This is a genomic window from Leptolyngbya sp. NK1-12 (assembly GCF_032598965.1).
Lineage (GTDB): Bacteria > Cyanobacteriota > Cyanobacteriia > Elainellales > Elainellaceae > Elainella.
Window position 1 is genome coordinate 5,972,040 of the sequence record NZ_CP053586.1, and the last position, 114,902, is coordinate 6,086,941.

105 protein-coding genes, 1 tRNA gene and 1 pseudogene (1 of these 107 only partly in view) are annotated in these 114,902 nt (G+C 50.6%); 63 read left to right on the forward strand and 44 right to left on the reverse strand.

The genetic code is table 11. The features are described from left to right. Window positions 1–592: 592 nt before the first annotated feature. The 6 genes from HJG54_RS25585 to HJG54_RS25610 all read left to right on the forward strand — a co-directional run bounded on the left by HJG54_RS25585 (window position 593) and on the right by HJG54_RS25610 (window position 6,420). The gene (locus tag HJG54_RS25585) at window positions 593–2,323 is read left to right on the forward strand and encodes an ABC-F family ATP-binding cassette domain-containing protein (protein ID WP_316432057.1); all 1,731 of its coding nucleotides are present in this window, start codon (window positions 593–595) and stop codon (window positions 2,321–2,323) included. Between the two features lie 120 nt (window positions 2,324–2,443). After that, window positions 2,444–4,042: a 2,3-bisphosphoglycerate-independent phosphoglycerate mutase gene (gene gpmI / locus HJG54_RS25590; protein WP_316432058.1), complete on the forward strand. Its 1,599-nt coding sequence runs from the start codon at window positions 2,444–2,446 to the stop codon at window positions 4,040–4,042. Window positions 4,043–4,190: 148 nt separating this feature from the next. Continuing rightward, complete coding sequence (gene secG / locus HJG54_RS25595) at window positions 4,191–4,445, forward strand: preprotein translocase subunit SecG (RefSeq protein WP_035999146.1); 255 nt, start codon at window positions 4,191–4,193, stop codon at window positions 4,443–4,445. Between the two features lie 3 nt (window positions 4,446–4,448). Beyond that, window positions 4,449–5,324: a hypothetical protein gene (locus HJG54_RS25600; protein ID WP_316432059.1), complete on the forward strand. Its 876-nt coding sequence runs from the start codon at window positions 4,449–4,451 to the stop codon at window positions 5,322–5,324. A gap of 139 nt (window positions 5,325–5,463) precedes the next feature. Next, a complete protein-coding gene (locus tag HJG54_RS25605; RefSeq protein WP_316432060.1) occupies window positions 5,464–5,820 on the forward strand; it encodes a hypothetical protein in 357 nt (118 codons plus the stop codon). Window positions 5,821–6,036: 216 nt separating this feature from the next. Further along, complete coding sequence (locus HJG54_RS25610; RefSeq protein ID WP_316432061.1) at window positions 6,037–6,420, forward strand: hypothetical protein; 384 nt, start codon at window positions 6,037–6,039, stop codon at window positions 6,418–6,420. A gap of 365 nt (window positions 6,421–6,785) precedes the next feature. Here HJG54_RS25610 and HJG54_RS25615 read toward each other — a convergent pair whose 3' ends face one another. Continuing rightward, entirely contained in the window at window positions 6,786–7,007 is a 222-nt protein-coding gene (locus HJG54_RS25615; protein ID WP_035999156.1) for a DUF4327 family protein, read from the reverse strand. Between the two features lie 666 nt (window positions 7,008–7,673). Then, window positions 7,674–8,849: a 4-hydroxythreonine-4-phosphate dehydrogenase PdxA gene (gene pdxA / locus HJG54_RS25620; RefSeq protein ID WP_316432062.1), complete on the reverse strand. Its 1,176-nt coding sequence runs from the start codon at window positions 8,847–8,849 to the stop codon at window positions 7,674–7,676. 70 nt (window positions 8,850–8,919) lie between these two features. On the opposite strand from pdxA, the gene HJG54_RS25625 reads away from it, so the two are divergent. Continuing rightward, window positions 8,920–9,024, forward strand: a complete 105-nt coding sequence (locus tag HJG54_RS25625; RefSeq protein ID WP_316432063.1) for a PetM family cytochrome b6-f complex subunit 7 — start codon at window positions 8,920–8,922, stop codon at window positions 9,022–9,024. 3 nt (window positions 9,025–9,027) lie between these two features. On the opposite strand, the gene HJG54_RS25630 is transcribed toward HJG54_RS25625, so the two are convergent. Beyond that, the gene (locus HJG54_RS25630) at window positions 9,028–9,408 is read right to left on the reverse strand and encodes an ArsR/SmtB family transcription factor (protein WP_035999160.1); all 381 of its coding nucleotides are present in this window, start codon (window positions 9,406–9,408) and stop codon (window positions 9,028–9,030) included. Window positions 9,409–9,699: 291 nt separating this feature from the next. On the opposite strand from HJG54_RS25630, the gene HJG54_RS25635 reads away from it, so the two are divergent. Further along, window positions 9,700–10,692 (forward strand): SDR family oxidoreductase, encoded by a 993-nt coding sequence (locus HJG54_RS25635; protein WP_316432064.1) that lies wholly within the window; start codon window positions 9,700–9,702, stop codon window positions 10,690–10,692. A 21-nt stretch (window positions 10,693–10,713) separates the two neighbouring features. Here HJG54_RS25635 and HJG54_RS25640 read toward each other — a convergent pair whose 3' ends face one another. From HJG54_RS25640 to HJG54_RS25670, 7 genes are all read right to left on the reverse strand, one after another. Then, a complete protein-coding gene (locus HJG54_RS25640) occupies window positions 10,714–11,232 on the reverse strand; it encodes a YceD family protein (RefSeq protein ID WP_316432065.1) in 519 nt (172 codons plus the stop codon). A gap of 34 nt (window positions 11,233–11,266) precedes the next feature. Continuing rightward, window positions 11,267–11,770, reverse strand: a complete 504-nt coding sequence (locus tag HJG54_RS25645; protein WP_035999168.1) for a protein jag — start codon at window positions 11,768–11,770, stop codon at window positions 11,267–11,269. A gap of 5 nt (window positions 11,771–11,775) precedes the next feature. Then, window positions 11,776–13,071, reverse strand: a complete 1,296-nt coding sequence (yidC, locus tag HJG54_RS25650) for a membrane protein insertase YidC (protein ID WP_316432066.1) — start codon at window positions 13,069–13,071, stop codon at window positions 11,776–11,778. 173 nt (window positions 13,072–13,244) lie between these two features. Continuing rightward, the gene (locus HJG54_RS25655) at window positions 13,245–13,640 is read right to left on the reverse strand and encodes a PH domain-containing protein (protein ID WP_035999171.1); all 396 of its coding nucleotides are present in this window, start codon (window positions 13,638–13,640) and stop codon (window positions 13,245–13,247) included. Then, complete coding sequence (rnpA, locus tag HJG54_RS25660) at window positions 13,630–14,091, reverse strand: ribonuclease P protein component (RefSeq protein WP_316432067.1); 462 nt, start codon at window positions 14,089–14,091, stop codon at window positions 13,630–13,632. The genes HJG54_RS25655 and rnpA overlap by 11 nt, the downstream gene beginning before the upstream one ends. 14 nt (window positions 14,092–14,105) lie before the next feature. Beyond that, window positions 14,106–14,249: a 50S ribosomal protein L34 gene (gene rpmH / locus HJG54_RS25665; RefSeq protein WP_072009718.1), complete on the reverse strand. Its 144-nt coding sequence runs from the start codon at window positions 14,247–14,249 to the stop codon at window positions 14,106–14,108. 134 nt (window positions 14,250–14,383) lie between these two features. Then, on the reverse strand, window positions 14,384–14,917 hold the full coding sequence (locus HJG54_RS25670; RefSeq protein WP_316432069.1) for a DUF2808 domain-containing protein: 534 nt from the start codon (window positions 14,915–14,917) through the stop codon (window positions 14,384–14,386). A gap of 256 nt (window positions 14,918–15,173) precedes the next feature. On the opposite strand from HJG54_RS25670, the gene HJG54_RS25675 reads away from it, so the two are divergent. Beyond that, window positions 15,174–16,484 carry a hypothetical protein gene (locus HJG54_RS25675; protein ID WP_316432070.1) on the forward strand — a complete coding sequence of 437 codons (1,311 nt, stop codon included), beginning with the start codon at window positions 15,174–15,176 and terminating at the stop codon, window positions 16,482–16,484. Window positions 16,485–16,634: 150 nt separating this feature from the next. Continuing rightward, a complete protein-coding gene (locus HJG54_RS25680) occupies window positions 16,635–17,015 on the forward strand; it encodes a metal-sensing transcriptional repressor (protein ID WP_035999181.1) in 381 nt (126 codons plus the stop codon). A gap of 103 nt (window positions 17,016–17,118) precedes the next feature. On the opposite strand, the gene msrP is transcribed toward HJG54_RS25680, so the two are convergent. Next, the gene (msrP, locus tag HJG54_RS25685; protein ID WP_316432071.1) at window positions 17,119–18,096 is read right to left on the reverse strand and encodes a protein-methionine-sulfoxide reductase catalytic subunit MsrP; all 978 of its coding nucleotides are present in this window, start codon (window positions 18,094–18,096) and stop codon (window positions 17,119–17,121) included. 306 nt (window positions 18,097–18,402) lie between these two features. Beyond that, window positions 18,403–18,714, reverse strand: a complete 312-nt coding sequence (locus tag HJG54_RS25690; protein ID WP_316432072.1) for a DUF3155 domain-containing protein — start codon at window positions 18,712–18,714, stop codon at window positions 18,403–18,405. Window positions 18,715–19,241: 527 nt separating this feature from the next. Between HJG54_RS25690 and HJG54_RS25695 the strand changes: the two genes are divergently transcribed. Continuing rightward, a complete protein-coding gene (locus tag HJG54_RS25695; protein WP_316432073.1) occupies window positions 19,242–20,744 on the forward strand; it encodes a sensor histidine kinase in 1,503 nt (500 codons plus the stop codon). 51 nt (window positions 20,745–20,795) lie between these two features. Here HJG54_RS25695 and HJG54_RS25700 read toward each other — a convergent pair whose 3' ends face one another. Together HJG54_RS25700 and HJG54_RS25705 are read right to left on the reverse strand one after the other, a co-directional pair. Then, entirely contained in the window at window positions 20,796–21,677 is an 882-nt protein-coding gene (locus tag HJG54_RS25700) for a phytanoyl-CoA dioxygenase family protein (protein WP_316432074.1), read from the reverse strand. 22 nt (window positions 21,678–21,699) lie between these two features. Further along, window positions 21,700–22,716, reverse strand: a complete 1,017-nt coding sequence (locus HJG54_RS25705) for a glycosyltransferase family 2 protein (protein WP_316432075.1) — start codon at window positions 22,714–22,716, stop codon at window positions 21,700–21,702. A 543-nt stretch (window positions 22,717–23,259) separates the two neighbouring features. Here HJG54_RS25705 and HJG54_RS25710 point away from each other — a divergent pair. Both HJG54_RS25710 and HJG54_RS25715 read left to right on the forward strand, forming a co-directional pair. Continuing rightward, on the forward strand, window positions 23,260–24,264 hold the full coding sequence (locus tag HJG54_RS25710) for a glycosyltransferase family 8 protein (RefSeq protein WP_316432076.1): 1,005 nt from the start codon (window positions 23,260–23,262) through the stop codon (window positions 24,262–24,264). A 76-nt stretch (window positions 24,265–24,340) separates the two neighbouring features. Next, window positions 24,341–24,414: transfer RNA gene (locus HJG54_RS25715), tRNA-Arg, on the forward strand. A 109-nt stretch (window positions 24,415–24,523) separates the two neighbouring features. Here the strand turns inward: HJG54_RS25715 and HJG54_RS25720 are convergent. Both HJG54_RS25720 and HJG54_RS25725 read right to left on the reverse strand, forming a co-directional pair. Beyond that, entirely contained in the window at window positions 24,524–25,777 is a 1,254-nt protein-coding gene (locus HJG54_RS25720; protein ID WP_316432077.1) for an MFS transporter, read from the reverse strand. Window positions 25,778–26,150: 373 nt separating this feature from the next. Then, the gene (locus tag HJG54_RS25725; protein WP_316435595.1) at window positions 26,151–27,431 is read right to left on the reverse strand and encodes a transposase; all 1,281 of its coding nucleotides are present in this window, start codon (window positions 27,429–27,431) and stop codon (window positions 26,151–26,153) included. A 237-nt stretch (window positions 27,432–27,668) separates the two neighbouring features. Here HJG54_RS25725 and HJG54_RS25730 point away from each other — a divergent pair, with 237 nt between their 5' ends. Beyond that, entirely contained in the window at window positions 27,669–28,898 is a 1,230-nt protein-coding gene (locus HJG54_RS25730) for a DUF445 domain-containing protein (RefSeq protein WP_316432078.1), read from the forward strand. Window positions 28,899–29,327: 429 nt separating this feature from the next. Here HJG54_RS25730 and HJG54_RS25735 read toward each other — a convergent pair whose 3' ends face one another. Continuing rightward, complete coding sequence (locus HJG54_RS25735; RefSeq protein WP_316432079.1) at window positions 29,328–29,441, reverse strand: photosystem II protein Y; 114 nt, start codon at window positions 29,439–29,441, stop codon at window positions 29,328–29,330. 223 nt (window positions 29,442–29,664) lie between these two features. After that, a complete protein-coding gene (locus HJG54_RS25740; protein ID WP_316432080.1) occupies window positions 29,665–30,294 on the reverse strand; it encodes a gamma carbonic anhydrase family protein in 630 nt (209 codons plus the stop codon). A gap of 76 nt (window positions 30,295–30,370) precedes the next feature. Between HJG54_RS25740 and HJG54_RS25745 the strand changes: the two genes are divergently transcribed. From HJG54_RS25745 to HJG54_RS25760, 4 genes are all read left to right on the forward strand, one after another. Then, window positions 30,371–30,880: a TIGR02652 family protein gene (locus HJG54_RS25745; protein WP_035999437.1), complete on the forward strand. Its 510-nt coding sequence runs from the start codon at window positions 30,371–30,373 to the stop codon at window positions 30,878–30,880. 26 nt (window positions 30,881–30,906) lie between these two features. Continuing rightward, the gene (locus HJG54_RS25750; RefSeq protein WP_035999434.1) at window positions 30,907–31,353 is read left to right on the forward strand and encodes a VOC family protein; all 447 of its coding nucleotides are present in this window, start codon (window positions 30,907–30,909) and stop codon (window positions 31,351–31,353) included. A 535-nt stretch (window positions 31,354–31,888) separates the two neighbouring features. After that, window positions 31,889–32,401, forward strand: coding sequence for an inorganic diphosphatase (locus HJG54_RS25755; protein WP_035999431.1), 513 nt, complete (start codon window positions 31,889–31,891; stop codon window positions 32,399–32,401). A gap of 612 nt (window positions 32,402–33,013) precedes the next feature. Continuing rightward, window positions 33,014–33,895: an MBL fold metallo-hydrolase gene (locus HJG54_RS25760; protein WP_316432082.1), complete on the forward strand. Its 882-nt coding sequence runs from the start codon at window positions 33,014–33,016 to the stop codon at window positions 33,893–33,895. Here the strand turns inward: HJG54_RS25760 and HJG54_RS25765 are convergent. Next, on the reverse strand, window positions 33,892–34,245 hold the full coding sequence (locus HJG54_RS25765; RefSeq protein ID WP_316432083.1) for a hypothetical protein: 354 nt from the start codon (window positions 34,243–34,245) through the stop codon (window positions 33,892–33,894). The two genes, HJG54_RS25760 and HJG54_RS25765, sit on opposite strands and share 4 nt — an antisense overlap. Before the next feature lie 403 nt (window positions 34,246–34,648). Between HJG54_RS25765 and HJG54_RS25770 the strand changes: the two genes are divergently transcribed. From HJG54_RS25770 to HJG54_RS25780, 3 genes are all read left to right on the forward strand, one after another. Then, window positions 34,649–34,966: a hypothetical protein gene (locus HJG54_RS25770; protein ID WP_316432084.1), complete on the forward strand. Its 318-nt coding sequence runs from the start codon at window positions 34,649–34,651 to the stop codon at window positions 34,964–34,966. A 285-nt stretch (window positions 34,967–35,251) separates the two neighbouring features. Beyond that, on the forward strand, window positions 35,252–35,605 hold the full coding sequence (locus tag HJG54_RS25775; RefSeq protein ID WP_316432085.1) for a DUF952 domain-containing protein: 354 nt from the start codon (window positions 35,252–35,254) through the stop codon (window positions 35,603–35,605). A gap of 12 nt (window positions 35,606–35,617) precedes the next feature. After that, window positions 35,618–37,021, forward strand: a complete 1,404-nt coding sequence (locus HJG54_RS25780) for an ABC transporter substrate-binding protein (RefSeq protein WP_316432086.1) — start codon at window positions 35,618–35,620, stop codon at window positions 37,019–37,021. Window positions 37,022–37,252: 231 nt separating this feature from the next. Here HJG54_RS25780 and asnS read toward each other — a convergent pair whose 3' ends face one another. From asnS to HJG54_RS25795, 3 genes are all read right to left on the reverse strand, one after another. Continuing rightward, window positions 37,253–38,641 carry an asparagine--tRNA ligase gene (gene asnS / locus HJG54_RS25785; protein WP_316432087.1) on the reverse strand — a complete coding sequence of 463 codons (1,389 nt, stop codon included), beginning with the start codon at window positions 38,639–38,641 and terminating at the stop codon, window positions 37,253–37,255. Between the two features lie 167 nt (window positions 38,642–38,808). After that, window positions 38,809–39,495, reverse strand: a complete 687-nt coding sequence (locus tag HJG54_RS25790; protein ID WP_316432088.1) for a Uma2 family endonuclease — start codon at window positions 39,493–39,495, stop codon at window positions 38,809–38,811. Window positions 39,496–39,549: 54 nt separating this feature from the next. Beyond that, on the reverse strand, window positions 39,550–42,369 hold the full coding sequence (locus HJG54_RS25795) for a M16 family metallopeptidase (protein WP_316432089.1): 2,820 nt from the start codon (window positions 42,367–42,369) through the stop codon (window positions 39,550–39,552). A 303-nt stretch (window positions 42,370–42,672) separates the two neighbouring features. On the opposite strand from HJG54_RS25795, the gene HJG54_RS25800 reads away from it, so the two are divergent. The 13 genes and pseudogenes from HJG54_RS25800 (at window position 42,673) to HJG54_RS25860 (ending at window position 55,238) form a co-directional block, all read left to right on the forward strand. Continuing rightward, a complete protein-coding gene (locus HJG54_RS25800; RefSeq protein ID WP_316432090.1) occupies window positions 42,673–42,921 on the forward strand; it encodes a hypothetical protein in 249 nt (82 codons plus the stop codon). Window positions 42,922–43,159: 238 nt separating this feature from the next. After that, window positions 43,160–43,657: a hypothetical protein gene (locus HJG54_RS25805; protein WP_316432091.1), complete on the forward strand. Its 498-nt coding sequence runs from the start codon at window positions 43,160–43,162 to the stop codon at window positions 43,655–43,657. A 36-nt stretch (window positions 43,658–43,693) separates the two neighbouring features. Then, window positions 43,694–43,918 carry a hypothetical protein gene (locus tag HJG54_RS25810; protein ID WP_316432092.1) on the forward strand — a complete coding sequence of 75 codons (225 nt, stop codon included), beginning with the start codon at window positions 43,694–43,696 and terminating at the stop codon, window positions 43,916–43,918. After that, the gene (locus HJG54_RS25815; protein WP_316432093.1) at window positions 43,915–44,178 is read left to right on the forward strand and encodes a Txe/YoeB family addiction module toxin; all 264 of its coding nucleotides are present in this window, start codon (window positions 43,915–43,917) and stop codon (window positions 44,176–44,178) included. Before HJG54_RS25810 ends, HJG54_RS25815 begins: the two co-directional genes overlap by 4 nt. Window positions 44,179–44,867: 689 nt before the next feature. Next, window positions 44,868–45,494: pseudogene (locus HJG54_RS25820) on the forward strand (flavin monoamine oxidase family protein); the annotation flags it as partial. A 261-nt stretch (window positions 45,495–45,755) separates the two neighbouring features. Continuing rightward, window positions 45,756–46,187, forward strand: a complete 432-nt coding sequence (locus tag HJG54_RS25825) for a pre-peptidase C-terminal domain-containing protein (RefSeq protein WP_316432094.1) — start codon at window positions 45,756–45,758, stop codon at window positions 46,185–46,187. 96 nt (window positions 46,188–46,283) lie between these two features. Continuing rightward, window positions 46,284–47,003 (forward strand): peptidylprolyl isomerase, encoded by a 720-nt coding sequence (locus HJG54_RS25830; protein ID WP_316432095.1) that lies wholly within the window; start codon window positions 46,284–46,286, stop codon window positions 47,001–47,003. Between the two features lie 44 nt (window positions 47,004–47,047). Then, the gene (locus HJG54_RS25835; protein ID WP_316432096.1) at window positions 47,048–47,224 is read left to right on the forward strand and encodes a hypothetical protein; all 177 of its coding nucleotides are present in this window, start codon (window positions 47,048–47,050) and stop codon (window positions 47,222–47,224) included. A 37-nt stretch (window positions 47,225–47,261) separates the two neighbouring features. Further along, entirely contained in the window at window positions 47,262–47,582 is a 321-nt protein-coding gene (locus HJG54_RS25840) for a hypothetical protein (protein ID WP_316432097.1), read from the forward strand. A gap of 69 nt (window positions 47,583–47,651) precedes the next feature. Then, on the forward strand, window positions 47,652–47,795 hold the full coding sequence (locus HJG54_RS25845) for a hypothetical protein (RefSeq protein WP_316432098.1): 144 nt from the start codon (window positions 47,652–47,654) through the stop codon (window positions 47,793–47,795). 497 nt (window positions 47,796–48,292) lie between these two features. Further along, a complete protein-coding gene (locus HJG54_RS25850; protein WP_316432099.1) occupies window positions 48,293–49,459 on the forward strand; it encodes a hypothetical protein in 1,167 nt (388 codons plus the stop codon). Between the two features lie 91 nt (window positions 49,460–49,550). Beyond that, the gene (locus tag HJG54_RS25855) at window positions 49,551–51,347 is read left to right on the forward strand and encodes an ABC-ATPase domain-containing protein (RefSeq protein WP_316432100.1); all 1,797 of its coding nucleotides are present in this window, start codon (window positions 49,551–49,553) and stop codon (window positions 51,345–51,347) included. Between the two features lie 570 nt (window positions 51,348–51,917). Then, window positions 51,918–55,238, forward strand: a complete 3,321-nt coding sequence (locus tag HJG54_RS25860) for an Ig-like domain-containing protein (RefSeq protein ID WP_316432101.1) — start codon at window positions 51,918–51,920, stop codon at window positions 55,236–55,238. Between the two features lie 103 nt (window positions 55,239–55,341). On the opposite strand, the gene HJG54_RS25865 is transcribed toward HJG54_RS25860, so the two are convergent. Both HJG54_RS25865 and HJG54_RS25870 read right to left on the reverse strand, forming a co-directional pair. Next, a complete protein-coding gene (locus HJG54_RS25865; RefSeq protein WP_316432102.1) occupies window positions 55,342–56,367 on the reverse strand; it encodes a sensor histidine kinase in 1,026 nt (341 codons plus the stop codon). Window positions 56,368–56,547: 180 nt separating this feature from the next. Next, window positions 56,548–57,171 carry a Uma2 family endonuclease gene (locus HJG54_RS25870; protein WP_316432103.1) on the reverse strand — a complete coding sequence of 208 codons (624 nt, stop codon included), beginning with the start codon at window positions 57,169–57,171 and terminating at the stop codon, window positions 56,548–56,550. A 110-nt stretch (window positions 57,172–57,281) separates the two neighbouring features. Between HJG54_RS25870 and HJG54_RS25875 the strand changes: the two genes are divergently transcribed. Next, on the forward strand, window positions 57,282–58,868 hold the full coding sequence (locus HJG54_RS25875) for an FAD-dependent oxidoreductase (RefSeq protein WP_316432104.1): 1,587 nt from the start codon (window positions 57,282–57,284) through the stop codon (window positions 58,866–58,868). Between the two features lie 358 nt (window positions 58,869–59,226). Here HJG54_RS25875 and HJG54_RS25880 read toward each other — a convergent pair whose 3' ends face one another. Beyond that, a complete protein-coding gene (locus tag HJG54_RS25880) occupies window positions 59,227–59,439 on the reverse strand; it encodes a chlorophyll a/b-binding protein (RefSeq protein WP_316432105.1) in 213 nt (70 codons plus the stop codon). Window positions 59,440–59,646: 207 nt separating this feature from the next. Here HJG54_RS25880 and HJG54_RS25885 point away from each other — a divergent pair, with 207 nt between their 5' ends. From HJG54_RS25885 to HJG54_RS25900, 4 genes are all read left to right on the forward strand, one after another. Next, complete coding sequence (locus HJG54_RS25885) at window positions 59,647–61,308, forward strand: FAD-dependent oxidoreductase (RefSeq protein WP_316432106.1); 1,662 nt, start codon at window positions 59,647–59,649, stop codon at window positions 61,306–61,308. 90 nt (window positions 61,309–61,398) lie between these two features. Further along, window positions 61,399–62,871, forward strand: a complete 1,473-nt coding sequence (locus HJG54_RS25890; RefSeq protein WP_316432107.1) for a sensor histidine kinase — start codon at window positions 61,399–61,401, stop codon at window positions 62,869–62,871. Between the two features lie 32 nt (window positions 62,872–62,903). After that, complete coding sequence (locus tag HJG54_RS25895) at window positions 62,904–63,542, forward strand: NUDIX hydrolase (protein WP_316432108.1); 639 nt, start codon at window positions 62,904–62,906, stop codon at window positions 63,540–63,542. A gap of 131 nt (window positions 63,543–63,673) precedes the next feature. Next, a complete protein-coding gene (locus HJG54_RS25900) occupies window positions 63,674–65,212 on the forward strand; it encodes an ATP-binding protein (RefSeq protein ID WP_316432109.1) in 1,539 nt (512 codons plus the stop codon). 166 nt (window positions 65,213–65,378) lie between these two features. Here HJG54_RS25900 and HJG54_RS25905 read toward each other — a convergent pair whose 3' ends face one another. After that, on the reverse strand, window positions 65,379–67,136 hold the full coding sequence (locus HJG54_RS25905; protein WP_316432110.1) for an N-acetylmuramoyl-L-alanine amidase: 1,758 nt from the start codon (window positions 67,134–67,136) through the stop codon (window positions 65,379–65,381). A 284-nt stretch (window positions 67,137–67,420) separates the two neighbouring features. Between HJG54_RS25905 and HJG54_RS25910 the strand changes: the two genes are divergently transcribed. The 6 genes from HJG54_RS25910 (at window position 67,421) to HJG54_RS25935 (ending at window position 72,411) form a co-directional block, all read left to right on the forward strand. Beyond that, window positions 67,421–67,732: a helix-turn-helix domain-containing protein gene (locus tag HJG54_RS25910; RefSeq protein ID WP_316432111.1), complete on the forward strand. Its 312-nt coding sequence runs from the start codon at window positions 67,421–67,423 to the stop codon at window positions 67,730–67,732. A 266-nt stretch (window positions 67,733–67,998) separates the two neighbouring features. Continuing rightward, window positions 67,999–68,286 (forward strand): hypothetical protein, encoded by a 288-nt coding sequence (locus tag HJG54_RS25915; protein WP_316432112.1) that lies wholly within the window; start codon window positions 67,999–68,001, stop codon window positions 68,284–68,286. A 116-nt stretch (window positions 68,287–68,402) separates the two neighbouring features. Continuing rightward, on the forward strand, window positions 68,403–69,695 hold the full coding sequence (gene hisS / locus HJG54_RS25920) for a histidine--tRNA ligase (RefSeq protein WP_316432113.1): 1,293 nt from the start codon (window positions 68,403–68,405) through the stop codon (window positions 69,693–69,695). A gap of 130 nt (window positions 69,696–69,825) precedes the next feature. Then, complete coding sequence (locus HJG54_RS25925) at window positions 69,826–70,098, forward strand: hypothetical protein (RefSeq protein ID WP_316432114.1); 273 nt, start codon at window positions 69,826–69,828, stop codon at window positions 70,096–70,098. Window positions 70,099–70,740: 642 nt separating this feature from the next. Beyond that, window positions 70,741–70,938, forward strand: a complete 198-nt coding sequence (locus tag HJG54_RS25930) for an NblA/ycf18 family protein (RefSeq protein ID WP_035999342.1) — start codon at window positions 70,741–70,743, stop codon at window positions 70,936–70,938. Between the two features lie 594 nt (window positions 70,939–71,532). Next, window positions 71,533–72,411 (forward strand): universal stress protein, encoded by an 879-nt coding sequence (locus HJG54_RS25935; RefSeq protein ID WP_316432115.1) that lies wholly within the window; start codon window positions 71,533–71,535, stop codon window positions 72,409–72,411. Window positions 72,412–72,447: 36 nt separating this feature from the next. On the opposite strand, the gene HJG54_RS25940 is transcribed toward HJG54_RS25935, so the two are convergent. Further along, on the reverse strand, window positions 72,448–73,980 hold the full coding sequence (locus HJG54_RS25940; RefSeq protein WP_316432116.1) for a serine/threonine-protein kinase: 1,533 nt from the start codon (window positions 73,978–73,980) through the stop codon (window positions 72,448–72,450). Window positions 73,981–75,009: 1,029 nt separating this feature from the next. Between HJG54_RS25940 and HJG54_RS25945 the strand changes: the two genes are divergently transcribed. The 5 genes from HJG54_RS25945 to guaD all read left to right on the forward strand — a co-directional run bounded on the left by HJG54_RS25945 (window position 75,010) and on the right by guaD (window position 80,924). After that, window positions 75,010–75,591 (forward strand): thioredoxin family protein, encoded by a 582-nt coding sequence (locus HJG54_RS25945; RefSeq protein ID WP_316432117.1) that lies wholly within the window; start codon window positions 75,010–75,012, stop codon window positions 75,589–75,591. A gap of 18 nt (window positions 75,592–75,609) precedes the next feature. Continuing rightward, a complete protein-coding gene (locus HJG54_RS25950) occupies window positions 75,610–76,707 on the forward strand; it encodes a TIGR03032 family protein (protein ID WP_316432119.1) in 1,098 nt (365 codons plus the stop codon). A 159-nt stretch (window positions 76,708–76,866) separates the two neighbouring features. Then, window positions 76,867–78,669, forward strand: a complete 1,803-nt coding sequence (locus HJG54_RS25955; protein ID WP_316432120.1) for an FG-GAP-like repeat-containing protein — start codon at window positions 76,867–76,869, stop codon at window positions 78,667–78,669. Between the two features lie 95 nt (window positions 78,670–78,764). After that, window positions 78,765–79,544 (forward strand): hypothetical protein, encoded by a 780-nt coding sequence (locus tag HJG54_RS25960; protein ID WP_316432122.1) that lies wholly within the window; start codon window positions 78,765–78,767, stop codon window positions 79,542–79,544. A 15-nt stretch (window positions 79,545–79,559) separates the two neighbouring features. After that, a complete protein-coding gene (guaD, locus tag HJG54_RS25965) occupies window positions 79,560–80,924 on the forward strand; it encodes a guanine deaminase (protein ID WP_316432123.1) in 1,365 nt (454 codons plus the stop codon). A 36-nt stretch (window positions 80,925–80,960) separates the two neighbouring features. On the opposite strand, the gene HJG54_RS25970 is transcribed toward guaD, so the two are convergent. After that, window positions 80,961–81,212: a hypothetical protein gene (locus tag HJG54_RS25970; protein ID WP_316432124.1), complete on the reverse strand. Its 252-nt coding sequence runs from the start codon at window positions 81,210–81,212 to the stop codon at window positions 80,961–80,963. 197 nt (window positions 81,213–81,409) lie between these two features. Between HJG54_RS25970 and uraD the strand changes: the two genes are divergently transcribed. Beyond that, on the forward strand, window positions 81,410–81,907 hold the full coding sequence (uraD, locus tag HJG54_RS25975) for a 2-oxo-4-hydroxy-4-carboxy-5-ureidoimidazoline decarboxylase (protein ID WP_316432125.1): 498 nt from the start codon (window positions 81,410–81,412) through the stop codon (window positions 81,905–81,907). 151 nt (window positions 81,908–82,058) lie between these two features. Here the strand turns inward: uraD and HJG54_RS25980 are convergent, their stop codons facing one another. The 5 genes from HJG54_RS25980 to HJG54_RS26000 form a co-directional block, all read right to left on the reverse strand. Beyond that, window positions 82,059–82,718 carry a TraX family protein gene (locus HJG54_RS25980; RefSeq protein ID WP_316432126.1) on the reverse strand — a complete coding sequence of 220 codons (660 nt, stop codon included), beginning with the start codon at window positions 82,716–82,718 and terminating at the stop codon, window positions 82,059–82,061. A 222-nt stretch (window positions 82,719–82,940) separates the two neighbouring features. After that, complete coding sequence (locus tag HJG54_RS25985; protein WP_316432127.1) at window positions 82,941–83,855, reverse strand: SGNH/GDSL hydrolase family protein; 915 nt, start codon at window positions 83,853–83,855, stop codon at window positions 82,941–82,943. Window positions 83,856–84,115: 260 nt separating this feature from the next. Then, window positions 84,116–85,723 carry an ammonium transporter gene (locus tag HJG54_RS25990; RefSeq protein ID WP_316432128.1) on the reverse strand — a complete coding sequence of 536 codons (1,608 nt, stop codon included), beginning with the start codon at window positions 85,721–85,723 and terminating at the stop codon, window positions 84,116–84,118. 497 nt (window positions 85,724–86,220) lie between these two features. After that, window positions 86,221–86,580 carry a cupin domain-containing protein gene (locus tag HJG54_RS25995; protein ID WP_316432129.1) on the reverse strand — a complete coding sequence of 120 codons (360 nt, stop codon included), beginning with the start codon at window positions 86,578–86,580 and terminating at the stop codon, window positions 86,221–86,223. A gap of 152 nt (window positions 86,581–86,732) precedes the next feature. Continuing rightward, entirely contained in the window at window positions 86,733–87,050 is a 318-nt protein-coding gene (locus HJG54_RS26000; protein ID WP_316432130.1) for a hypothetical protein, read from the reverse strand. 320 nt (window positions 87,051–87,370) lie between these two features. On the opposite strand from HJG54_RS26000, the gene HJG54_RS26005 reads away from it, so the two are divergent. Together HJG54_RS26005 and HJG54_RS26010 are read left to right on the forward strand one after the other, a co-directional pair. Beyond that, window positions 87,371–88,009 (forward strand): peroxiredoxin, encoded by a 639-nt coding sequence (locus tag HJG54_RS26005; protein WP_035999321.1) that lies wholly within the window; start codon window positions 87,371–87,373, stop codon window positions 88,007–88,009. Window positions 88,010–88,197: 188 nt separating this feature from the next. Further along, complete coding sequence (locus tag HJG54_RS26010) at window positions 88,198–88,695, forward strand: type III secretion system chaperone (RefSeq protein ID WP_316432131.1); 498 nt, start codon at window positions 88,198–88,200, stop codon at window positions 88,693–88,695. Between the two features lie 69 nt (window positions 88,696–88,764). Here HJG54_RS26010 and HJG54_RS26015 read toward each other — a convergent pair whose 3' ends face one another. From HJG54_RS26015 to dxr, 3 genes are all read right to left on the reverse strand, one after another. After that, on the reverse strand, window positions 88,765–90,096 hold the full coding sequence (locus HJG54_RS26015; RefSeq protein ID WP_316432133.1) for a cytochrome P450: 1,332 nt from the start codon (window positions 90,094–90,096) through the stop codon (window positions 88,765–88,767). A gap of 8 nt (window positions 90,097–90,104) precedes the next feature. Beyond that, window positions 90,105–90,557: a DUF29 domain-containing protein gene (locus HJG54_RS26020; protein WP_316432134.1), complete on the reverse strand. Its 453-nt coding sequence runs from the start codon at window positions 90,555–90,557 to the stop codon at window positions 90,105–90,107. 66 nt (window positions 90,558–90,623) lie between these two features. After that, a complete protein-coding gene (gene dxr / locus HJG54_RS26025; RefSeq protein WP_316432136.1) occupies window positions 90,624–91,808 on the reverse strand; it encodes a 1-deoxy-D-xylulose-5-phosphate reductoisomerase in 1,185 nt (394 codons plus the stop codon). A 170-nt stretch (window positions 91,809–91,978) separates the two neighbouring features. Here dxr and corA point away from each other — a divergent pair, with 170 nt between their 5' ends. The 3 genes from corA (at window position 91,979) to HJG54_RS26040 (ending at window position 94,989) form a co-directional block, all read left to right on the forward strand. Further along, window positions 91,979–93,181, forward strand: coding sequence for a magnesium/cobalt transporter CorA (gene corA / locus HJG54_RS26030; protein WP_316432138.1), 1,203 nt, complete (start codon window positions 91,979–91,981; stop codon window positions 93,179–93,181). 163 nt (window positions 93,182–93,344) lie between these two features. Continuing rightward, window positions 93,345–93,857, forward strand: coding sequence for an adenine phosphoribosyltransferase (locus HJG54_RS26035; protein WP_316432140.1), 513 nt, complete (start codon window positions 93,345–93,347; stop codon window positions 93,855–93,857). 67 nt (window positions 93,858–93,924) lie between these two features. Further along, window positions 93,925–94,989, forward strand: coding sequence for an ABC transporter permease (locus HJG54_RS26040; RefSeq protein WP_035999306.1), 1,065 nt, complete (start codon window positions 93,925–93,927; stop codon window positions 94,987–94,989). Here the strand turns inward: HJG54_RS26040 and HJG54_RS26045 are convergent. Next, window positions 94,986–95,555: a Uma2 family endonuclease gene (locus tag HJG54_RS26045; RefSeq protein ID WP_316432142.1), complete on the reverse strand. Its 570-nt coding sequence runs from the start codon at window positions 95,553–95,555 to the stop codon at window positions 94,986–94,988. The two genes, HJG54_RS26040 and HJG54_RS26045, sit on opposite strands and share 4 nt — an antisense overlap. A gap of 312 nt (window positions 95,556–95,867) precedes the next feature. Here HJG54_RS26045 and acpP point away from each other — a divergent pair, with 312 nt between their 5' ends. From acpP to HJG54_RS26065, 4 genes are all read left to right on the forward strand, one after another. Then, window positions 95,868–96,113, forward strand: coding sequence for an acyl carrier protein (acpP, locus tag HJG54_RS26050; protein ID WP_035999303.1), 246 nt, complete (start codon window positions 95,868–95,870; stop codon window positions 96,111–96,113). Window positions 96,114–96,274: 161 nt separating this feature from the next. Beyond that, window positions 96,275–97,525: a beta-ketoacyl-ACP synthase II gene (gene fabF / locus HJG54_RS26055; protein ID WP_035999301.1), complete on the forward strand. Its 1,251-nt coding sequence runs from the start codon at window positions 96,275–96,277 to the stop codon at window positions 97,523–97,525. Between the two features lie 13 nt (window positions 97,526–97,538). After that, the gene (locus HJG54_RS26060) at window positions 97,539–98,678 is read left to right on the forward strand and encodes a hypothetical protein (protein ID WP_316432143.1); all 1,140 of its coding nucleotides are present in this window, start codon (window positions 97,539–97,541) and stop codon (window positions 98,676–98,678) included. Window positions 98,679–99,127: 449 nt separating this feature from the next. Next, window positions 99,128–100,099: an NAD-dependent epimerase/dehydratase family protein gene (locus tag HJG54_RS26065; RefSeq protein WP_316432144.1), complete on the forward strand. Its 972-nt coding sequence runs from the start codon at window positions 99,128–99,130 to the stop codon at window positions 100,097–100,099. On the opposite strand, the gene HJG54_RS26070 is transcribed toward HJG54_RS26065, so the two are convergent. From HJG54_RS26070 to HJG54_RS26085, 4 genes are all read right to left on the reverse strand, one after another. Further along, a complete protein-coding gene (locus HJG54_RS26070) occupies window positions 100,096–100,896 on the reverse strand; it encodes an ABC transporter ATP-binding protein (protein ID WP_316432145.1) in 801 nt (266 codons plus the stop codon). The two genes, HJG54_RS26065 and HJG54_RS26070, sit on opposite strands and share 4 nt — an antisense overlap. A 426-nt stretch (window positions 100,897–101,322) precedes the next feature. Beyond that, window positions 101,323–102,564: an FtsX-like permease family protein gene (locus HJG54_RS26075; protein WP_316432146.1), complete on the reverse strand. Its 1,242-nt coding sequence runs from the start codon at window positions 102,562–102,564 to the stop codon at window positions 101,323–101,325. A 348-nt stretch (window positions 102,565–102,912) separates the two neighbouring features. Next, window positions 102,913–104,457, reverse strand: a complete 1,545-nt coding sequence (locus HJG54_RS26080) for a mercuric reductase (protein WP_316432147.1) — start codon at window positions 104,455–104,457, stop codon at window positions 102,913–102,915. A 74-nt stretch (window positions 104,458–104,531) separates the two neighbouring features. Continuing rightward, on the reverse strand, window positions 104,532–105,320 hold the full coding sequence (locus tag HJG54_RS26085; protein ID WP_316432148.1) for a TVP38/TMEM64 family protein: 789 nt from the start codon (window positions 105,318–105,320) through the stop codon (window positions 104,532–104,534). 296 nt (window positions 105,321–105,616) lie between these two features. Here HJG54_RS26085 and HJG54_RS26090 point away from each other — a divergent pair, with 296 nt between their 5' ends. Continuing rightward, window positions 105,617–106,093, forward strand: coding sequence for a CRR6 family NdhI maturation factor (locus HJG54_RS26090; RefSeq protein ID WP_316432149.1), 477 nt, complete (start codon window positions 105,617–105,619; stop codon window positions 106,091–106,093). Between the two features lie 202 nt (window positions 106,094–106,295). On the opposite strand, the gene msrA is transcribed toward HJG54_RS26090, so the two are convergent. The 3 genes from msrA to HJG54_RS26105 all read right to left on the reverse strand — a co-directional run bounded on the left by msrA (window position 106,296) and on the right by HJG54_RS26105 (window position 111,521). Continuing rightward, window positions 106,296–107,003: a peptide-methionine (S)-S-oxide reductase MsrA gene (gene msrA, locus HJG54_RS26095; RefSeq protein ID WP_316432150.1), complete on the reverse strand. Its 708-nt coding sequence runs from the start codon at window positions 107,001–107,003 to the stop codon at window positions 106,296–106,298. 119 nt (window positions 107,004–107,122) lie between these two features. Further along, window positions 107,123–107,617: a peptide-methionine (R)-S-oxide reductase MsrB gene (gene msrB, locus HJG54_RS26100; RefSeq protein ID WP_316432151.1), complete on the reverse strand. Its 495-nt coding sequence runs from the start codon at window positions 107,615–107,617 to the stop codon at window positions 107,123–107,125. Between the two features lie 196 nt (window positions 107,618–107,813). Beyond that, on the reverse strand, window positions 107,814–111,521 hold the full coding sequence (locus HJG54_RS26105) for an NB-ARC domain-containing protein (RefSeq protein WP_316432152.1): 3,708 nt from the start codon (window positions 111,519–111,521) through the stop codon (window positions 107,814–107,816). Between the two features lie 1,015 nt (window positions 111,522–112,536). On the opposite strand from HJG54_RS26105, the gene HJG54_RS26110 reads away from it, so the two are divergent. Both HJG54_RS26110 and HJG54_RS26115 read left to right on the forward strand, forming a co-directional pair. Further along, window positions 112,537–112,887, forward strand: a complete 351-nt coding sequence (locus HJG54_RS26110; RefSeq protein WP_036007190.1) for a hypothetical protein — start codon at window positions 112,537–112,539, stop codon at window positions 112,885–112,887. A gap of 151 nt (window positions 112,888–113,038) precedes the next feature. Then, window positions 113,039–114,902, forward strand: partial view of an FdhF/YdeP family oxidoreductase gene (locus tag HJG54_RS26115; protein ID WP_316432153.1) — the 5' portion only. It continues 416 nt past the right edge of the window; the window shows 1,864 of its 2,280 coding nt (coding positions 1–1,864); it begins with the start codon at window positions 113,039–113,041; its stop codon lies beyond the right edge, outside the window.

Genomic DNA, 114,902 nt, shown 5'->3' on the forward strand with positions numbered 1-114,902 from the left:
TCGGGGTACCGATCCATTCTCTGGAGACAAATCTCTGGGGGAAAGAGTTAGGAGCAGAAAGCAAGAGAAAAATCAGGATTGCAGCCGGTCAAAACAGTGAGTCAGTCTTGGGGCCGCTGGACTTGAGGACTGCTAAGGCCGTCTAGAGCACTATCTAAGTAGCGGTTTGACTAGACTGGAATCTAACCGAATCTGGCTTAACCGAACCTAGTTAGACCGGGCTTACATTTGATTCGCATCTGACCAGATCATACGCAGCGAACTGGGCTTAATCCGGAAGATTTTGTATCTCGGCTTTGCATTCTCTTAACCTTGTGCCTCGATCATGGAATCGTTCAAGCTCTGCTGTTATGAGAAGCCGTTATTTTTCTTTACATTGTTTCAGCCGCTCTGGGTTTGGAGAAGATGATTAAATTTTTGTTACGGTTGAACTGGTAGACTCAGATTGCTCCTACTCCAATTCTGGCTGGCAGAGTTTCGGCTTTCATCTGGTTTTTCAAGTGATTCTGGTTCTTCAACTGATTGTTCTTCAACTGATTACTGACCGTTTCACTAATTCAGGTTCACACTTACTGGCGTTCAAGGTGACTTCATGCTGCGGCTAGAACATATTAGTAAAATTTACCCGACAGGTGAGGTGCTCAAGGATGTCAACTGGGAGGTAAAACCCGGCGACCGAATTGGCCTGGTGGGCGTGAATGGGGCTGGGAAGTCCACCCAACTCAAAATCATTACTGGCGAAGAAGAGCCTTCGTCGGGTGAGGTGATTCGGCCCAGTAGCTTAAATATTGCCTATCTGTCCCAGGAGTTTGATGTTGATCCCCAGCGCACCGTGCGGGATGAACTATGGCGGGCCTTTAAAGCGGCAAATGAAGTCCATGAAGGCTTAGCACAGGTGCAGCACCAAATGCAGTCGGCGGCTCCAGAGGAATTAGATGACCTGATCCATAAACTGGACCGGTTGCAACGTCAGTTTGAAGCACTGGATGGCTATGGTCTAGAAGCGCGGATCGAAAAGATTTTGCCTGAATTGGGCTTTAGTTTAGACGACGGGGATCGCTTGGTAGAGTCATTTAGCGGTGGCTGGCAGATGCGGATGGGCTTGGGCAAAATTCTGCTGCAATCGCCCGATCTACTGCTCCTGGACGAACCCACCAACCATCTGGATCTAGAAACCATCGAATGGCTGGAAACCTACCTGAAGGGACTCAGCACGCCGATGGTGATTGTTTCCCATGACCGAGAGTTTCTGGACCGGCTCTGCACCCAAATTGTGGAAACCGAGCGGGGCATTTCCACTACCTATCTGGGAAACTACAGCGCTTATCTGGAGCAAAAGGCCGAAAACCAAGCTGCTCAACTCAGCGCCTACGAGCGTCAACAAAAGGAGCTGGAAAAGCAGCAAGCCTTTGTCGATCGGTTTCGAGCCAGCGCGACTCGCAGCACCCAGGCGAAAAGCCGTGAAAAGCAGCTGGAAAAAATCGAACGCATTGATGCGCCAATTGGAAGCGTTAAAGCCCTCCGATTTCAGTTTCCGCCTGCTCCCCGCAGTGGTCGAGAGGTGGTTCAAATCAAGGAGCTGACCCATATCTACGACGATAATATTTTGTTTCTGGGTGCGAACCTGTTGATCGAGCGCGGGGATCGGATTGCCATTGTGGGGCCGAACGGAGCCGGTAAGTCTACCCTCCTGCGGCTGATCATGGGGATCGAAACACCGACTGAAGGCGTGGTTAAGTTAGGGGATCATAACGTAATCCCTGGCTATTTTGAACAGAATCAAGCCGAAGCTTTGGACTTAACAAAAACCGTTATGGCAACTATCCATGACGAAGTTCCTGATTGGAAGAACGAAGAAGTTCGCACGTTACTAGGACGATTTTTGTTCAGCGAAGATACCGTTTTCAAAACAGTTAGTACCCTCAGCGGTGGCGAAAAGGCTCGTTTAGCACTGGCCAAAATGCTGCTGCGCCCAGCCAATTTTCTGATTCTCGATGAGCCAACCAACCATTTAGATATTCCGGCGAAAGAGATGCTGGAAGAGGCTTTACAGAATTATGACGGCACCGCTATTGTGGTATCCCATGACCGCTATTTTATTTCCCAGGTTGCCAACAAGATTGTTGAAATTCGAGATGGAGAACTGCGGCTCTATCGCGGCGACTATCACTATTTCCTCGAAAAAGTTGAAGAGGAAAAAGAGCGGGTTAGGCTAGAAGCAATTGAGGCAGAAAAACGTGCCAAGGCTGCTGAGAAGAAATCCAAGCAACGAGAGAAGCAAAAGCAAAAACAGGACACTAGAAAGATAAAAGTTTCATCTTAGTAAAGCGATAGAAAAGATTAATCAGTTTTGGTATTAATACTTCGGTTTTGAAGTACTCAAATCGAAAGTTTGAATGATATTATTGCTGAGAAATTGCTGAATCGAAGGGCTACTCAACATATGGCACAGGTGCCAATTTCTCCGGTCGTACTGATCATCTTGGATGGATGGGGTTATCGAGAGGAAACCAACGGTAATGCCATTGCGGTTGCCAATACCCCCGTCATGGATAGCCTCTGGGCTGCTTATCCTAGAACTCTGATCCGAGCCTCCGCTAAAAGTGTGGGCTTACCAGAAGGGCAAATGGGCAACTCGGAGGTGGGCCACCTCAACCTCGGCGCAGGGCGAGTTGTGCCGCAAGAACTGGTGCGCATTACCGACGCCGTAGAAGATGGCACCCTACTGAGTAACTCGGCCCTGTTACAGATCTGCCAGGAAGTGCGACAACGGAATGGCAAGCTGCATCTCATCGGGCTGTGTTCAGAAGGCGGCGTTCACTCCCACCTGAGCCACTTAGCTGGCCTGCTAGAACTTGCCAAGGAACAGGACATTGGAGAGGTTTGCATCCATGCAATTACAGACGGACGGGATACTAAGCCAACCGACGGTCTGGCTGCTCTGGAGCAAATTCAGCGATATATCGATCAGTTTGGCGTAGGTCGGATTTCGACCCTCAGCGGACGCTACTATGCGATGGACCGCGACCGCCGCTGGGATCGAGTACAAAAGGCTTACGATGTACTTACCCAGGACGGCCCCGGGGATGGCCGCTCGGTATTAGAAGTGCTACAAGCTTCCTACGATGCGGGCGTAACCGATGAATTTGTGTTGCCAATCCGGATTGCTCCTGGTGCCGTTACTCCCGGCGATGGCGTGATTTTCTTCAATTTTCGACCGGATCGGGCACGTCAGTTAACTCAGGCATTTATTGATCCCAAATTTGACGGCTTTGAGCGAGAGTTCATTACTCCCCTCACCTTTCTTACCTTTACCCAGTACGATCCTAGTTTTCCGGTCCTGGTAGCCTTTGAGCCGCAAAACCTCAACAATATTTTGGGACAGGTGATCGCTCAGCATGGCCTCAAGCAATTTCGCACTGCAGAAACTGAAAAATATGCCCATGTCACCTACTTTTTCAACGGTGGCATCGAAGAGCCGTTTGAAGGCGAAGATCGGCAGCTAGTCCCCAGCCCAATGGTGGCCACTTACGATCGTGCTCCTGCTATGTCTGCCGTACAGGTGACGGATGGAGCGATTGTGGCAGTGGAAAAGGGCGTCTATTCGCTGGTTGTGATCAACTACGCCAATCCAGATATGGTGGGGCACACCGGCAATCTAGACGCCACAGTGCAGGCTGTTGAAACCGTCGATACCTGTGTCGGTCGGTTGCTCGAAAGCATCGGTAAAGCGGGCGGCACGGCGATCATTATTGCTGACCACGGTAATGCTGAGCTGATGTGGGATGAGCAGGGCAATCCTTGGACCGCCCACACCACGAATCCGGTGCCGTTTATTTTGGTAGAAGGCGAAAAGCGGAAAATTCCTGGTTACGGTACAGATGTGGAATTGCGGTCCGATGGCTGCTTAGCCGATGTGGCACCGACGATTCTGCAAATTTTGGGCCTACCCCAACCCACCGAAATGACAGGCCGCTCAATGATTTTGCCCAGCGAATATGAGGTCCGTGCTAACCGTACACCGGTCCGGGTTTCACTCTAGAGCAGAACTAGCGTACAAAGAGAAGGGATAGGATAAGATCGGTAGGACTCAGTTTGTTGTAACTGTTTGTTGTAACTGTTGCGAGCGCTTGCGGCTTGCAGCAGGCAACCTGAGCCGAACTGCATGCTTTGGATTGGGATTTCTGATTATGACAGTGACTGGCATTGTGACGATTCTCTGGGCGATTGCCGGAGTTGGGCTGATTGTGCTTGTATTGCTTCACAGCCCAAAGGGAGACGGTTTGGGTGGCTTGGGCGGTCAGGCGCAGCTTTTCACTAGCACCAAGAGCGCTGAAACAACGCTTAATCGCGTCACTTGGACTCTAACAGCCATCTTCATGGGGTTAACGGTCGTTTTGAGTGCAGGATGGCTCAACGCACCGCCCCCTCCTCCGGCTAGCTAAACCATGCTTCGACCGCTATGTAGGTTGCTGGAACGGCAGCCTATTTTTTGCTTATCTATTCGTCTGTCTTGCACTTCTGCTCTGAAATTCGCGTTGGGCTGGCTATGTGCCCTCTGGTTGGCGCTGATCCTAGGCTGGAGTGCACCTGGAAAATCTGCTCCAGCCAACCTATCAACCAATTTCGTATCTACTAGTTTCTCTACTGCTAATTTCTCTGCAGAGCCAGCGACCCAGCTTCCTCCACCGGCCGTTCATCCCTTGCCCCCTTTCCTAGCGCAATGGCAGGATTCAGAGCAGCAAGGGGACTATTTTGATGCCATAGAACCGACGACGGCTGGCTATCTGGTTTGGTCTACTTTTCCAGTTCGAGTCTATATTCAACCGCCTGATGCTGCCGATACCACTGGCCGCACCCAAGCGTGGTCCGAGGCAGTTCAGCAAGCGCTTCAGGAATGGGCCGTCTATTTGCCGTTAACCATAACGCCTGATTCCGCAACGGCTGATATCTCAATCTGGCGTGCTGCGCCACCACTGCAACCGTTAGCGCCCCAGACCGAACCGAACCAACCGCTGATTGACCGTTTGCCTAGGGTGCGTGCCGCAGAAACCCGCTACGAAATTTTTGTCAGCGCTCCTCAGTCTATCCTGTCCCATCGCTATACGATTCACCTCAGCCCGAATCAAACCTCGTCCTATATCCTGGCTACCGCTCGTCATGAACTCGGCCATGCGCTAGGAATTTGGGGCCACAGTCCGCTGCCAACTGACGCTCTCTACTTTTCCCAAGTGCGCCACTCACCGGCCATTTCCCACCGCGACATCAACACTCTCAAGCGTATCTATGAACAACCCACTCGCTTGGGATGGAAACTACGCTAGCCAGCACGCTACTTAGCAAATCAAATGAGCAAATCAAATGAGCAAATCAAACTAGGGCCAAACTAGGTAACGACCAATTCCTGATCCTCGGTAGGATGGAAGCTATCGGCCACATATCTTCCATGAACGGTTTAAGCCTATGCCTTCTCCCCTATCCTCGCCCCAACTGCGGCTCAACCTGTCAGAGGGTTCCGTATCCTTCAGTTTCAGCCCTGATGCAGCCACCAACCTGAAGCAGGCAATTGACACATTAATGAATCGGCTGAAGGTAAACGCAACGCAGACAGGCGGTAAACCCCAACCCCAGGAACCGATGGAGTATCGGTACACCGGAGAGGTATTTTTAGAGATTTTTTGTAATCCCAATATCTGGTCGAGTCCCTTTGCAGCCAAGGTGCTGATTACGCTGAGAGATGAACGCATTCGCCTCAATACCGAGGCAGAACTCACCCGACTGATCGAGGACGTGAATCAGTTTTTGGAACAATATGGCTAAGGGAATATCAAGCTGCGGTAAGCTGACAAACTTGGTCTCAATCTGCTTAGATAAGCACTGAGTTTGCTGCCATTACCATTTACCATCAAAGAATTACTATCAGAGAAAAGCTGGCAAGCCAGCTCTCGCCCTAACTCACAAACTTGCAGTTAATATAAAGAACTTAAACCGAGCACTCAAAACTCATACTACTGCCCATTCATTCTGTTGAGCGCCATGAATTCTGATACCTTAACTCAGCTAATCCAAAAGGGATTTCGGGTCACGCTTGGGGCCACAGCAACTCTGGTTGAAGCCTTGCAAGATCCTCAACGTCGAGAAGCCAACTTGGACAAGTTGACAACCGAGCTTAGCCAGTTGGCGGAAGAATGGGAGACGAAAGGCATTTCCACCGAACAGGAAGCCCGCAACTTTGTGGATACCCTCTGGAGAAGAGAGACCAACCCGTCCGCGGGTCAGACGGCTCCCCCGTCGCCCATACCGTCCTTGCCTAGAGAGTCAGTCTCTCCGGATGTGCAGCAAGACTTACAGGAACTAACGGCCCAAATTGCGGCAATTCGTGCTGAAATTGAGCGGCTGCGCGACCAAGATAATTCCTGAAGCCGCCGTTCATTTTATTCAATTCAATCTATTTGGGGTTAGATTCCCCGCCGCTTGGGGCATTCGTATTCGATCATGTGAACCGTAATACCTCACCGCAAGCGGCGGGGTGACTTTATTTAAAAGACAAGAAAAATCAGGTGTTTCTCTAGTGCCCCTAGGATTTTGAAAAACACCTGGCTATCTACTCGTAGATGCTGATTTATGTGGCAAAAGCGCCGCAGCTCAAACTTAGATCACAATCTATGGATCTCTAAATTTGAGCAAATTATGCAGAGCATTGTGCTAACTGAGGGTGTTTACAATTGCCGATTGAGTTCGTCTATTAAGCAAAATAGATTTGTTTGATTAAAACGATCAATCATTCAATCATTTTCCCAGTCTTCCCGGCCCAACAAATCGCCAATTCGATCGCGCAGCAGAAAATCGTGATCTTCTAGAACACACTCGATCCCGGCCCACTCACGAGCGGGAATATATTGACAGAGGACATAAATCGGCTGGTGACGGCTAACAACCCCCTTTTGTACCAATTGCCGTGCTTCATCTTGCAGTAGGTTCATTGAATACTGAACAGATTGAATCATGATTCACCCTCTGGAAACTGGATTATGGTTCGTTTATGCCCAAATAGGCGGAGAAAGTAGAGAAGAGCATGACAGCTCGAATCCAAATTCGGCGAAGTAGCACAAAGTTAAACTGAGAAATCGTCTTTGTAATCAGGTATACTGAATGATTTCTATTTTCACGCTAACGCTCTACTGATCATATTAATAAAGATTACGAAGGTCAGCAAATCTTGACGAAATATTGGGGCTGTGCTGCAGAGATGCCGAAGCTGCAATACTGAGCCAAGAGTGGTTAGAACATCGCCAGAAGACGAACAAAAACAGGGTAGTACCGTTAGGAACACATTGGGATCGTACTCAAACTTCTACCTAAGCTAGATGCACGATGAGATCCACCTAAGCTAGGAAATGCAGCCAAAACCTGGCATTCCATGTCGCAATATCGTAAATAAACAAACAAAGCAGTGGGCGGCAGCTGATCCATCCTTTACCTCTGAGTCATCTCATCCTGGATTGAATATAAGCCAGCCCTAAAGCACCTACACTTGAGCTTATCCTCCCTAATTAGCCTAAAATGCAGAGGTTTCGGCATATTAGCCTCAAAATCATTTTTATGCTTTCTCAAGCTTTCTTAGGCTTTTCTTAGTCTTCTATTAATATTGATTGCAAAACCTGCGGGTTTAGTTAAATGGCAACCGCTGCCTGACGTTTTTGGCCGATCTCGATTGCCACTTGAATTGCTGCTTTGAAGCTGTCCGCTTGAGCAATCCCCTGTCCGGCAATATCAAATGCGGTACCGTGGTCAGGCGAAGTGCGAATAAACGGCAAGCCAATCGTGGTATTCACAGCCCGGTCGAACGCCATTAGCTTGACGGGAATCAAGCCTTGGTCATGATAGAGCGCTAGATAAGCATCCTCACCGAGATTGGCGTCTGCTGAGCTGCTGCTGCTATGCCCGTACCAGGCTTGGGCTGGGCGAACCCACAGAGTATCGGGAGGAACCGGACCTCGCAGGTGAACCTGGGGAAATTGAGCCGCCATCTCCTCTAACCAGGGAATCAGCCAGGTTTGCTCCTCCTGCCCGAGTTGGCCTTGTTCTCCGCTATGGGGATTGAGGCCGGCAATTGCAATCCGGGGATGCCTCAAGCCAAAGTCTTGCTGCAATGCTTGAATCAATAGCTCTAGCTTCTGCGTCATCAAAGCAGGGGTTAGGGTGTCGGGCACCTGCCGCAGGGGAATGTGGGTCGTGGCGAGGAGGGCGCGTAGCGTCCAATCAGTATGGGGAGAATGGGCCACAAACAGCATGCCAAATCGCTCTCTGCCAGCTCGTTCAGCCAACAGCTCAGTTTGCCCCGGATACAGATGACCGGCAGCCTTCCAGGCCGATTTAGCGATTGGAGCAGTGACAATCCCAGCAAAATTTCCTCGCAAGGTTTGGGCAATTGCCGTTTCCAGGAAGCAAAAGCTGGCGGCTCCACTGGCTGCATTCCCTACGCCCAACCGAATTTGCTCCCGGACCGAGAGGGGCAGCTCCACGTCCAGAATTGACAAGCTATCTGGATGGGCAAGTTGAACCAATGTGCTTTGTGGCGGTTGAGCAGACAGTTGAATTTGCAGCTGTAAATCCCGGTATGCTTGCCAGAGCAGATCCCGATTGCCAACAATCGTAATCTCACAGCAATCTGGAATGGTTGGGTCAGCAAGGGTCTTCAAAACCACTTCAGGGCCAATTCCGGCTGGGTCACCGAGCGCAATCGCCAGTCGAGGTTTGCACTGGGTTTGGGAAGTAGAAGGGGAATGGGGAGAGATCGCCATGAAATCCAAATGATGGGCCGCAATTTGATTCAGATTGGCCGCCAAACTGCTTTAAGATCTTCTAAAGATTGTAAATTTTGCTGTCTACATCTAGTTTTTGAGGAGAGTAAAGGCAATGGGTGGCGAGATTTTTAACACGGCCCTTCTATCGGCTATCCCGATCCTGATTGGGTTGGCCTTGGGCTTTCTAATGCTGCGGCTTCAGGGTGGAGAAGAGTAAGCGCTAATCTTCTGGCTCATCGAGGTGCTCGGCCACCTCGCGGTAGAGCGTCAACACATGGCTGTCCTTCAAGTAGTAGAAGACATTGCGTCCTTGCTTGCGATAAGTGACTAGCCGCATGGCCCGCAGAGTTCGGAGTTGATGGGAAACGGCTGATTCCGTCATTTTGACAACGGCAGCTAAATCGCAAACACACAACTCCTGCTCTGCCAGCGCCGACAGAATTCGTAGACGATTGGCATCTCCCAACAGGCTAAAAAACTCCGCCATGCGTTGAGCTTTCTCGGTGCTGAGAATTTCTCGGTGCAATTGGCGAACATGTTGCAAATTCACTGGGTGTTGCACTTCGCAGTTGGGAGCGGTTGGGATCGAAGCAGAGTCCATAGGAAAAGTCCATTACAAGTCCATCACAGTAGAAGTGTTGTCGCATTGCAAGGGCAGCCGTAAGTTGCAAACACCTCAGGGTAACAGCAAACGCAACCTTCTAGAGATTCGCTAAACTCGAACAATGGTTCAGCTAGATTACCCTTAGCGTAACAGTTTTAGCAGGGGTAAAGTTTGGATTGCCTCTGGTTTGAAATTTTTGACAAAGCTGGGCACTGAATCCCTTTCCTCTAGGATCAGTTTTGGTATATCTTAAACTAAGAAAATTAATAAATCGTTACGGAATCCCTCATGAATCTATTAATTGTCGGTGCCACTGGGACTTTGGGAAGGCAAATCACCCGCCGCGCCCTGGATGAGGGATATAAGGTGCGATGCCTGGTGCGCAGTATGAAAAAAGCAGCCTTCTTGAAGGAGTGGGGGGCTGAATTAGTCCAGGGTGATCTGTGCGAGCCAGAAACCTTACCCCCAGCTTTAGCTGAAGTTACGGCAGTGATCGATGCAGCCACGACCCGCCCCACTGATTCCCTCAGCATTCAGCAAGTCGATTGGGATGGCAAAGTTGCGCTGATCCAAGCCGCCAAAACTGCCGGAGTGGAGCGCTTCATTTTCTTCTCAATTCTGGACTGTGAGAACTATCCAGAGGTGCCGCTGATGGAAATCAAACGCTGTACTGAACAGTTTCTGACCGAGTCGGGGCTAAATTACACGATTTTGCGGCCTTGTGGTTTTATGCAGGGGCTGATCAGTCAGTACGCGATTCCAATTCTGGAGAAGCAGGCGGTCTGGGTAATGGGCAACAGTTCGCCAATTGCCTATATGGATACTCAAGACATCGCTCGCTTCACGATTGCAGCTTTGCAGAAGCCGGAAACCATTAACCGCAGTTTTCCGGTGGTGGGACCAAAGGCTTGGGGAGCCTACGAGATTATCCGCCTCTGCGAACGCCTATCGGGACGGGAGGCCAAAATTTCGCGCATGCCAATTGGGTTGCTGCAAGCCGTACAGAAGACAGCTCGCTTTTTCCAGTGGGGATGGAACCTCGCTGACCGGCTAGCATTTACAGCCGTGATTGCTTCGGGTAAGCCGCTAACAGCCAACATGGATGAAACCTATGCTGTATTTAGCATTGAGCCTGCAGAAATTACGACGCTGGAAGATTACATGCAGGACTACTTCAGTCGCATCATGAAGAAGCTGAAGGAGCTAGAGTACGAGCGTGAGAAGGCGAAGGAAAAGGCTCGCAAGAAGCGCAGCCCGTTCAAGTCAGCAGCTAAGAAGTAGCGCCAGAGAAGTTAGAACAAGCTAATTCTGCAAGTGCTCTCGCAGCGATTGCAACGATGCCCAGCGGTGATCGATGCGGGTGGGTTGCTCAGTCTCCGCTTCAGTTGCGGTGTTGACTTGAATACCCGCACAGTTGACATCACACAGTTGCCGGGGTGGCATCTCTAGACAAAGCTGCTCGTAAAGCCAGATTAGGGGCTGAAAATAGCCATCCGGGTCTAGTGTTTCCACCAAGTCTTCAAACGCCACTTCCCGTTCCAGTAGATCTGCATCTGGATCATCCTCTTGCTTTTGCAGCCAGATCAGTTCCGATATGTTGACTTTGATCCGGTGGTTATATTGTTGCAAACAGCGGTCGCAAGTCAGGGTAACGATAGCTTCGGCCTGGCCGGCAACTTCTAGATAATTACCTCGGTGGGTAACACGCACCTGCCCTTGAACCGGGGTCAAGGTATCTAGATCGGGCAAATAGCTGTTGACTTCGATTTGTTCGGTTTGCTCCGGCGCTCTCACTAGCTGTGGAATGTAAATGGCTTCCATGATGAGCGCTCCTCCTATGCAATTTGAACTTGAGCTACGTTATTTCACTTTCTGCTAGCCGTACGACCAAGCGTCGATCGGGTTCTTTGCCACGGCTATAGGTTTCTAAATCACCGTAGGTTGCCTTGAGATAGGTATGTACCTGCCGTCTCTCGGCAGCTGACAGCGCGGCCATTTCGTATTCTTCACCCGTTTCTCGCACATGCTGGACGGCAGCTTCGGCCAATTGCTGCAACTCGATCTGCCGCTGCACCCGATAGCCTGCCAACTCGATGGTATAAGCAGTCTGGAGGTCTTCCCCCCGCCCAATATTGAGAATTGTATTGGCCAGATACTGCACAGCATCGAGCACATTTCCCTCCTCCCCGATCAGAATTTGGGTTTGCTCGTGGGTCAGGGTAGCATCATCTATGGTCAACCAGCAGCTTCCTTCGGCACCGGTGCGTTCCAGATCGGGCTGAACCGTGGCTGGCAAGCCTGAGAGTTGCAGCATTTCTTCTAACCAATGCTTGCCTCGTTGAATCTGCTGGTCATCCATCCGCGTTAGCCTTTCTTTTTGGTACTGCTGGTATTCTTGGGCGTAGATTGCTTCGGCGTTTGCTTCGCATTTTGCTTTGGTGTTTGCTTAGCCGCTTTAGGCGCTGGCTTGGTTTCAGGTTTAGCCTTAGCCTCCGGCTTTGCTGCTGGCTTAGCCTCCGCAGCCGCTTCATCCTTCTTCGTCTTAACTGGCTCAAAGGGAAGTGCCTCTCGTCCTTCCTGCTTTTTCTCCTCCTCATCCACAATCTTTTGCAGGTTTTCCGGCAGGGGTTCTTTGGAGAGGATGTAGGTTTGCAGGGTTTGGAAGACGTTGGCGATCACCATATACATCAACACACCTGCCGGCAGGGGAAAGAACAGAAACATGCCTGAGAAGATGATGGGTGTGAAGCGGTTCACTGCTGCCTGCTGCGGATTGGCATTAGAGTTTGGCCCTTGCCCCGAAAGCAGTTGGTTGACGTAGAGGCTGACGCCAAAAAACAGCACCATGCCCAAAATATCCCAATTGATGCTGCCATCTTCTCCAAACGCTCCCACTCGTCCCAGGGCTTTGATGAACAGGAAGCCTTTATTAGCTGCTAATCCAGGAATCGTACCTTGCAGCGTCACTTCACCAGGACTGAGCGCTTCCAGGTTGCCATCCTCATCGAACCGTACTAGCTCCTGCCCCTTAGTTACCTTCCAATGAGGCTGGAGATCGGTCTCAGGATACTCAGCCAACAAATCAGATAGCGGCTCACCGGTCGCAGTTTGAAACATAATGTTGGTCTTCTCGCCCACTGTTAGTCGATTGCCGCCTGGAATCACGGCGATGACTGGAGCATGAACTCCATCGGCGACGTAGATATTCTGCGGGTTCGTGACAAAAGCCTGAGGTTGGATCTGTTCGATCTGCTCGCGCGGCAAAATCTGAACATTCACGTTGTAGTTTACATCCGAGAACGGCGAGCCTCGCAAGGTGGCGAATAGAGCAAACAGGACTGGCATCTGCACTAGAACTGGGAAACACCCAGCTAGCGGGTTGCCAAATTCCTTATAGACTTTGCTCATTTCTTCCTGCTGCTTGGCAGGATCGTCCTTGTAGCGCTCTTGAAGTTCCTTGACGCGCTTTTGCATCACGGGTTGAGCCACCCGCATCCGCCGCATACTGCGAATCGAACCCGCACTGAGCGGATAGAGCGCAAATCGAATCACTAAGGTCAGAGCGACGATGGCAAGACCATAGCTTGGCACAATCCCGTAGAAGAAATCCAGGATCGGCAGCATTACATTGTTAGAGAGAAATCCGACGCCAAAATCCATGCGTTGTGTCTACCTACGTACTCTGTTTTCCCAACCTATTGTGCCAACTGACGCGCTATAGCTGCCGCCAACTACTTGCTCAATATTTACTCAATACTTGCTCAGCGAGTTGCCAACTACCTACTCTATCCTACTAGCACGGGTCTGTTGCAGTGGTAGCTTGACTCACTGCTTCACTTACTGCCAAGCGCCCCACTGGCTTTTTGCGCCCTCGGCGACAGCTTCTGATTAATGTATTCGTAGATCTCACGAAACTTGGGTAGGGCACGCAGCTCTAGGCGACTGCCGTCTTTCAGGGTAATCACCATATCGCCCCAACCGCCCAACCCGCGTGGAACCGTGACAACCTTGGTGATTTCGGAATAGATTACATCTGAGCGATCACGCCCCATCCAACCGCCAGTAATCGAGATACGCCGGTCCGTAATCCGGTAGCGCAACCAGAGTGCTCGCACAATCGCACCAATAGTGAGCGGCAGACAAATTACCGTAAATCCCAGCAATATGTTAATGATTAAATCCCCAATATGAGGACCGCCTTCATAGTAAACCTCTTCCTTAATGCCCATTGATAACCTCGGCGCTGATCAATAACTGCTTTAATTCTTGCAGAAATTGTTCATAACCGCACTCGGCCGCATTTGGCTTTACCACGATTACCAACTGCCATCCCGGCGAGATCTGGGGAAGAAACTGCTGCACAATAGCCCGAAGCTGTCGCTTAATTCGATTTCGGACCACGGCTCGTTTACTCACTTTTTGACTGATGGAAATACCAATTTGGGTCGGCGGAATAGCTTGCTGTTCCTGCCTCTGCGTTTGCTCTTTGCCATTCCGATCTGATTGATCAAATTGATCCAGATCGGACCGAGCTGACAGTTCCAGCCTTTCTAGCCTCACAGATCTGCGTTTACGCAATGCCCTCAACGTCAAATGGGGACCAGACTGACGCGAGCCAGCTTGATAGACCGCTGAAAAATCTTGCCGATGTCGGAGTCGATGAGCTTTAGGCAGAGCCACCGCTAGCCCAGACCCTAGCCGGAAACAGAGAGCCGTGCCCGCCCCTTGCGCCGCCGTGCCTTGATCACACGCTGACCGTTTTTAGTGCGCATTCTGGCTCGAAAACCAGAGGTTCTTCTGCGCTTACGGCTTGTTCCCTCCAAAGTCCGCTTGGTCATAGGTATTTAACTCCACTCAAAAAGCCACAGTCTATCATCATAGCATTCTGCCCTCAGGTTTTCGCCAGATTGCTGCGGGAGCTTGGTTTTGCAAAATAATTGGGGGTTTCTAGCAATAACCCTACAGCGCATCCCTATCTGCGGCTAATGGACAAAATCCAGGTGCCAACATACCGCATCATTGGCAAATCACCCGGAGAACGCACTAGTGCATTGAAGTAGTGCATACCAATTCGATTCGGGTTACGGACATTCGACAGGACAATTTCAACGCGCGTATCCGCCGGTACCGGCGACTGGGGATAAATCTCAATCACGCGATTTTCAGGATCCCAGGTCACTTCATCCAGAGGAATCTCATCCCCGTTGGCCCTCACTTCCACCGCATTTGGATCAAATCGGCCACGGTAGGTGTCGGGATAAGTAATAGAGAATTGTTCAACAGCAAGCTCCATTTTTTTTGCCGGAATCCGCAGACGGTAGCGGTCTCGCACACCAGGCTCACCGTCAAAATCCATGCGCCAACTTAACTGGTTTTCCCGCTCAACGCCGCTAAAAATGGTGAAACCGGGCAGTCCTTGAGTCAAACCAATGGATGCCAAGCTAGTGACCAAACAACCTGAAATCGCCAGAGCTGAAAGCAGACGAAGCGTATATTTCCGTGCCATATATTAAGTACTCTTAGAGATGCCTCACAACAGTTGAAGGGCGCTGCTAACACCACAACTAATGACTTTAGCAAAATTACCTGAAGACCTGTTAAAGAAGTGGCGCAGCGACAGATACGACATGATACGACGAATTTAAGCCGGGAAGGTGCCCAGTGGGAGAACTAGGGAAAAAGAGGGAGTGGATTAAGTTTCAGCCTACCTTTTCTAAAGGCTGGTACCATGAGTGAGAACTATTTTGTCACAATCGCTTGATATGAGCTTGACCCCTGGCACAACGCTACAAAACCGCAAGTACGTTATTCAGACGGTCTTACATCAGAGTGACTTCAGCGTCACGTATCAGGCCCAGCACGCCTATCTGGAACGGCCTGTGGTGCTGCAAACCCTCAATCCCAGCTTGCGGCAGCGGCAAGATTTGGCTGAATTGCGGCAGCAGTTTCTCAGCAAGGTCCGGTCCCTGGCCCAGCAACTTGATCAAGGGCGTGTTTTGGATTGCTTTGAAGAAGACGAGATGCCGTATGTGGTGTTTGAACTTAAACCAGGACAGGTTCCTCCACAGTTGCTGGACTGGTTTCCAATCTTACCAACCGTGAATCCTAGTGCCATCGAGCAAGCTCTTGCACAATTTCCCAATCAATTGGCCAATCAATCGGCAACAGCAGAGGTAGCAGTCAACGTCGCAGACCCATCTACTCTGACCTCAAAGCCATCAACTGCAGTGGAAAAAACTCAGCCTCCTGCGCCGGTTTTGGTTCGAGCCGCTACCCCTTCTGCCGATACAATCGCACCGGAATCCAAGACCATCACGCCAGACCCAGTCGGATTAGATAATCTGGTTGCTCTAAATCCAGCTGCAGTTACTTCAGCCACCCACCCCACCCAGCCCGTCACTCCATCTGCCGTGCCATCCCCAATTACCCCTTCTCCAATAACACTGACTCAACTGCGCCGTCCCAAAGCTTGGATGCCGATTGCATTAGTTTCTATGTGTATGCTGGGTGGCTTAGTGGGAGCCGGGATGGGTTTGTCGCTGCGGCTTGCTCCTGCTTCACAATCTCAGGCAGAGAAGCAGCCCAAAGTACCGCATCGGTTGTTGTTTAATCGCGAGCAGAACTTTCCAGCAGAGGCAAATTGGCCAATTTCGGAGACACCGCTATTCACTTCCGACCCTACACCCATCGAAGATCCGGTTTATCGCGTCAGCCCCGAATTTGAAGACTATTCGCAGCCCCCATTGCAACCATTGCCAGAACCCCCAATCCAGCAGCCTGCTTTGCCATTACCAAGTAGTCAACCTACAGTCAAAGCTACGACCCCTAATGAGCTGGAAACGCCCCTCAAACCGATTGTGCCTCCTGTAGCCCCACCCAGTAGAGCGACGACCGCATCACCCGATCTGTTACCCCCGATCAATCCTGTTCCTGCAGCCCCCCTTGAACCAGCTCCGCCGCCTGTGGCTGCACCAGAATTGGCACCTCCTGCGGCGACCGAATTACCAATTCCTGAAGCAGCTCCACCTCCCCTTCCCGATCTACCAACCCAAAATCCGCCCGTGAAGCAGTAAAGGGCTGGTGAACTGCGACAAGAAAGCATCCATCGAGAATTCTCGATGTAAAGCCCAATCGCGGCAATCAACTCGCGGCAATCAACTCGCGGCCAACGGATGGGTTGGGGCTGGGCTAAGATTTAGAAACATCGTTTCTGTGAACTGCTAATGACAGCCTCTGAACTCTCTCGCTCTCAATCGATTGGGCACAGCCATCCCGGCCAGCTTCATGGGGATGATGTGCTGCCTCACGCTGATGAGCATTCCAACCATCCCCATGTTCACAGCGAGGAATCATTGCGGCGAATTGTGAATCGGCTGTCGCGGATTGAGGGCCATATTCGCGGCATTAAGATGATGGTGCAAGAAAGCCGTTCCTGTCCGGATGTGCTGGTACAAATTGCGGCAGTTCGGGGCGCTCTCGATCGCGTCTCTCGGATTATTTTGGATGAACACTTAACCGAGTGCATTGCCCGTGCCGCTAAGCAAGGCAACATCGAAGCCGAAATTGAAGAACTTAAATCTGCTCTCGATCGCTTTTTACCCTGACGTTTTCACCCCAACGGTTTACCTTTCTATCCTTGGAATCATCAAAGAGCCAACGCAGCCCAAATTGCAATAGGCATGTGAGGTACAAAAGGTGCAAACGAGGCTAGGCATAGAGCGATGCAACAAACTCACCATAGCCGTTGTATTTCAAAGTTGGCACCTCCTCCCAGTCAAACTCTGAATTGGGACCAATCAGCCGCTCTTTGGCCTGGGACCAGCGAGGGTGGGAAACCTCTGGATCAACGTTTGATTCAAACTTGTACTCACCCGGACTGATAGTATTCCAAAACGTGGCAGGTTGAGTTTCAACAAACTCGATCTTAACGATGGATTTGGCTCCCTTAAAGCCATACTTCCAGGGAATTACGGCTCGAACTGGGGCACCATGCTGTTTGGGCAAGGTATGCCCGTAAACCCCGACTGCAAAAAAGGCCAAATCGTTTGCCATTTCTTCAATCCGTAGCCCTTCGGTGTAGGGAAACGGCAGAAATTGGCTGGGGGGAAAAGTTGGGCCTTTCATAATTCTGCGGTCGTAATAGGACGTGAAGTGTACAAACTTAGCGTTAGCTTTAGGGTCAACCGCTTTCAAGATCGCATTCATTGGAAACCCAATCCAGGGAACCACCATAGCCCAGGCTTCTACACAACGGAACCGATAGAGGCGTTCTTCTAGCGGAAATTCTCGTTGTAGCGTCTCCAAATCAAATGTACGCGGCTGGTTGACCAAACCTGTGACTTCGACCTTCCAATCTTCGGTAGGCAACGCCTGAGCATTTTGCCAGATTTGTTTGGTGCCGCCAAATTCGTAGAAGTTATTGTAGGTTGCTGCCAGTTGCTCATTCGTGGTGGGCCGATCTACCTGAGAAAAAGTGGGGTTGGGAGTTGCGCTGAGAGGATTTGTATCAAATGTCGGTGCATCCACTCTGCTCTGCCTTTGACAGCCAATCAGCGGCAAGGCCGCCCCGGCAATTCCAGCACCAACTAGAGTGCGAAGAAACCGTCGCCGATTAAAGAAGGCCGCCTCTGAAGTAACCTGCCGTTCCGGCAACTGCCATGGTTGAGGAATATGAATAAAGGGCATAGAAGCACAGAAATTTATGTATCAATTTCTTAATATAACGGCAGAAGCAAGCACAAATACAGCAACGGGACGAGATCCAATCAACCCCGCCCCGCTGCTGTATTTAGTTGTAGGGTGGTTTAGCGAATGCTGAGGTCTCGCTAATTTCCAACCATTCAATCGTCCCGTGAACTGTAAGAACCTTGTCCGCACCTTAAATCCCAAAACTTTACAAATTGCTTTAGCTAAAGCGATTTAGCTTGGGAAGCACAAGGAGGGTTGGGGAGAACACCACTCTATCAGACTCAGAACCTGGTTCAACCTGGACTAACGACTGGAAGCTACTAGACCTTCTGCCTCATCCTCTGTCATTCGCAGACTGGGGAACAGGAAATGATTTTCCTCAACATATTGAGCACCGAAGAGACCTTTCTCTGCCCAGAAGTATCGATCTGTGGTGTGCTCGTTGCGCTTGACCAACAGCAGGGCTGGCGGCAAAATACCTTCAGCCTGAATGAACTTCCGAGCAGCAGTGACGGGCTTATCTTCGCCACTCTCAATGCTATACTGAGGCACCAATTCTAGGATGCGGCGTCCCTCCAACCGACGACGACTTTTGCGTTTGCGTCTTCTTGCCAAACTCTCTACCTCCTCTCTTAAGTGATTGCTCCTTGACGATTTGTCGTAACTATCGTTAATGTAACTCTAGTTACAAAATACTAAGACCGTGCAAAGTATATCGGGTTGAGAATAGAATTTCAACTTCCTTTAAACTATTGATACAAAATCTAAAGCAAATCTGTAGCTCCCCTCAGGTTTTTCTTCGTTTTAGGTCAGGCACTCAGGGTTATGGTTGGTTAAGGCACAAACTTCGCAATAAATTGGGCCGCTCAATTAAAATTTTTAAACAGGTTTGCTTCTCATTCTCAGATGCAGTGCTGGCGGAAGGCAGCTTTTCATGGTGAAAGCATGGCTAAAGCGGCCTGGATTCATCGGCTTGGACAGGGTTGTTGAGCTTATTGATTGAGCTTAATTAGTTTTGCTAATTTTTGGTTCTGCTGTGGATGAAAGCTTGGGACACTCGGGAGAAAGCTTGGCCAATGGCAGCACCGTGTGGGAAGTAGGCGACCAGTGTCAAGGCAAGCAGGTGTAAGAGTAGCGCAATCATGCCCACCAGTACAGAATTCTTCAAACTCTGTCAATCGCAAGTCGCCCTCCTGACGCAGGGGATGGGAGCTGCATTAAGTATTGTCTACTTAACCGAAGAGCTGACTACTTCGCCCGATACTCAGCTGATTCCGTTTGTAGCCCATCCAGAAGTAGCGCTGAACTGGGGCGAAGAGCAAATCCTGTCGTTTCTAGCGCAAGTGGGAGCCAATCTGTACCCCCGACGCTTGCTGGCAGCCGACTCAGGCATAGACTCTCAAACCGATGCTAACCAGACTCAAGCTTTACTGGCTCAGGTGTCGCCTGCTTCACCTTACCGAATCTCAGATGGGTTGCTGCCCAAGCAGCAAATGGTTTTGCCGCTGATCTATCAAGAGCGCGTTATGGGCCTGCTGGTGACGGCTCGGGCTGATCGGGCTTGGAATGAGGTAGAGCAGGCTCAGATCGAACATGTGGCTCAAACCTTGACAGCAGCCTGCATCTTAGAGTGGCGGTCTCGTTGGCTAGCCCAGGATCTACAGCAGCAGCAGTTGCTAGAAGAGCAAAAAACCGATTTGTTTGATGATTTGCTCCACCAGTTCCGCAATCCCCTCACTGCCGTCAGAACCTTTGGCAAACTATTACTGAAACGGCTCCGCCCCGGCGACACGAATCGCTCTGTGGCTGAAAGTATTGTGCGAGAGAGCGACCGACTGCAAGAATTGCTACAGCAACTCGACACGGCCATAGATCTGGATGTAACCGATTTGCTGCCGCTGCTCCACTCAGATCAGGAACCACAATCGCCATTTCAGCCGCCATTGCCTTCAGAGACCGCAACCCGTCTGCCTGATCCGCGTACTGAAACCCGCATGCTGCTAGGAAGCGCCATTGACCTCCGGCCCCAGGCTATAACTACCGTATTGCAGCCTCTTTTAGAAACCGCAGCCGCCATTGCTCAAGACCGGCAGTTGACCCTGCAAAGCGAAATTCCTGCCAATCTGCCCCCGCTGCTGATCGATGGGCGGGCGTTGCGCGAAGTTTTGAATAATCTGCTCGATAATGCCCTTAAATACACTCCAGCAGGTGGGCAGATCTACATTGGTGTGCAACGACAGCCTGTGTCCGAATCACCCATAACAGGATTGCCTCAGTCGGGTTTCCAGCCGCTGTATTATCAGGTCATCGTGATTGCCGATACAGGTCCGGGGATTCCTCCGGAAGATTTGCAGCATTTGTTTGAGCGGCACTATCGTGGTATTCAGGCCACAACTGATATTCCCGGTACTGGCTTAGGCTTAACCATTGCCAGAGAGTTAGTGAGCCAAATGGGAGGTCATATTCAGATCTTTAGCCCGGCGGTTGCTAGTGGTCTGATTCCGGCCAATTTCAGTCAGCTAGCTCAGCCTGAACCAGCCCAAAAATCTACCGGCACTGCCGCTGCAGTTTGGCTGTGTGAAGTCAGCGATGTAGAGGCTAGTGATAAGGCTGATGTGCTAGTAACACCCACTGAAATAATCTAACTCTGAAATAATCTAACTCTGAAATAATCTAACCTTGAAACAGCCAAGCCCCTACTGTGCCGGCTCCGGTCGGGCATAGGACGCATCGCAGTACTGAGTGCAGTGTTCGGGGCGCAGGGGGTTGGCCGCTGTATATACATAGAACAAGGATGCTCGTTCTTGCCGGCGAGATTTGCCGTGATGAAAGATATTTTTGGGATCCATCAACACCACAGTTCCGACAGGACCAGGACAGCGTTTCCAGGCTGAGCGTGGCACGAAAGTTTCCATTTCTGCGTCCGTCAGGCCCATTGCCTGCGATTTTGCATAAGCTTGACCAACACGGCGATGGATTCGTTTGGCGACCCAAGGCGAAACCTCGGAGCGAGGAATGTACTCAAATGGGCCGTCTTTTTCTTCTACATCGGTCAGATAAATAATTGCCTTCAGCATGCGCCGATCTTCCAGGTCTTGGTGCCAAAATTCGGTTGTTACCGGGAAAGGATTGGCAAAGTCGCGCCGCAGATGTACGCCCTGAAATGCTATGGGTAGCCCAATGTAGTTTTCCACCATGCTGAGCAACCGCGATTCCTGACCCCAGTTCGCAAACTCGGCCAGATCAGTCATTGTGAAAATGTGGGGAGGAAGCAATTGGAGCGGTTGGTTGGCATGATTATCTGCGAACGTTTGTTTGGGGCGGATACTCTCCATGACATCGAGGTAATGTCTGGCCGCCTGAAGCATTGCCGCTGATGAGGCAAATCCCAATTCGTCCAGCGAGGTGATAAATACTCCTTCCCGTTTGCAGGCAGCTACCGCCCGCTGACCAACCGCATCGAGTGTTGGCAAGTGGCGAGCATGCTGTTTCAGTTGGAGATAATAGGCAATTTCAGCCGGAATCTGGGCAACTTGAGCTGCTTTGCGCTCTAGCTTTTTCTGTACATTCGCTAACATCGTTGCATCTCGCTCAATTAGGCTACTGAGAATCTACAAGTTCTTTGGCTGTGCTGCTGAATCCGGGCATTCGTACTTCTGCCAGTTTTATAGCGGCATTCCTACCCAGGGTGCAGCTCAGCAAGGAGCTGATATAGGCAGCCACAACTCGACTGGACCAGCGGGGCGCTTTCCAGAAGCACCAGAGATAATACTTTAGGTTGTTCAGCATGTTTCGGCTAATAAAATCCTCTTCAGCCATGTGTAGCATCATTTTTTGACACAACTGGCGAGGATAGCCAATTTGATAGAGCTTACTGTAGATCTCAGGAATATCGAAGTAGCGAATTTTAAACCAAGCTTTTGGATCTTTTTGCCAATAGCTGACGCCAGTTGTACATTCCACAAAGGTCTTTTCGGTGACTAGAACATTGCCTTTGGTGGCACAATAACCGTTCCAGTAAGCTAAACCACCCCAGTTCTGTAAACTCTCTGGCCACGACTGATACGCTTCTCGCCCAAACTGCGTCCGAAAAATCGTGGCGCTAATAAAAATCACGCTACCAATATTTTCTTGGATATGTTTCTGAAAAACCGCTTTGCTATCGGGTAGATTGACATTGTCTTCAACCCGCTTGAGCCAAGGTTCTGGACTGAAATAGCCTGTTGTAAGATTGCGCTCGCAGAAGTTGAGATAAAACAGCGAAAGATCAGGCCTAGTTTTAAGCGTCGAAACGACTAGAGCAACTGTCCCATCATCAACCTTGTCATCATCTCCCAAAATCCAGGTATAGCGTCCCGTGGCGGTATTAAGACAGTAGGCAAAGTTCCGCATCCACCCCAAATTTTCTGGATGGCGGTTTGTACGAAACACAATGGGGCTAGCCGATTGCCATTTTTCGATTACCGCAGGCGTTTCATCCTGCGAACAATTATCCGACACGAGGATTTCGCAGTCTGCGCCAAGCTCGTTTACCTCTTGGAGTAACCACGCAAGCTGCCGATCTAGCATCTGAGCGCGATTAAAGGTAGGAATGCAAATTGAAAGAAGTTTTTCCATGAACGGTAGTCACCCCAATATTGATCAGCATGTTAAGTCAGGCACACGCTCAGTCCCATAAAAGCTAGCCATAACGGTGAAGGACAGGACTAAGCCAATGTATCGGGAAACAAACAATTGATCTGTAAAAATCTAGACCATGGTTTAAGTTTCTGCCCCCAGAATTCTAATAAAGTTTACTAGTTTACTCCTCGTTCACCATCCTTGATCGGCAAATTTCTACAAATTACTAGTCATTATATGAAGCAATCATGAAGCACCAGCAGAAAATATTGAGAAGCCATAAACCTGCTCTCTTCTTATGGCATCTATCTATCGGCAAATTTTTATATTTAAGTTCTGTAATTCCTTCCTGAAAAGATGTATTCTAACGAACATTGGCTAATTCTAGAGACCTTCCTCTAAAAAGCTACTACGTTCGAAAACTAGTCTTCACCTCATCTGTTCTTATTCTCATCTCTTGCTGATTTCTTTGTCCCGAACCTGGAGTAATCGGTTTTTCATGTATTTGCCCTTGACACACCTTCTCTAAAGGAGATGGTCATGACCAAACAAATAGAACCGAATCAGGCTACATTCAGCCCTGAGGCCCCAACCAGTATCAGCACTCAGAGTCAGCCCATTGTGCTAGTTTGCGCTGCCGATGAAAATTACGCCATGCCGATGGCGGTGATGGTTTATTCGGCCTTGAGCAATTTAAAAAACAACCAGCAAAAGCTGCTGCTCTATATTCTGGATGGCGGCATTTGGCCAGCAACCCAGCAAAAGGTTGTAAATTCCCTGCAGCAGTTTAAGCAACTCGAAATCAATTGGACTCAACCGGAGCCGGCGTTGTTTCAAGACCTGTCGGTGACTCGTTACTTAACCCGAACTGCCTATTATCGTTTGTTAATGCCCCAAGTGTTGCCTAGCCACCTCAACAAAGCCATTTATTTAGACTGTGACATGATCGTACAAGGTGATCTAACAGAGCTGTGGCAAATGGACCTGGGAGAGCATTACGTGCTTGCTGTGCTAGACGATAATCAGCCACTAGTGTCAATGGCAGTAGGGTTGAGTAACTATCGTGAGTTGGGGTTGAATCCCAATCAAAAATACTTCAACTCTGGCCTGCTAGTTGTCAATCTTAAGAAGTGGCGAGTAGATAATATCGGAATGAAAGTAATTGAGCACAGTAAACGAAATCGTGAATATATTCGAGACGCTGATCAGGACGGGCTAAATGCTGTCTTCACCGGAAACTGGGGAGAACTTGATCCACGTTGGAATCAAATGCCGCGAATATACACCTATGAATCTTGGCAAGATAGCCCCTATGACCAGACGCAGTATGAATTATTGAAGAATAACCCGCTCATCATTCACTATACCAATGCTCCCAAACCCTGGCGAAGCGGCTGCCAGCATCCGGCGACTAGCTTATTTTATGCCTACCTCGACCAAACTGCTTGGTCTGGTTGGCGAGATACTTGGTGGCGACGAGTGGCCCGCAAAGCTCAGAAGGGTGTCGGTAAAGTGAAGCGGGGACTGCATCGCCTCGGCCCATAGTGCTAACCCTAGGCTTGTTGATTTCAGAACTTGCCAGTTTCAAAACCAGTGTGCTAGGATATGAATTCGTGAGCAAGGGCTTGTAGCTCAGTGGACTAGAGCACGTGGCTACGGACCACGGTGTCGGGGGTTCGAATCCCTCCTAGCCCGTCTAGTGTAGAGAGAACAAGAGAATAGAGAGCGAGAATGGGTGAGGAGCAGAGGTATATCTTGCTCCCTTTTTATTGGTTAGCTTTTTAGTTGATTTTATGGGTTTGCCTCATGCGGCTCCCTTATTTGACTCGCTCGTAATGCCAACTGCATAGATGTCTCGTCCCTGTCCCAAAGCAAACCGCCAAGAAGCAGACAGGTTCTTACTAGACTGAGTCAGGAAAACTACAATAGCTGCTATTCCCAACCCAACACAAATTCCAAAAATACCGCGATAGCCAATTTGAGTAGCAACAGCTCCTAAAATCGGACCGGCCAAGGCAATGCCAATGTCGAATCCGGTCATGCAGATGCCAAACATGCGCCCCCGTTCGTGGGACAGCGAGCGATCGGCCATTAAAGCCGCCATCATCGGGATTAGGGTTCCAGATCCTGCTCCTTCAATTGCCCCAGCCAGCAGAAACGAGGCCGAACTGTTGGCCTGCCATAAAATCACCATTGAGAGCGTGTAAAACACCAAACTCAAACTGATAAACGGACCACGACCGTACCGATCTGAAGCTGGACCGGCGACCAACCGAATTGCAAAACTCGCCATCGCCGCGGCTGTATAGAACAAGCCCGTATTCAAACTTACCCCTGCTTCTTTGATATAGAGCGGCACAAAGGTGCTAAGAGTGCCAAAGGTTAAGCCGATTAGCAGCAAAATAATCGCCGGTACACGAATGCGATCATCACCCAGCAAACGCCAAAATTGGCTATCTCCCTGCTGTGCACTCTGCTCCACGACTCTAGATTCCTGCACTTGAGCCGTACAGAGCAGCCCAACCAGTCCCAAACTGGCAGCAGCCAAAAACATGGGTGTGAAACCAAACCACTCGTGAGTAAACCCACCAATCGCTGGACCCAACGCTAGCCCAATCGGGTTGACTAGACTCATATAGCCAATCAGCTCACCTCGATGGGGTGGTGGCGATAGATCGACGACAAGGGCACTATAGGCCAAGGCAAAAGCGGCGATGCTAATGCCGTGAAAGGCTCGCAACCCGATCAGTGGCAGAATACTGGTGGTTGCCAAGTACCCCAACGGGGCTAAGGCTACTGCGGTCATGCCAATCAGCAAAACCAGCTTGCGCCCACGCGAGTCAGCTAGCCTTGCTAACCAGGGTCGTGACACCAATAGTCCAACCGCAAACGATCCCATCACAATCCCAACCCAGTGCTGATTGGCTCCCGCCTGCTGGATGTACAGCGGCAATGTTGGTAAATGGGCCGCTAAACCAGACCAAAATAATAGTCCTGCGGCAAACAACACGGTTAAGTTACGCCGCACCTGAGGCTCTAACTTTGCAAAAACGCTCAAAATTGCACCAACTTTTTCTACCGAGTAATGATTCAGTTACTGACAAAATTCGACAAAATTCCTTATTTAATATGACGAATATTAAAAAGTTTTGCACAGTGAACTGCTGCATTAGTAGGGGTGCTTGCTACTACTCAATCTTCTGGGCTAAAGCTGCATAAGTAGCTGAGGTTTCTGGCGGTCCGGATTGGTCAAATGCCTGAGTGTAAACAGAATTACCAAGGCAACAGGATAACCAAACCAAATTTTCTTCAATTCAGTTTTACTTTGAATTCCAGATAGGTAAAGCCTTTGTTATGAGAACCAGGAAAACTGCAGCAGCAATTAGCGGCTGGGTAGACTAAACGATAGCAGCAATTCTCAGTATGGAAAATCAACTGGTGTTAGGTGGGATTTCTAGCTCTAAACCCTCAAGCATAAAGGTGAGCAGGTGATCCCAATTGTTGAAATACAGGTAACGGGTCAACGCCCGCAAATCATCAAAAAAGGTTTTGCGAGTGGGCAAATGAGATCGCAACAGCTTGTATTTCTGGTCGAGCAACTCCAGTAAGGTATGAAACAGCAGGGACAGGATGTTGAGGGTAGCGAGGAATGAAGCAAGATGCTGCTTGCCATGCCCAAAATTGTGTTCGAGGTTGTAGCCCTTGGTCTTGAGGGTGTTGTTATTCTCGTTTTCCACCTTCCAGCGGGTACGACCGGCTAGGACGACCTCTGCCACAGTGTCGTCGGTAATTGGATGATTGGTGGCAAAGGAATTTTTGTAGACTACCTTCCCATCTGGGCGGCTCACCGTCAGTTCGCACCAATTCACCAAGAGCGCATCATCCCCATCTTTGAGGGGCACGTCGTTGAGGTAGCGGTAGGTATAGGTTTCCTCGACCTTTCCAGTCCAACGTTTGGTCGTCACTGTCGGTAAATCAATGCCTTCGAGATGCTCATAGAGGGTAGCGTGAGACTCCGGACGGCATACCAGAATGAAGTCGAATTGTTGAGCTAAGAGCTGTTGGCATAAGGGTTGATGACAGTAGAGGTCATCGCCCAAAACCGTTACATTGAAGGCACGGTAGCGTTGTCCGTACTGCAAAAACCACCGTTTGGCGGCTGCATTCTCACAGTCTTGTTTGTCATGCCCATCTTGCGGTACGACAAACTCAGGCACCAATGGAATCACCTGAGATTGACCCGGACAAACGATGACTGGAGTGACCACACTATGAAAATAGTACATCTCTCCTGACTTCAACTGGCGCGTTGAACACTGCGGGCAATGGATTTGGCTCGAACCGAAGTATTCGGTGCCATCGATTGCCATGAGCAGAGTGTCGGCAAACGAGCGCAATCTCTTCAACTGTCCCTGTTGCTCCAACACCTGCAAGATTTCCTCAAAGATGGGAAATACCTGCTCTGGTTTCACCCCATCGAGCAACGCCCGAATCTGGTTGTCACTCGGTATCTGATGTACTCCAAACAGACTTTGGGCATTACTATGACCTTTACTGCCCTCCATCATTCGCTGGTATGCCAGAAATGACGGGGTTTGGGTGAAGAACACGCTAAACGCGCTCAAGGCTGCATCTTCCATCCCATAGCGGGTATTCTTGCCCGTGCGTTTGTCCGGTAGCGAGGACAGGCGCTGGCGAAAGGAACCAACTATTGTGTCAAACAACCCCCGTTCTTTCAACGGTTCTGGCTCTCTTGGCTCTCTTAGATGTTCTTACAATACCGATATTTCCAGGACTTGAACAGCTTTTCGCCAAAATGAGAATTGCTGTTTCGAGAGTTAGCCTAACGCAGCCCCACCAGCGATTAGGCTAGGATGAAAATCCCTGCCCGGTTCACCAGCCGATCAGGTAAAACTATCTTCAGTTATATTCTCTGAAACTCACCTCCCTTGGATCTCTATACCTTCTGGCTATTTGCAGCTCCCCCCATCGTGGGTGGCATCATTGGCTACTTCACAAACGACATTGCCATCAAGATGCTGTTTCGTCCCTACCGAGCCTACTACATCGCAGGGCGACGGCTGCCATTCACGCCAGGGCTAATTCCCAGTAATCAAGAGCGACTGGCGCAGCGGATCTCGGATGCGATCATGGGGTCCTTGCTGACGCCCGAAGAGCTGCAAAATTTGGCCCGCAAGCTGCTGCAAACCGAGCGGATGCAGGCGGCCATTCATTGGCTGCTCCAGCTCACCCTAGAACAAATTCAGGGCCGCAATCAGGATAAAGCCATCAAAATTATTGCCGATATTCTGCGGGACCTGCTAGGTCAGTCCTTGCCACGTCTGCTCAAGGTGATGGCGAGGCGAGAAGATTTTCTGGAGCAGCAGCTCAACCAGATTTTCGACCAGGTGATTCTAGAACTGCGCCTGAACGAACAACAGGCCGAACAATTGGCTGATTGGCTGCTGGAAGTCGTGATTCCGCCGGATGTGATTCGCCAAGCCATCGTGGATTTTCTCACCGACCGCAACATTCGCATCATTGATGAAGGCTTCCGTGAAAAGACGACCGGCACCTATTGGGTTGTGGCGAACTTGTTTGGTGTCCGCAATGCCCTCACCCGTCTTCGCACATACTGTTTAGACGAACGAGAGGCCAGTAATGCCCGTGTTTTGGAGTTAGTAGATACCTTGGGTATGCGTGACCGCCTCAAGGAGCTTCTCCAAAACCTTTCGCTGCAAAATTTACCGGTTTCGACGGTGCGGCAGCTTCGCAAAACCATGCGGGATACGGTTCGCAGCTATGCCCAAGCCAAAGGCAGCGACCTAATTAAAGACCTTAGCGCTTCGATCGACTGGGAAAATGTAGCCTCGCTGGTGCTCAACCGTTTGCGCAATTCAGAAGTATTCAGCAGTTCTTTGGACCCTGTGAGTCGAGAAATCGCGCTGGTGCTGGAACGTTATCTAGAGCGCGACCTAGAGAAGATTGTGGTGCAGGTGATTCCGATTTTGGGCATCGATCAGGTGATCATCAACCGAGTCAAGGCAACCCCAGCCAGAGACCTAGAAATTGCCATCCAGGGCATCGTTAAAAGCGAGCTACAGGCAATTGTTAACCTAGGCGGCATTTTGGGCGTGGTGATTGGGCTATTGCAATCGATTAGCCTGCTGTGGCGGTAAGGAATACCAGTTTTGAGTTTTGAAGTTTTAAGTTTTGTTGGCGCAGCCTGCGTAGAGCGCGTAGTTTTGTAGCTTGCTTCTAGCGAGACATCCTGCGGACAGGTGTTGCCACACAGAGTATTGCCTGAAGTATAAGGAACCTGTAGCGACTAGCCCGTTGAAGTTGTGAATGATTGCTCAATCAAGGGAAATGGACTATATAAGGCAAAGAAAAAGAAAAATAAGGCAAATAAAAAGGCGACCACTCCTGAAAAGCCTGATCGCCATCGTGATTAGAAGTCATGCTTTAGTAGCAAACCTCAGCCAATTCAGGCTGCATAATGACTCAACTGAAACGAATCGAGCCGGATTACCCTCACCATGTAGTTAGCCTAATAGGGCAACGACAGAAACTTCCTACCCAATCAGGCAATCCAACGAGTAATCAGATTACCGGCTCAAAAACTCTTTGCCTTGCTTGAGTGCCAGCTCCCCGATGTTCTTAGCTACCCAACCAAGGGCAAGAGCTAACGGCAACAAAACAATCAGAAGACGCCAATCCATAGTTCCGATCCTCCTAAAGATTTATAAATAGTTCTCATCTTGAAATTTATTTTGCGGTGAATTGCCCAGTTTTGCCAGGTCTCCCTTTATTATTTTTTACAATTCTTAACTTAATTAGGGATAGTGATCCACCCAGCTGCTACTGCCTACAGCTACTGCCTACAGCTACTGCCTATAGCAACGCCGCGCATGGGCAACGCCTGTCCGCAGGACATACCGCCCATCACGCACCAGCCCGAAACCCCAGATCCGTTCCCTTGCCTGCATGGACCAAGGCTAGCTGCTGGTAATGTTTAGCGTGCTCAATCAGTCCCTCTGCCTCAGATGGCGACACCGGCCGTACTGGCTTGGCCGGTACTCCGACCACCAGCGTCCCTGCTGGCACCGATTTTGTTACCACACTGCCCGCGCCGATAATGCTGCCTGCGCCAACCCGCACTCCGTCTAGAACAATTGCCCCAATGCCAATCAAACAGCCCCGCTCGATATGGGCACTGTGAACCACGGCTCGATGCCCAATCGTGACATAATCTTCCAGTACGGTTGGTTTGCCCGGATCGCCATGTAAAATCGCACCATCCTGCACATTGGTATAGGCTCCGATGCAGATCTGCTCCACATCTCCCCGCACCACGGCTCCGTACCAGATGCTAGCTCCGCTGCCGATGCTGACATTGCCAATCACCGTGGCATTTGCCGCGACAAACGCCGCTAGCGACAGGTCTGGTGCTGGCCAATAGGTAGGAGTGGGCAAATTCAGGTTCGGGGTTGGGTTTGGAGAGTTATTCAGCATGCCCTCTAGATGGGTGACATAATGACCGTAAAATTCCTGTCGGAAGTTAAACCTACGCAATCGCTAGAAGGCTCAAATCCTAAAGAGTATAATAGAGCCACTAGAACTGGCTTAGGTCGCCCATAGCCGCAACTACATGATGAATCCAGCTATACAATATCCAATTTTCGGCCCTGAAATTCAGTGTCCTCACTGCCGTCAAATGATTCCAGCGTTGACCTTGACGGACACTTACCTCTGTCAACGACATGGGGCCTTTGAAGCAAACCCAAAGACGGGTGAGTTGATTCACCTGCAATCTGGGCGGCACTGGCGGCGCTGGAACAATGAGTGGTATCGCCAACATACTCATCCAGACGGCATCCGGTTTGAAATTCATGAGGCGCTCGATCGCCTCTACACACAGGGCTACCGAGCCACTAGGGTAATTATTGCCAGCCGTTACAAAGATTTAATCAGCACCTATCTAGAGCGCAGCACCCCCTGGCGGGGTCAAACCGAAGCATCGCGTCCGCGTCTCTACGGGTTGCCGGTTGAGTTTAGTCCCGATCCGTCGGAAGAACCCTGCTGGGACGTGATCAATTTCGATTTGGAGAAAGAACCCGGTGCGCCCGTGCGCTATCCCTACTTTCGCCTATTTGAATAGGTTCTCAGCCTCTTTTTGCACCTCTTATGCACCACGCTTCGATTCGGACCGCCGATATTCACCGAGCGATTGGGTTCTACGAATTGCTGGGGTTTCAGGTCTGTGAGCGGTTTACAGCGGGCATTACCCTGGGCTGCTGGATGGAGGGCTTAGGCGGACGGATTGAACTTTTGCAGGTCCCCGAACCGCGTCCGGCAGCGGATGCCTTCCATGATGAACATTACACCGGCTACTATCACCTGTCGTTTGACCTGACCGATCAGGTCGATGATTTGCCCGCCTGGTTGGAGCAGCTCAAAGCTCAGTTTCAGCAAGCCGCCCAGACCTCAGCTTCGGTTCAGCCGCTGAAGGTGTTGCTGGAACCCACTCAGCAGATGATTGGTAATCACGTTTACGAAGTGGCATTTATTAGCGATACCGATGGATTACCGTTAGAGTTTCTGCGGATGATGGCAACCCTAAATAATCGTTAAAATTAAGTATGGAAACCTCGGTTTTCCGAGGGCACCTGAGTTAACCTAACAGAATACGTCGTATCGGTTTACGAAACGAGTTTTATTATGGAATCCAGTAGTCGAGCGAGCAGCTCTGTCGAACGAACGTCCCCCAAATTCGCAGATTTGAGATTTGCAAATGTAATGGGTACTGTGATCGCGTTGCTCACCCTGACCGTTCCGTTAGTTGCCATTGGCTATTTCTCTTCACCCCCTCAGCCAAGCTGGCGAACTCCGGCACAATTGATACCGAACGTGAGAAGATAAATTCTTGAGCTTTCCCCAAAATCCGATGCGGGAACGATCTGCTGTTTAGCTGCTTGTACAGTGCTGAATGTAGATGCTTAGTGCCTATCCGAAAACCCCGAAAGGGGTTTGAAATTCAAAAACTCTGACGAGTTTACTGACTTGCAGTCAGAGAAATCGAATAGGTAGTTAGTGCAATGCTTAACACAGTGCTGAATAGCGGTTATCTTTTCTATGTCCTGATTAATTTTTAATTTGGAGAACTGCTGTGGACTTGTCGCGGATTCCCCCCCAGCCAAAACCTGGGCTGCTGAATATTTTGATTGAAATTCCGGCTGGCAGCAAAAACAAGTACGAATTTGACAAAGACCTGCAAGCCTTTGCCCTCGACCGCGTACTGTATGCCTCTGTGCAGTATCCCTATGATTACGGGTTTGTCCCCAACACCCTAGCCGACGATGGAGATCCCCTCGATGGCATGGTGATTATGGACCAGCCAACCTTTCCTGGCTGTGTGATTGCGGCTCGTCCGATTGGCATGCTGGAAATGGTCGATGGCGGCGATCGGGATGAAAAAATTCTCTGCGTCCCCGACAAAGACCCCCGCTATACCGAGGTCAAGTCCCTCAAGGATGTTGCCCCCCACCGTCTGGAAGAAATTGCGGAATTCTTCAGAACCTACAAGAATTTGGAGAAAAAGGTGACGGAAATCCTGGGCTGGAAGGATGTAGAGCATGTCCTGCCGCTAATTGAAACCTGCATCAAGGCCGGGTCAAAGTAGGATTTATCTCTACCGCTTGGGTTATTTACTATCTACCTAGAGGCGACTGACTAACGGTCGCCTTTTTGCTGCGACCATTTTCGGTACCAATTTCTGGATCCAGATTAAAATCTTTTAGAAGGTGGTTTGCATCGTTTGTCTGACTGGCGCTCTCTATTCAGGGGACCAACTAGATGGGGGCATGGATAGACTGGTACTGGCTCTGACTGGTGCTAGATCTGACCGACGTCGGCATGTGCACCTACTGATGACTGGCTACAAAACCGGGGAACTATAACCGTACTCAAATCCTGGATCGCCGCTCACCGCCTGAAAAATTCTCAGGCGCTATTTGAACACCTGAAATTGTTGTCTGAATCCTAGCTTTTCCTGAATCGGCTACCTGATTCAATTACCTCAATCAATAGAGGGATTTAGCTTGGTGTTCTCTTTGCATGAGCAGGACGATCGAGCGGTTGCCCGATTTACTCGGTGAGCAAATCGGTTTCTTGTTCCATTTTCGTAGCTCAGCTTACATTCACTCCAATGTCAGGCTTCAATTCTTCCTCCCCAACCTGGTCTTCCTCCCTAACTCGCGCTCAAACCATTCTGGGTCACGCTCAGCTTACGTCAATGATTAGTAGTCCTCGTGAGTTTACAGTTCGGTTTTGGGGGGTTAGAGGCAGTATTCCAACTCCCGGAATCGAGACGGTGCGATATGGCGGCAATACGGCCTGTGTGGAGATGGAGGTGGGCGGTAAGCGGCTAATTTTTGACGGAGGAACCGGCCTGCGCGTATTGGGTAAGCAAATGCTGCAAGAACTACCGGTGAAGGGGCATATCTTTTTTACCCATACCCACTGGGATCGGATTCAGGGCTTTCCTTTTTTTATGCCAGCTTTCATTGAGGGCAACCAGTTTGATATCTACGGTGCAGTCGGGCAAAACGGAGCGTCAATCAAGCAGCGGCTTTCCGACCAGATGCTGCGGCCCAATTTCCCGATACCGTTGAAAATGATGCAGGCCAACCTGCAGTTCCATGACATTGCTCCTGGCTCAGTAATCACGCTCGATGATGTGGTAATTGAAACCGTTGCTTTGCATCGCTCTAATCAGGCGCTGGGGTATCGGATTACCTGGAATGGCTATTCGGTTGTTTACGCTACCGATACCGAACATCTGCTCAACCAAATCGATCCGGGCTTGCTCTACCTGGCTCATCAGGCTGACTTGCTAATCTATGACACCGCCTATACCGAGCATTCCTACTACCATTCCTCCTACAATGCCGAAGCAGCCGTTGGTCAACCCCCTGCTGCTTGGAAGGCTGGAATCGAAGTGGCCCTTGCCGCTGAAGTAAAGCAAACGGTGATGTTTCACCACGATCCAGGCCACGAAGATGATTTTTTAGATCAGGTGGAAGCTGAAGTGCAGGCTGCGTTTCCCAACGTGCGGCTGGCGCGTGAAGGGATGGTGCTATCGGTTGTACCGCAGCAAGCTTCTAAAAGCAACTAAGACTTCAGCAATTCAAACACCTTGCCAAACACTTGCAGACTGCCTACCAATAGGGGAAAGCCAATGCCGATCAGCCCCAGCCAACTCACGACTGCCACCAGCAGCGAGCGGAGCATTTGGTTTTGGCGGCCAATTTCTTGTTGAAACTGAAAAAACTGATCAAGTTGGGTACTAGCGGCCATGAGGCTAGCTCCCCCCATGCCCATCAGTACGCTAAGCAGAAACCAACCCTGCAAGCTGGAGCGGGTCTGACCCAGGTGCAGCGCAGGCAGAATTGCAAAACAGACGATTTCTAAAGCTAACCAAATCCCTAAGCAGACAAATAGATCTTTCCTGGCAAGGTCACTCATGAATGATTACTCGCAGCAGAGTTTATGTTTAACCTTCGCATTCTGCTCTTTATTGTGCCTGGACTGGGACCAACAGCAAAGCAACATTTCATACTTTTGAGCGGTTCTTCACTGCCCCAAATCTCCTGAATTACAGGTTTGATCGGCATGATAATCGTTTTAAATAGAAAAATTAATTCAACTTAATCCAATTTCCCGGTTAAGTAAACTTTAATTTCTGTGCTGACATCAGACCGAATTGGGTCTGCTAGCCTGCATAAATAGGGAAGCAGTTAAGGTTGCAGTTTATTGTTGGATTGCCTGGGCTTATCTTGGTGGTTTTTACCGATAAGTTCATTTTATGTTGAGCAAAGGCTCTGCTATCGCTTTTACAAACTGTAATTTCTAAACGAAAGGTCGAGCAATGAACCACTACTGTTACGCCTGGATCGAGGATTGGTGCAAAGAAAACGGCTGGACTGAGTTGTTCATGAGAAGACGGAATGAGTATTGGGCCTTTCCCCCGAATGGAGTTATGCCTCTGCCCATTCCTCAGCAAGTATTGCGGCAGATCAAAGCAGAACGAGGTCTCAGCTCGGATGAAAGAGTTTGGTGTATGGCTGCCGGAATGGTAGCGTTGGCAGCGGCTGGACTCAGCTTCTTAGCGCAATCGCCCATGCCTTTGGTCACTGCTTTTGCCTTCTGCGCGATGGTGGTGGCTGGGTTGGAAACCGAAGAATAGACCATAAACCCCCAAATCAATTTGTTCTAGGCGGTTCTTCTCAGGAGGAGCCGCAATTTGTTATCTGGATTTATTTCTAAATCAGCAGTTTGGATTTTCTAACAATATCTTGGTCAGGTTTGAGGAATGCGGTGAAGAAAACGCCTACTACGATCCTGAGAATCTACAATAGGATATTGGACAAAATTAAGCGCAACTCTAAAGTTCAAACTGAAGCACAAGCTATATAGCATCCAGTGGAAGCTCTACAATGCAAAAGTAACTTACTCAATCCCGATCCCCTCTATGGCATTAATTTTCCACATCGCGGAGCGCTCCCAATGGCAGGCGGCTGAAGCGGATGGTGTTTATCAGCATCCATCGTTACAAACCGAGGGCTTTATCCACTGCTCCACGGCTGAGCAGGTTGTTTGGGTGGCGAACTCGTTCTTTCGTGGCCAGCAGGGGCTAGTCTTGCTGGGGATCGACAGCGAGCAGCTAGGGGAAACATTGCGCTACGACGAGGTGGAAGGCGTGGGCGCGTTTCCCCATGTTTACGGCCCGATTGCTTGCGATGCGGTGGTTCAAGTGTTGCAGTTTGAGCCGGATGCGGATGGAACCTTTGCCTTACCCTCAGAAGTTTTGAGTTTTGAGTTTTGAGCTTTGAGTGTGATGAGCAACTTGTTGCGCTGGGTGCGGGTGAGTTTGGTTTTGGTGGTTTGTTTGATTGGCCTCACGGCTTGTCGGGCTGGGGTTGCGGCTAATAATGTGACTCACCTAACCCTCTGGCATGGCGTGAATCCGCCGCCGAATCGGGATGTGCTGCAACGGTTGGTGGATCGGTTTAATCAGACTCATCCGCAGATTCAGGTAGAATCCCTCTACGTGGGGCAGGGCGATCAGCAGATTCCCAAGATTTTATCGGCGGTAGTGGGTGGGGTGCCGCCCAATTTGCTCTGGTATGCGCCTATGCTCACCGGACAGTTAGTAGAGCTAGATGCGATTGTGCCTCTAGAAGATTGGCTAGACCCATTGCCCATCAAACAGGACATCGATCCCACCCTATTTGAGTCGATGCAGTGGGAAGGGCATCTCTGGTCGGTTCCTTTTAGCGTCAACAATGTTGGCGTCTTCTACCGTCCTAGTTTGTTTGCTGCCGCTGGGATTACCGAATTGCCCCAAACCTGGAACGACTTCCGCCAGGTAGCCCGACGCTTAACCAATCCCCAAACCGATCAATATGGCCTGTTGCTGCCCTTAGGAAAGGGCGAATGGACTGTGTTTATGTGGCTGCCGTTTCTGTGGAGCGGGGGAGGGGAGGTGGGGCAGCAGGCGGTGGTCGGAGATGGGGGAGTTGGGGCAGATGCGGCTCGTGAGCCTCGCCGAACGAGGGAAGATGGGGCAGCGAGTGAATTCAAAACTCAAAACATGACTGGGCAGCAGCAAGCGACAAATCTCAAAATTGATAGTGCTGGTGCAATCGCGGCGTTGCAGTTTTGGCGGGATTTGATTGAGGATGGGTCGGTGATTTTGTCGCAGCCGGAGCGGGGCTATGAGCTGGATCAATTTTTGGCGGGGAAGGTGGCGATGCAGTTGACGGGGCCGTGGACACTGGGGCAGTTGCAGGCGACGGGGGTGGATTTTGCGGTGATGCCGATTCCGGTGTTGGAGCGACCTGCAACTAGCATTGGCGGCGAGAATTTGTTTATTTTCAAAACGTCACCAGCAGAGGAACAGGCGGCTCAGGTGTTTGCCGAGTATGTGCTGAGCGAAGAGTTTCAGACCGAGTGGGCGATCGCGACGGGCTATTTGCCGGTGAATTTGCAGGCACGCCAAAATCCAAAGTATCAGGCGTTTTTGCAACAGCAGCCAGTAGTCAAGGTGTTTTTGCAGCAGGCTCAGTATGGTCGCTCTCGCCCGATTTTTCCTGGCTACAGTCGCCTATCCGATGCCTTGGGACGAGCGATTGAAGCAGTTCTGTTGGGCAAGAGTACGCCGGAAGCGGCCTTGGGGCAGGCGCAGCAGCGATTGGAGCGGGTGTTGGAAGTTATACCAATTCTTAGTTTTGAGTTTTGAGTTTTGAGTTTTGGTGGCGGAGCCTGCGCGTTTGGCGATAGCCTGCCGTTAGGTATAGCGCTTAGTTTTGAGTTTTGAGTTTTGAGTTTTGAGTTTTGGTGGCGGAGCCTGCGCGGAGCGCGTAGTTTTGAGTTTTGTAGCTTGCTTCTGCGGAGCAGTATGGCGGAAGCTGCATACCGCAACCTGTTGGATGGTGTAATCTGTAGCCCGATTGAAGGGAAATGGTGTTAATTAAAACTCGGCGTTGAGCGGCGTTCTGGGGAAGGGAATCACATCGCGGATGTTGGTCATGCCGGTCATGAACTGCACGACTCGCTCGAAGCCAAGCCCAAAGCCAGCGTGGGGAACGGTGCCAAACCGACGCAGATCAAGGTACCACCAGAGGTCGTCTTGCGGTAGGCCCAGGTCCTGAATCCGGCGTTCTAGCACGTCAAGCCGCTCTTCCCGTTGGGAGCCGCCGACAATTTCGCCGATTTTGGGAGCTAGGATATCCATGGCCCGCACGGTTTTGCCATCGTCGTTGAGGCGCATGTAGAAGGCTTTGATCGCGGCTGGATAATCGGTGACGATAGTCGGTTTTTTGAATAGCTCTTCGGCCAGATAGCGCTCGTGCTCGGACTGGAGATCGAGGCCCCAGGAAACCGGAAATTCAAACTTGCGGTCGGCTTTTTCGAGCAGGGCAATGGCTTCGGTGTAGGTGATACGCTCGAATGAGTTGTTGATAATATTGTCGGCAGTGGCAAGAACGGAATTATCGATTCTTTGGTTGAAGAATTCCATATCTTCAGGGCAATGCTCTAGCACATAGCGAAAGATATGCTTGAGGAATGCTTCTGCTAGGTCCATGTTGCCGTTCAAGTCACAAAAGGCCATCTCTGGCTCGATCATCCAAAACTCGGCTAAGTGACGCGAGGTGTTGGAATTTTCGGCCCGGAAGGTGGGACCAAAGGTATAGACATTCGTGAACGCCATGGCCATAATCTCGGCTTCGAGCTGACCGCTGACCGTGAGAAAGGCGCGTCTCCCAAAGAAATCTTGGCTGTAATCTACGTCTTTGGTTTCGGTGAGGGGCACCTGCTTTAGATCCAGCGCAGTCACCGTGAAGAGTTCTCCAGCTCCTTCGCAGTCGTTGGCGCTGATGATGGGCGTGTGGACCCAGAGGAACCCGCGCTCCTGGAAAAACTGGTGAATCGCGGTGGCGCAGGCATTCCGTACCCGAAACACTGCTCCTAAAGTGTTGGTGCGGCCACGCAAATGGGCAATTTCTCGCAGGAACTCAAAGGAATGCCGCTTTTTCTGCAACGGATAGGTTTCCGGGTCGGCTCCACCGTAAACAGTCACCGATTCTGCCTTTAGCTCGATCCGCTGCCCCTTGGCCGGAGACGCCACCAAAACGCCGCTCATTTCCACCGAAGCACCGGTATTCAACTGCTTGACGAGTTCCGTATAGTTGGGCAAATCTTGATGCAGAACTGCCTGTAACCCGGCCATCGAGGAGCCGTCATTGACTTCAACAAAGCAAAATTCTTTTTGTTCGCGTCGGGTGCGGACCCAGCCCTGAATAGTGACGGTTTGGTCGGGCTGTCCGGTTCGGAGGAGGTCAATGATACGGCTGGTCATGAGTATTCGATCAACTGGATTGATAAAGTCTCTCTTACCAAAATAGCGGCAGAATTTGCACTTGCGGGATGCTAGCGGAAAAAGTGCCCAAAAAGTCATTGCTAGGAAGCTGTTGCAAAGTCCAAAGTGTTTTTTCCTGCAACACCTTCTGCAAGAATTGTCCAATCTTAGAGCAGTTGATCGGGATCTTCACCCAATGCCCGCAGTCGCGCCGCAAGGCGTTCTTTTTGTTGTCGCTCGGCTTCTGCTTCACTCAAGTAGCGATTGCCGTTCTGATCAAACCACGCTAACTGCTCCTGTGGCAAATTGCCAAATACGGTCTGACAACGCCCGATTCCCAGGCCAACCTCTGGCATCCAGTACGGCTCTCCGCTCTCTAACTGATATTGGCCATTCACCAGCTTGTATACTTCAAATGGCCGATGTCTATCTCGTTGCCAAAATTCTGGATTGTACACCAGATAGTACAATACTCCCAGCTTTTGATAAATCCCCATCTTCTCGCCATACTCGCTACCGGGCTGGTGCGACACTATCTCCAGCGTCAGTATAGGCACCACTCCCTTCTCTTCCCACACTACGTAGCTGCGGCGCGACTTACCTCCCTTCTTGCGTTCGACACCAATGCTCAGAAATGCGTCGGGCACGACCGGGATCCGGGGATTTTCACCTGTAGGGTGATATACGGCCATATCTACGCCAAAGTACCAATCCATCCGCTCAGCCCAGATGGTATTCAGCAAAAACAACAGCACATTGGGCAAAAGATTCTGATCCTCATTATCCACAGGCGTATCGTCAGAGCAGGGCAGTTCCTCGCTGCTAGGCAGATGCTTGAGTTCGGATGGCAACATACTCCCTCGTGCTTCAAGCGATAGTTCCCTTAATTTTACGCTGCTGATTTCCGTTTAGTTGCCAGGACCTGTTGTGACAATAACTAGCTGGTCTGGATGGATCAAATCCTCAATGGTTTGCTGTACCTGCTCTAGGGTAACAGCCTTGATTTTTTGCGGAAACTGGCGCAGTTCTTCTGGACTCAAGCCATAGATTTGATTGCCCAAAATGGCGGAAGCTAAGCTGCTGGGGTTGGCTAAATCGACCGCATAGCTACTGGTGAGTGAGCGTTTGGCTGTCTCTAATTCGGCAGCGGTGATGCCTTGCTGACGCAGTTGCCGCAGTAATGCTACGGTACTTTCGATGGCGCGATCCACATCCTCAGGCGCTGTCTGCATTTCGATTGCAAATGGTCCTGGGTTGATGCCGGTGTCAAAAAAACTGTAGATGCCGTAGGTCAAGCCTTGTCGGTCACGGATTTCTAGACCCAAACGGCTGGATAGGGTCTCTCCGCCCAAAATTTGGTTCAGCACCAGGGCGGGATAAAAGCGTGGGTCGGTGCGGGAAATGCCCTGATAGCCCAAATAGGTGACAGCTTCAGTTTTGCCCGGAATCGAGCGGCTGAGGCGAACGGTAGAAGGCGGCAATGGTACCGATGGCACATCCAGCTTGGTGGTTTGGGCTGGCAGCCAGCGACCCAACTGCTGGGTCAGCAGCGAGCGTACCTGTTCTGGATTCAAGTCACCCACCAGCACCAGCGAGGTAGCACCCGGATGGTAGTAGGTTCGATAAAACTGCACCAGATCGGCCTGGGTGATTTGCTTCAAACTCGTTTCGGTGGAAAAGGCATGGAAGGGATGGCCGCTGGGGTAAATCGCCTGCTGAAATATCCGCCAACCCAAACTGCTGGGGTCATCCAGCTCAGCCTTGAGGCTGGTTAATGCCCGCTGGCGGCTCAGTTCGAGTTGGTCAGCCGGAAAGGTCGCCTGTTGCAGCACCTCAGCCAGGGTTTGCACCAGCGTCGGCAGATGGTGATTCAAAGCATAGCCAGAAAAACTAACGCCCTCCTGGTACGCGCCAAAGCTGAGTTCCGCACCCACATCTTCTAAGGTTTGGGCCAAACTCAAGGCAGTTTGGCGTTGGGTGCCATTCATCAAGTTGTCTGCCGTCAGACTCGCTAATCCGGCTTTGGCTTCGGGGTCAAACCCACTGCCGCCAGCTCCAATCCAGCCGCTCAGGTTGACCATTGGCGTACTAGGATCGGGCAGCAGCAGCACTTGCAGTCCATTATCTAATTTGAACTGAGTCGGCAACGCTTGGGAGGTAGTGGTGGAAGGCGGAATCGGTGGTAAATAACGAGCTACTTCTGCCGGATCTACAGGCTGACTGGGGCTAAAGCTTTCGATAGTTGGCTCTGAACGGTCAGCGGTTGCTAGATTTGCCTGCCCCGCAGTAGCGGTTGGTTCAAATAAACCCAGAGTGCGCTGGCTCGGATCGAGGTAGGTTTGGGCCACGCGCTGAATATCAACCACCGTCACTTGCTCAAGCGCAGCCAGATAGCGATCGCTGTAGCGATAGTCATCTGCCACGGTTTGGTCATAGGCCAACTGACTGGCCTGACTGGTAATGTCCTGATTGTTGAGCACAATTGCCGTTTTGAGCAGGGCTTTTGCCCGCTGCAATTCCTCTTCTGTAACCGGGTTTTGTCGAATGTCAGCCACCGCTTGCTGCAACACCCGATCGAGTTGAGCCAGATCCTGTTCCGGAGCTGCTACTGCCAAAATAGTGTACCAGCCCAACTCCAGCAGCGTTTCTGGATAGGCCGATACCGAGCTAGCCAATCCCGACTCGACTAACACCTGATAGAGCCGCGAATTGCGCCCAGCGGTCAGGATGTAATCCATCAAATTAATCGCGGGTACATCTGGATGATTCAGATTCGGCAAGGGATAAACGGCTTCCAATAACGCGACACTGCCAGCCTCTTGCAGCCGAATTGGAGCGGTTGGGGCAGACGACTGCTGAGACCGCTGCTGCGCAGAACTGGCAGAACTGGCAGAACTGGCAGAATCGGCATCTAAGGAAGCCGCTGCTTGAGGAGGCGCTAGGTGCCCAAATAGCTCCTGCACTGTTTGCAAAACCGATGCGGTGACGAAATCTCCCGTAATCACCAGAATGGCATTATCGGGTCGGTAGTAGGTGCGATAGTAGCGCTGTACCTGCTCTGGGGTGAACTGCTCCACAACGGCCTTGGTGCCACCCGGCATCTGGCCATAGGGATGATGTGGAAACGCAGCGGCCATCACAGCTCGGGTCAGCCGATAGTCGGGACTGTTTTCGTAGCCCTGGAGTTCTGAGATCACCACCTGCCGCTCGCTATCAAGCTGCTCAGAGCCGATGACAGAATTGAGCATGCGGTCGGCTTCCAGAACGAGCAGAGCTTCGAGCTTGTTACTTTCTACCGTGCCAAAGTAGGCGGTTTCGTCGTAGCCAGTAAAGGCATTGGATTGGCTGCCCAACGCATTAAAAAACCGACCAAACTGAAGCGGACGATCCACTGTGCCTTTGAACAGCAAATGTTCTAATTGATGGGAAATGCCGTTTTGCTCAGGCGCTTCGTTGCGCGAGCCAACCCGATACCAAACCTGTACGCTCACCACTGGAGCCGTATGAACTTCCTTAGTCAGTACTGTGAGGCCATTCTGCAAGACTGTTTTCTTCACCCCCTGCGTCATCGACACTGGAGCGGCGGTTGGAGCGGCGGTTGCTGGAATCGCTGTTTCTGGAGTGGCTGCCGTTGATGGAGTCTTAGCAGCAAAAGTAATCAACGCTAGAACCACTGTAAGGCATAGTCCTAGCCAGACAAAGGGGCGAAATTTGAGCCGAACAGGCATGGGAAAAACTTGTGATGAACGATTAATGAGCGGTTGGCGAACTGTGATGGCCTGTGTCTAGTCTAGGCGAAGAGGGCATAACTAGCGTAATCGGGTGATGGCCTGACAGTTTAACTATGCCTTGCAGGCATAATCAGCGGCGGTTTCTACTGCGCCTAATGCCTTGAGTGTGGCTCTTTGCGCCTCGGTTAATCCAGTTACTCCAATAATATTCATCCCTTCGTAGGGACGAGTGGTTCTGATCGTTTTCCAACAGTCTCCAGTCTGAACATTCCAAAACCGAATCGTCTGATTGCTGCGATTGTGTTGCTCGACCCCTTCGCCAATGCTGGTTCTGCTGCCCAAGCCATTGCCGATAACCCAAACATCACAGCAAAAGCAGGAGTCTTTATCTATCACAATCTGACCCAAGGGATCAACCGCTTGGTCTACTCTGAAGATCTAGCTGGCGGCGGCAAATTTACCATTTTGGCAAATCTAACGAACCAGGCAGAGCAAAACGGCATCAACAATCTGGCGAACTTCTCTGCTGCCGACTTTAGTTTGGTTTAGAGCCTTGTAGCTCAACATAATCAATTTGAAGATCCGTAGTGCCAGCGAGATGCTGGTGCGGGCAAGATGCCTGCACTGCATCTACCGTTTAATCAGGTTACTTATTTACAGTGTTTTTCACTCATGTGAGGTATTGGAGGTGTGGGGGTTTCGCCTCCACGCAGGGGCACTGCCCCTGCACCCTGTTTTTCGTACTTCACTAGCCTGAAAAAGGCTGTATCAACACTGAGGTGAAGCGATGCAAATTCGATTTACTAAACATTCTGGAAAGCAGGATTGGCTGGAATGCATTCGTGATGATGGCACCTCTACCCGTTGTCCGATGCCGAAGCAGGGGATTCTACCGCATGATCTGGTTCATTATGTCGTGGAAGAGTCGCTGAATTTACGGCAAGGATTTTGGGGAATTCTGGCGCTCGGTGTCGGGTTTCCCAACGCGGCTCCCCCGTGGGATGCAGCAGACTTCAATCTGCCTGACTTAACCGAGGCATTGCAAGCAGAATCATTGGTGGAATGCTTTCAAGCCGAAATGTGGAATGGGTTTCAACCCAGCGAGAATTTCTGGGAGATTTTGCAAATCACCTGCCAGCAACGCCAGGTTACTGTTCCCCAATTTCTCACCTATCAAGATGTGGAGCGGGTGAGACTGCGTTTACAGGCAGCTACCCAGCAATGGGCCGCATTAGCTATTGGTGAAACTCTGATTGTGGAGTTTCGTGAATGGATTACAGACTGACTATAATGAAGGCAATCACACTGTAGTTTGAAGGCTATGCAATCCTCCTATCGTCTGAATGCCAGGGATCTTGATCAGCGCTTTTTGGAGGCGCTTAAAACCCTGTTTCAAGATAAGGAAATCGAAATTGTCGTCTATGAGGTTGACGAAACTGCATACCTCTCGAAATCAGAGACGAACCGAAACCGGCTGCTGCGGGCAATAGAAAATGCTGAGAACGGCACAAACCTGGTTGAGGTCAACCTTGAGGAGTTTGAATGAGTCGGCGAATTAGCTTTGAAACCTCTGCATTTGAGGACTTCAATGCATGGGCAACGCTAGACAAAAAGGTTTACCAAAAAATTATTACGCTGATTAAAGAGATTGACCGTTCACCCTTTTCAGGTTTAGGTAAACCAGAAGCCTTAAAACATGAGTACAGTGGCTACTGGTCACGACGCATCACTGATGAGCACCGTCTGATCTACAAAGTGACGGATACAGACATTATTATCGTTGCCTGCAAATATCACTATGCGTAATGCAGCCAGGGGCATTGCTGAATTTAGGATGATTTTGCCCCCGCTCCCCTTTCTGGGATGCCCGACAAGGCTATATTCTGGGGGCTAGAACGACTCAAAGTCCCCCAACATTAGGGGATGTAGGGGCCGGGAGGAAATGCAACTCCAAATCAAGCATTTCTCATTCAGCAACGCCCAGCCAGGTTTTGTCTGTGAGGCTACTCTCCCATGCTCACCCCCAATTTTCCCCAATTTTCCCAAAGTTAGGGTGCTAGAATTCCCCAGTTTTCCTGTAATGACAAATCCTGGCGCTCTGGATATGGTGAAAAAGACAGGCAACGAAGACAACCAATCGTATTTCTCCAAACCCTAGAGTAAGGGCGATTCAGCCGCACTGGGACGTAGATACCACAAGAGGCTGCCAAGATATCAACTTTCACTTGACCAATAGTTGACCAATGTTTGGCCAATGTTTGACCAGTTGCTGGTCATCTATTGACTGACAGTTGACTAATGTTTAGTCAATGTTTTACCAATAGATCACTAATACTTAACACAGAAAATGTTATGGCACGTTCACCGTTGTTTCGTAAATTTATTCATCTGGTTCGACTGGCTCATTCCCAAGTGAGCATAGCTGATCACTCCCACACAACCGATATGCCACACGCCAACATGAGGATTTTGACACCTACGCGCCGCAGTTCGATCAACTCTCCGTTGCCGATTATCTGGATCAGCACCGCGATAAAATTCCGGCTCCGGTAGTACGGCGATTAGCAGAAAATGCCGTGCGCACCGAATATGGGGTAGAAGCCAAAGAGTCGTCTGCCTTGCAACTCCTATACTCTGTCACCCTGGTGGATGACGATCGCGTTTCACCCATTGGCAGCGACGAAACATACTACGTCAAGGGCGGTAGCGGCAAGTTAATTGAAAGCTTGACCAATGCCCTGCGTGGTCAAATTCGGACAGGACTTCCCCTATCTGCTCTACAATCGCAGGGAGATGGCTTCCGCCTCACCTTTAGTACGGGGCTGCGAGTTGAGGCAGATTACGTGATTCTCGCCTTACCCTTTACCGCCTTGCGCCATGTTGATCTCCAGGTTGATCTGCCCGATACCTTGAGACGCTTTATCCGGGAAGTGAACCTTGGCACCAACGAAAAGCTGTTTGCCGGTTTTCAGCAACGGGCATGGCACCAGGATCAGGGCTTTGTGGGTGAGGCTGGCTATATGAATGGTGCAGCGCAAACAGGACGATTGGCAGCCGCCATTGTAGCCCGCCGTATTCAAGGAGCGCTATCGCAAGTTGAGGTGTTTAGCGAGCGGACCTAGAGAGCTACCGTTTGCCCAACAGCAGAACCTTTATGGCAAATACGGCGTTCTGCTGCGGGCAGCGGTATCCAGTTGTCATTATAGAGAAGCCCGATTGGTGCAATCGGACATAAAACGCTAGCGTTAGTTTTATTCAGGTAACCCGTAATTGACAGCAATGATCGGTTACTGGCTTCCTCCACGTTCGGTAGCAATAACGACGAGTCGATCAACATATCGTCCTCACTAGTTAATGCTGGTCCGGGCAGCTATATCGCTGAAGTGGTTCCGGTTGGCAGTGCCAATACCGGATACGATTTGCGAGTAGCAACCTCCGCTGCTGTCGGTAATGCCCCTGCTCCTAGCCCCCTCCTACCTGCTGAGACAAACGTAGGAAATCTAACCAGTCCCCGCAGCTTTACGGGGACGGTAAGACAAACCAATATGATTGACACTTACCGTTTCAACGTCACGTCAACTCGCTTTGTCAACCTCACAGCCAGAGCTAGTGGCAGTTTCTTTAACAATGTTGATTTGATCCTGATTCGGGATGGTAACGGTAATCGCCAGGTAGATCCCGGTGAGATCGTGGCTCGGTCCACAAATCTGAATGGGCTTGAGGGCATTGGCCGTAACTTGATGGCAGGAACCTACTATCTCCAGGTGCAGAATGTTGCGGGTACTACTAGCAACTACACCCTGAACATGAGCTAATCGCTCTTTCCACTGGTTAGGAACTGTGTTCTGCATGGTTCTTAACCAGTTTCACCCTGACTCAACTACCTGTTCCGGCTAAAAGGAGAGGCTGTGATGACTACAGCTCTACAAGTGAGCAATTGCATGCTTCAGGAGCAAGAGATTCTGCTACGACTGATCAATTACCAGATGATGCCCCAATTACGGCGCGAGAGTATTATCGACCAGGCAATTGCAGAGATTTACTGTACAGAAGAGGAACTAGCAATCGCTCGGCAGCAATTCTATGAACAAAATCAGATGCTTGAGGAGAGCAAGCAACAAGTTTGGCTCAAGTATCACAGCATGACTCAGGAGTTTTTGGAAACAAGTTTCATTCCGCGATTGCTCAAGATCGAAAAATTTAAGCATCAACAGTGGAACCATACCCTAGAGTCCTATTTTCTCAAACGCAAACCTGAATTGGATTCTGCTATCTATTCTCTGATTCAAGTTCAGGATGCAGAGATAGCCGAAGAACTCTATTTCCGAATTCAGGAAAACGAACAATCGTTTGCTGACGTAGCTCGTGAATATTCCCAAGGGCCAGAAGCTCAACTCAATGGGATAGTCGGTCCGATTGAGTTGGGTACCATGCACCCAGCCTTAACCCATCTGCTGAGCATTAGCCAACCTGGTCAGCTCTGGCTACCCACCCCAATTGACAACTGGATTCTAATTGTCAGACTGGAACAATTGCTCCCTGCCCAATTGGATATCCCGATGCGGCAACGATTGCTCCACGAACGATTCGAAGCTTGGATAGCGGAGCAAATGTCTGAGGATTCTCTCTAGCTTTTCATCAATGCAAACAGAAATATTTTCCATAGGAGGTAACAATGATTCGACTAACTACCAAATTTAATGTTCAAGAATCCTGTTATCTCGATGTCCGAGATTATACCTGGATGATGCTAAAAAAATTCTGGCAATTTAGCAATTTCTATGGCGAATATTGTTCATTGCCTCCTAGCCAAAGGCAACAGTTTTTGCAATCCCGCCAGTCTACCAAGTAAGTCAATCAAACACTCTCAACTGCAAAGGAGATTCACCATGACACGTTATAGCAATAGCACTCAAGCGAATGCATTAAATCAATCTGCTTCCTCAGGACAATCAAAAGACTTACCCAGGCCATCCCAAACCCAATTTGCACCGCTAATGCTACTAGGAAGAACATGGAACTATGTTGCGGAAGTCCTCAGTTGGCTATTCGCGTCTCCCCATCAACCTCACATTAGAGAGTGTCGGGATCGCACGGGTCAGACCTGTTGGCGTGTTCACGATCCAGCTAGCGGACAGTCGATGGTCTTCTACACCGAACAGGAAGTTTGCGCTTGGCTTGAGCAGCGGTGGTCTCGCTATATGCGATGAGATATATGCGATGAGATACATAGGATGAGAGTACCGGAGAGTCTTCCTACCGTAGGCACCGAGCGTTGCATGACATTTACTGTTCTGCTCGCTTCGGTGCGTCCCACCCCTCCAGCTATCTATCCCAACAGGAGGAAGCATGGCACGTTCACCTTTATTTGGCAAATCTATTCGCCTATTACAGACAGCGCATCTACAACTTGCGGCACCTAAAAACACAGTTCCATTCTCCAGAGAACTCCACTGGTTCTGCTGCCGATGCTTGCAATTTTCTGCCTTAGCAGCAGGAGCTGCCATTGCTACTACCGCAATCTCTGAATTGCCCCGCTGGCAAACTGCGTGGAGCCATACCTCAAAAAATACATACTACTTCGAGGATAGGGCAATCTCTGAAGCCAAACTCATGCATTTGCTGCGTCCCTTTGCTGCCCAACTAGCGACTGATGTCGCCTTTCTAGAGGAGGATTTTGGCACCTGTGCCTCATCAGCAATAGATCGTTCTTCCCCACCCCCAATTCTATGGAAACCATATTTGCCCAGTCTCTCAAAGTAAGAAAGTACAGCTCTACGGCTGCGGATATGGCAGAAAAGAGAGGAGGGGAGCAGTGCTTTAGTTCATCAAAACCTGACAAACAATGTGTTTGAGACAGCAGAGGAATCGAAAGTGGGTGCTGTAGGCTAGGAAAAAATCCGCAGCAAGAGGTGTTTCCATGAGTTCCACTTCGATCAATCGCAAGCTGATTGAACAGTCAATTAGCAAGAACGCAAAAAAAATAATTGCTGCCAGCGGGATGAATCCTTCGACTCGCAGCGGCAGTAAAGAGCTGGACCATGCAGTGAAACGCCTCGCCCAACAGCCTTTCGCTAGTTTGACGGCAGCAGTTCAGGTTGGGGAAGAATTGGGCCGCAGGATTGTAGAACTATCTCAGCAAATGGGCAAGCAGAATTTGGATGGGGGCATAATTCGGCAGCTAATGCTGAAGCAGCAGCTTCCCTCAGTTGACGCTTCCCTCGTCGATTCTCGGCCTGTTATGTCTCCTCCGCTGGTTGAGGGAGATGGGGGAGATGTTTCAGACCTGCAAATCAGTGAAGCTGAAGACGAAAGCGAAGATAATCCGGTTGAAAGTGGATCAGATTTAGCAGAGCCAAAAGAAGGACATAGTTTGACTGCTGAGCAAGCATCGGAAGCAGTTGAGCCAGAAGTTGAACCAGAAGAAGATGAGCCAGAAGCGAGTATAGCAGTTGAGGTTGACGAAGTTGATGAAGTTGATAATGAAGCTGATGATGCAATCGAAGAAATTCTCGACGAACTAGACGACGATTTGGCAGAAGAATCACTGGCAGAAACAGATCTGATCGATAGTGGCAGCGGCAGTCTAGAAGACGATTTAGACGATTCAGCAGACGATTCAGCAGACGAAGAGGTGGCGGAAGAAATGGCTGTGGCTGAAGGCAGTGACGATGCAGACGACGATTTAGCCGAGCGTTCGGTTGAAACTGAAGCTGATGCGGCTGTGGCTGTGGCTGAGCCAGATGAAGCTGAGACAGACGAGACGGAGATAGAGGCAGTCGAGATGGCAGCAGTTGAGACAGATACGGCTGCGGTAGATGAAACTGAAATAGATGCGGCAACAGATGCGGCTGTGGCTGAGACAGATGAAGCCGCGGTGAATCCGGCTGAAGCAGATGGGGTTGAAGCAGCTCTAGATGACATAGAGGAGGATGTCGAAGCTGGAGCAACTGCCGAGGAGTTGGATAATGCAGCTGTGGCTGAGGAACCATTAACCGAAGCGACAGTAGCAGAGCCTGAGAGCCAGGAACCTGAAACAGAATCTGAAACCGAACCTGAGACAAGACCCGTGAAAGCAGCCAAGTAGGATGCGATCGGTTGACGATCCCTAGAGCACCGCTAGTAGCCATTTTGGTCTTCATCCTCTAAAGTTCATTAAGAGTGATGTAGGCAAAGCAATGACAACGGCTCAAGCGCTCTATCAAGATCTGCTGCATCTCGATCAACGAAGCTACAAGGCTTACAAAGCGATCGAGGGACGCTACCGTTTCCGCGATTTTTGGCTAATGGTGGACCATGTGCAGGGTGATCCATTCGCAGCTCCCAGTCGCATGCGCATCCAGATTCCACAAGCAACCGCCGGGTTTCCGCGGGCGCTCTATCAAACGCGCAGTCGGGAAATTGCTTTGCGGGATTATCTCAATCGTCAGTTTGGTCACGTGGCGGCTCAGATGGCAGCCAAACGCGGCAGCGGCAATAGCGGCCTGATTGCCATTGCTCGTCCAACGCAGCAGGTTCTGGAGCGCACCGCCGTCTGGATTGACGATCAGCAGCTTGAAGTGCGGTTTACGGTAGGCTTACCGGCTCGAGGGCGCACAATTCTAGGCCGACAGGCCGCCGAACTCCTTTGCGACGATTTACCAGCGATTGTGGATCAAGCGCTGCTCTACAAAGCCCTCGATGCTAAGGCAATCCAGCAGCATGTAGAAACCGTAGAAGATGCTGATTGGCTGCGGCAACAGTTGGCTGGGCAGGGCTTGGTAGCCTTTATTCCAGATGGAGCGATTTTGCCGCGCTCCAGTGGGGTGGATGAGTTGCCGTTAAGGGAATCCGTGGTGCCATTTATGTCACCAGCTTCGCTGCGGGTGGAATTCGAGCGCCCTAATCAGGGCAAGATCAGCGGCATGGGCATTCCATCTGGCGTAACGCTAATTGTCGGTGGCGGCTATCATGGCAAATCTACTTTACTAGAGGCGATTAGCCTTGGTGTTTACAATCATATTCCTGATGATGGCCGCGAACAGATCGTGACGGAGGCTACTGCTGTCAAAATTCGGGCTGAAGATGGTCGCAGTATTATTGGTGTAGATATTTCTCCCTTTATTAATCACTTGCCTCAAGGTCGTTCTACTAGCCATTTCTCTAGCCAAAATGCTAGCGGCAGCACGTCCCAAGCCGCCAACATCATGGAAGCCCTAGAAATCGGGGCAAAGGTACTGCTGATCGACGAAGATACGTCTGCGACTAACTTTATGATCCGCGACCGCCGCATGCAGGCATTGATCGCTAAGGAGCAGGAACCAATCACGCCCTTTGTAGACAAAATTCGCCAGCTTTATCAAGACTACGGTGTCTCCACGGTATTGGTGATGGGCGGTAGTGGAGATTATTTTGATGTGGCCGATACGGTGATTGCCATGACTGAATTTGTTCCCAGTGATGTGACTGAACAAGCTAAAGTGATTGCCCAAACTTACCGTACCGAGCGGCTTGCAGAAGGAGGTACAGCATTTGGGGCATTGACAGCTCGGATTCCCCTGGCGAAGCGGCTGGATTCGCCTCGACAGCGACGCAGATGGGGAAGTCAGGGAGATAGAGAATATGGGGAAGATGCGGCTCGTGAGCCTCGCCGAACGAGGGAAGATGGGGGAGCGTCGGAATCGAGACGGGGGCCGCGCTTGAAGGTAAGGGATGTGGATGAGCTGGTGTTTGGTTCGGAAGTAGTGGATTTAACGGCAGTGGAGCAATTGGTGGAAGTGGGACAGTTGCGTTCGATTGGAGCCGCGATTACCTATTTGCAAACCTACGAACTGGATGGACAACGCTCCCTAGCGGAGCTGATTGAGGCATTGATGGCAACCCTTGCGGCAGGACTCGATCAATTGACGCCTTACCCTCAGGGAGACTTGGCGATGTTTCGACCGTTAGAACTGGCCGCCGTGATCAATCGATTGCGGTCATTGGAGGTGCAGTAGGCCGCGGGGTTTGAGCCTGTCCATAGTTTGCAAACTGCTGAAGCGTTTAGGGCGGAACCAAGTATAGCTGTCGCCAAGACAGTTAGGACAGAGATATTATTGTGGGTGCGCGAAGCAGCCCACAATAATGTCCTATCTCTTCTGGTAAGCACTATATTTTCTGATTGTGTCTATAATCATCTATAAACAGTCACTAAAAATGGTCATATTGCAATTATTAGACTGTGTCAACTGCTTACCTTTACTCTGATTCGTTTAGTTTTTGAGTTTGCTCAAGTTGCTGATCCGAAGATTTTCGGATTTTTGGGGTTAAACCCTAACTGTCAGTAAAAGAAATCACAGAAGTTACTGAAGGCGTTCTTTACTAGCCCGGCCTAGTTTAAGGTAGTGGTGTGGGCTTAGCATCCGCACTTTCTATGAACCCTCGGCTGATTCCTTTGTTTGTCAGAAAGGCGGCACAGCGTCATGGTCGTTTTGCTCCATGCAGTTGGTTCGTCTGAGAGCAACAACAGGGTGCCAGTTTTTACACCACGAGTCAGGCCACAGTCGTTTAGGATCAGTCTACCGAATATGCCACAGAATCACCTCACGTTTGTTGAATTCCTCAAAGATGGTACTGCACCCGTCGATGGTTTGAATACTGCGAATGCTGTACTGCTCAGTCCGGATGGTAAATTTGTCTACGCTACGGGAGGCGGTAACGATGATGCAGTTACTGTCTTCGCGCGGGATACACAGACAGGTAACCTCACCTTTGTTGAAACATTGAAGGATACCACAGCAGGTGCGGGGAATAGACTAAACGGCGCATCTGGCTTAGCGATGAGTCCAGATGGTACAACTGTTTATGTTGCAGGTACTGATGATAATGCAATTTCAGTTTTCTCACGCAATGCCCAAACCGGCAGACTTACCTTCGTTGAGACAATTGTTGATAGTACAAACCTAACTGCTGTATCGGGTGTTGCAGTCAGTTCCGATGGCAACTTTGTCTATGCTGTATCGGGTGGCAGTAGCGACACGATTACTGTCTTCTCACGTAGCAGCGACGGCAAGCTGACTCTGGTTGAAGCATTAAAGAACAATACCAACGGCATCACTAATTTTGACAATCCTTCGAGGCTGGTGCTAAGTCCCGATGGCAACCATGTGTATGTCACTACTAGTAATGCTCTTGCAATCTTCTCACGCAACAGCAACGATGGGAAACTTACCTTTGTTCGGACGTTGAGGAGTAGCAATAACAACATCACAAACATGGGCAGTCCAACCGGAGTGGCAATTAGTTCCGATGGACAACATGTTTATGTGACGGCAGGTGGCAACAGCGATGCAATCGTTGTTTTTTCACGCAATTCCAGCACGGGTGAACTGACTTTTGTGGAGTCTTTGAAGGACACAGCTACGTTAGATGGAGCCGCTAGGGTCACCCTGAGTCCGGATGGCAACTATGTCTATGTCACTAGTACTGATAGTGATGCAATTGTCGTATACTCTCGCAATTCCACGACAGGCAAACTCACCTTTGAGCAACTTTTAAAGGATGGTGAAGATGGTATTGATGGTCTAGATGGGGCACGCGGTATTACCGTTAGTGCCGATGGCAAGCACATTTATGCTGTTGGCTCTGTAGACCATGCCATTGCTGTATTCACTACTGCACCCCCACCTGATGTCACCGCACCGACCGTTGTGCTCTACACACCCGACACCAACGGCACCGATGTTGAGCCAACCGAAAACTTAGAGATTGAGTTCAATGAAGCCGTCAAGAAGGGCAGCGGTAATATTGTAATCAAAGACAGCAACGGCAACGTTATCGAAACGATTGACATTACTAGTAACGCCGTCACCATTACCGATAAAACGGTGAAGATTGATCCAGTTGGTTTTCTGCCCAAAGGCAACACCTACTATGTTGAGATCGATGCAACTGCCATCACTGACCTAGCTGGAAATGCCTTCGCTGGCATCACGGGTGCAAGCACCTGGAGTTTTTCAACCGTTGCACCAGATCAATCAGGGCCGACGATCATCGAACTCAATCCGGATACAGATACCTTCAATGTGCCGGTGGGCAAAAATTTGGTCATCACCTTTGATGAAGCGATCCAAAAAGGTACCGGCAAAATTTATATCAAGAAAGAAGATGGCACAGTTGCTGAGGAAATTGATGTAACCTCTAACTTGGTCACAATCAATAATAATACGTTTACAGCAACAATCAACCCAGCCAACGATCTAGAAGAGAACGTATTCTACTACGTTGAAGTTGACTTTGGTGCCTTCAAAGATTTGGATGGTAATGATTTCGCAGGTATTTCCGGAAATACTGAGTGGACATTTGCAACGCCTGACAACCAAGCACCTACCGCCGCTCTCAGCCCTACAGATGATGCCACAGATGTCGTCATCAACAGTGAACTGGTCCTGACCTTCAGTGAAACAGTGCTTCCAGGAACTGGCAATATTGTCGTTAAGAAAAAGTCAGATGGCTCAACCGTTGAATTGTTTGACGCCAGTTCAGTTTCTCTAGAGGATAACGGCAAGAAGCTTGTGCTCAGATTTAGCAATCTTCTAGCAACCAGCACCGAATACTACGTCGAGATCGATCAAGCTGCCTTCACCGATCGGGTTGGTAATCCGTTTGCAGGTCTTAGCGGGACTGATGCCTGGAATTTTACAACCTCTAGCAATGGTGACATCACGGCTCCTACCGTCGATATCATTGATGTTTCTCCTGATCCACGCACAACTGGCGTCGATAGCATCACTATTCAATTTGATGAAGTGGTCCAGGGGTTTGATATTGCCGATCTCCAATTGACCCTAGATGGTAATCTGATTGACCTATCTGCTGCTAACCTGAACACTCAGGACAATCAAACCTGGACCTTGAGCGGCTTGAACAACCTCACCAGTGCAGTTGGTACCTATGTCTTGTCCTTGAGTGAGGCCAACTCCGGCATTACAGACGGTGCGGGCAATGCGCTAGTCTTTGGTGCCTCTGAAGATTGGATGGTTGAAGCTCCAAATTCGGGAGGCGGTGGCGATCCGGGTGGTGGCGGTAATCCGGGTGGCGGTAATCCAGGCGGTGGTAATCCGGGTAGCGGTGGCAACCCTGGTGGCGGTAATCCGGGTGGCGGCAATCCAGGCGGCGGTACACCTGACCCGGGTGGTACTCCCGCTCCTATTAGTCCAACTCCTATTAGTCCAACTCCTGGCGGCCCAACTCCAATTAATCCAACTCCTGGGCTTCCAGGCACAGCAGATCAAGTCCTGACATTTGCTGCCGTTCCTGCTCCGATCAACTTTAAACTCGGTAAGCCTGGCATCACCCGTGCTGGCACAAACAAAGTTGACAGACTGACTGGAACTAATTTTAGAGATGTGCTCAATGCTAGAAGTGGTAACGATCGCGTCAATGCTAAAGGTGGCAATGACCGGATTCGAGCTGGTGCGGGTAATGACACAGTGAGAGCAGGCAAAGGAGACGATTTCGTCAGGGGGGACAGCGGTAATGATCGGCTGATCGGCGATGCTGGCAACGATGTGTTAGTCGGTGGTGCAGGTGATGATCAAATTACGGGGGGCAGCGGTAAGGATACGCTTGTCTACAGCAGCCTAGCCGAAGGGGTGGATCGGTTCACTGATTTCAACGCGGCTGAGGATCTGCTCGATCTGCGAGGGCTATTCGGCCAAACTCAATTTGCCGGTGCTAGCCTGACAGCTCGCTTTAAGCAATTCATTCAGCTAGAGCAGGTCGGAGCCGATACGGTTATTAAAGTCGATGCCGATGGTAATGGCAGTGGTACAACCTTCCAGCCCATCATCACCCTCAGTAACGTGGCAGTCGCCAATGTTAAATCAACGAATTTTGTGCTTGGCTAATTTCTGCTGAGCCACCTGGTTGATTTTGTGGAATCAGCTCAAATGGCTATCTAAACTAACACCATTCATTACTGACTCAACTTATACCTACAGGACAGGCTTATCAACTGTCCTGTATTTTTTGGGATTCACTCTTTGCCTTGGCCCAAGGCACCACGCATTCAAGCCGCGTCACCAGATTGACCTCTGACGGAATCGCCACCACTTCTAAACGCCCACCCATCAGCTCCAGCACGGTTTGATTTACCAAAAGAGAAAACGCCGCTGAGGGAACGCCATCTAAGTCAGTTGTAGATAAATCGACATCACTTAGGCTTGGCGTTGGGCTTGAAGTTAAGTCAAGCTTGCCTTTGTTCATTAAGGTTTGCAGCCAATCGATCGGTTCGCTCCAAAAAGAGTCCGGACGCTGATCGGCAACCTGAATCCGCACTTCCTGCACCTCTGGCACTAGCCTTGACATGACGTGAATTTCCCCTTCCTGCATCAGGCCAATGGGTGTATCTACCAGACTGACCAAGACTTGCTTGAACCAGCGCGGATCTGCCAGCACCCACAGGTCAGCATCCGGGTACTCGATTTTGAGCCGTTGATTGCGATTCTGGGCCTGCATCAGCGTCAAACTTTCCATTTCCATGAACATATCTTCTAGACAAACTGGCTGGATCTGAAGCTGTTCAGTGCCATACCCGGCTTTAGAAACGCTGATCAATTTATCCAGCAAACCCAGCATTTTTTGCGCGGCAGCATAGGCTTGGGCAATAAACTCGCGCTCCTCGGCAGGATCTTCACACAGGTCCGACAAAATTAATTGCTGCAAACTCATGACGCTATTGAGGGGTGAGCGCAATTCGTGGGAGGTACGGGCCAAAAAACCGGCCTTAAACCGCTCCGACTGTTGCGCCATCCGGTAGGCGGCCTGCGTTTTTTGCAGTTGGGTTTGCAGCGTTTGTAGATCTAAAGTATCGACAGGAGTATCAACAGGGTCAGGGGCCTCAACTGGCTGCGATGCTGCTAGTTCAGCCCTCTCCTCAACCGGCAACCGGCTACCGTGCTTGACCATACTCCGCTTTTGCAGAAACGCTCCGGCTCCAAACCCAATTGCCAGCATGAATAAATCTGTCCAGCCCATATCTTCACCGCTTTCCTATCACGTTATCCAGTGCCCGGAACCTCGATCCGCTCAAGCTTGCGAAGTGATCCACGAGGCTAAAAACGTCACCATCATAACCTCACTATTTTGTTAATGGGCTTTGTTAATCGGTCACTATTGCGGCCACTGGCTTGGCAGGTTCCGATTTACTGGAGTGCGCTACTCTCCAGCGCTCAGCATTTGTTCGGCGGTGAGGCTCAGATTGGGAAAAGTGGCTGACCGAATCGCATCCTTCCCTCGGAACTGACCAACTTCTTGATACACGCCATTCTGAAGTGTTAGCACGGTGACAGTTTGCTGTTGTGGATTAATTAACCAATATTCCAACACACCCAGTTCCTCATACTGCTGACGTTTGCGCAGATAATCGCGTTGTTCGTTAGCACTGCCAGGACTCACCACTTCGGCAATCAGCAAGGGTGGCGGCATCTCTCGTGTGATGGTGAGGCGGCGACGAGTCAGAGCCAAATGTTCGGAACGCAAGATCACCAGATTAGGAATACGGGTTCGTGGATCATCTTCCTGCAACACCGGCACTTCGACTTCACAGGTATGAGGACGAATTAACCGCAGTGGAATCACACCATCGCTAGCCATCACAAACATCAGATAGTTTGCAACAAAATCATTCGGTTCTGATTCTGGTGGCAACTCTTGTAACGCTCCATCGACATATTCAAATCGCCCTGCTGGTAGGCTACCGGGTTCCAGGTTGAGGTATTCCTCAAAGGTCATTTTTAGGGTTTGGGTCATGTCATCCTCCCAATCTGGGAATGCTACCATCCTACCAACCGGTCCAATGATCGCCCTTCTAAAAATCTGAACGTTTTTTCTCCGGATTCAGTCATTTAGGGAATGATGTTACTGATGAGCTGCGATCCCCAGTATCCCCTATGACCCAATCCCCCACTCGCTCCTATGATTTCATCTGCTTTGGCGATGAAGTGCCTGGAATTTTGGCAATTGTGACTGCCGCCCGCGAATACCGTCGCCGCACCAATCGGTTTCCCCGCAGCTTACTGATGCTCAAGGCCAGTGCTCAAGACGGGATCGGTGGGCATTTGGTGCGGGGGCGCTTGGCCTATCTGGATCGCAGTAGCATTCCCTATGGTACTCGGCAGCAGTTCCAGCTCGGTGATTTTGGCGATCCGCCAGCCGTGTACAGGGAGTTCATTAGCCGGGTTGGAGTAGCCAAAGTATCACTCGATCCGGACCGCGCTAACACTGTACTGCGGCAAATGCTGGGCGAAGCTGGCGTAGATATCCTCAGCCGTGTGGATGTGGATTCGTTAATCATGGATGGCTCCCGCATTGTCGGCATCAAACTGAAGCGGGGTGAGGTATATCTGGGCAAACAGTTCATCGACTGCACGGTAAATGCCGAGTTGGCTCAAGCTGCGGGTGTGCGCAAGTCCACGGGCTATAGCACGCTGGGGTTACCCGAATCGGAACTGGCGGTAACGCTGGTATTTGAAACCGAAGGCTTGAGCACCTCTCAACTGCGGGTTGCAGAAGACACCTACCTGAAGCGCTTGACCAACCCCAACGACCGCGAAGCCCAGCGCTGGCTCGATATTGCTGCCGGATTTGACCCCGCCTATAAGGCAAAAATTATCCGCGAGTTGTATTTCGATGACGGTCGCTTGAAGCGGATGGATATTGGCGTGGACTATGTCGATGTCTACAGTGAAGCATTACCAATTGCCTACCATTCCTATCGCGGCACCAAGATGGATCTAGTGGCCACTGGTTCAATCCTAGATAATCCCAACGTTGCCATCCTGCCGGGCACGAATCGGCTGTCGTGGAACGGGTTACTGTTCTATGTCACCGCTGCTGAAGCCGAAGCCCTGGCCCGCAACAACGCCAAACCCACGCCCAAAATGCTGGAGGAGATGAGCGCCATCGCACAGTGGTTCAAAAGCTTGGGTGCGACCAGCGTCAAGCCTGCTTCGGAACTCTACATTCGCCACGCGGGCAATATTCTCGGTGCAGTTCAGCCCTTAACGGGTGCTCAAATGATGGCGGGCGGTGTCTACGACTACGAAGCCTTGGGTAGCTTTGGCTATGCCTTTGATGCCCGTGGCGGCATTCGCGGCCTAGAGGAACGGGTGGTAGAGGTGGGTGCGCCTCAAGCTAAGTTCAAATCGCCGCTGTTTAACGTGGGAATGCGTCATGCACTGCTGAAAGCCTTCCCTAACCTAGCCGTGCTCGGCCCTGCCTCTGGATTTGAAGGTGCGGCTAGTACCGCAGGCCGAATCGTTGAATACAATGTCGCCGTTGGCCAAGGAATTGGCATCGCTGCCTGTCTGGCTCTGCTGACTAACCGAGAGCTAAACAGCTTTAGCAACATCGAAATCCGCAACGTTCTGATCGCCACCGGTAGATTGCCCAAAATTTACGGCATTTACGACCCAGTCGAAACTCAAAACGTAGCCCTATTCGAGAAACTGATGGGCGTACCAATCTACACGGTGTAATTACTTTAGGGAGTATGTAATAAAAAGCATTTGTAGTGTTTGCCAAAAGGGGTAGGGAATCGCTGTGGGCACGCTTCGCGCCCACAACAATGTCTCTGTCCTAACTGTCGTGGCAACGGCTATAAGAACGTAGCCTAAAAAAACTGCGAGTACAAAAGCGGGCAACAACAGTTACCCGTGCTTTAAAAAAAAGATATTGAAAAGCTATTGATCAAACTGTCAGCTTAGATGCGGGGTTGGAAAGGTAAAGCCGACAGCGGAGCTTGGCCCGCTAGTCCGTACCTGAACAGCTAGTGAACCGATACGCGATTCAACGTTGACTTTCCCTTTCACCCTCTTTGAGTTTCTCTAAAGCAGCCTACTGCAAACTTGAAAGTAGCCCAATCAACCCATGTCCGGTGACAGCCTCTAGTACCAGCAGCGAAATAAAGCCCAGCATCGCCAAACGGCCATTCAGCTTCTCTGCATAGGCCGTGAAGCCGGTTTGTTGTTCTTCCATCACATACATCTTTGGCTCGATTGCATAGTTGTTCAACCGGCCTTGCTCTTCAGTAACTGTACCGCTTCTCATGATTCCTTCCTTAAAACAACTGCGTTTTCTGTAAACTTATGTAAACAAAAGTAACACTATTTTTACAGAACTGCAACTAGGTTAATCTTGGGCAGCTGTAGAACCACCTAGCCATTTGATTACTAGCCATTTGATTAGTTGATGTGAAGCAATATCAGCTCTAGCATAAGGAGTGATCATCAAAATCTCTCCACCCCGCCCTTCCTCATGGCAAGACCTGTAATTCTGACCGTTGATGACGATCCAGAGGTTCTGCAAGCAATCGCGCGTGATTTACGGCAACAGTATGGTGATCGGTTTCGGATTATTCGAGCTGATTCCGGTCAGGCGGCGCTCGATGTATTGCAGCAGCTAAAGTTGCGGAACGAATCGGTTGCCCTGTTTCTGGTGGACCAGCGTATGCCGCAGATGAGCGGAATTGAGCTACTAGAACAGGCGATGCCCATGTTTCCCAATGCTCAACGGGTACTGCTCACCGCCTACGCTGACACCGATGCTGCCATTCGAGCCATCAACTCTGCCCGCTTGCAGTATTATTTGCTGAAACCGTGGGATCCGCCTGAGGAAAAACTCTACCCGGTGCTCAATGATTTGCTCGATGATTGGCTGGCCTCATTTCGTCCACCCTTCGACGGTATCCGCGTGGTTGGCAACCGCTGGTCGCCCCAGTCGCACCAAGTTAAGGATTTTCTGGCTCGCAACCAAATTCCCTATCAGTGGCTCGACATTGAACTTCAGGAAGCTAAACAACTGGTCACCTATGCCGAAGCGGATTGCAAAGCCCAGCTCCCGCTGGTGCTGTTTCCGGACGGTGAGCGATTAGTTAAACCGAGTAACGTTCAAATTGCTGAAAAAATTGGTCTGCGCACCCAGGCCGAACGCCCTTTCTATGATTTGCTGATTGTGGGCGGCGGCCCAGCAGGGCTAGCAGCAGCTGTATATGGTGCGTCCGAAGGGTTGAGTACGGTGATGATCGAGCGAGAAGCTCCTGGCGGTCAGGCCGGCTCCAGTTCCCGAATTGAAAACTACCTCGGCTTTCCCAGCGGCTTAAGCGGCGGTGATTTGGCTCGTCGAGCCGTAGCCCAAGCGCGGCGATTTGGGGTCGAAATCCTGACTCCTCAGGAAGCCAAAGGCGTTCGCATCGAAGATCCTTATCGGATTGTTAGCTTGGCCGACGGCAGCGAAATTAGCTGTCATGCTCTGCTGATTGCCACGGGCGTCTCTTACCGCAAACTGGCTGTGCCTGGCATGGATCGGCTTTATGGTGCGGGCGTCTACTATGGCGCAGCTATGACTGAAGCGATTGCCTGCAAAGGCGAAGAAGTCTACGTCGTGGGAGGAGCCAACTCTGCTGGACAGGCTGCCATGCACTTTTCTAAATATGCAGAGCACGTCACAATGCTGGTGCGAGGCGAATCCCTCACCAAGAGCATGTCGCAATACCTGATTGATCAAATCGAATCCACGCCTAACATTACCGTGCGTCCCTATTGCAGTGTGGTTGAAGTGCATGGTGAAACTAGCTTAGAAAAGATTGTCGTGGCCGATTCCAGCAGTGGCAGCCGCGAAACGCTGCCCGCCAAGTCCCTGTTTATTTTCATTGGAGCGATGCCCCAAACCGACTGGTTGAACGGCATCGTAGAGCGCGATCAGCAAGGCTTCATCCTGGCTGGGTTGGATTTGCTGCGAGACCGACAGCGCCCCAAAGGCTGGACCCTCGACCGCGATCCGTTTTTGCTCGAATCCAGCGTTCCCGGTATTTTTGTGGCTGGTGATGTGCGCTATGGCTCCGTTAAGCGAGTTGCCTCGGGCGTTGGCGAAGGTTCTATTGCGGTGCAGTTTATTCACCGCTATCTCAGTAAAGTTTGAAGGTTGCTTTGATTGCTTTGACAAGGTGCTAAACGTCGTCGCGCAAAACTCGTCACGCAAAACTCAAAACTGAGAATTGGTATAACCCCTATGAATTCCACCACCCAGGAATCGGAACTGTTTCCCAAGCTTTCGGATGAGGAACTCGATCGGCTAAAAGCTCACGGACAGGAACTCCAGCTTAATCCAGGCCAGATTATTTTCCAGGAAGGCGACCCGTCCTACCAGTTTTATGTTGTGCTAGAAGGGCAGGTGCAAATCACCCGCCGCATAGGCATGGAAGAGCAAATTCTGGCGCTGCATGACCCTGGTGAATTTACCGGCGAAATTTCCATGATTGTCGGCAAACCAGCCACGGCAACCGCTCGCGCCATTGGCCCTACCCGGGTTCTAGAGATCGATCCAGAGACCTTTAAACAGGCACTTGCCGAATGTTCCCAAGGTGCAGCGGTAATTTTATCGGCAATGGCCGGACGGTCCCGTGAAGCTGAAATTCTAGTCCGCCAACAGGAAAAGCTGGCGGCACTTGGTAGACTCTCTGCCGGTTTAGCTCATGAGCTGAACAACCCCGCTGCCGCCGGACAACGAGCCGCCAAGCTCCTGCGGGAGTCGATTGGCTCAATTCAAACTCGTTTACTCAAGCTCTGCGATCAGCTTTTTCCTGAAGGGCAGCGCGAGTTGATTCTAGACTTGCAGCAAGACGCCTTGACCTACAGTGCCAAAGCACCCCGTTTAGACCCCCTGACCCAAAGTGACCGAGAAGAATCCCTGGCTAACTGGCTTGGTGAATATGATATTGCCAATGGCTGGAAGCTAGCTCCGACGTTAGTGTCCGGTGGTATCGATACTGCTCGCTTAGACGCCCTGGCGATCCATCTCGATCCAGCCGCCCTGACCGAGGCGCTGAACTGGCTGGGCGAAACCCTTGCCTTAGCTGGTTTGGTCAACGAAATTGAACAAAGCACAACTCGAATTTCTCAGCTTGTCAAAGCGATCAAATCCTATTCCTATATGGATCAGGCTCCACTGCAGGAGATCGATATCCATGAAGGATTGGAGAATACCCTGACTATCCTGCATCACAAACTTAAATATGGAATTACGGTCAACCGTGACTATGCTGTTAATTTACCGAAAATTAATGCTTATGGCAGCGAATTAAATCAAGTTTGGACTAATATCCTAGACAATGCTGTCTATGCCCTTAAGAAGGAAGCTCAACAGCAAGAGCAGAACGGCAATGCCAACTATACGCCAACCATCTCGATTCACACTGCTCGCTTAAACGCTAAAATTCTGGTTGACATTACTGACAACGCTGCCGGAATTCCTCCAGAAATCCAATCGCGCATCTTTGAACCCTTCTTTACTACTAAAGGCGTAGGTGATGGCTCCGGTTTAGGTTTAGATATTGTGCGGCGGATTGTTGTGCAGCGGCATCATGGCGATATTCGCGTCACTTCTAAACCCGGAGAAACCAAGTTTTCGATCTGTTTGCCGATTGAGCGCTCCGATCAAAACTCTGATGCGAACGGCAGTTGTTCGGTAGAATGTCAGCTCTGATAGTGTTCTATAACCTCGATCAGGAAAGCACCATGACACCACCCGAAACTCAAGCTGGATTGCAGTGGCTCTACTGGGCACAGCGGCTGCAAGCTATCGCCCAAAACGGCCTCACCTTTACCGAGAATCCCTACGACGTGGAGCGGTTCAAGCAAATTTTGACCATCGCCAGCGAAATGATGGCTGAATATACCGATGCAGATCCCCAATCCATTTATGATTTGTTTGCCCAGCAGCAGGGCTATGCGACTCCCAAGGTTGATGCTCGTGGAGCTGTATTTCAGAATGACAAGGTCCTGCTGGTGCTAGAACGAGAAGACCAAAAGTGGACTCTACCAGGCGGTTGGGTCGATGTGGGAGAACCACCCAGCGAAGCGGTTGTCCGCGAAGTATACGAAGAATCTGGCTATCAAACTCGCGTGATCAAATTGGCCGCGCTCTATGACCGCAACAAGCATCCTCATCCACCACACCAATTTCATGCCTATAAACTGTTTTTTCTCTGTGAGTTAATTGGAGGCGAACCTGCAACTAGCATCGAAACTGATGCTGTCGATTTTTTCTCAGTGCATGCTCTGCCTGAACTTTCTCTCGGTCGCGTCTTACCTGACCAAATCCTGCGGTTATATGAGCATTGGCAGCATCCGGAATGGGCTACTGAGTTTGATTAGAAAATTGACTGACGAGTTTAGATCCTGAATGTTGGTTTTTCAATTGCAGCAGTTTTTCAGTATGTAGTTTCAAGCAGTCATCTATAGCGCTTTGCCTATCGAAATTAGATACTATGAGAACGAGGTAAGATATGGCCATAGAACCAACTCAGTCAAACGAAGCTAGGGCAAAAGTAGAATTATCTGGGACATACACTAGTATATATAGTAGTACGAACAATGATGCGGAAGCTGGAATCAAGATTGATACACAACCTCTTCCTCGCGACTTAACCGTTGAACGACTGCGTCAAGTTCCGATCTTTGCCAAATTACCGGAAGAGCGGCTAAATTGGTTGCTGCAACAGGGCAACGAAGTCTGGTTAGAGCCAGGACAGTTGCACCGTGCCCAGGGTGATCCAGCCGATCATGTGTTTGTGCTACTAGAAGGCGAGGTTGGTATCACCAAGCGCGAAGGCAACCAGGATGTGCTGCTGACCACCTACGGTGCTGATACCCTATTCGGTGAACTGCCGGTGCTGACGGGCGAAACCCATTTTTGGGCCGCTGGACGCGCCATTAGCTACTGTCACATTTTTGAACTGGGCGTAACGGCTTTTTGGGAATTGCTGGCTTCTTGCCCCTGTGTAACTACCACCATTCTCAGCACGATGGCAAAACGCATGCAGGCAGTGCAATCTCTGTCTCAACATCGGCAAAAGATGGTGGCCTTAGGCACTCTAGCTGCCGGTCTAGCCCACGAATTAAACAATCCTGCCTCAGCGGCCCAGCGTTCCACCCAGCAACTGCGTGAAACCTCCCAAACCCTCAAAGCCGCCACCTTGGAACTACACCATCATCTATCATGCGCTCAGCAGGCTTGGCTGGCTGAACTGCACCAGACCCTAATGCAGCAGGCTACCCATGCGGTGGTTCTCGATCCCCTCACCCAGAGCGACCGCGAAGATGAAATGATGGATTGGTTGCACGCTCAAGGTGTTTCCGACTGCTGGCGCTTGGCTCCTACCCTGGTTAGTGCCGGACTGGATGTTGAATCTCTAACCCAGATCGCGTCCCAACTGCCTGCATCGGCACTACAAGCGGTGCTGATCTGGCTAGAGGCCAGCCTAACCGAGCTGAGGCTGTTCGATGAGCTAGACCACGCCACTGAGCGGATTGGTCAAATGGTCAAAGCAGTCAAAGACTACTCCTACATGGATCAAGCTCCACTTCAGGACATTGATATCCATGAAGGGCTAGAAAGCACCCTGATCATGTTAAGACACAAACTCAAGCAAGGCATTGAAGTGACACGGCAGTATGACCGACAGTTGCCTCGAATTACAGCCTATGGAAGCGAACTGAATCAGGTGTGGACTAATCTGATTGATAATGCCATTGATGCGCTGGCAGATTTCAATAAACAAGCCACACCAACGATTCAAATCCATACCCGGCGAGAAAACGAAACGATTCTAGTCGAAATTATTGATAACGGTCCAGGGATACCCGCCGAAATACGGTCGCAGATTTTTGCGCCTTTCTTCACAACCAAGGGCGTAGGTCGGGGCACAGGATTAGGCTTGCATATTGCTTATCGAGTCATTGTGGAACAGCACCAAGGCGATTTGCGCGTTTCTTCAGAACCCGGCAATACCCGATTTCAAATCCGTTTACCAATTCGTCTTTGAAGCGATGCTCAAACAACCCTTGATGATGGTGTCAAGAAATTGTTCGAGCACTCTGCAATCAAGCCTGATCGTCCTCTACCAGATTCACCTCTACCAGATTCACGTCTGGCGTCAGCATTGCGTTTGCCATAACCGTTACAGCTTCTCCAGGCTCCTAAACGCTATTTCACTGCTGCTGAAGCCATGCGGCGATGCCATCAGCCAGAGCATCAGCAAGGCGTTCTTGCTCTGCAGAATTGATGATCCACTCGAATTCATCGGGATTGATCATGAAGCCCAGCTCCAGCAGCACCGCCGGGGCTACTGTAGGGCGGGTGAGGGCAAGGTTATTCCAAAACACACCATAGGACGGGCGATCGAGACTGGCTACTAAATAATTGTGTAGGAAAACAGCCAGACTGTGAGACTGGGCATTGTACCAGAAGGTCCCAATACCAGCCGTGTTGACTGCATCACCATCGTCGGGAAGGGCATTGTAGTGGAGGCTGAGGGCCAGCGTCGGTTCGGCTTGATTGATCAGGGCAGCTCGGTCTTGCGGATAGAGGTCAATATCGCCTTCGCGAGTCATGATCACCGTGGCTCCTCTGGCCTCCAGGCGGTCGCGCAGCAATTGGGAGACAATCAGCGCCACTTCCTTTTCTGGATAGCCGGTAGGTCCGCGTGCGCCCAAATCTTCTGGGCCACCATGCCCTGGATCTAGCAAAATCCGAATGCCTGCTAGGCTATCTGACTTTACCTGTGGCGGATGCCTCAGCGACAGGATCAAGGTCGTTCCCTCGTAGCGCAGTTTGTAGCCCCACTGCTGGGCGGATTTGAGGTTGAAGGTGTACTGCACCTGACTGGGAGCCGCCTGCTGCCAATCGAGCCGTTCAATTACCGGATCATCGTTCAGAAAAATGGTGTCCGTTTGGGCCGTAGTATTGTGCAGGGTGAGGACAAAACTGCGGTTGCCCTGTTGCACGGTCACGGGAACCGGAGCTTGTAGCGGAAAGGCGATTTCGGTCCACTCTCCCATGGTCCGAGCGCGAATGCTGCGGATCAGGGTGCGGGGCAAGGCTGCATTGGGGATGGCTTGGGTCTCACTGGCTCTGATCCAGCCGCCATAGTCGAGTCGCAGCCATTCTCCTTCTCGTCCGGTAACGCTGGCTTGGGTGCCCTTTGGTAGAGGAGTGAGGCGCGAGTAGTCGGTGCTGGGTCCACTGCGGGCAGTGCCGGAATCGGCAGTGACTTCGACCACCTCAGCTGGGGCCGGCGCAAGCACACTAACGCGGCTGGGGCCAGATTGACGGATTGTGGAGCCGTTGAGGGTGAGCTGAAATTCTGGTACCCCCAAATCGCCAGGACTTGCAACAGCTATGCAGCCTTGGTAAGTGGTCGTGGGCGATGGGGCAGGCTGATTGCTAAAGGTTAAAACCGCAGAATTGGGCGGTAAATTGACTGAACTGGGTTGGGGCAGTAGGGCGATGGATTGGTCACTCAAACTGACGCTGACCGTGGCCTGAGCCGGAGCAATGGCGCTGAAACAAATCGGCTCATTCGGTAAACGGGCTAGATCGACTGCTGGGGCAAGCGACCCTTCGGCAAAACCAGTTCCCGGGGGCAGCGTTGGGTTGGGATCGGTGCGAGTTACTCGCAGAACGAGTTCCTGATCTTGATAGCGCAAGGTGAAAGCATTCTCGCCAAGCTGAAGCGGGAAGCTAGGCGCAAAATGTCCAGCCGCGCTGCGCTCAATTGGCTGGCCGTTGACAGTGACTTCTCCTGCAGGCGGAGCCGTGCCAATCAGAAAAATTTGGGCAGCGGTGGTTTCATGCCCATCGGGTGGATACACCACTGACAGCGGCTGTTCGGCCCAGGCGACGGCAGCAATTCCCATGTTCATCACCATACCGGCGCTGACTCCAACCATCCCCACGATGTACTTCATATCTCGCTCACTTTTTTTGATCAACAGCTTCTGTTCTGATTAACAGCCTCTGATCGCTGACTTCGAACCAGCCATTGGAGTGCCTTTGAGATTATGCACCAGGCTGGCAACCTAGCATATAGCAGTCTGATAGCCGTTGTAGAAATGAATGGCCCTTTGTAACTCAACCCCCTCATTGCCTCAAGTTTTTGCTTCGGCCTCTAGTGACATCTTGCTAAACTGACTAGAATTATGAGTAGAGTAAGTACATATACACAGTTTGGTAGTCCGACGGGAAAGTATATATGACTGGTGGTGAGTCTCAGACCTCTGGCTCTCTCTCGGAGAGAGAATTGCAAATCGTGGAACTGGTGGCTGCTGGCTTAACCAACCAGGAAATTGCCGAGAAGTTGGAAATCAGCAAGCGGACCGTTGATAACCATATCAGCAATATCTTGACCAAAACGGCGACGGGCAATCGGGTGGCGCTAGTGCGATGGGCGTTGCAGTGGGGCAAAGTGTGTATTGACGAGGTGAACTGCTGTACGTTACCCATCTCTAAAGATGCTCTAGATCCGGTGCCGTTGCCAGAAGAAAACGATTCGCTGTTGGAATAGCCGGTGTTAGCTGATTAATTGGCTAATTAAATTAATTGGCTAATTAATTTAATCAGTTGGCTCATTAGCGGTCTGTCAAGCGAAATTTAGGGACCGCGACCTTTCCTGGCGTCTGCACAACAACAAACATCTCGGCGTCGTATGAACCCCATCAATTGGCAAATTGACCAGCAAGATGCAAAGGTGAACTGCCTACCGGGTTTAACAACCAGACTTTGGTTGGCTTGCTGCGCTGGGCACCCTCACCCCTGATATCCTAGTAAGCTATGGATAAACAGATTGCCTCTCCTAAGTCAGCCGAATTTCAGCAGCTTTACTGCCCGACCTTGCCTTTGGCAGTCTATCGAGAAGTCGCGGCCCATTTGCGGCAAGTGAGTGGGGTCGCGGTTGAGCTGTTGCCCCAGTCGTCCCAAACCTTTGATTATTGCCAGAGTCAAGTGGGTGGTCTGAGGCTGTGCTATGGCTCTGAAGCTACTCCAGCAGCTCGGCAGCGAGTCCAGCAGATTTTGGCTTACTATGGCGATCGCTACGGCGAGTGGCTGGTGTTGCCCTAGCTGAGTTCACTAGTTAGGCCATCTAGAATCGCCAATGGCTGCACTGCAGAATGTTCAGTATTTCTGCAATCATATTTCTGCAATCACAATTGAAATAGCGATAGTTTTAATTCTCCATGAGTGCGATTGAAGCAATTAAAGGAACCCGCGACATTTTGCCAGAGGAAGTTGGCTACTGGCAGCGGATCGAGCAGGTGGCGCGTGACCTGCTGAATCGGGCCGCCTATCGAGAAATTCGCACGCCGATTTTTGAACAGACCGAGCTGTTTGCCAGGGGAATTGGCGAAGCCACCGATGTGGTGGGCAAAGAGATGTACACCTTTATCGACAAGGGTGAGCGGTCCGTAACTTTGCGACCTGAAGGCACAGCGGGCGTCGTGCGGGCCTATATCGAAAACGGTCTCCATGTAAAAGGGTTGCAGCGGTTGTGGTACTTGGGGCCGATGTTTCGCTACGAAAACGTGCAGGCTGGACGACAGCGGCAGTTTCATCAGTTGGGCTGTGAGGTGTTGGGCAGTGCTGATCCCCGTGCCGATGTAGAAGTGATCGCCCTAGCGATGGATCTGCTTGCTGGGTTGGGTCTGAAGGATCTGCGGCTGGATTTGAATTCCGTGGGTGATCCCGCCGACCGACAGCAGTATCGCCAGGCGCTGGTAGAATATCTCACGCCTTACAAGCATGCGCTCGATCCTGATTCGCAAAATCGCCTCAACCGCAATCCAATGCGGATTCTCGACAGCAAAAATGCCGAGACGAAAAAAATTATCCAGGACGCTCCTAAAATTTGGGATTATTTAGCTCCAGAGTCGCGGCGACGGTTTGACCAGGTGCAGCAGCAATTGACCGACCTCAACATCGCCTACACTCTCAACCCCTGCTTAGTACGTGGCTTAGACTACTACACCCACACGGCGTTCGAGATTGTGGCCGAAACCGGGCTGGGGGCACAGAATGCCGTGGGCGGCGGTGGACGCTACGACGGGTTGGTCAGCGAACTAGGCGGGCCAGAAACCCCAGCCGTGGGTTGGGCAATGGGATTGGAACGATTGCTGCTGTTGCTGCAACAGTTGACCAGCACTCCAGTCATAGAGCTTGATTTTTATGTGGTTTCCCGGGGTGAACAGGCCGAAGCGCAGGCACTCCAGTTAGCTCAGACCTTACGACGAGCCGGATTTGCCGTGGAGCTAGATTTGAGTGCCAGTGCCTTTGGTAAACAATTTAAGCGAGCAGACCGCAGTGGGGCAGTAGCTTGCCTAATCCTAGGAGACGATGAGGCTGCTAATGGCACTGTACAGTTAAAGTGGCTAGGCAGCGGTGACCAAGAGGCTCTTACCCAAACCGACCTGCTGGCAACGGTTGAAACGTTACGCCACCGGCTTAAAGATAGTCGGGCTACTATGCCTAACTAGAGGATTTTGGGGCAAGCCAGTTGGGAAACCGCCACATCTTCTGAGGTTAGCATTGCCGAATTCAATAGAATCAAAACTGCGATTTATTGTGTCTTACTGTAGAATACCTGTGTGGTGTGAATAAGTAAAAATGACTACGCAAGTTTTGATGTCTAAGCAAGCAGTTCTGTCTGAAATCACTGTATCTACTGTCGTTGATAGGAATACTCACTCTCAAACAAAGGGATCTGCGGCTGCTCAATCTCGTCAGTTGCCCTATCAGGCCAATCACCAAGTTGAATTACTCCATCTGCAAGCAGAGACTGAAGCTCTACTGCAGCACTTAAAAATGCTCAAGCAGCAAAAATCGGTTGCAGATTTATCAAATATGGAAATCGAAACTGTTGTGATCGCATCTTGCTGAGATTGAGCTTGGCAGGAACAACGATAATCCTTCTTAATCAGAATTTGTTTGTGCTTCACGTTGCTCAAGCTAGCGTGAATTCAATTCAAAATGGTTCAACAATAGATTCGAAATTTCTCATTCAATCAATCAGAACTTTTAATCAGTTAGAAATTTCCTGCTGTAGACAGTTGTACTGGACAGCAGGATTTTCTTTTTCTGTTAAAAGAGATACTTTTCCACTCCTTTTTTTGTCAACGAAAAGTATCAATTTTATCTGTTCTTATCTCAGTATGGCTGATTAGAAAGTTGCTGGGCCGAGCCTGGGCAACGGCTGCAACTCAGCTGCAGATAGGAGTTCAGCTCTTCATTTACAACTGCTCTACAGAAGATTCACGATCACTAAATCGGATAAAGTTCCAGATGAACATTCTGCTGTTCTGTAAGTTGCTAGAACTACCTCAACCGAAATGAGTACCCATGAGGGGGGTGGTCACTTTGTCAAACGATTGTTATCTTTTGTAATACGAGGGAGAACTTAATCGCCTAGCGGGAACGCTAGAGGCCAATCATCTCCCACTCGTGTGATCAACTTAAGCTCGCTTAGTTTTGGTTACTGTTTGATTCCATCGTTTTCCATTGTTACCGAACAGGAGTAATGTTATGGACCGACCAATTGAACTCTCGCTAGAGCAGCAATTCAGCCTACGTTCGTTTGAAACCCAGGTAGAGAAGATGAATCTCGAACAGGCTCAAGACTTCCTGGTGAAGTTGTATGAGCAAATGATGCTGCGCGAGACCATGTACAAGCATTTCCTCAAGCACGAGTGGGGACTGGAGCCTCGCCCTCAGTTTGAGTAAGCTGCTGCTGAAGTGGGCGACCTCCCTCTCTTGCCCTGTTCTAGGCAAGGAAAAGGGCTGGGGATGCTGGGGCGTCAACTCTGCACGGAACAGCTGCATTCTGGATAAACTACATTTTGGTAAGTGTTCTTTGGTAAGCGTTCTGACGCCTACGAAGACTGGAAAGCAATTGCTCTAAGTATTCACCAGTTTTACGATGGCTGGTTCTGAAAAATCTGGGCCTTCTGGCAAGTATTCAGATGGCGCGATGATAACTAGGTTTTTCAGTAATGCGCTCTCACAATTAATAATCTGATTGATTAATAATCTGGTTAACAATCTAATAAGCGATCCAATAAGCAATCCAGCTAGCAACCACAAAGTTGCGGCAGTTTGCCCGGAGACAATTGAGCGGGGAAACAATAGCCCGGAAATAATTTCTCAAAACGGCTTCTCAAGCTGATTACAGCCTTGATGATGGCCTCCAGACCAGGAGCCGGGAGAAAACAGAAATTTGGACCATTTAACGGAATTTATGGCTAACCCTGGCAGAGAATGGCTGAGAGTGGTAGGGTTAGGAGGAAATGAACTCGACTCCAAACGTCTATTGGATCTATGTTTCAGCGCCTTTTGATCTGTACTAGCCTGTCGGATGGGTTGCAACGCTTGGTCCACTTTGTGCCGAGCCTAGCAGCGGGTGGGATTCAACACATCACGTTTCTGCATGTGTTACCCGTCGATGGCAGAGGAATTCCCAGAGTTGATGAAGCAAAGGTGCAACAGGTCAAAGAACAATTATCGGTTGCAAAAGCTGATTTGCCATCTGGCGTAGAAGTCGAGGTCGAGGTGCAGGCCGGACGAACGGATGAGCGTATTGCTGCGGTTGCGAAGGCAAACCAAATTGATTTAATTGTTCTGGGGTCTGAAAGCCGCAGCCTGCTGACTGAGAAATTATTTGGCAGCACTGCCGTTGCCCTGTGCCAAAGCAGCCTCAGCCCAATTTTGATCCTGAGACCCCAATTGATTTCCGTCTATACGGTAGAAGAGCTTGACCTCCGCTGTCGGCATCTGTTGCGCTACTTTTTGATGCCCTATGACGGCGGTAAAGCAGCCGAGTATTTACTGGCTCAAGTCAAAAAATACGCCGAGCGCCGCCCTCCGTCGTCTCTGCAAGAATGTCTACTATTCCACGTGATTGAAGACAGCGACCGCATTGAAAAGCTGCTGCTAGAAAATCGAATCAAGGAAGCAGCAGCTAGGTTGGCAACTGCAAAGACAGATCTTGAGAGTACAGGATTGCAGGTGAATACCAAAATTGTCCTTGGTGAACCGATTCCAGAAACCCTCAAGGCCGCTTTAGAGTATGACATTACGGCCATTGCAACGGCTTCTGCCACAATGGGCAAGTTTGCGGAGTGGTCGGGGCCAAGCTTTACGGGGGAATTAATCCGCCGCAGTTGGCATCCCATCCTATTTTTCCCGCCGGTTCAGTAGGTTTAGTTGGCTCAGTTAGCTAGAAAGCTGAGATTGCTAGTTGAGAGAATTGCCGTCACTGGCGTAGATGGCATCCAGCTTCAGGAGAATCTGCGGTTTAATATTTTCCAGCGCATTACGCAGATGCTCTTTGCTAACTGCTGAGTTAGGAGCACTTTTAGACATCTGACCAATCATCGCCCAGTCATGCAGAAGACGACATTGGGTAGCTGCAACCGTGGCTGTTTGAATGTGGGCACAGCGATGCGGTTCTTCCTGAGCAAAGAACAAGATATTGTACTGGCCGACTTTGCCCAGCGAAGTTGCCATTTGCCGCCCTTGGGGGGTTTTGAGGTCAAGGTAGCAGGGCAACCAGCGGGGATCTTGGCCCCGGCTGTAGAGCACCGTCAGCCAGAGGGCCATCGGGTGGGGTGCTTCCAAGAACAGAAACTGATTGTAGCGGGTGCAGACCAAGCGCCGCTGGATTTCCTGTTTGGTCATCATTACCCACAGCGTTGGCAGTACTCCGTCGTTCGTGGGCATCGTGCGAGGAAACACAATTTCAGCTAGCGGCATGTTGCTGGGCCAGGCAGCTGAACGGCAGATTTCATCCCCAATTACGATACTGGAGGTTCTGGGTTCTGCAATCACTGGCAGCCGAGACAGGGACGCGCCAATTCGATGGGCAATCTGCCGACCGGCCCCAAATCGTTCTTCCAGAGGCTCTAAAGCTGCAATTACGTCCCCAACACTCTGGGGACGATCACTGGCCTGTTTAGCGAGGCAAGCCATGATCAGCAGCTCTAGCGCCTTGGGCACCTTGAGGTTCGCATCGATGGATTCAAACGAGCGGGGGATTTGAAAATGATGCGCTTTGTACCAACTGCCAAAGGAGTGGGTATCGGCGTTGAGCGGCATTTTGCCTGTCAGCATCTGAAACATCATGACGCCGAGGCTGTAGATATCGGAGCGGGCATCTAGCTCCCGGCCTTCCATTTGCTCTGGAGACGAGTAGGCCAGCGTACCCATAAAGCACTGGGTTTGATTGCCCTCTGGCTCTAAAACTTTAGCAATACCGAAGTCGAGGATTTTGACGAGCTCGCCAAGGCTGTCGTTTTGGCTGACCAGGATATTGCTGGGTTTAATGTCTCGGTGGACAATTGGACAAATCTTATCGTCGATCTGAATGCCTTGGTGCGCACAGTATAGCCCCAGGCAAATCTGGCGGGTTAAGTTGAGAAACCGCGGCAAGGAAATCGTGTGGCGGCTGATTACTTCACTCAGGCTCTCACCCTTGAGATACTCCATCACATAAAAAGGAACCCCATCCTCATCCACGCCGTAATCGGTGACGCGAACAATGTGGATACTGCGTTGACCAAGCTGGGCGCAAGTTTTGGCTTCTCGTTCAAACCGCTCGCGCATTTTCCGATTCAGCAGGGTTTGGGACAAAAACTTGACCGCAACTGGAATGCCTCCCAAAGCAGTATCTTCAGCAGCATAAACCTGACCCATTGCCCCTTGTCCCAGGAGGCGAATCAAGCGATAACGATTTTGTAGGAGACGCCCAATGTTAGGTTCTGTCATCATAAATGGATTCTCCAGCTTAGATGACCCGTAGAACCTAGAGAGTAAAACGAAATTTGACAGCACACCCAATCCAGCCAAGAACTAGCTCCACTGCTAGGCAGCATTGCCCCTATTGCCTGCTGTATCAACCAGATCAAAACAACCCAGGTGCTGAGGCTGATAGGATTCCGGGTTGAAGCTGAACGGTGCAGGTCAGTTAGGGGAATTGGTTGCATTGGTGATGTTGGTGCTTTGTCCTCGGATTGAGTTGGTCGGCCAAACAAAAGCCAAACTCAACCTACGGGAACCAGAAGACTGGCTCCAAATCTAGTGAAGGCGATGGAGAAGTTACGGCTTGAGATTCGGTCTGAAGTTTGATAGGTCTGAAACACCTGAATCGAATTCATAGCAACCAGGTAGGGTGACCTTACATGATAGCTGAATCCCGCCCACAATCTGAAGTGCCTTCGTCGGTATTGCAGAAGCAGTTGAGGAAGCAATTAAGTTGATGATGTCATGTTGCACCCGTGAAATTATTCTAACGAGTCATTCGGTGACTTTCGGTATTGTCTAAAGGAGATTTCAGAAAGCAGCCTCCCTAAATTAGCCTTGACTTGGTTTAACTTGGCTTGAACTGGATCAGTTTAGGTGACCTACCGATGCTGACCACTCAGTTCAAGAATGCCCCAAGTCGCCGTATTATCGACAAGCTGGAGTGACAAAGATAGTAGCCAAGCTTTGAGGCAACCAAGCTTTGAGGCAGTCCAGATTAGCAACAGGAAGCAAAGTTGGTTTTTCGGATTCTCAACCAGATTTTTGCAAACTGCCTCGGCATTGGTTTTAGACAGGCTGTGGCACGGTAGTGGTTCCGGCTACTTTAGGATGGAGATAGAGCAGCGTCCGTCTGGTTGACGAACTGCTTGCAACAGACAACGGTTTGACAGACAACGGTTTGACAGACAACGGTTTGACAGACAACGGTTTGACAGATTCCCTCGATAAACATCCTCAAATTTTCTCAAGCTATTTTTCAAGATAAGGAGAATCACGATGGCACGAGTTGCTTCAACCATGCTGGCTCTAGGGACACCGGCTCCAGAGTTTCAGTTACCAGATGTGGTCACTGGAGAAACCATTTCCCTGGCGAGCTTTGCCGACAAGACAGCGCTGCTGGTGATGTTTATCTGCCGCCACTGCCCGTTTGTGAAGCATGTCCAGGATGAACTAGCTGCCATTGGCAAGGACTATCAGAGCAAGAGTCTGGGCATTGTGGCCATCAGCGCGAATGATGTGGAAAATTATCCAGAGGATGCCCCCAACAAATTGCAGGAAATGGCTAGGGAACTGGGCTTCACGTTCCCGCTCTGCTATGACGAAAGCCAAACAGTGGCCAAAACCTATACCGCTGCCTGCACACCAGACTTTTTCCTCTTCGATGCAGACCGCAAACTTGCCTATCGGGGCCAGTTAGATGAGAGCCGTCCGGGTAACGACAAGCCAGTCACGGGACAAAACTTGCGAGCGGCCATCGATGCGTTACTGGTGGGGCAACCAATTAGTGCCGACCAAAAGCCCAGCATTGGCTGCAATATTAAATGGAAACCAGGCAACGCGCCGGATTATTTTGGCTAAGCGAACTTGGAGTAGGCTGTGAGTCAAACCAAAGCTGATGCAGCGTCTGGAGGAACTGCTCTGCCGTTGGGGGTCTATGCCTCACGGCAATTTCTGGATTGGCTGCTGGCCGAGCAGATCAGTTTGGCAATCACCACCTATCAAAGTTCGCGGCTCCTCTTGCTTGGCGCTAGCCCAACGGGAAAAATTTCTGGATTTGAACGGATCTTTGAGCGGGCGATGGGGCTGTTTACTACAACCGAACGGCTCTACCTCAGCTCAAAGTATCAGATCTGGCAGCTTGATAATGTGTTGCAGCCTGGTCAGGACTACAACGGCTACGACAAGCTCTATGTTCCACGGGTAGGCTATACCACGGGCGATCTGGATATCCATGATCTGGTGATTGACCAGCAGGGGCGGCTGGTGTTTGTCAGCAGTTTGTTGAACTGTTTGGCAACGGTAAGTCCGCGTCATAGCTGCATCCCCCTGTGGAAGCCACCGTTTATTTCCAAACTCGTCAATGAAGATCGCTGTCATCTGAATGGATTGGCATTAGAGGCCGGTCAGCCTAGATATGTGACGGCATGCAGTCGCTCGGATGTGATTGACGGCTGGCGCAATCGGCGACGAGAGGGCGGCTGTGTGATCGATCTGCGCTCCGAGGAAATTATGGCTGAGGGCCTGTCAATGCCCCATTCCCCTCGCTGCTATCGAGATCAGCTCTGGCTGTTAAATTCCGGCCAGGGCGAGTTTGGCTATCTGGATCGGGCCAGTGGACGGTTTGAACCCGTGACTTTTTGCCCAGGCTATTTGCGGGGGTTGGCCTTTTGGCAGCAGTACGCGATTGTTGGCCTCTCGAAGCCGCGTGGTGACGATAAGACCTTTGCCGGATTAGCCCTCGATGAAATGCTGACGGCCAAGCAGGCCGATCCTTTCTGTGGCGTGATGGTAATCGATATCCAATCGGGAACGGTGGTGCACTGGTTGCGTCTAGAAGGGGTTGTGACGGAACTCTATGATGTGCAAATTTTGCCAAAGGTACAGCGACCGATGGCGCTGGGTTTCCAAACCGACGAGATTGCCAGACTGCTGACGCTGGATTCAATGGAACCGCTGTTTGGTGAGACTGTTTAATGTTGAGCGATTAGATTTGCTTAAGCTTGGTCAAGGCAGGAAAAAGTTGAATTAGACTATAGCGGTCACGCTACAGGTAGAGGCAAAGCCGCTAAAATTGCTTGGTTGATGCTGTCAGTAGTGGCTATGCCAACCCATTCTCCTAATCTTTTTCCTGCTATGGTCTTTGCACGTGATCGCGCCTCGTCTCGTCAATCGAAGCAATCGGGTTTGAATCCGGCAGCCTTCAGAGTTGAAGCGGCCAATTTGCCCGTTGGCGGCAACTCAGCGGCGACCGCAACGGCAGATTTTAACCGCGATGGGGTTCCCGATCTAGTGGTGGCGCTGGCTAGCCCTGCCATTAGCAACAATTTGGCTGTGCTTTTGGGCAGCGGCAACGGCAGCTTTGGTTCTCCCCTGCTGCTATCAGCCAACGGGCTGAGTTCGTTTTCTGTTGTGACGGGTGATTTTAACGGCGACGGCAACTCAGATATTGTCACGGCTAACTTCGGCTCGGATACGGTTTCGCTATTGCTGGGCAATGGTAACGGCAGCTTTCAGACCGCCCAACCCTTTCAGGTAGGCAAGCAGCCCAATCAGGTCGTAACCGCAGACGTGAACCAAGATGGGCGACTGGACTTAGTGACGGCTAATTCTGGATCCAACACGCTGTCTGTTCTGCTGGGTAGTGAAACAGGGTTTCGCAGTGCCACCAATTTCCGCACCAAGGGAACTCAACCGTTTGCTGTGGCAACTGGTGATTTCGATCGGGATGGCAAGTTGGACCTGATCAGCGCGGATGCGGCATCGAATGGAGTGTCGCTGTTTTTGGGACGGGGTAACGGCGAGTTCAGCGATCCCAAGTCGTTTATTGTGGGGAGCACCAGTCCGGTTGCCATTGGGACAGGCGATTTTGATGGCGACAAGCGGCTTGACCTGGTTACGGGCAACTTGGCAGCCGATGGGCGGGATATCTCAATTTTGTTTGGCGATGGCAAGGGCGATTTTCCTAGAGGCATTACTCTGCCAGCAGGCGGGGGAGTCAATTCGCTTATAGCGGCGGATTTCAATCAAGATGGCCAGCTCGATTTAGCAGGGCTGTTGAACCTTTCGGCCACGATGGTCGTGTTTTTGGGTGATGGTGAAGGTGGATTTACCCGCGCTCCTGATACATTTGTCGGCAGTGCTGCTACAGATCTGTCTATTGCTGACTTTAACCAGGACAATAAACTGGATTTGGTCTCTGCCAGCCTCAACAGTACCAATGCCTCGGTGATCTTGAACAAAACGACTGCGGTAGTGCTGCGGTCAACCAAAACGCTTGCCTTAGTAGATGGCTCTCAAGAGACGGCAGCCGGTATGACGGTGAATCTGGACCGAGGCACGCTGGTTGTGAAAGGCAACCCGGTAGTGCGAGTTTCAGTGGATGGCTTTAACGATGTGGAGGGCACGCAGGTCAAGGACGACATCACTGGCAGCGACAAACGCAATTTGCTCAGTGGCAATGATGGTGCCGATCGGCTGATCGGACTGGGCGGCAATGATGTACTGACGGGAGGAGCAGGCCCCGATCGGCTGGAGGGAGGAGCCGGGAACGATCAATTGACCGGCGGCATCGGACGCGATCGGTTAACGAGTGGAGCAGGACGCGATCGGTTCATTTTTGATCACCAAGCGCCGTTTAGCCCCACCGATGGACAGGACCGTCTGACTGACTTTGAGAAGGGACGTGACAAAATCGTGCTGGATCGCGGTACCTTTACAGCCCTGTCTGGCAAGGTTAGTTTTGCATCGGTGCAAACGCTGGCGCAAGCCAAAACCAATGCCGCGCTCGTCACCTACGTGCGTTCAACCGGGCGCTTATACTATAACCCAAATGGCACTGAAGCCGACTTTGGCAGTGGCGGTTGGTTTGCTACCCTAGAGCGTTCCAAATCAGCCAACGGCAATCTGACTGCCTCGGATTTCTTAACCCAGCGCTGAGAGCCGCGATAACCTTTGTAAATAACTGATTTCAATATGCCAAGCTGTGTTATTATGGCGCATCAAAAACTTACAATCTGGTGAGACTGAATGGCATGAATACACAAGGGTTCAGAAGTGCTGTCTTCGTGCATGTTGCGACAGGTTTACTCACAATCGCTGCGGCTGGAGCCTGGGCCAATGAACCCAATCTTGCCGAGGGTCAATCATCTAGCCAATTATCTGGTCAACCATCCGGTCTGTCATTTGGTCAATTATCTGGTCAATCCTCTGGGCGCGAGTTGCTAGCTCAAGCCGTTCCAACCACCGAAACGGGGTGCCGTCAGGCTAACACCACTACCGGCGTATATGTGCAACCTAGCTTTGACAGTGAATCACGCGGTATTCTGAATCGCGGTCAAACAGTGCGGCTAGAACTGGTTGGCACTGGTACGGGTTGGGCACGGATCACGGCTCCTGTGATGGGTTGGGTGGAGGCGAAATATTTGTCACCCGCATCAGCCTGCACGGGCCTTCCATCCTCGCAGGCGGTTCAGTCTACACCCGCAGGAACTGGCGTTACGGCTGCTGGTTCAGTATCGAGTGCTTCACCAGGAACACCGATGATTGCAGGCGGCACAATCGTAACCGCAGTTTGTGAGGTGCTGCCAACTGAGGGATTGGTTGTTCGCAGTGAACCCACGATTACAGCCAACAATGCGCTCCATACCATTCCCAAAGGCGTTCATCAGTTTCAATTTACGAACGACTATGTTCGCTCCCACTCTGGCAATGTAGAGCGTTACTGGACCTACATTACAGCGCCCTATCCAGGCTGGATTTCGCTGGGCGTTGTTGGAGGCAGTTTCAACTTAGGAGGTCATGCCTGTGGCTAAAGGCGGGATAATTTGATGACTACTGATTCAATTCAACCACTCTCGATTGCAGCACCCGTTAATCCACGGAAAGCATTTCGGGGGGCTTTGCTAGATTTCGTCGATGACCCGTTTTATGTCAGCGAAGCTGAAAGCGTTCGCTATATTCCCGACGGTTTGCTGGTCCTGAAGGACGGCAGAATTGAGGCATTGGGTCATTATGAGGACTTGAAGGACGTCTATGCGGACGTGGCAATCGTGGCCTATCCTGGCATGGTGCTAACACCGGGGCTAATCGATACTCACATCCATTTTCCTCAGACGGAAATGATTGCTGCCTATGGCGAGCAGCTTTTGGAGTGGCTGAGTAAATACACGTTCCCCACTGAGCGAAAATTTCAAAGCAAAGATTATGCCCAGCAGGTTGCGGCAATTTTTTTAGATGAATTGCTCAGAAACGGCACCACAACGGCGCTTGTGTTTGCTACGGTGTTTCCGGAGTCGGTGGACGCATTTTTTGAGGAAGCTGAACGGCGGAATTTACGCATGATTGCTGGCAAAGTGATGATGGATCGGAACGCACCCGATTTCCTCAAAGATACTGCCCAGTCGGCCTACCAGGCCAGTAAACAGCTAATCGAAACATGGCATGGGCGCGGGCGATTGCTCTATGCGGTGACACCCCGCTTTGCTCCCACTTCAACCGACGAGCAGTTGCGTCTGGCCGGACGGCTACTGGAAGAGTATCCTGACGTTTACCTGCATACCCACCTATCAGAAAACGTGAATGAGGTTGCTTGGGTCAAGGAGTTGTTTCCGCAATGTCAGGGCTATTTGGACGCCTACGATCGGGCTGGACTGGTGAAGAACCGTTCGGTGTTTGCCCATGGGGTGCAGCTCACAGATGAGGAATTTCAGCGGCTTTCAGCAGCAGAGGCGGCAATTGCGTTTTGCCCCACGTCTAACTTGTTCTTGGGCAGCGGCTTGTTTCGGTTGGAAAAGGCCAAATCGACTGAATTTCCTGTGAAACTGGGATTGGGAACCGATGTGGGGGCAGGCACCAGTTTCTCGATCTTGCAAACCGCCAACGAAGCTTATAAAGTGGCCCAACTCCGGCATCAGCGGCTCTCACCGTTTCAGGCACTGTTTCTGGCAACATTGGGAGGTGCTAGAGCATTGAATTTAGAGGATAAAATTGGCAATTTTGAACCGGGGAAAGAAGCCGATTTTATTGTCCTGAATCCGCGAGCGACCCCCTTACTGGCCTTTCGCAATTCAGAAGCATTGCCCACCTCACTAGTAGAGTTAGCAGATCGGATCTTTAGCCTGGTCATTATGGGAGACGATCGGGCTGTACAGGCGACGTATATCATGGGCGAATTGGCCTATGAAAAGCAGTGAGCTTTTCATTTGAGGAAATGGCCCCGCAGAATGCTTTCAGCTATTTCGGTAGATTTCTTCTAGCCACTGACGTTCCGCCTCAATTGAAGGAAGAAACGCGGCTGGATCGATTAGCCCCTGCTGCCGCTCTCGATACTTGCGCGTTTGACCAGGTTCAGGTGGAAGCAAAGAGTCACTCTTGTCGTACATAAAGTCAACAAACCGTTGCCATACAGCTCGGAGAGCCTGCCAAAAACTAGACCGCCGGGAAGTATCACTTTGTTCATGTTGCTTAAAGTAACTTTTCATACGGTCCTCTAATTCAATAAATTGTAGTTTTAATACATTTATATGGCAAATAAAGTACATTTGGATGAATGGCGAAATGAATTGCAAGACTCCTCAATAAACTCGATGGTCAGTTCTCATTAAGAGAATCACTGTCCTAGCTTATTTTGGTATACATTCAACTACTCCCCTAAAGTATTCGTTTCGTTAATCAATTTATGTTCTATTCAATTACCGAACTCAATCAGTCTAATCAGGATGCATTTGTGGCAGCGTTAGGCAGCGTGTTTGAAAATACTCCATCGATTGCAGCCCAGGCTTGGGAGCAGCGTCCGTTCGCTGATGTGAATGATCTGCATCAGAAAATGGTAGCTGTGGTGCAGAAGTTGAGCACCGCAGACCAACTCGCTCTGATTTGTGCCCATCCCGATCTGGGCAGTCGCGTCAAGATGGCAGAAGCATCGGTCAAGGAGCAGGCCGGTGTGGGATTGGACCGATTATCGCCTGACGAATACGAGCGGTTTCAGCAGCTCAACCACTCCTATCGAGAAAAATTTGGGTTTCCCTTCATCATTGCCGTGAAAAACCACACGCGGGAGAGCATTTTGGCGGCCTTCGAGCAGCGGTTGCTCAATGCCCAATCTGTGGAACTGCAACAAGCTCTAGCGGAAATTGCTGCTATTTCTCGATTTCGTCTGTTGGATTTGATTGGTTAATCAATCAGGCGAAGCAGTCGGGAGTCGGGAGCCAGGAGTCAGGAGATTGCTTAGCTTTTGGGCAGGTGGTTGAGGGAATTGATGAGCTGCTTAGCGTTGGTTCTCTCGCCAAGCCTGCTACTGGCTCCTGATTTCCAATACCTCTCACTACTCAGAAATTCAGCTCCAAGACTCCCTGCTGAACCGCCGATCGAATTAGTACCAGAATCAGGAGATGAAGTGGGTAAAACCAGTAAAACCAGCGAGCCTTTGCGCCTCGTTGCTGATTAGTCATGCCCATCAATAGCGCTGTTGAAACAGCCCAGATCTGGGAACTACTATCGGGGGAAACAACGCTAATCAGCAAATGCAGCCCAATCCAAGCAGCCAACCAGAGCCAGTGCGGCTTGAAATACCGGATCAATGCAATCACCGCAATGCCATAACTGCCGTATTCCAGATGAGCAGCCGTAGCGATCAGGCCACCCCCAACCCAAACTGTCAGCTGCCAGCGAGGAAACGCTCGCACCAGCCGCAGGCAAATCAAACCTAACAGCAGGGTGAACAAAATATTCGGTCGAGAGACCTGAAAAGCGGCCATGTAAATGGGCTGCGAGATCAGACCAAGGCCCAGCAATCGTAGGGCGTATTTGTGTACGCTGCGAGTATGGGCTTCTCCCTGAACCAACAACCAGGCAAACAAGGGAAAGCTCAAGCGGCCAATCACCCGGAGCAGTGTCAGCTCGGGCAAGAGAATCGCGCCCACATGATCGATGAGCATCAGCAGAGCGGCTAAAAGCTTGATGTGGTAGTTGGTCAGCAGTTGGGGCATGGCGGTTCTGGCTCTTTGTTTGGCTCCCGCAGGAGTGTACTATGAGCCAGGCTAGCAACCAGGATGGCATAGCTGCATCTACATCATTGCCTGATCACCGTCTGATCACCGATCACCACCAGGCTGAGTCATCCCCAAGTCTAATCATCCTTAAGTCCAATCATCCTCAAACATGCTGGCACCCAAGTAAGATGCTTACACGGACAAGCAATTTTACAGCCGTCAATCCACGTTCAAAACTTCCCGACTATAGACCTGTAGAGCAATGCTCCAGGTTTGGTAGCCCTGAGTGCTGAGGTGAAGTCCGTCGGTACTAAGTTCGGGTCGCAGATCGCCGTCGGGATTGGCGAATAGAGGATACAGATCGAGAAAGTAAACACCTTCTTGTCGGGCCAGGGTTTCGAGCTGTTTGTTGAGGTCCTGAATTCGCTGATTGGACACTTCGAGCAGCCGCTCGCGTCCTTCCCAGGTGGCTTGCTTGGCGTGGGGCAGAATCGACTGGACCACAATCTGAGCTTGGGGATGGGCTGCATCGAGGTCACGAATAATTTGGCGCTGGTTGTCGAGGATCTCCTGATCGCTCGTGCCACGCAGCAGATCGTTGATGCCAATCATGACAAAGATAGTTTCTGGCTTGGTTTTCTCGAACAAATCCAGTCGCTTCAGTAGGCCATGAGAGGTTTCGCCAGAAATGCCCTGATTTAGCCAAAAGCGCTCTGGAGGCAGCAGCTCGTTCGGAAACCAGAGGCTGATCGAATCTCCTACCAGGACAGTTAACCGCTCTGGCTGCTGCTCCACGATGGCATTCGCTTCCTGCCGCAGTTGGTCCAGCCATTGTTCATAAGTAAGCTGATGACGTTCGCCGGACTGGGTCGAGGTAGCGGTGCCAAAGGGAGGGGGAGCAGAAGTCGCTAGCTCACCGGCAGCGGTGTAGGGGACTTGCTCTGATTCTGAAGCTTGCGGCTGGTCAGCCTGTCGCCACATTGACATCAGAAGTGTCAGCAGCAAAAAAGCATTCGTCGCTAACGAAACTAGTACCCAGGTTGGCAGTAATTTTAACCGCAACAGCAGCGGCGAAAATTTGAAAAAGTGGGCTACAGATCGGAGCTGACGTTCGCGCATGCGTCTAACAAACATAATGGGGGTACATGCTGATCAACTAAGCGCCTGTCCGAAAACTCGTCAGAATTTTGGAATTCCAAACTGCCGAAAGAGTTTTCGGATGGGTAGTAAGGAACAATCAAACAAAACAATAAAACAAAAAGCCAGTGATAGTTCACTGACTTTAGCACAAGGTTTATAGAAGGCAAACCAATCGGTGTGATGCTCAACTCAGCAACTCGAAGGGCCGTTAGGCTCAAAGACCTACTTAGCCCTTGACTGGCCAGATGGCTGGCCTAGAAGTTGCTGCTAGCAATACCGGTCGAACTACTCGTGGTGCTAACCGAGCGACTGGCTACATCACTGGTGTCCTTGAGGAAACCACTGTAAGCTTCCATCCCATGTTCACCAATATCCAAACCGATTAGTTCTTCTTCCTCGGTAACGCGGATACCCAGGGTAGACTTCAGCGCCATCCAGAAGATTGAGGACAGCAGAACCGTGAAGCCACCAACCGAGATAGTGCCCAAGAACTGATACCAGAGCTGGGTAATGCCGCCACCCATGAACAGACCTGCGAGAGGACCTAACCCTTCGCCGTAGAGCACATCCTGACCCACCGTCACATCGGGACCAACGGCAAACAAACCGACCGCTAGCGTGCCCCAGATGCCATTCACCAAGTGAACTGAGACGGCACCCACCGGGTCGTCGATTTTGATCCGGTCGAAGAACAGCACCGCGAACACAACGATCACGCCACCAATGGCACCGATAACCGCAGAGGCCCAAACGGGGACAAAGGCACAACCAGCCGTAATTGCTACCAAACCAGCCAAGATGCCGTTAATCACCATTGATAGGTCAGGCTTACCCAACACTAACCAAGCCGTAATCGTAGCCGCCGCACCACCAAAAGCCGCAGCTGTGTTTGTGGTCATAGCAATGTGGGCAATCAGCCAGCTCACACCCATCGTGGAACCGGGGTTGAACCCAAACCAGCCTAACCACAGGATCAAGCAGCCCAGCGTTGCGATTGCCAAATTGTGGCCCGGAATTGCATTTACCGTACCATCGCTGTTGTATTTGCCCAAACGGGGACCAAGGAAAGCCGCACCCATGAGAGCGGCCCAGCCACCCACTGCGTGTACCACGGTGGAACCAGCAAAATCCCAAAAACCTAAGCCGGCTAGCCAACCGCCACCCCAGATCCAGTGGCCAGTGATTGGATAGGAAATACCAACCAGCAGCAAGCTGAAGATCAGGAAGTCAATAAACTTAATCCGCTCTGCCACTGCTCCAGACACGATCGTTGCCGCGGTTCCGGCAAACACGAGCTGGAAGAAGAATTTGGCTAACAGCGGTACACCTGCCCAGCTAATGGCACTGTAGGCTCCTTGATAATCATCTCCAGTGGCGGGGCTATTATCTGCACCCGACAGGAAGAACAGCCCCTCCGTACCGATAAAGTCATTGCCGTTACCAAACATCAAGCCGAAGCCCAAAATCCAGTAGGCAATCGTGGACATGGCAAAGACGATCAGGTTCTTAGCCAGAATATTGACAGCATTCTTCTGACGGCAAAAGCCTGTTTCTAACATGCCAAAGCCGGCGTTCATAAAGAAGACCAGCATGGCCGCAATCATCACCCACATGGTGTCAAGTCCCACCTTGAGATCTGCCGCCAGTTCTTCAGGTGTTTGAGGTGTGGTTTGGGCAGAAGCTGCCATCCCACCAACACACACGATTAGAATTGCCAGGGGAATGCAGGCTTGCCAAGCAGGAGCAAGATAGCCGATCTTTCTCAGCTTCTTTTGCAGGGTAGAAACGATCGGAGCACCATAGTTGCGCTCAGGTGATGGCCTGCCTCTATTTCTCTTGCCTTTGAGTACTAACTTAGACATTGCAGGAATTTCCTTCAAAATTGTGATGAGGTTTAAATCTGCGCTGTAAGGAGCAAGCACAGAAGCTAAACCGTTCGGATAGGAAGAGCAACCCAGCACCCCGCACTAAACCCTGTTCACTTGAGGCCATTTAGGAGATTGCCGAGCTTAACCTTGCGGCAATGGCAAACTCCTCAATACCCACCGGTCATAGTTCAGGGAGTTACGACTGTGACGCCGTTGTTGATGCAGAAAATGCAAGTAAGTATTGTTAGAATTTCATCAATTCTTAACAAGGTTATTCTGTATACTAAATCACAATTTATCAGTAAAAATTAAACAAAATTGATCGCAAAACGACCAAGCATGACAATCGCAGCATGAGGTGGTTGCACAACGGTTGTTTAACTTCACTTAAATTCACTATTCGCAAGTTAGGTTTGCCAAATGACTGAAACATCTACCGTCGATCCGGCCAACCTGATGATTGACAAATGATTGGCAAAGATCTTGTAGGGCTAGTCCACAGTTTCATCTTCTGGTTGCCAAGCCGGGTCAACAATGCAGAGGAAGACAAACGGTTCTGTACTCAGGTTGCGCACGAATTGTTTAGCGTCAGGGGGAATGTAAACCGCATCGCCGGGGACAATCATTTGTACATCGTCGTTGATATGCATTTCGGCAGTGCCGCTGAGGACGTAATAAACCTCAGAGGTCTTGAGAGAGTGTGGTTTGGAACTAGCTCCAGGTGGCACAATTGCATGGGCCAAACTGTAGCGCAGCGCCAAAGGCTGTTTATCTGGATGCAGCAATTCCCGCAGCAGAGTTGCATCTCCTGCAACAAACTCTGGGCATTCCGATAGCTTCCGAATCAACATTGCCGATCAATCTTGCCAATTAAACTAAATTGAACAACTGTATAAATTCACACGAATCCAGTCCACAGGACGAAGTATTTGGCTAAGTTTTCCTGGTTGCATTTCCTTCAATGCTGGTAGGCTAGTTTCAGTTCTAGTTGCCTGCTGGATTATCATCTGGCAACTTCATCATCTGGCAAGGTTGAATAACTAGCCGCTTGATAATCGGGACAGTTGATCGCCTCGGTTGACAGGGCCGTATTGGGATGAACCGGGCATTTCAAGTAATGGCTGTTGGTAAAAAACTGACAGTCGGCACAGGGAATTTCATGCATCTGTTTGGCATGGCTGACAGCATCGCGCATCGCACTCCAAAGGCTCCAGAAAACTAGCGCTACTAGCAGCCAAGCGAGGCCAAAACATAAGGGTACCAGGATTGGTTGAATCAGGTGAATCAAACCGCGAACCAGTGGATGCAAGAGTTGAAGCATCGCTAACCAACTGCGACAGGGTGTGGAGTTACTTCCTCATCTTAAAACCGAATCTTGGAATTGAATTACCGCTACAATTGAATGCTTGTGAATGCTTGAAACCGGATGGTTTTTGTTGCGATTTGTTGCGCTCGGTTTTTATGAATGGGGGCTGCGGATTTTAAGCAGAGGTTTGGCTAACCAACTCCTAGCAAAATCCTAGCGAAAGGCTTAAATCATTAAGAAAGCTCTAAACCCCCATCGGGAAACCGGAGTTTGTGAGATGATAGTTCATGGTAAGTATTGATTTGTTGTTGAAGTAACAGACAGGAATTTCAGTTATGGTTGCACTCCGACTTGGGGACACGGTTCCCAACTTCACCCAAGCCTCCACGGATGGTGAAATTAACTTTTACGACTGGGCCGGCGATAGTTGGGTGGTGCTTTTTTCTCACCCAGCTGACTACACCCCCGTTTGCACCACTGAACTCGGTACGGTCGCTAAGCTGAAGCCCGAGTTTGATAAGCGCAACGTTAAGGTAATTGCGCTGAGTGTGGATGATGTTAATTCCCACCAAGGTTGGGTCGGCGACATCGAGGAAACCCAGGGAACCAAACTCAACTATCCGATCCTGGCCGATCCGGATAAGAAGGTTTCTGACCTCTATGACATGATTCACCCCAACGCCAATGCCAAGGTGACGGTCCGCACGGTGTTTATCATCGATCCCAGCAAGAAGCTGCGCTTGTCGATGACCTATCCACCTAGCGCCGGTCGCAATTTCGAGGAAATTCTGCGGGTGATCGACTCGCTCCAGCTCACTGATAACTACAGTGTGGCCACCCCCGCCGATTGGAAGGATGGTGATGATGTGGTGGTTGTGCCGACGATTCCCACCGACGAAGCAAAGCAGAAGTTCCCCAAAGGCGTCACCGAGCTGAAGCCCTATCTGCGGATGACTCCCCAACCCAACAAGTAAGGCGATTTGATAGCACAACCTTAACCGAATTCGCCTGTTGAGAGTGTTTGATAGGTTTTAGATCACAAATATTTTGTTGTGAGGGACATAGAAGACTATGTCCTTTTTTATTGAGTCTCCCTTTGGTAGAGTGTGATACAACCTGAAAGTGATACAACCCTAAAAAACCTTTATATGAGCGGCAGGAAATGACCCCATCAGAAATCACCGAAACCCTGACATCGATGTTTGGGGATGCCGTACAAGTTGCCGAACCCGAATCGTGGCAGGTCGAAGGGGAGAATCTGCGGCTGTTGGTGTTGTTGTCGGAAGACCAGTCCTGGCTGCGTGCTCTGGTGACGGTAGCCCCGGCCCAAGAGGCTGAACCGTTTTACCGGCAGCTGTTAGAAGCCAATTTTGACGACACTCAAGAAGTCCGCTATGCCCTATTTCAGCAAATGCTGTGGGGGGTGTTTCAGCATAACCTGGCGAATTTAACCGTCCAGGACTTTCAGCAGGCAATTGTGCGGCTGATTGATCTGCACCAGCAGGGCCTAAACGAAAGCTTTAACAAGCTGGTCGAAATCCAGATCCGTCAGATTGTACGGGCCGCTAAACAGCAGGGCCAATCCCTAGAGGCAACCTTGCAAACGCTGGATCGGTTTTACCAGGAAGGGATTATGGGGGACATCGATGCCGGTAGCTAAGCCCGCAGTGACGTAATGGGAGCATGGCGCTATCAGCTAGAGCGGCTGTGGAACGAGGAAGGGTGAAGTTTAAATCATCTTTTTGAAGCGAACCTTGAGGCCATCTTTCGGGTGAGGCGTGGGAATGGTGACGAGGGTTAGGTCTTGATCGGGCAGCAGCTCCCAAGTATAGCCACGAATTAGATGGACTGCAAAGGTTTTCATTTCTAGGCGAGCAAACTCTTTGCCCAGACATTCGCGCAGGCCGCCGCCGAAGGGCAGGTAGCCGTATTTTTGGCGATCGCTGCTTTGCTGTTGCATTTGCTCGGAACTGAACCGCTCTGGATCAAACCGATCGGGATCGAGATAGAGCTGCTCGTCTTGGTGGGTGGAGCCAATTTGGTAAAGTAAAGTCCAGCCTTTGGGAATTCGGTAGCCGTTGATTTCGCAGGATTCCAGCACTTTCCGAAAGCCGCCGCCCACAGGAGGAGTGTGCCGCATCACTTCGCGCAGTACTTGGTCTAGGTAAGTCATTGGCTTGAGCTGATCGAGCGTCAGCGGTTCCAGAGCAGAAAATTGCTGTTGCTCGGCTCGCAGCTTGGTCATCACGTCGGGATGTTGGGCTACGAGTAGACAGAAAGAGGCAACGGCTGAGGTGAGGGTTTCATGGCCGGCAAACAGCAGCAGCAGAATTTGATCCTTCAGTTCGGCGATGCTTAACCCTTGGCCGTTTTCGTCGCGGGCTTGCAGCAGTAGCCCCAGGGTGTCATTGTCCAAAGCAGCGCTTTGCTGCCGCTGCCGAATAATCGCTTCGAGTTCGCGGGCTAGCTGTTCACGGCTACGTTTTGCCCGCCCAAATCGCGTCCAGGGCAGGGCGACCGGAATCGAGAATAACCCTGCGCTCCAGGCTTCAAACAGTTTGCCGAGCGGAGTTTGGGAGCCGTGATTCAGTCCGGCCAGCAGTTTACAGGCAATGTCAAACGTATAGTGCCGCAGTTCCGGATACCAGACCAGTTCACTCTGCTGGGCCCAGCGGTCGAGGTATTGTTGCGTGATCTGCTCGATCGTCTCAACATAGCCAGCCAACGCTCGTGGCATAAAGGCTTGAGCCAATAGTTTGCGGCGATTTTGGTGAATGTCTCCGGTTTGCAGAGCCAGCGATAAATCCCCTAGTAACGCTTTGGTACTGGGAGGCCAGCTTACTACAAAGTGACGGTTTTCATTGATCAACACATACCGATTTGCCTCGACGCCGCGAACAAAAACCGTCGGTTGGCCCAACAGCCGCGTTCTAAATAGATCGCCGTACTTCTGGTGCTTTTTCTGAGCAAAGGCAGGATCACCGAAGAAACTGAACGTTTCACCAATGAAAGGCAACCCATCATCACCGGGCGGCAAAGGTAAGTTCGATAGTGCAGTCATGGCAAAACCTATGGCAGAAATTCAGGATCTAACACTTGGCTCGGCGTGTAGGGACAATCGAACGGAAAAGTTTCTAGCGGTAGTTCGGTCTCATCGGCAGCTTGAGCGCGGGCGCTAGCATAACATTCTGCCAACACGGCTTGAAAATAGGAATTTAAGCTGGGTGAATCTTTAAGATCATCCGCGATGCGGCGGCGGTGCTCCCGAATGCTGCCTCGCCAACTGCCGCTTCTCTGCTGGGGTTGGTAGTGCCACTTGAGCAAATGGAGCAGAACCACCACAAGATTATTCTTGAGGCTTTTCCGCTCCCGCTTGGACATATCAGCAATTTCCTCGATCAAGTTGTCCCAATCGACATTGGCATAGTCTTGGGCACGCAGTTGCTCGACTGTAGTTTCAACCCAGCGAACAAAATCAGTATTGTAAAGGTGTTTAGAGTCGATTGGCAGCTCAATGGACATCAGCCAGCCTCCCGGATTTGTGCCTGCAATTCATTGTAAGGGCCGAGAGTCAGGCGTTGATGAGATCTAGACAACCACTGGCTGATCAAGCTTGCTGTGGCTAGCCAACACCTCCTGCCGCGCCCAGCGATCGGCTTCTAGAATATCGTCGAGGGTCGGGCTAGAGAGATTATGAGTCGTGTGGCGTTCGCAGACCGTTTCGATCAGGCGAGGTATATCGAGGAAACCAATTTTTTTGTCTAGGAATAAAGCGACCACCTGTTCATTAGCGGCATTTAGGACAGCTGGCATGGTTCCCCCGGCGCGTCCGGCGGCGTAGGCCAACTTCATGCAGGGATATTTCTGGTGATCGGGTTCGCGGAAGGTGAGGCTACCGACTTTGACTAAATCTAACCGCTCCCAGCTAGTGGCAATCCGCTCTGGGTAGGAGAGGGCATAGAGCAAGGGCAGCCGCATATCCGCCCAGCCCAACTGCGCCAGCACCGAGGTGTCTTGCAGTTCAATCAAGGAATGGATAATGCTCTGTGGATGAATCACAATCTCGATCTGGTCGTAGTCTACGCCGAATAGAAAATGAGCTTCGATCACTTCCAAGCCTTTGTTCATCAGCGTAGCCGAGTCGATCGTGATTTTTTGGCCCATCGACCAGTTGGGATGCTTTAGCGCATCAGCCACCGTAACGGTAGCCAGCTTTTCGACCGGCAGATCTCGAAACGCTCCTCCAGAAGCTGTCAGCAAAATTCGCCGCAGCCCACCCGCTGGCACGCCCTGAAGGCACTGAAAAATGGCCGAATGCTCGGAGTCGGCAGGCAGTAGCTTCACGCCATGTTCCTGCAACAGCGGCAGCACCACCGGACCGCCCGCGATCAAGGTTTCTTTGTTGGCTAGGGCAATGTCTTTACCAGCTTGAATGGCGGCAATCGTTGGCAGCAGTCCAGCGCAGCCCACAATTCCTGTCACCACGGCTTGGGCATCACCATAGCGGGCCACTTCTACCACACCGGCTTCTCCGCCAAGCAGAATCGGCTGTGGATCGAGGTCGGCAATCGCTTCTTTCAGCAGAGGTAGCTGATCCGGGTTGCAAATCGCCACAATCTGGGGACGAAACTGCCGGACTTGCTGGGCTAGGAGTTGAACATTATTGCGTGCAGCTAGCCCCACAATTCGAAATTGATCGGGATACTGGGAAACAATATCGAGCGTTTGCGTTCCAATCGAGCCGGTTGAACCCAGCAGAGTAATTGCTTTCACAACTTTGATACCTCAAGCGTCTTGCCGACCATTCGCAGCAATTCCACTATAAAATGCCTGGGGATCAAAAATGATGTAGTTGGTTGATTAACCTGTTGATGGCATGAATTGAGTACAATCACGCTAACCCTCTTCCATGTCGAGCTAATACCAAGCATCCGAGTCAAGCCATGACCAACCGACCTTCCCGTACTGTCCCGAATGGGGATACGCCCCTAGCTGGACTGTCCCTGCAAAAATTGCCGTTCATCAACACCGACCCCGAAGAAGAAGACGAATACTTCGAGTATTTCTCGGATGAACCGGGCAGTATTCCTGGCACCCTCAGTATCGAAGCGGATGCCTCGCCGCCGGTAATTTTCTTGATTGATTACGATTCCAGCAAAGCGGTTCGGGTCAAGATCGATCAGCCAGAAGATTGCACTCCCTACCTCGATTCGGTTTCCGTTTCCTGGGTGGATGTGCAGGGGTTGGGCAACGAGGATGTGCTGCGGCGGATTGGGGAGGTGTTTGACTTGCATCCGCTGATGCTAGAAGACGTGGTGAATGTACCTCAGCGCCCCAAAATTGATGAATACGGCGACCAGGTGTTGTTGATTGCCCGCATGGTAACTCCGAAGGAAAACGGGCGTGGATTTGTGGCCGAACAGGTCAGCCTGATTTTGGGCAGACATTATTTGCTCACCGTACAGGAAGAGCCGGATTATGATTGCTTTGGCCCAGTGCGGGAACGAATTCGGCTCGCCAAGGGCACGATTCGGCAGCATGGGGCAGATTATCTGGCCTATGCCTTGATTGATGCCATTATTGACGGATTCTTCCCAGTTTTAGAAGAATATGGTGAAGCGCTGGAAGAACTGGAAAACGAAGTGGTCGAAAGTCCAACGCATCAGAGTTTGGAAAAAATCCACCGCATCCGGCGCGAGCTATTGGCCCTACGGCGGGCGATCTGGCCGCAGCGCGATGCGATTAACAGCCTGATTCGCGATTGCCATGATTTGATCAGCGACGAGGTGCGGGTCTATCTACGCGACTGTTACGACCATACGGTGCAGGTGATTGACATGGTGGAAACCTATCGAGAAGTCGCGTCTAGCTTGATGGATGTGTATGTTTCCTCGGTGGGCAACCGCATGAACGAGGTAATGAAGACTCTGACGATTGTTTCGACGATTTTTATTCCCCTTACTTTTATTGCCGGAGTTTATGGCATGAACTTCAACCCAGATGCCTCACCTTGGAATATGCCAGAGTTGGAATGGTACTGGGGCTATCCGGCCTGTTTATTGCTGATGCTGGGGGTTGGGCTGGCGTCCGTGCTGTACTTTAAGCGTCGCGGCTGGTTTGAAAACTTCTCTGGTATCAAAGATTAGCGGGTACAAGCAAGCCAGAACGTTAAAGCGTCTGTCTCCACCCTGCGGGAAACAAGCAACAGCAAAGCGGGGTGGGAAAGGAAAGCGCGTGAGCCGTAGGCGAACCATTAGACAAACCTGATAGGATGACTAGGACATTGCTACCCCTGTCAACTCCCCTGCTATGGACTTAAAGGCTCTAATTCGCGAAATTCCTGATTTTCCCAAACCTGGCATTTTGTTTCGAGATATTACGACCCTACTGCGCGATCCAGAAGGGCTACGTTACACCATCGATAGCATGGCCGAAAAATGCAGCGATCTAGCCCCTAATTACATCATTGGGATGGAATCTCGCGGCTTTATTTTTGGGGCACCTCTGGCCTACAAGCTAAATGCTGGCTTTGTACCCGTCCGCAAACCGGGCAAACTTCCGGCTGCTGTTCACGCCGCAGAATATGAGCTGGAATATGGCACCGATCGGCTGGAAATGCATCAGGATGCGCTGCATCCCGGCTGTCGTGCTCTGATTGTGGACGATTTGATTGCTACAGGTGGGACGGCTGCTGCTACCGCTAAACTGGTAGAACAAACGGGCTGTGAGTTAGTCGGATTCGGCTTTATCATCGAACTAAGCGGGTTAGAAGGCCGCAAAGCGCTGCCCGATCTGCCGGTGATTACCCTGGTCCAGTACTAGGGTAAACTTCCACCGAATTTTCCCAATACCAGTCTGTTCCAGTCAACTGTTGCTTCCGATTGCGCCTATGACTTCTACGCCAGATTTGTCAGTGCAGCAGCGTTTTCAAGCGTTGACCAGCAGACTGGTTGAATGGATCACTAGCGACACCTTTAGCTATATCGTCAAACGGCTAGCTCAGGCTTTGTTGACGCTGCTTTTAGCCTCAGCCCTCAGCTTTTTTATTATTCAGCTTGCTCCAGGGGATTACCTCGATAATTTGCGCCAGAATCCTCAGATTTCAGAGGAGACGATCAAACGGCTGCAAACTCAGTTTGGCTTAGATAAACCAATCATCGAGCAGTATTTTCTCTGGTTGCGGCAGGTGGTGACAAAGGGAGACTTTGGCGTCAGTTTTGCCTATGCCCAGCGACCTGTGACCGCCCTGCTGTGGGAGCGGGTACCGGCGACACTGCTGCTGTCGGTGGCTTCGCTGATTGTCACCTGGGCGATTGCCATTCCCCTTGGTATTCTGGGAGCCGTGCATCAAAACAAAGCCATCGACCGATTTCTGCGGGTAATTAGCTATTTAGGGCAGGGTTTCCCAACCCTGATTACGGGCTTGCTGCTGCTGTTTTTTGCCCAGCTCACGTCACCGCTGTTTCCGGTAGGTGGGATGACCAGTATCGATCATGCCGACCTCACCTGGTTTGGCAAAATTGTCGATATCCTCTGGCACATGATTCTGCCGACATTAGCCCTCAGCATTACGGGGTTCGCCGGATTGCAGCGGATTACACGCGGTGAACTGCTGGATGTGTTGCGGCAAGATTACATTCAAACCGCACGCGCCAAGGGGCTGCCGGAAAATCGAGTCATCTATGTCCACGCACTGCGAAATGCGGTCAATCCCCTGATTACGCTGTTGGGATTTGAGTTTGCCAGTCTGCTCAGCGGGGCGTTTATTACCGAGTACTACTTCAACTGGCCGGGGCTAGGACGGTTGATTCTGCAAGCGGTACAGGCACAAGACCTCTATTTGGTGATGGCAAGCCTGATGATGGGGGCGGTGATGCTGATCCTGGGCAATTTGTTGGCTGACTTGGCGCTGAAAGCAGTGGATCCTAGAATTAAGCTTTCAGAAATGAATTAAGCAGCCTCAGAAGGTGAGAAAAGCTGATTGAGTGGAATCGCAACATCCGGAAAGGCCACAGGCGCTAGGGTGGTGTTGGCTGCGAAAGTTGCTTGGTGCCGATGGCCGTTTTCAGCAGGGTCACGAAAAACAAGGATCTGGCGAGTATTCACATCTAGGATCCAGTAGTCTGGAATATCAGCCTTAGCATTGATCAATGCCTTTTGCTGCCGATCGCTGAGCAAGGTGGAATCGGCTACTTCGATGATTAAAAAAAATTCCTCAGGTCCGGGATGGCGATCTCCGTATTCGTTTGGGTCGATCCGAACCACTGCAATATCTGGCTCTGGTTCCGATTTGGGGCTGAGCGTTATGGGTAACTGCATCCGAACATAGGCAATGGGTTCTAATAAGCGATCGAGGTAGCGAAAGGCTCGTTGTGTCGTGGCGGCATGGGGAGGCAGGTGGGGATTCATTTCGATGATTTGTCCGTCCAGTAGCTCTACCCGATCGCTCGCTGTCAAGATTCCGGCTGCAATCATGCGGTGGTAGTCATCGACAGTCCATTGTTTAGTTCTAGTCAGCATTAGAACCATCTTTTGTCATCTGAACTTATGCCAAGCCTAACGGCTGGATTGCTTTAGTTTCAAGTTGTTAATCTCAAGTCGTTGTGGGTTGCGCCATCCGTTGCTCTAACTAGTCTAGGGGTTTTTGCCTATGCTCTAATTTTCTAACCGTTATTCCGAGTCTCGCTTTGCAGTAAGATGAAGAGATGCCCAATTGAACGATTTGCCAATCGGTTAAGCGCTCGATATAGCTCGATTTTGAGCTGAGACGTAAATTGGGATTTTGTGTTTATGATAGATAGCTGCTGCATCGAGGTGTAGGAAAAAACTGGTATGAGTCAAGAAGAGATTTACGATCGGGTTAAGAAAATTGTGGCGGAGCAGTTGAGCGTTGACCCCAACGAGGTGAAGCCAGAAGCTAGTTTCGCCAACGACTTGGGCGCAGATTCCCTGGATACGGTGGAATTGGTAATGGCGCTAGAAGAAGAATTTGACATCGAAATTCCAGATGAAGCAGCGGAGGGCATCGCCACGGTTCAGGCAGCGGTGGACTACATCCAAGACAAGGTAGCTGCCTAGCCTATCATCAGCGGTTAGATATGAGGGATTAGAGACTGAGATAGCTTTTCGACAATGCAATTTCCAACGCTTTCCGAATAGGCTTTCTCGTCCTAGTCCCTGTTTAACATTGATTTGACATCTTTGCTATTGTTCCGGGTGCGAAACCCTAGAAAGCCGTCATGACAAGTTCTGAGTTAAAGCGGGTTGTTGTTACTGGGCTGGGTGCAATCACGCCAATTGGCAATACCCTGGCCGAATACTGGGAAGGACTGATCAGCGGTCGCAACGGGATCGCTGAGATTACCCTATTTGACCCGTCTAAGCACGATTGCCGCATTGCTGGTGAGGTAAAGAATTTTGATCCTCATCTGTATCTAGAGCGCAAAGAAGCCAAGCGGATGGATCGGTTCGCGCAGTTCGGGGTGTCTGCTAGTAAGCAAGCCTTGGCTGATGCCGGATTCGTAATCAATGATCTGAACGCTGAGCAAGTTGGGGTGGTGATTGGCACGGGGATTGGCGGCCTCAAAGTAATGGAAGAGCAGCAGGAGATCTACCTGAATCGCGGCCCAGATCGCTGTAGCCCGTTCATGGTGCCGATGATGATTGCCAACATGGCAGCGGGTCTAACGGCGATTCACACTGGTGCTAAAGGTCCCAATAACTGTACCGTAACCGCCTGTGCAGCGGGTTCCAATGCGATTGGCGATGCTTTCCGGTTGGTGCAGCGGGGCTATGCTCAGGCCATGATTTGCGGCGGAACTGAAGCAGCGGTGACGCCCTTGTCATTGGCTGGATTTGCCGCCTGTAAGGCCCTCTCGACTCGCAATGACGATCCGGCCCATGCCTGCCGTCCCTTTGATATCAATCGCGATGGATTTGTGATGGGAGAAGGCGCTGGCATATTGATTCTGGAAGAACTGGAGCATGCCCTGAGTCGAGGTGCCAAAATCTACGCTGAAATTATCGGCTACGGCATGACCTGCGATGCCTATCACATGACCTCTCCGGTTCCGGGTGGGGAAGGGGCTGCCAGAGCGATTCAGTTGGCCTTGAAGGATGCGGGTGTTAGTCCTGAACAAGTCAGCTATATCAATGCCCACGGCACCAGTACCCCGGCTAACGACTCGACCGAAACCACAGCGATCAAAACGGCTTTAGGCGATCCTGCTTACAAGGTGGCGATCAGCTCCACCAAATCGATGACCGGCCATTTGCTGGGAGGTTCAGGTGGTATTGAAGCTGTGGCGACAGCAATGGCGGTTGCCAATGACCAAGTCCCGCCCACGATTAACCTGGAAAATCCCGATCCAGCCTGTGATTTGGACTATGTCCCCAACCAGAGTCGCAAGCAACCAGTCGAAGTGGCGCTGTCCAACTCGTTTGGGTTTGGCGGTCATAATGTAACGTTGGTGTTCAAAAAGTACCGCTAACCCTGGCTCTCCTATGGTCACTGTTTCCCAATCAGCCGTTGAAATTCGTGCTGTAAATACACCCGAAGACGCCGATCGGTTTCTCGATTTGCCGAATCGGATCTATGCCAACGACCCCAACTGGGTGCCGCCATTGCGTAGCAGCGTCGCTAAAACGTTTGCTGCCGATAATCCATTTTTTGAATATGGCCGGTTGCAGCAATTTTTGGCTTGGCGCGACCAAGAGGCAGTTGGGCGAATTGTGGCTGCCGTCAACGATCGGCTAATCGAACGGGAAGGCCAAAAGGTCGGCTTATTCGGCTACTTTGAGTGCATTGATGACTTTAGCGTGGCGCAAGCTCTGCTAGAAGCCGCCTGTGATTGGCTGCGGGAACAGGGGATGACGCTAGTGCGCGGCCCAATCAACCTCTCGACCCACAACGGCTGTTTGTTTTTGGTGGATGGCTTCGATACGCCGCCCATGGTGCTGATGCCCTACAATCCGCCCTACTATCCTCAGTTTGTTGAGCAAGCAGGCTGGCAGAAAGCTCAGGATGCCTATTCCTACAACTTTCCGCTCACAACTACCCTACCCGCAGAATTTGAAAAAGCCTATCGGATCGCCTGCAAAGCAGGAGTAACTTTCCGTCCGGTGCGAGCCAAGGGAGAAGGGTTTGAGGCAGACGCCCGCCAGATCTATCGGCTCACCACCCAGATGTTTGCCAACAACTACAGTGCCACACCGCGCACCGAGGAAGAGTTCCTGGAAGAGGCCCGCTCAATGCAGAGCCTGCTTGACCCCGATGTATTTCCGATTGCCGAGCACAACGGCCAAATGGTGGGTTACTGGATGGGACTGCCTGACCTCAATATTCCGCTTAAGCATGTGGGCGGCAAGCTGGATCTATGGGGTACGCTCAAGTTCCTCTGGTATCAGCGTCAAATCGACCAAGGACGGGTGGTGCTATTTTGTTCGCTGCCGGAATATCGCCGTAAAATGGTTCCCTTGGCCCTGATCTACCTGGGTATGCAGGGCGGCATCAAAAAAGGCAAACCCTATAAGCGCGCCGAACTAGGGCATGTGTTTGAAAGCAACTCAGCCTCGCGGAAACTAGTCGAAGCCGCAGGCGGAACGATTTATAAGACTTACCGAATCTATGAAAAGCAGGTTTGAGTTTTAAGTTGAAGTAATTAGGGTGCATGTATCTTGCCCGCAACTTGTCACTCAAACGGCGAGTAACTCAAACAGCGAGGCGTTTGTAGATGCTATACATTCGGTTGCGGACTCACGCAAAAGCAAGCTCAGTAGATCGCAAATCCTGTTGAGGTCCCCCCTAGCCCCCCTTACAAAATACAAAAGGGGGGACCGGGCCAACCGTGGTTGGAAGGCTCCCTTATTCTACACCGAAGGCGCATCCCCGCTGGGGTTTAGTGTTCGATCTGCTTAAGCTACAGAACTACGTGCTGTGCATAGGTTCCGCCACCAAAACTTAAAACTCAAAACTTAAAACTTAAAACTCAAAACTTAAAACTCAAAACTTAAAACTCAAAACTTAAAACTCAAAACTTAAAACTCAAAACTTAAAACTCAAAACTTAAAACTCAAAACTGTCAAAACTGCCTATGAAAGCACTTGTAACAGGCGCAAATGGTTTTACTGGCTCCCATCTGGTCAAACGGTTGGAACAGCGAGGCGATACGGTAGTGGCGCTGGTGAGAAAATCGAGTGACTTGTCGCGATTGGCGGGCACTAACGCTCAGTTGATTTACGGTGACATTACCGATCAACAGGCTCTAGAAACTGCAGTGGCTGGAGTAGATTGGGTGTTTCATACGGCGGCCTATGTGGAATTGGGCCTAGTTGATGCGGCACTGATGGAACGGGTGAATGTAGAAGGTACCCGGCAAGTGCTAGAAGCTGCCAAGGCAGCCGGGATTCGCAAAATGGTGTATTGCAGCACGATTGGCGTCTATGGCGACACCCAGGGGCGGGTTGTGGACGAGTCCTTCCAGCGGCAGCAAAAAGACTTCTCCTCGGCCTACGATTCAACTAAATACCAGGCGCAGCAGTTAGTCGATCGCTTTGCGGCTGATGGCCTGCCAGTGGTGAGTGTGATGCCGTCGGGAATTTTTGGCCCCGATGATCCCCACTTTGGCCCGGTGCTGAAAGCCTTTCTGAAAGGCCGATTAAAGCTCTGGGCGGGCGGCAGGCGCATTACCGGCATTGTGCATGTCGATGATTTAGTGGAAGCCATGCTGTTAGCCGCGGAAAAGGCTCCTCCTGGGTCGCACTACATCATTTCCGCCGGCGATATGAGCACGCGAGAAATGTTTGAGTTTCTCAGTCAAGAGACCGGCATACCTGTACCAAAGGAAGTGCCCGAACCACTGGTGCGCCTAGCTGGTCATCTTCTCGATCCGATTGGACGCCTGCTCTCCTGGCAGCCGCCCCTCAGTCGCGAGCGGGTGCACTATGTGTATGATCGCTGTGTTCGCGTCAGCGGCAACAAGGCCCGGAATGAATTGGGCTGGCAGCCCCGATCGGTGGAGCAAACCCTGCGCGATGTGGTAAGCGGAGTTTTGGAAGGAGCCTAGGCTCCTACAGTCGCTCCACCTAACCGCGTCGATTGCAACATGCCATCTTCGATATAAGCCACTCGGTCGGCTTCTTCGACAATCCGCGAGTCGTGCGTCACCATCACAACCGTGCGGCCCTGCTCTTTTGCTAAACGGCGCAATAGGGCCACTACCGCCTGACCACTGCGAGAATCGAGGGCGGCAGTTGGCTCGTCAGCCATGATGAAGTGAGGATCGCCAGCTAAGGCGCGGGCAATCGCCACTCGCTGCTTTTGGCCACCGGAGAGGTCGCGGGGCAGGTTGTTGGCTTTTCCTTCTAGTTCCACCTGCTCTAGCAGCCGCATCGCTTCTTGTCGAGCTGCCCGTCCCTTCACACCCTTCATTTCGATCGCCACCACGATATTCTCCAGGGCGGTCAATGCCGGAAACAAATTAAATTCCTGGAAGATGAAGCCGATGTTCTTCAAGCGAAAGCGAGCCAACTGAGAACGTGACATGCGGGTCAGATCCTGCCCCAGTAGACAAACACTGCCGGCCGTCGGGGTCAGAATACCTCCCAAAATTGACAGCAATGTAGTTTTACCGGAACCAGAGGGTCCCATCAGAAGCTGAATGTCGCCCCGGTATACGTCGAGGTCGATATTTTTGAGCGCCTGAAATCGCTGGGTTCCACTTTGGAAAACCATTTCCACCCCTCTGGCGACAATGGCTCTGGCCCCTGCCTTAATCGAGTCAACCGATGCATCAGCACCCTGATTCAAGACTGTATGGGATTCTGTTAGGTTGATTTGGAAGTTAATTGGCGTAGCAGTCATTGGTCGTATTGGGTAGGTAAATCTTTTCCGCTATGGAAACTTATGTTTGATGACCCTTACTTTATGCAGTATGCGAGTTTTTGATAGGGATGGTTGTTAATCTGGCACAGTCCTCAATCTGGCACAGCCTATCAATTGTGAGGTTTGAGGCCTTATCCTGAACCGGAGTTTGGCTCAGTTGTGCATCTGGCACATTACGAATCTGTCACAGAGGAGATGCCAATCCTCAGGGTAGATTCACCAGAGGCCAATCAAAATTCGGATGAAGTAACGAAATTGACGGCTCTTTTATCATTCTTTCAAAATTGCTGCTTTTTACACAGGCTGGAGATAAAGTATTCATGCTGTTTTGGCTCAACAGTTTTCTACAGACACCGAAAAATTACGGAGAACTCACATGGATTGGCACTGTTTAGATGCCATCAATTAGGACTTAAATACAATCGCTGGATCCACACGAGTAATCTTCTGAATGGCAAACATTGCTGACCCCACACACATAAAGATCGTCAACCCCAACACTCCAGCCGCCGTCAGCGGTGTGATCAAAATCATGATGCCTTGGGTTTGAAATGTCCAGGCTCCTAAACCCAGGCACAGCGCCAAGCTTGGTAGATAGCCCAGTAGGCCCATCCAAAGGGCCTGACGAATAATGATGCCGTAAACCACTTTGTCAGACACGCCCATTGCTTTGAGGGTAGCAAACTCTTTCATATGGTCAGAGACTGACGAATAGAGAATTTGTCCCACAATTACGACGCCGACAATCACACCGACGGTAGCGCCCAGCCCCAAAATAAAGCCAACCCCCGTGCGTCGCACCCAAAAGCTGCGCGTTCGGCTGGCCATTTCCGCCTGCGTTACGGCCAGCGTGCCCGGTAAGGCTTGCTCTAACCGCTGCTTCAACGCCTGTATATCCTCCCCCGGTTTTGCCCGCACCAAGATGTAACTAATGGGGTCGGTAGCCGAGAGGGGCGTTGGTTGCGACGAAGCCGGATTGGCATCGGGTGATTTTTGGTAGACGTTCGTGCAGCTAAACTCACCATTCTGTAAGCGGCAGTTCAGGCTAGCTGTTAAACCGCTGGTCGAAAAGGCTTTGGCGTTTTCAATTGAGGTGAATAAATAAGGACTGGATGTAATCGACTGGGAAGCTTGAGTTAGCCCCACCAGCTTTAGCCCCAAGGAGCCAAGCGTGGCCGTATCATTGACTTGCTGTATCCCTAAACTGTCTAAAGTGGACTCATCTACCATGACGGTAAAGGGCTGCTTTAAGTTGCTAACGCTGCCAGCAGTCATCCTAAAATCGCTGAAAAGCTGACCCTCTGGCTCAAACCCAAATACGCGCACCAGGTTAATTTCACCGCCTGGACTGCGCCAGGTGCCCCCTCCCATTACCAATGGCTCAACTCGCTCTACTCCAGGGACTCGCTGGGCTAAGTTCAAGTGCGAGGCCGGCATGGGCAGGGTGAGTTCGAGCTGGACCATATCCTGATTGGCCACCCAAATATCGGCATTGGCGTGGTCAACTAGCGTCCCTACTGAGCGAATGAAGCCACTCAAAACACCCGTTTGAATGGTGACCAGACTCACCGCAAACATGATGCCAGCCTGAGCCACCAAGAAGCGGGGAATGTCTTCGAACAAATTTCTACGCGCAATGGAAGACATGAACCTTGACCTTGAGCGAACAGTTTGCAGCAGTCAATCCTGGTAGAGCAAAACCAGCAGGAATTGGGGTTTCCAGCCGGTTTGGCGGAGAAAAACGGAGAGCTGTGGCTACAGTATCAGGCTTCTTGCCTATTCTGACAAGGTACAACAGCTGTGCCCTCCCTAAATCGGCTAGTCCGATCGGGTGAATTGCCTGAGCAGAGAAATTAAGCAGTGGATCAGAAGGTAGCATTACAGGAATTTCGATCACTCTAGGAAGTAGTCTACAAACTTGGCTCGGTCTGGAATTGTTTGCCAGTGTCGGTTCATGCAAATTTTGCAGTTAAAACTACCCAAAGCCGGTTGATCCTAGGAAAGTTTGGCCAAGAGGCCCAACAGAAACTGACTGCGCGGCGTCAGTAAGGTTCGACGGTAGGCATCTGCTGCCTTTTTAATTGCTTCGGCCTGGGTCGGGTAGGGATGAATCACTGTCGAGAGCTTACTCAACCCAATCTGATTCACAATCGCCGTAGTCACCTCGCTGATCATTTCTCCGGCATGGCGGGCTACAATCGTCGCGCCGAGGATTTTGTCGCTGCCCTCGCGATGCAGAATTTTCAGAAATCCCGTTTCCTCACCGTCGGCAATGGCCCGATCGATTTGGCTAAACGGAATGTGAATGGTTTTGACGGCAATTCCCTGCTGGCGAGCCTCCGACTCATACATGCCGACATGGGCTACTTCGGGATCGGTGTAGGTGACCCAGGGCATCACCAGACTGCTGAGTTTCGATTTACCGAGCCCAAACGGTGCAAACAGCGCATTCTTGATCACGATACGAGCAGCGGCATCGGCAGCATGGGTGAACTTCCAGTTCATACAAATATCGCCCGCAGCAAAGATTTTGGGATTGCTGGTTTGCAGATAATCATTCACCTTGACGCCTTTGGCATCGTAGGCCACGCCTGCCGCTTCCAGGTTCAGCCCCTCCACGTTGGCAGCACGCCCAGTACCGACCAGAATCTGATCCACCGCAATCGAATCGGGCTTACCGTCAGAGCTAAAGTGAATCACCTTGCCGGACTCGGTTTTTTCCACCCGCTGGAGTTGAGCGTTTAACACTAGCCGAATTCCTTCCTGCAAAAACGACTGCTGCACGATCTCAGCCGCGTCTGCATCTTCTTTATCCAGCAAATGGCCGCCTTTGTGGAACAAGATCACCTCAGACCCAAGTCGCTGAAACGCCTGAGCCAGCTCACAGCCAATCGGTCCGCCGCCAATTACCGCCAGCTTGGCAGGACGTTCAGTCAGGGAAAAGACGGTTTCGTTCGTCAGGTAGCCAGCCGCTTCCAGTCCTGCAATTTTGGGTTTAGCGGCCCGTGCGCCGGTGGCAATCACTGCCTTTTTGAAGCGAAGGATCTGCCCGCCAACCATGAGGCTGCGCTCGCTCTGAAATTCTCCCTGGCCCAAAAACACATCGATGCCCAGGTTTTGAAACCGCTCTGCCGAATCGTGATGGCTAATGCCCGCCCGCAATCGCCGCATCCGAGCCATGACTGCCGCGAAATCGATCTCAATGGTGTCGGGGGGCTTGATACCGAATGGTTCGGAATCTCGAATATCGGCTACCACTCGCGAGGAGCGAATCACACACTTAGACGGCACACAGCCGACATTTAAGCAATCGCCGCCCATCAGATGCCGTTCCACCAGGGCAATTTTCAATCCCAGCCCCAGTCCAGCTGCACCAGCAGCTACCACCAAGCCAGCCGTGCCTGCCCCAATCACAACCAGGTCATATTCGGCTTGGGGAGTGGGATTCGTCCAGTTGGGTGGATGTACATAAGAGACAAGAGTTTGGTTGTACTCGTCCATTGGCGGTACTAGAAACGGCTGAAAGGCTGACTGAGTCATGGCTCGAAACTCCGAAAGATTGAGATTTTGAACTAAAGTTTGGCGTCAGTAAATATCAGCTAGGCAAATATCAGCTAGGCATCATGCGGAACGCTGTCAGTCGTGGTTTGCTCAGAAACGCTGTCTAGAGCTTTGCGGGCAATTCGAGTCACATAGAGGGTTACGGCAACGGTCGCCACAAACCCAATCCCGCGCACCAGCCATTGCAATAGGGGGTTTGCTGCTTGCGTTTCGGTTCCCAGCATGGCAAGGCTGCCGGCCAGTGAGCCAATGTAGACATACAGCACTGTACCGGGCAACATGCCGATGCAGGCTAGGGCATAGTCCCGCAGCTTCACGCCGGTAATGCCGTAGGCATAGTTGAGCAGATTAAACGGAAACACCGGTGAAAGTCGAGTCAATAGCACAATTTTGAAGCCTTCCCGTCCGACGGCTTCGTCAATCGCTTTGAATTTAGGATTATTTTCAATCTTTTTCGCCACCCAATCACGGGCTAAATACCGACCGACCAGAAACGCCAGCACCGCGCCTAAACTAGCCCCAATCAGAACATAGAGCGATCCCTGGACCACGCCATATACAACTCCGGCTCCTAGAGTCAGCAACGACCCTGGGATGAAAGCCACGGTGGCAAGGGCATAGAGGACAACAAAGGCTACAACGCCAGCAATTCCCAACTGCTGGATCTGTTCCAGTGCTCGCTGGATCACTTCCTGGAGGTTCCAACCGCTGCTTTCTTGTAAGGTGGTGGCAAAGGCCGGCATGGTGCTGACGAGAAAGGATAAGCTGGCAATTCCGATAATTTTCAGGGATCTCAGAAGGCTAGAATAGCGAAGTCGTGTTGGTTGGATGGGCTGCGGCATGGCTTCTTTCCTCAGGGGTTGATTGAGTCGTCCCTGCATTCACTGTAGAGGCATTTCTATGCAACGGAATGATGCCTATGTGAGCTGTGCCTGAGGGTTTGCTGAGAATTGTTTTGTTTCTCAAATCCAAATCGAGCTGTGGGCAGAATGCTTGGATGAGAGAACGTGAGCAAGATGCTTGCACTAATCGCCCATACGCTACTCCAAGAGAATCTCGACCTCTAGCATCACCTAACCCAATGCTGAAAAGAACCCAATTGTCAGAGAATAAAAAAGGCGTGCACTTACTCCAGCCAATGACCACGACAATTACGCTCAATGCAGACGCAATCCATACGCTTGATCTTGCTCCGGCCCAAGCGGTGATTGAACCCTGGATCAAAGATGGCTCCGTTGCCAACCACGAGCAAGAAATTCGCTTCGTGATCGACTTTCCTCAAGAGCCGGAGGACCCGCGTGAGCTATCTGAAATTCCGGAAGTGCGGCTCTGGTTTGTGCGTCTAGATGCCAATTATCCCTGGCTGCCCTTTTTGCTGGATTGGGAAGCGCAGGAGTTGGGCCGTTACACCGCCATGCTGGTGCCCCATCAGTTCAGTTCCAGCGGTATTGAATTCAATCCAGAAGCATTGGAAATTTTCTTAATGCAAAAAATCTTTGTATTGGCGAACTGGATGCAGGAACAGGGCATTGCCAGCCGTACCAAACTCAAATTTATGGCGCAAATGTTGAGCTATGAACTGGATGACGGCTTTTTCGATCTGCTGAACATTTAAGCGACATGGATTGTAAGGGGTAAGCATTTGCGCTGGGGTTTCGATAAGGAATATGGCGATACATTCAAAACAATCCCTTATCCTGCCAGCAAGATCAACTGCACCCTAATGATCCATCCAGTAATCCATCAATCAGAATGAATTGCCTCAGTTTTCAGGATTCCGGGAAAAATTTCAGCTACTGCATTGTGGCAGCAATTCTCTATTCCTGATACAGTTCCGGAAACCGTTCCTGAAGTCGAACGATTTGAGGCAAGTCATGCAGGATCACATAGGGGTTGCGGGGATTACGCCTGATAAAATCCTGGTGGTAGTCTTCAGCCGCATAAAATCGGTCTAAGGGACTGAGCTGAGTTACAATCGGGCGATTGAAAACACGAGCTTGATTGAGTTGGTCGATATAGGCTTGGGCCACTTGCTTCTGCTCATCATTCGCGAAGAAGATGGCGGAGCGATACTGGGGTCCTGTGTCTGGTCCCTGTCGATTCAATTGGGTTGGATCATGTGCCACCGCAAAGTAAACCTTGAGAAGCTGACCATAGGTAATTTGCGATGGATTATAGGTGATTTTCACCGCTTCTGCATGGGCAGTTGTGCCAGCACTCACCTGTTCATAACGTGCAGACGCCGCACTGCCGCCCGCATAGCCTGTAACGACCTCAGACACACCTTTGAGATGCTCAAAAACGCCTTCCATCCCCCAGAAGCAACCGCCTGCAAAAACTGCCGTCTGTTCTTCCATCGTTGCAGCAGTTGCTATATCTGTAACAGGGTTGGGAAATGTTGCCGTAGTTGCTACATCAGCCGCAGCACCCAAATGGCTTGCACCATACATTAGAGCCGCAGCAGTCAGCGACAAAATCGAAAAGCGACGTACCAAGGAATTGGAAAGTACAATGCGTAGTGGCATAGATTCGAAGTTCTCCAGTGGTTCAACAATCGTGAATAGTCAGTGAATTTCAGTTTTTCAGAGAGCTTGATGACAACAACGTTGCCAATTTATTGAGCAATAGATTATTGAGCAATAGATTATTGGGCAACAAATTTAAGAGCGACGCCGTTTATACAGTAGCGTTCTCCAGTGGGTGCGGGACCATCATCAAATACATGTCCTAAATGTCCACCACAGCGTCGGCAATGAACTTCAGTGCGTGTCATCAAAAAGGAATGATCGACAGAGGTGCGGATAGCATTGTCAATCGGTGCATAGAAGCTGGGCCAACCGGTTCCACTATCAAATTTGGTATCAGAAGAGAACAGTGGCAGGTCACAGCCAGCACAATGGTAGATGCCTTGGGCAAACTGTTTATCCAGTGGACTGCTAAATCGCAGTTCGGTACCGTGTTGTCGCAAAACGTTAAACTGATCGGGTGATAGGATTCTGCGCCATTCTGCTTCTGTTTTAACAATTTCAAATCCGCTTTCTGACGCTGTCTGAGCCTCTGACTTCGAAGAGAGATAACGAGATAGGGCCATCACACCCACAATAGCCGTGCCGGTTTGTAGAAGATAGCGTTTTTTCATAATTCCAACCCTTGATTCAGTATCAGATTCGGTTTCACAGCGACCGATCCTCCTAGAGTTCACCTCTCTAAGTTAGGCAACAATTGTGAAACCTAGCTGAGTTTTGCATAAGGAATGATCGAGGCTGCAAGAATTGATCTTGTTTCCTACCCCAAAACAAGGCTTCACTAACCCTAAAATAAGCTGTTTGAGCAACTCAATGAAAATGTGGATCTGCCTCTGAGGCACCGAGTGCTTTTAGGGTTGCTCTTTGTGCTTCGGTCAGCCCTGTAGCCCTAGTAATGGTCATTCCTTCATAGGGACGAGGAGTTTGCATGCTGTGGATACAGGTTCCAGTTGTGGTATCCCAAAATTTGATCGTCTCGTCATAGCTGATGCTAATCAGCAGTTCGCTAGCATCGGTCTCGGAGAGCAGAGCCAAATCAGTTTGATTTTGTAGATCAACAGTTGGGAAAAAGATGATACTCGTGACGATGCCAGTGTGCCCTGCAAATGTCCGAACACATTCACCTGTTTCCAAATCCCATAGTTTTATGGTTTGATCAAAACTACTGCTTGCTAAATAATGCCTATCTGCACTGAGGGCGAGGGAGACAATTGCCGCTTGATGACCAGTCAATGTGCGGAGGCATTGCCCAGTCTTGATGTCCCAGAACTTGATGGTTTGGTCAAAGCTGCCGCTAATCAACTGTTGGTTTTGTGCCCAGAAAAGAACAGACCAGACCGTACCCTGGTGTCCTTCCAGCGTTCTTAAACAAGTACCTGTCGCACTATCCCAAATTTTGATAGTTTGGTCAAAACCACCGCTAATTAAAGTTCGTTCATCGGGGCTAAAGATAGTTCTAACAACAGCAGCTTTATGTTCTTGCAATGTTTCAATGCATTTACCGGTTTGAGTATCCCAGAGCTTGACTAAACCGTCAACGCTGCTGCTAACTAACCGTTTCCCATCTGGGCTGAACGTCACTGTCCAAACCCAGCTTGTATGACCCCGTAAGGTGTTGAGGCACTGTCCAGTTTGCCAGTTCCAGAGTTTTACAGTGCGATCGCCGCTGCTGCTAGCGAGGAGGGGTTGAGCTAGAGATTGGGGTGCAAACGCTACTGACCAAACCCGGTGCGTGTGTCCTCGCAAAGTTCTGAGAATTTCGCCAGTCTGGATATCCCAGAGTTGAATCGTTTCATCTTCGTGACCGCTGGCGAGCAGATGCTGTGTTGTATGAGCCGCCAAGCAAAGGATGCCGTTGGTATGGCCTTTCCAAGTTTTGCTACATCTGCCGGTATGGATATCCCAGACGCGAACCGCATGATCATCGCCACCGCTAGCTAGGGATTGTCCATCTGGACTGAACGTGACCCACCAAACGCGATTACTATGTCCTTGTATTGTACGGGTACATTCACCCGAAGAAATCTGCCAAAGTTTAATTGTCTGATCGTAGCTGGAACTGACAAGCTGCTGGCTGGCTGGACTAAAGGCAACAGCAGTAACTGTGTCTTGATGGCCCTGCAAGGTTTTGAGGCATTGTCCTGTTTCAATCTGCCAGAGTTTGATCGTGCGATCGGTACTGCCGCTGGCGATCCATTTGCCGTCAGGACTAAAGGCCACGGATTTGATCCAATCAGTATGGCCTATCCAAGTTTGCTCGCAAATGCCAGTTGCTACATTCCACAGCTTCAGCGTTTGGTCAACAGAGCCACTGACAAGGGTTTGACCATCAGGACTAAAGGCAATCGACCAGACCCAGCCTTGGTGACCTTCCAGAGTGGCAATACAGGAGGCAGCACTCGGCTCGCTGACTTGCCATAGCTTAATCGTGCCATCTTCACTACCGCTTGCCAAAAGCTGTCCGTTTGGGCTGAAAGCTACCATATGCACGCTGCTGGTGTGCCCCGATAATACCCGTAGACATTTACCTGTTTCTACATTCCATAATTTGATGTAGGTATCATCGCTGCAACTAGCTAGTAGATTGGGCTGGGTTGGATTAAACGCAACCGACCATACCCAAGGAGCACGTCCTTCTGTTAGCGCTACGAGCCGCTGTCCGGTGCCGACCTGCCAAACTTGGATGCCGCCATTACTGTCAGAGGTAGCAAGCAGGGTACCATCTAGACTAAAAGCTGTAGCTAAAATGCCGCCAAAGGTTTCGGCAAAAATAGATTTGCTTAGATCCGCCTGAGTGAAGTTGACGTGGTGTAGATTTAGATTGGAGAGGTCAGCCTGCCAGATTTTGAGTCGGGAGAAGTCGGCTCCGGTTAAGTCAATGCGTAGATGGGCCAATAGGTTGATCAGGTTGCCAGCAGCGTAATTGGATGCATTCGTCTGCCGGATATGAGACAGTAGATGATTGACTCGTTCTAGCAACTCCTGAGGACTGAACTGAATGCTAATCTGCTGAGCAATGGGTTCTAGGATCAGGCGAGCTTGGCTATCTCGAATGTAGTCCTTAGCACTGGCTTTGAGCAGGGCGTAGTTTTTGAGAAACGCAAATGGGTGAGGTTCTGTCGCTGAATGGGTTTTAGTATCCAAAATCTCCTGGCAAATTCCCTCGATCAACTGCTCAGTCATGTACTCCATGATCACCGGTTGCTGCGTAAACCCGTCGTCGCTTTTTTCAATTAAAGAGCGCCAGTATAGGGATTCCACTGCCTCTAGTAGGCGACTCATGGGCACAAAGGGTGCTAAATCAGCTTGCAATTCCTGTACCGTCACTGCTTCCCGGTTGATCGCAATCCAGTACATAATTTTGGTTTCCAGTTCCGAAAGGCGATTGATTTGCTGCTGCAATAAATTCCGCACGCCATTGAACACGGTGGTTTGCTGTTGCAGAAAGGTATCAATCCTGCCCCCACAGAGGTCCTGAATCGACGTGGCCGTGATCATCAAAGCCAAAGGATTGCCCTGATAGGACTGCACCAAACTAGTCACCTGCGCAGCAGAGCCTGATAGCCCTTTGGCCTGTAATAACCGCGCCGCATCAGCTTGCGGTAAGCCCGCTAAATTGAGGACGCGCACGGGCATATTCTCGCCTTGTAAAGCTGCCACAACCGTTGGTTTCTCTCGGCTAGTGAGCACCAAACTGCTTTGGTGTTGCCCCTGACCGATGCGTTGCAGCAGTTCGCGATAGCCTTCGTAGCCTTGCCGATAGGTACCCGTTTGCTGACCCGCTTGAAACAGGGCCTCGTAGTTGTCGAGAATCAGCAGGCAGCGATTGGCGCGGAGGGCATCCATCAAATAGGCAAGTTGGGTGGTTTCGGTGACCGGCAGGGTAGAGTCTGGATCTGGAGCCAAAAACTGAATTAGCGTCGTTAATAGTTCAGTCAGAGGAGGGGCGTCTCGCAGCGAGCGCCAGATCACTCGCTCAAAGCGGAACTGCACCTGCTGAGCTAGCTTTACCGACAGTGCCGTCTTTCCCATGCCGCCCATGCCTAAAATTGTGGCTAAGCGACAGTGGTTTTGCAGCAGCCAATACTTTAGCGTAGCTAGTTCGGTTTCTCGGCCCAGAAAGCTGGACACATTGATCGCTTCTCCCCAGTCGATGCGACGGCTTGAATCGGTAGAAATTTCTGGCAGGATGGATTGTTCTTGCTGAGCCTCTGCCTGATTAGCCTCTGCCTGATTAGCCTCTGCCTGTTGGGCCTGTGCTTGTTGGGCCTCTGCGTATTGGGCTAGAACAGTCGGAAAATTAATTTTGGTGACTTTGGTACCACAGGCTTGGGAAAGCAACTGCCACAGCTTCGCGCCTTCGTCCTTCAGGTAGGCCGGATCGTATCCAAAGGCTACCCCCATTTCAATGTAGGATTTGCCTTCCCAGGCTTGCCGGAAGATGATGTTCTGAACTTTTGTTAAACGTTGGTGATTTAAAGCTTGGGTAACAACGGCTAGTGCCTCTTCGAGGATCATGGTGAGAAGTTGAACGGAAGGTGCAAGGATTACAGCAGTTCTAATTTAACAGCTCCTAGAGTCTATAGCTTTTTCCACTCTGGTAAGGTACGAGGGATGTGGAGGCGAAGCCCCCCACAGGGGGACGACCCCTGCACCCCATTTTTTATACTTTATTAGCCTGGAAAAGGCTGTATATTTGCTGTGTATTCTAAGAAATATTGCTGTGAAGAGACACAAGCAGTGTGCTGCCCTCTTAACACTAAGCTGCCGATAACCCAAAACCGGAATAGAGCGGCTTTCATACAAGGAGAAGGATTCGATGCTAGAGAATGTTCAAGGTTCCAACTAGAGCTGTCAAGACTGCTACTCAAAAAGTAACCTTACAGAGAGATTTAGATTTGTGCTGAATAACAAGTCGATTTTTGTCAAGGTCCAAAATAGAGATTGTTGGAGAGATCATCATAGATCATGATAAAGATTGGTCTGGCAGGATTTGGAAAGTAGGCCGCTTAGAACAGTCTTCAAATATTTGAATATAAAGAATATAAATCTAAGAATATGAACAGCTAGTGTGATATGGGCTACATTTACTTCATGCGCTTATTTCACTGGTTATTGCATGATAAGGCTACGTGAAAAGTAATACTAGCTTTTACCTAATCTCTAACTATAGCCGCCACAACAGCTAGGACAAAGATACAGTTAGAACAGAGATATTGTTGTGGGCCGCTTCGTGCGCCCACAATAATGTCCTATCTCTTTTGGCAAACACTATAGATTGATTTTGCGTTGTAAAAGTATGAGTTTTACAGTTCAGAGCATTTCAAAAAGTCCCTCTTGGTTACGTGGCAAGCTACAACTTTTGCTAGAGGAGAGTGGGTTTGTTTATCGCTACGTTTATATCTGGATTCAAAAACTCATACGTTTACTAAAGTCTAGATTGGCTGCCTACTTTTCATAGCTGAATCTATACTTTGAAGCTGATGTATGCGTTGCTGAATTCGAGCGATCAAAAGAAATGGAGACTTAAGTGATGCTGAATTTGATTTCTGGAGCAGTAGCTCGTATCGGTTCTTTCCTAAATGGATTCCAAGTCAAGCGATTTTTAGCAGTAGCTCTGATTGGGTTTGTAGTATTAACTGCGAATGTTAGCAATGATCGGGGTGCTCAAGCGATCAAGAACAAGGTTGACGAAGCGATTCACCAAAATGACTCGGATCGGCCTAAAACTGTAGGCGAATGGAAGCAGGAAGCGCGTGAAACCGAAGGTGCTCCGGGTGAGCGTTTGCAACGAATTGCCAAAGAAAGCAAAGAAGCTGTAAAAGATTGGGCCAAACTCTATCCCGACACGGCTGAAAGAAGCGCTCAAGCTGCCCAAGACTAAACTAAAAAAGGCAGCCCCTATCCTGACAGGCTCGATCCAGGAAGATTTTCAATCGAGCCTCAATAAACCTCAAAGTTTACAGCAAGCTTGGATGTTGCGGTTGGGCAATTTGCGTTAAGTTGAAGAAAGCCCGACTCGCAGCATCAGCCGTATGGACCCTCAGAAGCCTCTGAACAATCAACCTCCTGCACCCATTGAAGACACGACCGACAATGCTCCCAACATGGGCGGCGGTCTGCCGGTAATTCAGTACTGGGCCGAACATACCCTCTCGCCGGAAGGTCCCAAACTCTGGCAAACCCTGCTGCATAAGAGTGCTTGTCTGTCCTGCGCTTGGGGTACGGGAGGACAAAAGGGCGGCTTTACAAACGAAGTGGGCGAAACACTCCAGCGCTGCATGAAGAGTGTGGAAGCCATTTCGGCAGAAATTCAGCCGGCAGTTCCCCTGTCGGTGTTTGAGCAGCGCCCGCTCAGCGCATTGCAACAGCTCACCTCTTTGGAAGCGGATCGTCTCGGTCGGCTGAGTGTACCGCTGATTCATCGAGCTGGCAGTGACCGCTATGAATGCATCGGTTGGGATGAGATCTACCAGATTGCCGAGTCGGCCTTTCGCCAGCCGCCAGAACGAGTCGCCTCCTACAGTTCCGGTCGTTCCTCGAACGAAGCTGCCTTTTTGCTGCAACTATTGATTCGCACGCTAGGGTCTAATAACCTAGCCGATTGCTCCGACCTCTGCCACTCGCCTTCTACGGTAGGACTGAAGCAAATGTTCGGCTCCGGCACCTCGATGGTTAGCTTAGAGAACCTGAAAAAGGCCGACTGTGTAGTGCTAATTGGCTCCAATGCGCCCGCCAATCATCCGCGCCTGATGAACGAGTTGATTCAACTGCGGGAACGCGGCGGCAAGGTAATTGTGGTGAATCCAGTGGTCGAAGTCGGTTTGGTTAAGTTTGCCTCGCCTGCTTTTCCAATTAAGTCGCTCTTGACTGGATCTGAGATTGCCTCCCTCTACCTTCAGCTTGCTCCCGGCAGCGATGTGGCTCTGTTTGTCGGCATCCAAAAAGCGCTGCTCGAAAAAGGCTTGGTGCGAGAAGACTATCTACAAGCATATACCGAAAATTGGCAGGATGTTCTAGAACAAGCGAAGAATACAAATTGGGATGCGATTATCTCAACCTGCGGTGTATCTCAAACAGAAATTAAAGCGGCGGCTGAAATTATCGGTACATCAAAGGGCGTTGTATTTGCCTGGGCAATGGGTATAACTCAGCATGATAACGGAGTTGATAATGTTTATAGTATTGCCAACACAGCGCTGCTGACTGGGAATGCCGGTAAGGCAGGAGCCGGCACGATGCCGATTCGAGGCCATTCTAACGTACAGGGGTTTGGCTCGATGGGTGTGGTCGTCACTGACCGGCTGAAGCAAGAAATTCAGGAGGCGCTAGAAAGATTGTTGGGACGCTCGCTTAGCCGTGTACCGGGATACGATACTCGCGCCCTGATCGAAGCTGCCGACGCCGGTCAGATCGATACCTTGATTTGTGTGGGTGGTAATCTGTACGCTGCCAATCCAGATTCAACTCAGGCTAAACGCGCCCTCGGTAAAATCAATACCATCATCTATCTCGCCACCAAGCCAAACTTGGGCCATTTTCACGGCCTGGCTCAGCAAAATACGATTATCATTCCAGTCTTCAACCGCTTCGAGAATCCCCACAAAACCACCACCGAATCCGGCAACAACTTCGTGCGGCTGAACGACGAAGGTAAAACCCACTTAACCAATGCTGACTTGATCTCAGAAGTCGAATTTTTGACCGAACTGGCACATCGGTTGCTGGGGGATTATCCTGTGAATTGGCGTAGACTGCAAGATACTCAGTATATTCGTCAACTGATTGCCCAAACCATTCCCGGCTACGAGAAGATCGGGAGTATCGATCAAACCAAAGAGGAATTCACGATCGGCGGACGCATTTTCACCCAGCCCAAATTTGCCACTCCTTCCGGCA

Excerpts from the sequence above, each read along its gene's own strand:
- HJG54_RS25585 (WP_316432057.1), top strand. The coding sequence starts at position 593 with ATGCTGCGGCTAGAACATATTAGTAAAATTTACCCGACAGGTGAGGTG.
- gpmI (WP_316432058.1), top strand. The coding sequence starts at position 2,444 with ATGGCACAGGTGCCAATTTCTCCGGTCGTACTGATCATCTTGGATGGA.
- secG (WP_035999146.1), top strand. The coding sequence starts at position 4,191 with ATGACAGTGACTGGCATTGTGACGATTCTCTGGGCGATTGCCGGAGTT.
- HJG54_RS25600 (WP_316432059.1), top strand. The coding sequence starts at position 4,449 with ATGCTTCGACCGCTATGTAGGTTGCTGGAACGGCAGCCTATTTTTTGC.
- HJG54_RS25605 (WP_316432060.1), top strand. The coding sequence starts at position 5,464 with ATGCCTTCTCCCCTATCCTCGCCCCAACTGCGGCTCAACCTGTCAGAG.
- HJG54_RS25610 (WP_316432061.1), top strand. The coding sequence starts at position 6,037 with ATGAATTCTGATACCTTAACTCAGCTAATCCAAAAGGGATTTCGGGTC.
- HJG54_RS25615 (WP_035999156.1), bottom strand. The coding sequence starts at position 7,007 with ATGATTCAATCTGTTCAGTATTCAATGAACCTACTGCAAGATGAAGCA.
- HJG54_RS25625 (WP_316432063.1), top strand. The coding sequence starts at position 8,920 with ATGGGTGGCGAGATTTTTAACACGGCCCTTCTATCGGCTATCCCGATC.
- HJG54_RS25630 (WP_035999160.1), bottom strand. The coding sequence starts at position 9,408 with ATGGACTCTGCTTCGATCCCAACCGCTCCCAACTGCGAAGTGCAACAC.
- HJG54_RS25635 (WP_316432064.1), top strand. The coding sequence starts at position 9,700 with ATGAATCTATTAATTGTCGGTGCCACTGGGACTTTGGGAAGGCAAATC.
- HJG54_RS25640 (WP_316432065.1), bottom strand. The coding sequence starts at position 11,232 with ATGGAAGCCATTTACATTCCACAGCTAGTGAGAGCGCCGGAGCAAACC.
- HJG54_RS25645 (WP_035999168.1), bottom strand. The coding sequence starts at position 11,770 with ATGGATGACCAGCAGATTCAACGAGGCAAGCATTGGTTAGAAGAAATG.
- yidC (WP_316432066.1), bottom strand. The coding sequence starts at position 13,071 with ATGGATTTTGGCGTCGGATTTCTCTCTAACAATGTAATGCTGCCGATC.
- HJG54_RS25655 (WP_035999171.1), bottom strand. The coding sequence starts at position 13,640 with ATGGGCATTAAGGAAGAGGTTTACTATGAAGGCGGTCCTCATATTGGG.
- rpmH (WP_072009718.1), bottom strand. The coding sequence starts at position 14,249 with ATGACCAAGCGGACTTTGGAGGGAACAAGCCGTAAGCGCAGAAGAACC.
- HJG54_RS25670 (WP_316432069.1), bottom strand. The coding sequence starts at position 14,917 with ATGGCACGGAAATATACGCTTCGTCTGCTTTCAGCTCTGGCGATTTCA.
- HJG54_RS25675 (WP_316432070.1), top strand. The coding sequence starts at position 15,174 with ATGAGCTTGACCCCTGGCACAACGCTACAAAACCGCAAGTACGTTATT.
- HJG54_RS25680 (WP_035999181.1), top strand. The coding sequence starts at position 16,635 with ATGACAGCCTCTGAACTCTCTCGCTCTCAATCGATTGGGCACAGCCAT.
- msrP (WP_316432071.1), bottom strand. The coding sequence starts at position 18,096 with ATGCCCTTTATTCATATTCCTCAACCATGGCAGTTGCCGGAACGGCAG.
- HJG54_RS25695 (WP_316432073.1), top strand. The coding sequence starts at position 19,242 with ATGCCCACCAGTACAGAATTCTTCAAACTCTGTCAATCGCAAGTCGCC.
- HJG54_RS25700 (WP_316432074.1), bottom strand. The coding sequence starts at position 21,677 with ATGTTAGCGAATGTACAGAAAAAGCTAGAGCGCAAAGCAGCTCAAGTT.
- HJG54_RS25705 (WP_316432075.1), bottom strand. The coding sequence starts at position 22,716 with ATGGAAAAACTTCTTTCAATTTGCATTCCTACCTTTAATCGCGCTCAG.
- HJG54_RS25710 (WP_316432076.1), top strand. The coding sequence starts at position 23,260 with ATGACCAAACAAATAGAACCGAATCAGGCTACATTCAGCCCTGAGGCC.
- HJG54_RS25735 (WP_316432079.1), bottom strand. The coding sequence starts at position 29,441 with ATGGATTGGCGTCTTCTGATTGTTTTGTTGCCGTTAGCTCTTGCCCTT.
- HJG54_RS25745 (WP_035999437.1), top strand. The coding sequence starts at position 30,371 with ATGATGAATCCAGCTATACAATATCCAATTTTCGGCCCTGAAATTCAG.
- HJG54_RS25750 (WP_035999434.1), top strand. The coding sequence starts at position 30,907 with ATGCACCACGCTTCGATTCGGACCGCCGATATTCACCGAGCGATTGGG.
- HJG54_RS25760 (WP_316432082.1), top strand. The coding sequence starts at position 33,014 with ATGATTAGTAGTCCTCGTGAGTTTACAGTTCGGTTTTGGGGGGTTAGA.
- HJG54_RS25765 (WP_316432083.1), bottom strand. The coding sequence starts at position 34,245 with ATGAGTGACCTTGCCAGGAAAGATCTATTTGTCTGCTTAGGGATTTGG.
- HJG54_RS25770 (WP_316432084.1), top strand. The coding sequence starts at position 34,649 with ATGAACCACTACTGTTACGCCTGGATCGAGGATTGGTGCAAAGAAAAC.
- HJG54_RS25775 (WP_316432085.1), top strand. The coding sequence starts at position 35,252 with ATGGCATTAATTTTCCACATCGCGGAGCGCTCCCAATGGCAGGCGGCT.
- HJG54_RS25780 (WP_316432086.1), top strand. The coding sequence starts at position 35,618 with ATGAGCAACTTGTTGCGCTGGGTGCGGGTGAGTTTGGTTTTGGTGGTT.
- asnS (WP_316432087.1), bottom strand. The coding sequence starts at position 38,641 with ATGACCAGCCGTATCATTGACCTCCTCCGAACCGGACAGCCCGACCAA.
- HJG54_RS25790 (WP_316432088.1), bottom strand. The coding sequence starts at position 39,495 with ATGTTGCCATCCGAACTCAAGCATCTGCCTAGCAGCGAGGAACTGCCC.
- HJG54_RS25795 (WP_316432089.1), bottom strand. The coding sequence starts at position 42,369 with ATGCCTGTTCGGCTCAAATTTCGCCCCTTTGTCTGGCTAGGACTATGC.
- HJG54_RS25805 (WP_316432091.1), top strand. The coding sequence starts at position 43,160 with ATGCAAATTCGATTTACTAAACATTCTGGAAAGCAGGATTGGCTGGAA.
- HJG54_RS25810 (WP_316432092.1), top strand. The coding sequence starts at position 43,694 with ATGCAATCCTCCTATCGTCTGAATGCCAGGGATCTTGATCAGCGCTTT.
- HJG54_RS25815 (WP_316432093.1), top strand. The coding sequence starts at position 43,915 with ATGAGTCGGCGAATTAGCTTTGAAACCTCTGCATTTGAGGACTTCAAT.
- HJG54_RS25830 (WP_316432095.1), top strand. The coding sequence starts at position 46,284 with ATGACTACAGCTCTACAAGTGAGCAATTGCATGCTTCAGGAGCAAGAG.
- HJG54_RS25835 (WP_316432096.1), top strand. The coding sequence starts at position 47,048 with ATGATTCGACTAACTACCAAATTTAATGTTCAAGAATCCTGTTATCTC.
- HJG54_RS25840 (WP_316432097.1), top strand. The coding sequence starts at position 47,262 with ATGACACGTTATAGCAATAGCACTCAAGCGAATGCATTAAATCAATCT.
- HJG54_RS25845 (WP_316432098.1), top strand. The coding sequence starts at position 47,652 with ATGACATTTACTGTTCTGCTCGCTTCGGTGCGTCCCACCCCTCCAGCT.
- HJG54_RS25850 (WP_316432099.1), top strand. The coding sequence starts at position 48,293 with ATGAGTTCCACTTCGATCAATCGCAAGCTGATTGAACAGTCAATTAGC.
- HJG54_RS25855 (WP_316432100.1), top strand. The coding sequence starts at position 49,551 with ATGACAACGGCTCAAGCGCTCTATCAAGATCTGCTGCATCTCGATCAA.
- HJG54_RS25860 (WP_316432101.1), top strand. The coding sequence starts at position 51,918 with ATGCCACAGAATCACCTCACGTTTGTTGAATTCCTCAAAGATGGTACT.
- HJG54_RS25865 (WP_316432102.1), bottom strand. The coding sequence starts at position 56,367 with ATGGGCTGGACAGATTTATTCATGCTGGCAATTGGGTTTGGAGCCGGA.
- HJG54_RS25870 (WP_316432103.1), bottom strand. The coding sequence starts at position 57,171 with ATGGTAGCATTCCCAGATTGGGAGGATGACATGACCCAAACCCTAAAA.
- HJG54_RS25875 (WP_316432104.1), top strand. The coding sequence starts at position 57,282 with ATGACCCAATCCCCCACTCGCTCCTATGATTTCATCTGCTTTGGCGAT.
- HJG54_RS25880 (WP_316432105.1), bottom strand. The coding sequence starts at position 59,439 with ATGAGAAGCGGTACAGTTACTGAAGAGCAAGGCCGGTTGAACAACTAT.
- HJG54_RS25885 (WP_316432106.1), top strand. The coding sequence starts at position 59,647 with ATGGCAAGACCTGTAATTCTGACCGTTGATGACGATCCAGAGGTTCTG.
- HJG54_RS25890 (WP_316432107.1), top strand. The coding sequence starts at position 61,399 with ATGAATTCCACCACCCAGGAATCGGAACTGTTTCCCAAGCTTTCGGAT.
- HJG54_RS25895 (WP_316432108.1), top strand. The coding sequence starts at position 62,904 with ATGACACCACCCGAAACTCAAGCTGGATTGCAGTGGCTCTACTGGGCA.
- HJG54_RS25900 (WP_316432109.1), top strand. The coding sequence starts at position 63,674 with ATGGCCATAGAACCAACTCAGTCAAACGAAGCTAGGGCAAAAGTAGAA.
- HJG54_RS25905 (WP_316432110.1), bottom strand. The coding sequence starts at position 67,136 with ATGAAGTACATCGTGGGGATGGTTGGAGTCAGCGCCGGTATGGTGATG.
- HJG54_RS25910 (WP_316432111.1), top strand. The coding sequence starts at position 67,421 with ATGACTGGTGGTGAGTCTCAGACCTCTGGCTCTCTCTCGGAGAGAGAA.
- HJG54_RS25915 (WP_316432112.1), top strand. The coding sequence starts at position 67,999 with ATGGATAAACAGATTGCCTCTCCTAAGTCAGCCGAATTTCAGCAGCTT.
- hisS (WP_316432113.1), top strand. The coding sequence starts at position 68,403 with ATGAGTGCGATTGAAGCAATTAAAGGAACCCGCGACATTTTGCCAGAG.
- HJG54_RS25925 (WP_316432114.1), top strand. The coding sequence starts at position 69,826 with ATGACTACGCAAGTTTTGATGTCTAAGCAAGCAGTTCTGTCTGAAATC.
- HJG54_RS25930 (WP_035999342.1), top strand. The coding sequence starts at position 70,741 with ATGGACCGACCAATTGAACTCTCGCTAGAGCAGCAATTCAGCCTACGT.
- HJG54_RS25935 (WP_316432115.1), top strand. The coding sequence starts at position 71,533 with ATGTTTCAGCGCCTTTTGATCTGTACTAGCCTGTCGGATGGGTTGCAA.
- HJG54_RS25940 (WP_316432116.1), bottom strand. The coding sequence starts at position 73,980 with ATGATGACAGAACCTAACATTGGGCGTCTCCTACAAAATCGTTATCGC.
- HJG54_RS25945 (WP_316432117.1), top strand. The coding sequence starts at position 75,010 with ATGGCACGAGTTGCTTCAACCATGCTGGCTCTAGGGACACCGGCTCCA.
- HJG54_RS25955 (WP_316432120.1), top strand. The coding sequence starts at position 76,867 with ATGGTCTTTGCACGTGATCGCGCCTCGTCTCGTCAATCGAAGCAATCG.
- HJG54_RS25960 (WP_316432122.1), top strand. The coding sequence starts at position 78,765 with ATGAATACACAAGGGTTCAGAAGTGCTGTCTTCGTGCATGTTGCGACA.
- guaD (WP_316432123.1), top strand. The coding sequence starts at position 79,560 with ATGACTACTGATTCAATTCAACCACTCTCGATTGCAGCACCCGTTAAT.
- HJG54_RS25970 (WP_316432124.1), bottom strand. The coding sequence starts at position 81,212 with ATGAAAAGTTACTTTAAGCAACATGAACAAAGTGATACTTCCCGGCGG.
- uraD (WP_316432125.1), top strand. The coding sequence starts at position 81,410 with ATGTTCTATTCAATTACCGAACTCAATCAGTCTAATCAGGATGCATTT.
- HJG54_RS25980 (WP_316432126.1), bottom strand. The coding sequence starts at position 82,718 with ATGCCCCAACTGCTGACCAACTACCACATCAAGCTTTTAGCCGCTCTG.
- HJG54_RS25985 (WP_316432127.1), bottom strand. The coding sequence starts at position 83,855 with ATGTTTGTTAGACGCATGCGCGAACGTCAGCTCCGATCTGTAGCCCAC.
- HJG54_RS25990 (WP_316432128.1), bottom strand. The coding sequence starts at position 85,723 with ATGTCTAAGTTAGTACTCAAAGGCAAGAGAAATAGAGGCAGGCCATCA.
- HJG54_RS25995 (WP_316432129.1), bottom strand. The coding sequence starts at position 86,580 with ATGTTGATTCGGAAGCTATCGGAATGCCCAGAGTTTGTTGCAGGAGAT.
- HJG54_RS26000 (WP_316432130.1), bottom strand. The coding sequence starts at position 87,050 with ATGCTTCAACTCTTGCATCCACTGGTTCGCGGTTTGATTCACCTGATT.
- HJG54_RS26005 (WP_035999321.1), top strand. The coding sequence starts at position 87,371 with ATGGTTGCACTCCGACTTGGGGACACGGTTCCCAACTTCACCCAAGCC.
- HJG54_RS26010 (WP_316432131.1), top strand. The coding sequence starts at position 88,198 with ATGACCCCATCAGAAATCACCGAAACCCTGACATCGATGTTTGGGGAT.
- HJG54_RS26015 (WP_316432133.1), bottom strand. The coding sequence starts at position 90,096 with ATGACTGCACTATCGAACTTACCTTTGCCGCCCGGTGATGATGGGTTG.
- HJG54_RS26020 (WP_316432134.1), bottom strand. The coding sequence starts at position 90,557 with ATGTCCATTGAGCTGCCAATCGACTCTAAACACCTTTACAATACTGAT.
- corA (WP_316432138.1), top strand. The coding sequence starts at position 91,979 with ATGACCAACCGACCTTCCCGTACTGTCCCGAATGGGGATACGCCCCTA.
- HJG54_RS26035 (WP_316432140.1), top strand. The coding sequence starts at position 93,345 with ATGGACTTAAAGGCTCTAATTCGCGAAATTCCTGATTTTCCCAAACCT.
- HJG54_RS26040 (WP_035999306.1), top strand. The coding sequence starts at position 93,925 with ATGACTTCTACGCCAGATTTGTCAGTGCAGCAGCGTTTTCAAGCGTTG.
- HJG54_RS26045 (WP_316432142.1), bottom strand. The coding sequence starts at position 95,555 with ATGCTGACTAGAACTAAACAATGGACTGTCGATGACTACCACCGCATG.
- acpP (WP_035999303.1), top strand. The coding sequence starts at position 95,868 with ATGAGTCAAGAAGAGATTTACGATCGGGTTAAGAAAATTGTGGCGGAG.
- fabF (WP_035999301.1), top strand. The coding sequence starts at position 96,275 with ATGACAAGTTCTGAGTTAAAGCGGGTTGTTGTTACTGGGCTGGGTGCA.
- HJG54_RS26060 (WP_316432143.1), top strand. The coding sequence starts at position 97,539 with ATGGTCACTGTTTCCCAATCAGCCGTTGAAATTCGTGCTGTAAATACA.
- HJG54_RS26065 (WP_316432144.1), top strand. The coding sequence starts at position 99,128 with ATGAAAGCACTTGTAACAGGCGCAAATGGTTTTACTGGCTCCCATCTG.
- HJG54_RS26070 (WP_316432145.1), bottom strand. The coding sequence starts at position 100,896 with ATGACTGCTACGCCAATTAACTTCCAAATCAACCTAACAGAATCCCAT.
- HJG54_RS26075 (WP_316432146.1), bottom strand. The coding sequence starts at position 102,564 with ATGTCTTCCATTGCGCGTAGAAATTTGTTCGAAGACATTCCCCGCTTC.
- HJG54_RS26080 (WP_316432147.1), bottom strand. The coding sequence starts at position 104,457 with ATGACTCAGTCAGCCTTTCAGCCGTTTCTAGTACCGCCAATGGACGAG.
- HJG54_RS26085 (WP_316432148.1), bottom strand. The coding sequence starts at position 105,320 with ATGCCGCAGCCCATCCAACCAACACGACTTCGCTATTCTAGCCTTCTG.
- HJG54_RS26090 (WP_316432149.1), top strand. The coding sequence starts at position 105,617 with ATGACCACGACAATTACGCTCAATGCAGACGCAATCCATACGCTTGAT.
- msrA (WP_316432150.1), bottom strand. The coding sequence starts at position 107,003 with ATGCCACTACGCATTGTACTTTCCAATTCCTTGGTACGTCGCTTTTCG.
- msrB (WP_316432151.1), bottom strand. The coding sequence starts at position 107,617 with ATGAAAAAACGCTATCTTCTACAAACCGGCACGGCTATTGTGGGTGTG.
- HJG54_RS26105 (WP_316432152.1), bottom strand. The coding sequence starts at position 111,521 with ATGATCCTCGAAGAGGCACTAGCCGTTGTTACCCAAGCTTTAAATCAC.
- HJG54_RS26110 (WP_036007190.1), top strand. The coding sequence starts at position 112,537 with ATGCTGAATTTGATTTCTGGAGCAGTAGCTCGTATCGGTTCTTTCCTA.